Genomic DNA, 115,343 nt, shown 5'->3' on the forward strand with positions numbered 1-115,343 from the left:
GAAATACTTGCTGATGATACTGTTTCGATCGTATTAGCAAGCAGCGCAGTATTAAAACAAGCTAATTTACAGGAGAGTTCGCTAACAAGATTAGCAAAATTGAGTGAAATTCCTTTTCCAGAGGTTTTTGTAAAAATGTATATGGAAACAAAAAGGAGGGGGGATTATGAGTAAATCAGACTTATTTTATATAGACAATCATACATATTTTCATCGTATGGACGGCGCGATTAAATTATTGTTATTTATCATTTGGATGACTCTTACATTTATATTTTTTGATTTTCGGATCTTATTCTGTTTGTTTTTCATTGGTTGCTTAGGATTAGTGGTTGCTAAAATTCCTGTAAGAAAAATTGTGATTATTTTTAGTTTCATTTTCACATTTAGCATGCTAAATTCAGTGATGATTTTATTAATTACACCAACCCATGGATCGGAGCTAACTGGTACAAGTACAGAATTCTTACATATTGGATATGCTACTATTACATTCGAAACACTTTTTTATGCTCTTACGCTTTCATTAAAGTATTTTACGTTATTACCATTTACACTTATTTTCATATACACGACACATCCAAGTGAGTTCGCTAGCAGCTTATATAAAATCGGCTTACCGTATAAGATTGCCTATGCGATAAACATTGCGCTTCGTTACATACCGAATATACAAGCGGAATACAAATTGATTAAGCACGCTCAAGAAGCAAGAGGTGTACCATTTGAAAGAGGAGAGGCGAGTTTTTGGGCACGTATTAAAAATCGGATACTCATCTTTTGGCCACTTGTTATTCATTCTTTAGAGCGAATCGATACTGTTTCAAATGCAATGGATTTACGAGGATTCGGAAGAAAAGAGAAGCGAACATGGTATTTTACAACAAAAGCAAAACAAGAGGATTATCTAGGGCTCGTTATCGGCATTATAATTTTAGTACTGGCCATTTACCTAAAGTTCAATATTTTCAAAGGGTTTTGGTATCCATTGTAAGTTTTCTCGATGTTATTGGGATAAAATTTAGGCACTCAGAGGAGTGTCTTTTTAAATTTATCCAAGACATGCTCAAAAATGACATAGAAACATACTGTATAATACGAACCTGTTAATAAACGATCAATTTCATTACCCATTAGTTTTATACTAAAAGGAGGAGAAAATATGAGTTTCGGTGGTTCTTGTGGTTTTGGTGGAGGTTTTGCGTTATTAGTTGTGTTATTTATTTTATTAATTATTGTTGGATGCAGCTGCTGGGGCTGAGGGTATTAAAAAATATCCATTTTTTTAATCATTCGTCACAGAATTATGTAATCAGAAAAACTATTAAAGATACTTTTTTAGTATCAATACGAGATTCAATATAAAAAAAGGAGCTGCTATGCTCCTTTTTTTATATTATAAATACTTGTGGCTAAAAGGTGAGTTTTTATTATTCACGATAGTTATTGGTTTTGATTACCTTGTTTCTTTTGACTGTTAGGCGTAATTTCATCAGAAAACTCTATATTTGCCAAATTTACTTTGGATGGAATAAATGTTTTTGTCGTATTTTGAACACCTTGGAACAAACGTTGAATAGGTTTCATCATATTTAAATTACGTGTTGCTACTACACTAAAAAATGTTCCTAATCCTAGTAAAGAAAACCAAATCCAGCTTCTATTGTTATTCCGTCTATTTCTAAATAATTTAAACATTTGCTGAGTTCTTCTTCCAGAATTGAATAGTGACATCAAGAAGTTAAGAGTATTCATTTTTTACCCCCTGTAAAAATAATTAGAAAAAGAAACACTAAGTTCAACTTCACATGATTTATGTTGCAATATTTCATCGGAATTTATGATGCTAATTTATGCTAATATTTCTTGATTCTTTTTCCTAAAGACCCTAAGTTTACTTGTAAGCTCACTTATTACAAGGACAGATCAATAAGGATTTAAAATTCATTTACATAATGCTTATTTAATCAATGAGATGAAATATATTAAAAATGAGATTAAAAGGAATGATATTCATTTTTCATGTAATTTATGGAACAAAATCTATCGAAATTTATTATAAATAGTTGCCAGAATAGAAAAAAAGAAGTGCCACATAATAACAGAAATGAGTGAAAAGACACATCTTCAAGTGTACTGAAAGAGGTTATGTATAGCATAACATTCAAAATGAAAAATCATCTTTTTTCTATCTAAATAAATGAAAAGATTAAAAAGAAAACTTGAGGAGCGATTAAATTCATTTTTTTCAAAACGAAAATCAGCTTCAACGTTATCAGGAACGTATAGCAGAGTAATATCGACAGCTTATAGTTAACGAATTATAAAGAAATTAATAACAAAAGGAGAATACTCATGTACTAAAATCAATTTTTAGTATGCATCATTTTTTAGAGCTACTTTTTTCTTGAAAAAGAGTTGGGAATGATTTTAGATTGTTGAGGTGGTTACATACATGCCAATGTTGGATGTGGACGGTAGTAGTCTGTATTATATTGTTAAGGGAAAAGGGGTTCCTATTGTTTTTATTCATCCTCCTGTACTTACATGTGTGAATTTTGAATACCAAATAGAGGAAAATTGCCATGTAATGAATTGAAATTCATTGATAACGTAAAACATCAAATTCCTACAAAAGCAGCGAAGTGCTTAAATGAAATGATTCAGCAGTTTGCTTTTATTCATACCGAGATGAGACTTTTTCTTTACCCATAAAAAAGTATATTTATTTCGAAGTTATATACGTTTATTGTGCCAAAAATTCAATGGGAAAGGAGCTATCATGCTCCTTTTTATAATTGATATGTTAAAGAGTAGTAAGCGCTCAAGTTACCCCTACTAAATATTTCGAATTATTTTTGTGTACCGGTGATTGATGCGGATTGAGTCTTTCGAATGTAAAATCTAAAGCGTAAATATGCGAGTAGTGGTACAACTATGTTAGGTAATAAAAAATGGAGTAAAGAAGGAATACCTTCAAGCTGGGTATAGTCAGAACCTTTTACAGGGATGAAAAGCGAATCTCCTAATGGACCTTTTGAAAAAATTGATTTTTTTATCCTTTAATAAAGACGAGAGCAACACCAACTTTATGTTAAGTTAAGTCAATATTAAGGTTTTACATTACCAATGTATCCTTTATATAGTGAAAAATAAAAAGGAACGTGGGGGGCTCCTTTTAAATCAAAATGTTAGTGTTTATTAAGTAATCTCATTATTTTGTGGAAATGTAATCGTTAAAGTGGTTCCTTTATTAACAATACTATTTATATTTAAAGTGCCATTCATCGTTTCAATGATTTTTACTGCGACCATCGTACCTAAACCTGTTCCTTTTGCTTTTGTGCTAAAATACGGTTCACCAAATCGATTTATTTGCTCTTGTGTCATACCAATTCCGCTATCCTTAATAACAATAATAATTTTGTTTTCAAAAACAGATGACTTGACACTTAGTTTCCCACCATTTGGCATCGCTTCAATACTATTCTTTATTAAGTTTAAAAAGCATTGCTGGAAATGTTGTGTATTCCCAGTAATGGAACCTGTTACTAATTTTTCGGAAATATTTATAGAATTCATATTACATAGGGGCATCATCATACTTATTACTCTTTTTAATTCTTGGTCTATTACAATGTTATCAACTTTTTGTGATGCGGGTTTAGCAAATGTTAAGTAATCATCGATGATTACTTGAGCACGGTTTAGCTCTCCAAGAATATGTTCAATATATTGCTCTCGCGACTCTTGTGATAAATCTGGAGTTTTCAGGAGCTGCGTAAATCCTTTTACGACGGTAAGAGGATTTCTAACTTCATGTGAAATACTCGCAGCAAGTTGACTCACAACCTCCATCTTTTCCATTTTTACTAATTTGGATCTCATCATAACGGCATCTCTTAAAACTTCATTCGTATATACAACAAATAGCATGATAACAGGAGGGAGTAGAATAAAATAAGTAATATATGATTTTGTAATTGGAAAATCCGATAAAATCACAACGATAAAAGTTGTTAGTATAGCAAGGAAAAAAGGTAAAACCATTGACATAATAAGTTTTTTTCTTCGGTTTAGTTGCTTAAATTTAGAAGAAGAAAAGGCTGTGAAAACTAGCATTGTAATATAAACAATAACTGTTAAAAAGTTCACACCATAAAAAACAAACCGAATCAATAACATTATGGTTAATAAGGCGATCCCAACGGGCAAACCGCCATAAAGTGTACCTATGAAAAATGGAATCTGTCTCAAATCATGAACACAATTTCCGTCGATATATATAGGGTATTTCATACATAAAATTAACGGTACACTCGTGCATATCACAATAAGGGATTTTTTGTGTTTTTTGAAAAACATTCCGTTATCATATATAAAATAAAAAACAAAGACGCTACTTAAAATGTAAAGTAAATTATTTAATACGTTTTGGTTGATGTATATAAAATTCATCTAACAGGCCTCATTATTGTAGTTTTCAGTACTATAAGTATTATACAGAAAAAATGTAACTTCTTCATGTTTTAATTATTATAATAAAGACCGTTATTACTTTTGGATCATTATTTGTTTCGAGCATATTCCCATGCTAAGTAAAATTCCTCAACTGATGCATAACGTTGACTTCTACTCTTTTCTTTCCGTTTTTTTCGATACCAAAGCAAATATTTCCTGAATCTTGTTGATCGAATACTGCAAATACTTTACCTAGATTTAGAAGCCAATCGAAATCTTGATATTCTTTTAATCTAAAAATCACATCATCTAAATGAATTGTAATCGGAATTTCGTTCATTTTACACCTCTTATTTTATATAATCAGATTAAATATTGATATATTCGAGAGAAATATTGAAAGTCCTGTTTTGGTTAATAAAAAAGATGGCTTATAAAGCTAGATTATGAATATGAAAGGTGAAAGAGATGGATAAAGAAATAATCATTGAACCGTATAATTTAAATTGGCATACGGAATTTGTGAAGGAGAAAGAGAAATTTATCACATTACTAAAAAAGGACATCTTAGCGATTGAACATATCGGAAGTACGTCAGTAGAAGGGTTAGATGCTAAACCTCTCATTGATATGATGATAGGTGTTAAAGATTTAAAATTAGTTGATCATTGGATAGAACCATTGCAAACAATAGAATACGAATATATTTTTCACGAGAATTTTCCACAGAGGCGTTTTTTTAGAAAAGGTCAGTGGAGAGCAGGTACACATCATTTACACGTCTATACATATGGGGGCAAGAGTGGGAAGACAATTTATTATTTCGTGATTTTATAAGAAATCATGAATGGGCACGTGTGGAATACAAGCAATTAAAACAAGAGCTTGCTATGAAGTATCCATTTGATCGAGTGGCGTATACTAATGCAAAAGAACCTTTTATTCAAAGGATAATTGTACTGGCGAAAGAGAATCTATACATATAAAAATTAGAGTGGGAAATTTATTTTTTAGTTCACATACAGTATTTCTCATCTTATTCTAATCTTTCTTTCATTCTTTTTTCTTTTTTAATTGCTACAATCTGGAATGTATCAATATTTTGAAATTGAAAGAGGGATGCAAAATGAAGAAAACGTTCGGGAGTCAAATTTTTCATTTGTTTATAAAGATCGCAGGAGCTTGTGTGATTGCATTTAGTGTTACAATGTTTATCGTAAACTTTATGCTAGGAGATCAAATAGGATTAAAAAGCGTAAATAAAAATCTGGGTTCTCTTGGTGAATATGGTGCGATTGCAGCTGCATCGCTTTGGTTTTTACGTCATATTTGGCTGTTTTTACACAAAAATAAAATACCCGGATTCAAGTATATGAAAGAATTATATATGTTAGCAAAGAAATATCATATGTTTATCGGTTATGCTGTATTAGCTGTTGCAACAACACATGGAGTTTATTTTTTCATAAAGGGAAGTCACCATATGATACAGATTTACAGCGGCATATTTGCTTTTGGTAGCTTGGTATTGCTAGGAGTTGTTGGAATTTTTTTGAATAAGGTTAAAGACAGAAAAAAATCGGTATTATATCGAAGCATACATCAAATGATTGCGATTCTATTTGGATTAGGATTGATCATTCATTTGATAATATAGGAGGAATTAGGGTTGCATCATATATTAATAATTGAAGATGAAGAAAGTTTAGCTGAATTTTTAGAGTTAGAATTAAAATATGAAGGATATGCAGTAGAGGTACAATACGATGGGCGAAAAGGATTGGAAGCAGCCCTAGAGAAGAACTATGATATTATACTTCTTGATTTGATGTTACCAGGACTCAATGGGATTGAAGTATGTCGTAGACTGCGTGCGACGAAGAATACTCCCATCATTATGTTAACAGCGCGTGATAGTATTATGGATCGTGTTACAGGATTAGATAGCGGCGCTGATGATTACTTACCGAAGCCATTTGCAATTGAAGAACTCCTTGCACGAATACGTGTTATATTTAGACGCGAACAAAAAGAAGAAAGTAAGTCAACACTTTTGCTTGCTTTTAAAGATTTACAGTTACATGTAGAATCAAGAACGCTAAGAAAAAATGATGAAATCATTGAATTAACGAACAAAGAATTTGAGTTATTACTCATGTTTATGAAGAATATTAACCGCGTACTTACACGAGATATACTTTTAGAGCAAGTGTGGGGTTACGATGCGATTGTAGAAACAAATATTGTTGATGTATATGTTCGCTATTTACGAAACAAATTACATGGTGTAGATAAGGAGGAGTATATCCAGACTGTTAGAGGGGCTGGGTATGTGATGAGATGATCAAAAATTTTGCACAGCGCATTCGAAATCTCCCGATAAAATGGAAGCTAACTCTTTGGTCAACTACGTTATTATTTATTTTATTTGCTTTATATAATATTTTGCAGTTTATTGTGATTAATCAATGGACAGTAGACTATGAAAAGAAACAAATAAACAGACAAGTGAAAGAAATAGCAGCATATTTTACTGATAAAAAAGAAACACTTTCTAACAAAACAATTGAAAACAGTAAAGACTTTCTTAATAATATGAATGATAAACATCAGATTATTCGAATTTTAGATAAAGATGGACAACCAATTGTCTCGATTTCTCGTGATTTTAATCCGAGGTGGGCTTCTCCTAAATCGGTTACTCAGCCTGAAACTTATATAAAGAGGCATTTAGAAGATAGGATCTTAATTGAACGTATGCCGATTCAAACAGCGTCATTTACGGGAACAATTGAGGTTGGGGAAAATTTAGAAGCGTTCGATCATTTGTTGAAAATCATTTTCGTTGTAATGGTTGCAGCTGGTATCGGTGGACTTATACTTAGTTTTTTAGGTGGAAGGATCATTGCTAAACAACTTTTATTAAGTGTTCAGAATATAACTGATACGATGAATCGAATTAAAACAAACGGGTTAAAAGAAAGAGTTCCTATACGGGAAAATAATGATGAACTTGCAAAGTTAGGCATTCTATTTAATGAATTAATGGATGATGTAGAAAAGTCTTTTTTACAACAAAAACAGTTTGTTGAAGACGCATCACATGAACTTCGAACACCCCTTACAATTATTCAAGGACATTTATCCATGTTAAACCGTTGGGGAAAGGATGATCCTGTTATTCTACAAAAATCACTTCAATCTAGTTTAAAAGAAGTGGATAGATTGAATAAATTAGTCTCAGAATTATTAGAGTTATCCAGGGCAGAATCAGAGCAAGTGCCCTCATTAACAGTCGAGCCTGTACATGTAAATACTGTGTTAAAACAAGTAATTCAAAACTTTGAGGTTCTTCAAACTGAATTTCAATTTGATATACAATTACATGCCGAAGGGGCATACGTGTCTATACCGGCATCTTACTTAGAGCAAATAATTATTATCGTACTAGATAATGCAATTAAATATACCAAAACAAATGATAAGTACATTTGTATTCAAACAAACTTGCAAAGAGATAACATTGCTATACGAATTGTAGATCATGGCGTTGGAATACCCGAATCAGATTTACCATTTGTACTTAATCGTTTTTATAGAGTAGATAAAGCAAGGAGTCGTAAACAAGGCGGAAATGGACTGGGGCTTTCCATCGCAAAACGGCTTGTAGAAAAATATAATGGAAACATCATATTAGAAAGTAAGGAGAGAGAAGGTACATCAGTTACAATTTCGTTTCCTTATGTTTTACATGAAAATGAGAAATAGATGAGAAAAGTTTCAAGGTATTTTCATATTGCTGTTGTATACTGTGTAAACCAATAGAACTTGTACTTTCTTAAAGTACGAACGTAATGAACATAAGGAGAGGGTAGATATGAACTACACAGTATTTCAATGGATTAATAATTTAGCGGGAACCTCAATCATTTCAGATAAGATCATGATTATGATTACGAATAGCGCGCCTTATGTGGCGATTCTTTTCATGCTTATTTTATGGTTTAGTAACGCAAAAACAGAAATGGCAATTCAAAAACAATATACTGTTGTATATACTGTTCTTACAGTTGGAGTTTCATTGCTATTAAATGTTTTCATTCATGCAGTATATTATCATGCACGACCTTTTGTAACTTATCATGTTCATCAATTAGTGCCACATGCAGTAGATTCATCATTTGTAAGTGATCATTCTGTACTTGTATTTTCAATAGCATTTACGATGCTATTGAGAGGGGAAAGATTAAAATATATTGCATTAATTTGGGCCGTACTAGTTGGAGTTTCACGTATTTACGTTGGTGTCCATTATCCAGCAGATATAATTGGTGGAGCATTCCTATCATTTATAACTTGTGGCATAGTAATGCAAAGTACGCGAAAATTAGAACCATTAACACAAATGGTATTTGTAATTTATGCATCCATTGCAAAACGAATTCCATTGTTATCGAAATATAACCATACACATTAATCATACAAGTCACTAGAAAAAGAACCTATTCGTAAATGATGGGTTCTTTTTCATGCATACAAACATTAATTTCACGCACTGTATTTAATTAGAAAACAAAATATCAGGGCTAGTTAGAAGATGTATGGCATGTGTAATTTTTCGTAAAACATTTTTTGAACGAAGTGTACAACGTCCATTGGGTACGAAACAGTCATATGTTCTGTAAAAATTTTATTCCGGAGTAAGAGATTTCCGCGAATATGTTAGTTAATAGAAATTCCTTACTTCAAAACGGGATCATTCAATGATCTGTATACCTCATCCATCCACTCTCTGATCGTTTTGCTTTAAATTTACCGTAAGATAAAAGCTTCATTGCTGAACGAGTAGCCGTGTGAAAAACTAAGATTCGCATCCATTCATCTTCCGTTTCACTAGGATAAGACGCGGACTCATAAGCATAATAAGCAGCCATGATACAAGGACCTACTTGCTCTGGTTCAAATTCATATGCAGTTGCATCATCGATAATTAAATCAATGATACTCTTGTTTCTTTCTTTGACTTCTTTCTGGATTAACTTTTTTACCGCCTCTGGTACTAACTTTAATATTTCATCTTTCATAACAGTCACCTCATTCTTTAGCATGTCCAAATAGCTTGGGGAGATATTGAACGTATTGTACCAAATTGGATGAAATTTGAATCTTAATTACGCAGGTTGAACAAAAGCTTACAGGTAATTACACTAAGACGTTTACTGCGTTCTTTATAGGTAATTTGTTTTTTCTGTTCTTTAGATGTTAAATCCTTTTGCCTACGTTTCATTTGTGTTTCAGTTAATTTATATAGGATAAGTCTTGCGGGAAGTTTTTGATACATTCCAATATAAATCTCAGGAATTTCATATGTTTCACCAGGCTGTAATTGGTCAATATCTTGATGGCGATGGGACGGGACCTCAATTAAAGTTTTTTAAACCTAATTGGACTTACCATTAAGAGAGCAAGGATTAAGGTAATCCATGCATTGCTATATGAAAACAATCCCATACCAGCCAATGGTAATCCAGCAGCTGGAATAGGTAATCCCATAAAATATCCAATGGTTGGTTTAACACTAAATTTAGCTAATCTTAAAGCACCCATCGTTGGGAAAAGGATAAATGCCAAAGAAGTTAAAATAGATGGTGCTGCTATCGAATGAAATAGAAGTGCAGGAGCAACTCCAAAACTAACAATATCAGCTAAGGAATCCAATTCTACGCCAAACTCACTGTTCACTTTTAATTTTCTCGCAATCCTTCCATCAAGAAAATCTAAAACAGCTGAAAGGAAAATAAAAATGGAGGCTACTTCCAAAAAGCCATTCATATTCAAGGTAATTGAAAAAACACCACACAATAAATTTCCAATCGTAAATAAATTGGGTACAGCTTTTACTATCTGATTGAACAATGTTGTCCCCCCTAAGTTGATCAAACTTCCCATTTATGTAGCATTTTCTATATATTCTTCCGTTATTCTTAAAAATATATGACCACTGCAAGCTAAGTAAATTTCGACAAGAAAAAAGCCGATTCCCTTGAAGTGACCCCAAGAAGTTGTCTTAATTCTTTTATAATTATAGTACACTATATACGTTGCTAGTTCTTGCTCAAAATGTTCTATACTCTTGAATTCTTTTCGATATATAAATTTTGACTTCATGATACCAAAGGAATTTTCAATTACTGCGTTATCGTAACAGTTCCCTTTACGGGACATGCTTTGTGTAATGCCACGTTTAGTAAGGGAATGACGGTATTGTTTCATTTGATAGTGCCAATCTTGATCAGGAGGATGCCGAATGCTCAGCTCATTATTTATCCAGATTCAGGGCATGGGTTCCTCTTCCGGTATCCGGAGCTGTTCGTCAAAGACATGTTGCTGTTCCTGCGATAACAATACATCCGACCCGCAAGCTATCTTTACCGTTAAAGAGGTCCTGCTAACATTTTAACGAAAATATACACATACACTCTGCCATTTTTGGGATGAAAAAGTTGATTTTCCTTACGTTAAGGAATCAGTGTCGATACACTAAACTATTGGAGGGTTTAAAATGATAAATAAAGATGTCATTCTCTACACTGGAGAAAATGGAATCGCAAAAATTACAATAAACAGACCGGAAGCACTCAATGCATTAAACCGAGATGTTCTTGAACAACTTTCATCCATCTTAGACAGGATTAAAATTGATTCAAGTGTAAAGGCAGTGATCATTATCGGTTCCGGGGAAAAGGCATTTTCCGCAGGTGCAGACATTAAGTATCTTAATAAAAGTACTCCTCTAGAAGTACGTGATTTAGCTCAGCTAGCTGTTACGGTTACTAATAAAATCGAGTCATTGGGGAAAGTAGTTGTTGCTGCTATCAATGGCTTCGCTCTAGGAGGTGGGCTTGAGTTAGCTGAATCCTGTTCGCTCCGTGTATGTGCAAATCATGCTAGATTAGGACATCCTGAAGTACGTATAGGTGCTGTTGCTGGTTTTGGTGGAACTACGAGACTTCCCAGACTTATAGGTAAGGAACGTGCTGCAGAACTGTTACTCACTGGAAACGCGATAAGCGCAGAAGAAGCTTATAGAATAGGACTGGTTAATAGGATTGTTGAGCCTAAACAGTTACTATCAGAATCAGAAACTCTTATCCTAGAAATTCTGTCTCAGGCTCCAATTGCAGTAAAAATGACCTGGGAGGCAATTCATAGGGGGAGCAATTTAACTTTAGAAGAGTCCGCTCTTCTCGGTGCAGATTATTTTGGTTTGATTGCATCCACAGAGGACTTCAAAGAAGGAACTAAATCATTTTTAGAAAAGACCAAAGCATCATTTAGTGGGAAATAGTTTATCGAATCAATCATTTAATTATTTCTCTTTTGATACTAGTTTAGTTATTTAATATCTTTTTGAATTACTTACTAATAAGTCTTATACAACAAGAATACAATATCAACTAAAATAAATACTATGAGGCTGGTGTATTACTATGAAAATTCTTGAAACCAATCGGCTTACCCTTCGCCTACAAACTACCGACGATGTAGAGTTTATCCTAGAGCTTCTCAATGATCCCTCTTGGTTACAATTTATAGGCGATCGTGGTGTGAAAACGATTGATGATGCACGTAACTACATTATGAATGGACCAATTCGTATGTATGAGCAATTCGGATTTTGTCTTTATTTGGTAGAGAGAAAAGAAGATCAAATCCCAATTGGGATTTGTGGTCTAGTAAAAAGAGACACCCTAGAAGATGTGGATATTGGTTTTGCCTTTCTTCCAAAGTATTGGGAAAAAGGATATGCCTATGAAGCAGCTTCTGCTGTAATGGCATATGGTAAAGATACTTTAGGATTAAATCGAATCGTCGCAATCACAACTCAAGACAATCACCCTTCAGCCAAGTTACTTGAAAAAGTAGGGTTACAGTTTGAAAGATTAGTTCAGTTGTCCAATGATCCTGAAGAGCTTAGACTTTTTGCATATAATAGTAGAACAGAAAACCATATAAATAACACATATAAATTATCAGATCAAAAAATAAGTTTAGATCGATTAACTGATGCATTCTTTAATGCATTTACCAACAAAAATGGAGAAGAACCAAATGTACGTGTACTCAATGATTTATTTATTCCAGAGGGAATGATCATTAAAAATACGGATTCCATCCCAAATATTTACAATCTTCAGCAATTTATCGATCCACGTGAAAAACTATTAAGAGAAGGGCGCTTAAATGATTTCAAAGAAGAAGAAATACAAGAAATTACAGAGATTTTCGGTAATATCGCTCACCGTTTCAGCTTATATCGAAAATCTGGAGTGTTGGATGGCGATTCATTCGAGACATTGGGGATGAAAACGATGCAGTTTATTCAAACTCCAAGTGGTTGGAAGATTAGTTCCGTAGCATGGGATGATGAAAGAAATGGATTAACCATACCGGAAAGATATCGCAATTAACAATTCAAGCAGAAAGCTCTCTGATCAAGGGTCTTCGCTTTTGCCACAAATATTGCAGATTACTTCGGTTTGATAGCAACAAAAGGGACAAGGGCAATTTAAGATTGATGATGAAATCATTGAAATTAAAGAGGGTACTGTTATTAGGATAGCACAAGAAGGGGAACGAATTTGGCGTAATAATTCAAGTGAACCTCTCTATTTTATCTGTATTCAAAACGCAAAAACAAATATCCGAATAACCTAACAAACGATACTGAATTCTCAAAAGAGGTAAATATTAGAAGTGAAGTAACGAAAAAAAATTTAAATAAATAATATTTTGAGTGGATATAATTAGGGGCCATTATAGAACATAACCTCATATTTAATTCGTTTCAGACATAGACAAAAAGATGTACACAACGTGAGTTTGTACATCTTTTTGTTTTTGATTAATTAAGTCACAATGATTGTTAAAATCCAATTCTACATAGTTGTTGTTTCAAATTTCATTTACCGTATATTTACAATAAAATAAAAAAATATAAAAATTGACCAGTACCAATAAATGAGAAACAGATCATATATTCTAATTCAAAAGAATATGCATGAAAAAATTGTAGAATGGAACCATATTTCATAAAGGATTTATAAAATATTATTGATCAGAAAAAAGAATGGGGAATTTTATCATGAAACTAACACCAGAACAACGGATTCAATTACATGGATTTAATAACCTCACAAAATCATTAAGCTTTAATATGTATGATATTTGCTATACAAAAACAAAAGAAGAACGAGAATCTTATATAGAATACATAGATGAACAATATAATGCAGACAGATTAACTAAGATTTTAAAAAATGTCTCAGATATTATAGGTGCACATGTATTAAATATTGCTAAACAAGACTATGTACCACAGGGGGCAAGTGTAACCATACTAGTATCAGAAGGTCCTGTGGTGGAAGTGCCGACAGAATCATTCACTGAATCTCCTGGACCGCTCCCAGATTCAGTTGTCATGCAGTTAGATAAAAGTCATATAACGGTTCATACGTATCCTGAATATCATCCAGATGAAGGTATCAGCACTTTTAGAGCAGATATTGATGTAGCTACATGCGGTGAAATTTCGCCTCTTAAGGCATTAAATTACCTTATCCACTCATTTGATACAGATATTATGACAATTGATTACCGCGTTCGGGGATTTACAAGAGATATAACAGGTAACAAGTTATTTATTGACCACGAAATAAGTTCTATCCAAAATTACATTCCAAATAACGTGAAAAAACTCTATGATATGATTGATGTTAATGTATATCAAGAACATATCTTTCATACAAAATGTAAACGAAAAGAATTTGACTTAAACAACTATCTATTTGGATATACCCAAGAAAAATTATCCGTGAAAGAACAAGAGGAAATTACAAAAAAATTAAAAACAGAAATGGATGAAATATTTTACGGAAAAAACATGAATCATGGATTAATTGAAGAGGATTTGGATGATGAACTCTAGGCACAATTTATTTCATTAGGCAACTTCTTGGACATGAGTCTGGTATTGTATCAGATTCATGTCTTTTAGTTTTGCCTTAATTTTTTATGATGATGAACAACAATTTGCTATATAAAAAGGTGAATTTCTCAATCCGAATTTTCAAATGAATCCATAATAATATAATGATTCCTTCACAAAACGTGAAGGGATTTTTTATCAATAGAGAATCATTAAACATTTATTTTCCAGTATATACTTTTGGGTAATCAGCTCTCGTTGGTTGCGGGAATTCCTTTAAAGTCTAGACAATCGCACATCACTCTGTTTACACCGACATTTCCAATATCCAGAATCCCTTGTTGTCCTACTGCTTTTTCCTTCATTAGATGAGCTAACAAGTTCACATCAGTTTCTGTGTACGCAATTCTCATTACTATCCCTCCATGCTCTTTACAAGTATATGTAAAGAGCATTAAAAACACGAATTTAAAGTTCGTGCAAAATAGGCAATTTCACGCACCGTATTTATAGGGGAAATATAATAATTTAAATAACTAAGTCAACATGAATATCTAATTTCCGCAAATACTACATTTTTTATTCTAGTAGTTGCTAAGTATAGAAAGTTTGCATAAACTACAATTAGAACAATCGTTCAATTTTTAATGAATTTAATCGAAAGGAGAAAACCGTTGAATAAAAGGCGTTATGACAGTGAACAAGCAAAACGAGTAATAGCTGAAAAAGCAACCGAATTATTTTCTATAAAGGGCTATGCAAAGACTTCTGTTGAAGATATTGCGAAAGCCTCTGGTTATAGCAAAGGACATATTTATTATCATTATCAAAATAAAGAAAACTTATTTGTATATTTGGCGCAAAGGGGTATGCAGCAATGGGATGAGAAATGGCAAACAACAACAAAGAAATATCAAACAGCGACAGAAAAGTTATATGGAATGGCTAGACACGTTCTTTATAATTACAAAGCTCCTTTATTAAGAGCTGGTCAAGAACTTGCATCAGATCCTACCACCAACCCTTCTACAGTGCAGAAACTATATGGATTAGCAATTATCCCCTTACAAGCATATCAATATATTTTAAAAGAAGGAATTAGCAATGATGAATTTAAAATAGAAGATATTGAAAAGACAAGTATTCTATTAGGTTCGTGGTTAGGTGGCTTATGTCAATTTATCCACACAATTGAAACTGAAGAATTACAACGTTTATTTGAAGAGGCAATCACTATATTTTTGTTATCTATTTCTAACAAGAAGTCTTAATTCATACTCGCCTTTTATTTCGTTTTCATGTAGAGAAATACGAGTCATGGAGGAGAGAAAAATGAAAATAGCGCTATTTGGAGATAGTCTAACCGAGGGAAGGCCAGGTATTTCTTTTTATAAAATATTGAGCGATCAATTTCCAAACGACACGTTATATAACTTAGGGAAACCAGGAGAAACAGTGACGGGCTTATATAATCGAATTAACCATTCTAAAGATGATGGTATATTTGATATTTCTTTTCTTTGGATAGGAATCAATGATATTTACGCCAAAGTATTAGGGGTAAAAGCGCGGCCAGTCGTATCAAACCAAAAAGAGTTTACTGAACGGTATGAAAAAGTTCTTGAAAAACTACATTGATCATGATTCTATTCGCTCAACAGCTGGCACGAGGTCTAGAATATGAAATGTTGCATGAAATTCATGCACAAGGCGAGCTTCAAGATTTTATTAATGTCCTCAAAGCACTTGAGCAATATCCCATAATAGGAACAATACAAGTAATTATGGATGTGTTGCCAGATGGTCACGGTGAACGTAGATTTACGAAATTGAGTGATAATGTCACTAAGCGACGTTATGTAATTGCTCAAATGTATTTGGGGAATGGCAAACAATTCAACATTATAGAAATTGAACGGGAAAATCGCTCTTTGTCGATGTTAATATTATCATCGTTTGAAATTCGTGAATGGAAAACTATTTATGATCGACTGCTTATAAATCTTGTGAATGATAGTGGAACTTGGACAAGTAAGTCATTGAAAAGCATTGAAGGTCAAGGTATTACAGTGGTGAAAGCTAAACACAGTTCTAAAGGGGTTCAGCATAGGGCAGAGGTTTTATTGAACAAATTAGATTACTAGACATTACGAGGGGGTTTATTAATGAAAATGAATGAAAAAACATATCTAAGTATAGAAGAGATTATTTCATTACCAACCTTATCAGGTACAAACATAAGTGATGATGGCAAAAACGTAGCATTTGTCAAGAAGACAGCTAACTGGAAAGACAATAAATATAGGAATCATGTATGGATATATGAAAAAGATAAGGGGCAGAGTTACCCATTAACAACTAGGGATATAGATAGTACATACCCATTATGGTCTCCAGATTCTAGGGATATCGCATACCTTAGCCCAGTTGGTGACGGGGATAATAAGAAAAATCAGATCTTTGTTAAGTCAATAGATGGTTATAGTGGGGTTCAAATTACTGATGAGAAAGAAGGGGTCAGTAAATTCAAATGGGCGTCTACTGGCAAGGGTTTTTATTATGTTGCACAGTCAAAAGAATCTGAGGTGATAAAGAAACGTAAGGAACTATATGGGAATTTCCATCATATAGGTAAAGAATACCAGAATAATTGTTTATATTACATTGAAATAGAAAAAGTGATACAAAATGATAAACATGAACACCTAGAAAATTCTGATAGTTCTGGTAAAGATAAAGATGAACACGAAAATAGCGTTGTTTATCAACTAACTGATGGGAAGGATTTTCATATCCATGAATTTGATATTTCAAATGATGGGAAAAAGGTTGTATTTATGGCTACACCAAGCCCAAATATGGGAGATTATATTAATGGAGATCTATACATACTAGATATTAAAGCTGGAGAGCTACAAAAGATGAATATAGATAAGTTGTTAGGAGGGAGCGTTTGCTTTTCTCCTGAAGGCAGCAAAATATGTTATTCAGCAAGCATAAGGGAGAAGGATTACTATAAGACCCATATACAAGACAGTACATTAGAGATATATGATATTAATAATGGAGAGCTAATTCAACCTTTAGCAGATTTTGATAGTACGGTTATTCCATTACGGTGGACAGCTAAAGGAATTTTAATTAGATGGCAGAATAAAACTAATTATCTTATTGGGTTGCTATCTGAGGATGGCACTGTGGAAATGTTAAGCGAAAAAGTAGATAGCTTTATAATGGATGCTTCTATAACAAGGGATGGAAATCATATATCCTATAATAAGGCTATAACAAATGAAACCTTTGAAATCTATTTAGACGATAAAAAAATAACGAATGAAAATAGCTTTTTCAAAGGAAAGCTTAAAAGTAACAGGGAAATAATCTCATGGCAAAGTAGTGATGGTCTTGAAATAGAGGGAGTTTTATCAACCCCAGTAGAGTTTGACGCAAATAAAAAATATCCCTTATTAGTGGTAATCCATGGTGGTCCGGCTTGGGCATCCTTTCCAATATTTTCAGACTGTTTTAATGAGAAATATCCTATTGAACAGTTTATCGAAAAAGGCTTTATAGTTTTAGAACCAAACTACAGGGGAAGTTCTGGTTATGGTAATGAATTCTTAAAAGCAAACTATAGAAAACTGGGAATTGCTAACTACGATGATGTTATATCTGGAGTGGATAAACTAGTTGACAAAGGGATTGCAGATAAAGATAGAGTAGGGGTTATGGGATGGAGCAACGGGGGATATATATCAGCTTTCTGTTCTACATTTAGTAGTAGATTTAAAGCTATTTCAGTTGGAGGTGGAATTACTAATTGGAGTACCCATTATGTAAATACAGATATACCTTACTTTATTAGGATGTATTTAGGAAATAATCCATGGGATGATCCAGAGATATATACTAAAACATCACCAATGATATATATTAAATCAGCCTGTACTCCCACCTTAATCCAACATGGTGAAAAGGATGCAAGAGTTCCAACTCCAAATGCATATGAGCTATATCAAGGATTAAGGGATATGGAAGTTGATACAGAATTAATTATATTTAAAGGAATGGCATATAGTTCTGACCAGCCAGGAATTAATGTGGCTATTATGAAGCAGAATTTGATGTGGTTTTCACACTATATTCTTGGAGAAAGTATGAAAGATTTTAGGGTTTTATAATTAATAAATGGATATCCTCACAGGATACATAAGGATGAAACAGTCTTCATAAGGAAGCTTTTTTTCTTATTTAGCCTGTGATTGTAGCTCTATGATTTCCATGTGAATTTCCACTGTATAATACTCTAGCAACTACATTGACTTACAATTGTATAGCAACGTTATGGCATTAAGCTCCCTGTACCTTTGTAGGGGTACGGAAACGATTCGTGTAAAAACTGCAATAGGATAAAAACGTGGCTCAGATATGGAAAATTACATATTTGCCACGTTTTCTTCTTATAAAAGATTAATTAGACCTAGAAGGCAAAGTAGAGATAAGAAATGGATACTTCAGTACAACTGATATATCTACGGGACAAAAAAAGATATATTAAATAAAATGATCAAACTTTTTTCAAAATTTAGCTATTGTTTTTTGCTGAAAAAACAATACTTCACACAAGGTTTTGATCAAACTTTTTTTAACACCTACATTTATCACTACATTCTGTTGGTTTGGAATAGTGTTTGATAAAAATAGTTTGCTCATTAGCTTACATTGCAAGCGGTTTTTATCTAGTTTGTGTACAATATTAAAGTAAGAAGAATATTGTACAAGAGTGCAGATTTTCAAAGGAGGCATATATATGGGATATATTATGGACTTACGTAATTTGGTTGGAAGTAAACCTTTAATTATGGTTGGGGCGTGTGTACTTGTTATAGATCATGAGCAACGAGTTTTATTACAACTTCGAAAAGATAATGGATGTTGGGGACTGATTGGTGGTTCTATGGAGTTAGGAGAAACACTTGAACAAGTAGCTTATAGAGAATTGTTTGAGGAAACAGGACTAACGGCTGAGAATCTTAAATTAATTCATACATATTCAGGAGAAGCTTTTTACTATCAATATCCTCATGGTGATGAAGTCTATAATGTTGTGACGGCTTTTGAATGTAAAGAATATAACGGCTATTTAAGTCATGATAAGGATGAGGCAACAGACATTCGATTTTTTTCTTTATATGACTTGCCAAAAAATATAATCCTACCAGATAGACCTGTACTCGAAGATTACAAATTAAAATACACTTTATAAGAATTGGTGGTTAAATAAAAGATTCGATGTACGGATAGAATAATGATCAATCTTTTTTTTATAAAAAGCTTTCTAACAACATAAATAATAGAAGGCATTTTGATCAAACTTTATTTCAAATTCACACGATTTTTCATTCATTCCCCTAAGTCTATTAAAATGCCATAAATCCCTACTTTTTTAGTTGAAAGTAGGGATTGTTTTTCGGAGGAAAAATTTAGATTTTCCCTTAAAGCACTACACTACATTTAAAAACGCCAGTCATGTTATTCCATTGAATTCCCATTTCATCGAAAATCAATAAGAATCTCAAGTGGAAAGTTGAAGTGTCAGATTGATTTGTTTTTGATTTATAATGGGATTTATTGGAGCAAATTGTTTGGAAAAGGGGCTTTGTTATGTATACCATTGGAAGATTTTCAAATCTGTGCGATGTACCTGTGAAAACAATTCGTTACTATAGTGACATTGGTTTACTCGCACCTTCTTATGTAGATCCCGAGACGAGCTATCGTTACTATGACTACGATAAGATGAAAGAGCTAAAAACTATCCTAGTGCTTAAAGACTGCCAGTTTTCGTTAAACGAAATTGAGCAAGTTTTAAAAGGTAAAGATATGAAAGATCTGGATGTAAGATTAAAGAAAAAAACAGAAGAGTTAAAGTATCAGCAAGAACAAATCATCAAGCAAATTAACAACATTCAGCAAATAAAGAAGTTCATAAAGAATCATGAAACATTCATTCCTGAGCCCACTCTGTCAAGTTGTTACATAGAGGAGCGAAAAGATACACAGGTTGTGTCTATTCGCAAAACAATAAACATGTTTGAAATGGATACACTCGTTAAAATGTTGTTTGAAAGGATATATGCATATCAGTTTAATATGGATGGGGAGCTACTAGCTATTTTTCATCAAAAAGACTGGAGACAAAAGAAAGCAGATGTTGAATTACTTTTACCCGTAAAAGTCGATAAAAATGAGGAGTATCTTACGAGAGTGCCTGGAGGAATGTATGCATGTGTCAATGTAGAAGGGCCTTATTCAGAACTTCACTATGGCTACAATCGTTTAAAGGTATGGGTGGCAGAACAATCCCTTCATGTTAAAGGAATGTATATGGAACAGTACATAAAGGGACTCGTCCCATCCAAAGTAGTGAATCCAATAAATATTAAACCGAACAACGAGATACATCCAAATGATTTTTTGACAAAAGTGTTTGTAAAGGTAACAACGCAGAATAATTGAATAACGAACTGAGATTAACTCTCTAGTTACTGGAGGGTTTATTCTGTTTATAGCAAGGTATATATGTTTGCTATTAAAATGCAGAATGGGGAGCTTTGAATGAATACGCATACAGGGAAATTTACTTATCTTAAAGGAAGTTCGTATGAAATTGGAAAACAACAAGCATTAGAATACTATGAAAGTGCACACGTTAAGGAAATTTTTTTTAGGAAACACTCTGATTCTACCAAAGCGTATCTAGAAATCAGGTCCCAAATCGAGGAGTATTGCCCGGGATTAAATGAGGAATTAGAGGGTTTTGCGGAAGGGTTTGGTTATAAATCAAACCAATTAAAATTTTATGATGATGCCTGGTTAATACCTGGAGGGTGTAGCCTAAGTGCAATTTTGCCCCAAAAAATGTCTGATGGTAAAACATACGTATTACGAAACTATGACCTCTCTCCTGATATTTCGGATATGCGCCTTTGTACAACTAAAGTAGATGGAAGATACACGCATACCGGTTTCTCTGTTTCTACATTTGGTCGAAGTGATGGATTAAACGAGAAAGGTCTATGTGTAGCGTTTGCTTCGTGTGGCATGCCGATAGGCAAATATCCAGGTATGAGAAAACCAGTAGTTACTGGGTTGTAGTTTATGGTGGTTGTTAGAGCCATACTAGAGACGTGTAAAAATATTGAAGAAGCCATCTATGCTGTGAAAAACATGCCTGTGGGAACGAATATGAATTTACTTTTAGCGGATGCAAATGGTGAGGCAGCTTTAGTTGGAACATATGACGGAGTTAAAGTAGTTAAAAACGCAGAACTAGATTATTTAATTGCAACAAATCATGGGCTATTTCCTGAAATTGAAAATCTTGAACCAGGCAAGCTAGAACAATCTCAACTACGATATAATATTTTAGAGAATAAATTTAGTGCCAATGGTAAAAGAACTGCTTGCGAAATTAAAGAACTTCTTTCAACGGAGTTTCCGAAAGGGGTGTCCATTCATAATTATAAAGAAAACTTTGGAACAGTGCATTCAATTTTGTTTAATCTAACTGATTGCCAACTTGAGTTTTCCTATGGTTCTCCTTTACATAATAAATTATATCAGTTAAACGTTGGTGATAATTTTCCAAAGACACGAATTCCAGTTGAATTTTGTAACAAGAATTATGGACCGGATTTTTGGAGAATATCGAGATAATAAATATAAAATCATAGATAGTGTTTAAAGTGAAGCGCTGTATCTTGCTACTAAAGGTAGTTTTAGTTCAATATGTCCTAAGTACTAAGCTAATACAAGTTATGTACATATTCAAGAAAAGGGCACAATTGTGGATGTAGCTTTATAAAAAAGATTGATTATTTAATATAAAGATTGATAATTTGTAATAAAGTTTGATTAAAACATTCAAGAAGATGATATGAATTTGGAAATTCGTATCATCTTCTACTATTTCTTGGCATAATAATTGTAAGAATATTTCAATATTCGATAATTTAAAGAATGGGCAGGATGGAGGAATGTAGGTATGAATGTAAAAGATGTGATACCTAACTTAGTTATTATAATAAAACCTATATTATTTTTTATCGACGTACTGATAATATGAAATATCATAAAGAATATGTAGCAATGATAAAGGAGAGTATAATGTACACAATTGGACAAGTCGCTAAATTTTTAGGTGTATCTAGAGATACTTTGAAATTTTATGAAGAAAAGGAATTAGTCAAGCCTAAGCAAAATATTGAGAATGGGTATAGTAAATACTATCTTTACAAAAAAGCTTATACCTTCATTTTTAATTGGTATAGGATCCTTATTCATTTCAATTGGATATATGATTTATGCATTCTCAAATCATTTTATAATAGCAGCTATTGGTTTCTTCATTCTTTCTTTTGCTATGGATTTTGCGAATACAGGTTTTTATACATTTTATCAAAACAATATACCTGTAGATATAATGGGAAGGGTTGGGAGCATTTATGAATTACTTATAGCAATTCTAACCATTCTTGCAACTATTCTTTTTGGAGTAGCTACTCATTTCATTTCCATTCAAGTTGTAGTTATTATAGGGGCATTTGTAATGTTATTAATAACCATCGTGTTATGTGCATTTAATTTATTACCATCGAAAGCAAAATTATATTCAGCGCAGTCATTGGATTCTAAAAAAATCTGAAAAAGAATTTTGATTTTATTTTCGCATTGAAATCACTGAGAGTATAAAAATACAAAAAGATGTGCGTACTAAAATGTACGTCTTTTTGTATTTTAATTGCCAAATATTTTATAAAAATAGATGAATTGTTGAAGTAATCGAAACTTGTATTAAAAATAGTAGAAACATTCTAGCTTAACATTAATTTTATTATTGAAATTCTGAATATTAAAATGTAATATAGAAAAGCGTGTGTAATAATGTACTAATTAAAAAATGTATTTACAATAGATGTTTGTGTAAGTGATAAGGGGGAAAATGATAACGACTATACATATGGAATTTAAAAGTTTATCGGCATCAAAAATATGAAAATAAACTTACTAGAGTCTAAAGTAAAGTAAAGAAAACAACATACAGGTACACTGTAAAAGTCATATGGAGGTTTCAGGAATGGGAAATGAAAGTAGATTTCAAGAAAAACAACAATCACGTCGAAAGCGCGGTGTTGTTAATATTGGATTAAGTTTAGTATTACTGACAGTCAGCATGGTATCTTATCAATTATTTTTTACTGGTCAAACAAAAGGAAAAGAACATCCAGAAGAAAAGAAAGTAGCCCAATTAGCATCTAAAGAGGCGAAAAATAATAAATTAGAGGAACAAAAAACAAAACAATCAGAAGAAGAGGCATCAAAAGAACAAATAAACAAAGAAGTTGAAAAACAAGAATTAACAGAGCAACAAAATCAAGAGAAAGAAAACTCAAAAATACTGGAAAAAGAAAAGCAGAGTAATGAAAATCAAGTGAAAAAACAAGAGGAACAAAAGAATACAAAAATGGAACAGCAAAAGGTTAATGAAGAGGGAACAACTAAAAATCAACCAGACAAAAATGAGGATCAAACAGAACAAAATAAGCAATGGAATCCAGTTGGTACAGAGCAAGGGGCAAAACCTGCCATGCAATTTAAAGAGGGAACGACAGATTGGAATGAGATGAAAAAAGCAATTTCCTACGCTGTTGATGCTCCTGAATCACAACTCATTTATGATTTTATTGGAAATAATGGAACGAATAAGGCCTATGGTAATGTGCGAGATAAGCAAAGCAATAAAAAATATAAAGTATATATTGATTGGGTAGAAAATAAGGGATGGAAACCAGCATCTGTTCAGGTTATAAAATAGTCATACCGACAAATAGTCTACCAAAATTCAGTATATAAGACAAAGACTCTCCCGATTGGAGAGTCTTTTACATAAGTTACTATTTTTCATATGTTTGCTGTTTATTTATGTGGTTGTCTTTTCGTTTATCAAATGCAAACAGACTAAGTTCTTCAGAATCATTAGCTAACTGAATCAATCGTTCAAACTGCAATCCTATTTTTTTTAGAAGCTTAGCTGAAGCGCGATTGTCTTGAGTAGTAATCCCCACAATACGATTTAGCCCCAATTTATCTTTTCCATATGTCATCACTGCAGAAGCTGCTTCATAGGCGTATCCTTTAGCCCAATACTTTGGGAGAAAGGCAAATCCAATATCTACATCTTCCAATGAATCTCTTTTTACCAGACCACAGATTCCAAGCGGAACGTGATCCTCCTTTTGTTCCACCAAAAAAAGACAGAAACCAAATTGTTCATACATGCGAAGCGGTCCGTTCAAAATATAAGTCTTTGCGTCTTCTATTGTCCTTACACCACGATCGCCTATACATTGCAACCAAGAGGGGTCATTCATAAGCTCTAGGATAAAAGCTGCATCGTCAGTTGTTTGTAGTCGAAGAATAAGACGGTCTGTTTCAAGGATATTCAAAGGGAATACACCATCCTTTCAATATTATATTCCATCTAGATATCATAATCGTATTGTAACTTAAAATTCAAGGATATTTGTTCATGAGGTACACATTATATGTTAAGCGTTGTAACAAACGCTTTTTTATGTACGCCACTTGGTACAATAATTAATAGAGGATATTATGTCTGAAAGAAATATCACTAATTAACAATTAAGTTATAAAATCAAAGCTTCGCTTGATTAGTAAATGATGAGATGGTGATACTAATAACTATGAAAAGTTTATGATAAGGGATGGTATTATGATTTTTATTTACACAGATTTTGGCGGAACACATACAACTTCACTTGCGGCAGCATATCATTTAAACAAACTCCCCACTGATCGAAGACTGACAAAAGAAGAAATTTTAAATGTGGACTATTTTAATAAGCTTAAAACGTCTGATATGGGAAAAATCATTTTTCATGGAAGGGACGAAGGAGGAAATCCGGTTTATACAGTAGGACATGGGGCATCAAAAGTAGTTGTTCCATCCATGAAAAATTTAGCGGAAATTCTTCAACATCAGTATCAAAACAATGAAAAAATCATTTTTTCAAATACTTCACCAACCGTTCCACTTCCTATGACGTTTGGAGGATTGTTTTCAAGAAGATTACATATTGATTTTATTGGTGTTCCCTTACTTGTATGGGGAGCAAAGCTGTGTTGTGATAATATACAACGACTTGTTGATTATACAAAAGAAGCGGGTAGAATGACTAATGATTATGTTGTTATTTTAGAGAATGAAACTTTCAAATAAAAATGCAGGATTTATTGGAATCCTGCATTTTTTCTATATCAATTCAACTTTTTTTCGAATGACAATTTTATCAATTTCATCTTCTTCATCACCAATGTATAAGCCACGTTCTTTTAAATATGTTTCAAAATATAAATCTGCTTCTGCACGTTCATCATAAGGTTTTACAGATAAAACAAACCCTAATTTATTTTGTTCCTCTAAATGGGAAGTAGAGATATAAGCAGGGATATTATGACGTAAAAAAAGTTCCTTTATAGGAATAATCATATCCTTCATTAGTTTTGATAGCATGCTCATTTCAAAATCAAAGTTAAAACGATCAATACTAGATATGTCAGCAAATACAACCCCAATAAAGCCTGTATTAAATACTTCTTGAAATTCGGCGTCTTGCTTATCATAAAAATTCTTTTCAATTAAGTAATTTTTAAAATAAGCAACACCATCAGCTTGTTCAAAAGGTTTTGTTGAAAGAACAAAACCGATTTTCTTTTGTTTATGTAAATACACACAAGACATATGTGCGGATATATTATGTTCTTTAAATAAAGAACTTGTTGCTCCTGCAAGACCATCTAATACATGATGGACAATTTGTAACTTTTTACGGGCAAAATAATAGGATTTTTTTTGTAGTTCCAATGTATCAATAAACACAGAGCCGATAAAGCCTGTATTTGAGATAGTAGGTGTATGCTTTTTTCTTCCTCTGCGCTTGTTTTGAGCCATTGTAAAAGTCATCCCTTCAAGTGCGATTAAAATAAAAGAACGTTTGTTCGCATATTTATATTTTACTATTTAATCGCTACAAAGTAAAGGGATTTTCATCAAAAAACAATAAAAAAGACACCTTTTAAAGGTGTCTTAAACGTGATAGGGAAGAGGTTTCAACCCACTTTATTTGTAATTTATATTATGAAACAGAGACAAGTTCTTCTGCATCGTCTACATCTAAATGACAATCCATTGTACGTACATCTTGATCTTCATGACTTCCGAAATAAATAGTAATTTTCATATGTATCGCTCCTTTATTCTAGGAATACCTAAAATAATTACTAGTAATGTTACTGCTTATTATATACCACTTTTTCCATTTCGACAATCTTATCCAGTTTATAAAATTTCTTTGTGAATATTAAGAATTTTTGTTACGATACACATAACTAAACGTAAGGAGGAATTCACATGTTAAAAAATTTAAACCGATTCTCAAATGAAGGAAGAGGAGTGAATAGCATTTAAGCTAATTTAACACTCCTGCTTCCGCAAAGAATATAAATATCGGAAAGTAGGAGAACGTTTGGATAAGTGTACGCTGGCAAATCATAATATTTCTATTTTATTTTGGGTACATTTTTTTGGAACAATTAGCTTTTTACAAGCGGTTATGACGTTGTTTTATGTGGAAAGAGGATTAACTCCTTCAAATGTTTTTATTGTATTGATGTGCTGGAGTGGAGCAGTTCTAATTGGAGAAGTACCAGCAGGCATTTTTGCAGATCGATTCGGTTTAAAACTCTCTTTTATAACAGGTGCTTGCATAAAAATTATAAGTATTTCCCTTTTATTATTTGCTGATAACATATGGCTATTTTGTTTATATAGCTTATTGAATGGTTTATCAGTCACTTTTTTTTCGGGTGCTGATGAAGCCTTAATATACGAATCTTTAAAAGAAACGAATGAACAACATCTTATGGATAAAGCGATGGGGAAAATTCAATCCGCTAGCTTTATTTCAATGTTGATTGCTGTTATTTTCGGATCTTATTTTGCGAAAGATTTGAAGGAAGAGCAATTCTTTATTTTAATTACACTCGGACTTCTTTTTCATTTCGTAGAATTAATTTTACTTTTATTTATAAAAAATCCGGCGGTGGAATTTGAATATAATGAGTCATCGTATTCACAAGTAATCGAAGGAATACAAGTTATTCGAAAAGCACCTCAATTACTCATCATGTTCTTAAATATATCACTTGTATTTATTCCAGCGAGTGCGGTTTTTGACAACTATGATCAACTACTTTTGAAAAATGCAGGAGTTCCTGTATTTGCAATTGGTATATTATATGCAGTCGCTGCAGTAGGCGGATATTTTGCATCTATTTCAATAGGATGGTTAACCAAAAAATTCTCTCGTATATTTTTATTAAATCTTTCAGGTGCATTAGCTGTCTGTGGATTACTATTAGCAGCGTGCTTTGGAAATACGTTATGGATCGTTTTAGGAGCATTTATTATATTAAGATTTGTAAGAGCAATAAGATATCCAATTTATTCACAGCTGAGTAATGATATAATTCCATCACATGTACGTGCAACAACAATTTCATTATTATCAGTGCTAGATTCTGTACTGGATTTAATTATTTTTGGTACGTTATCTATACTTGCTGTATACGGGTTACCTGTTATGTTTATGGGTTGTACTATAATTGCACTGATAGGTACTTGCTTACCGATTAAAGGTATAAGAGAAGTGCCTAAAAATATTGAATCGTAAATCTGTTTTAAAGCGACCATTCTTTAAGGTATATCCAAGCCTTAGAGGATGGTTATTTTTTATTAAGACATTAGCTATCCAATTGTTTATTTTGTAGACTGAATGATTTTGTTACAAAGCTTTAATAACATATTTATACGTGCTTAAATTTTATCGTGTAATATATATAAATAGAGTATAAGATTAGGAGTTAAAATATCACTATGAAAAAAGCACTTATTACTACAACTATTTGCATCTTAATAGGAATAAGCATTGCTGTTTTACAGCAAATAAAAGAAAGAAAGTTTATAAAAGCTAAGAATCAATCAGACCATGTCATAACAATTGCTCATAGAGGGGCATCTGCATATGCTCCAGAACATACAATATCAGCCTATAAATTAGGTCAACAATTAAAAGGTGATTATATAGAAATAGATCTTCAAATGACAAAGGATGGACACTTAATTGCTATGCATGATAATACATTAAATCGAACAACAAACGGATCAGGACTTGTTAAAGATCATACATTAGAAGAAATAAAAAGACTTGATGCTGGTAGCTTCTTTAATAAAAAACATCCCAAGCTATCAAAAGAAGAATTTAAGGACGTAAAAGTACCAACGTTTGAAGAGATTATTGAAGCGTTTGGCCATGATGCTCGTTATTATATTGAAACAAAATCACCAGAGGACTATCTAGGAATGGAAGAAAAGCTTTTAGAAATACTGAATCGATACCAACTAAGTGATCCCGCTATTGTAAAGGAGAAAATAATCATCCAATCATTTAGTACAGAAAGTTTAAAAAAGATTCATAGTCTAAATTCTAGCATTCCGCTGGTGCAATTATTAACACACAAAAAAGCAGTCAGACTAACCAATGAAGACTTAAAGGCGTATAAAACTTATTGTGTGGGCTTGGGCATGAACTATACATATATGAATGCTACCGATGTCCCAAAAATACAAAAACAAGGCTTAGAAGTTCACCCATTTACAGTAGATAAAGAGGAAGATATGAAAAAGATGATTGAATGGGGTGTAGATGGGATGTTTACGAATTATCCGGATCGTTTACAGCATGTAATTTTAGCAGCCTATAAAAAAGATTAAATAAAACACCCCTTAGTAATAAAATAGATAAACCTAAGTTACAAAAATAGATTATAATTAGTAGTGGTCTTAAATCTCTTATTCATTTCTTATAAGGAGAGTGCTTATCATGATTATTAAGTTCATTCGTTTCCGTTAATTTCAGGTACATTTCTATTCGTTCATTTTTCTAAAGTGAATTTTGGGCTGTCTTGATGTACCTTTTTTCAAATGACCAAATTCGAATGAAATGAGGAATGAATCATGAAAGAAAAGATAAATAAAATTAATGGAATTGATATATGCACAGAGAGTTTTGGAAATCCTAATCATCCAGCTACTTTACTGATTATGGGAGCAATGTGTTCAATGGTTTACTGGGATGAAGAGTTCTGTAAAAGATTAGCAGATACAGGGCGATTCGTTATTCGATATGATAATCGAGATGTTGGACGTTCCGTTTCCTATGAACCGGGAAGTTCTCAGTATGCTGTGGTAGACATGGCGGATGATGCTGTTGGAGTGCTCGATGCATACGATATTAATCAGGCACATATTGTTGGAATGTCCTTGGGAGGTATGATTGCTCAAATTATCGCAGTAAGGCATCCTCAAAGGGTCCTAACAATGACCTTGATTGCATCAAGTATTTATGGGTCTGATGAAAACAATCGGAATTTACCTCCAATGGATGAAAAAATTCTTGCTTATCATGCGAATGGAAGTAAATTGGATTGGACAGAAAACGAATCTGTTGTGAATTATTTAGTTAGAGGATCAGCATTACTCTGTGGACCAAAGCATAAATTTGATGAACAAAGAGTTACGAAGCAGGTAACAAAAGAAATAAAACGAGCAAACAATCTACTCAGCATGTTTAATCATACACTGCTTAAAGGTGATGATTACTTTGAGGGAAAATTAAAAGAAATAAATGTATCTACATTAGTTATTCACGGCACCGAAGATACGGCACTTCCATATGAGCATGGCTTAGCTCTAGCGAATGAAATTCCTAATGCATCGTTACTACCACTAGAGGGAACGGGGCATGAAATTCATTTTGATGATTGGGATAATATAATTAACGCTATTTCGAAACATACTTCAAGAGTGTAGGAATTTACACAGTCAAAATAGACGATTTAAGAAGTTTTCTGCTCCTTAGATCGTCTATTTTTTATTGGCACTTCGTTTCAACTATTCACGAATAATAAAGGGTTTCAAGTAGTATCTTGACTTTTAATAAAAAGTCTTTTATCTAAATGGATTCTTTTTCTTTGAACTAAAATGATTGAGTAGTAATAAAAAAATCGCTGAATCCAGTTATCGAAGCAGAATATTTATTGCATGATTAATAGCGATTCTATTTTTTCAAAGAGGAATAGAACTCTTTACTTGTTTGTATGTTTTTTATATTTTTTTGCAACAATTATTGTAAGTGGGGTACCAATCAATGTAGGCAAAAACCAAAACCATAGTTTAGGAAGTAAATTTAAAATCGGTATAGAACTCCCTATGTTCACTAGAAGAGCCGTTACAGCACCTATATATGAACCTAGCATACCTCTAATATGATGGTGAATCCAATTCTTCCAGCGTCTCTTTCTTGCAAGATAGCCATAAATAGCAAATGAATAAGAAAAAAGTGCGACATAAAACAAATAAGCAATCTCATTCCAATGTAAAATAGACAATATAATTGCAGTGATGAATATTACAACGTAAGATGCATGGTAAACTTCACCCCATTCTGTATGAGTTCCTTTTCTCTTTTTTGCAGACATTGCGACAGCTCCTGAAATTAAACATATGATCCCAAATAGAATATGAATTATTAAAAGTATGGGAAAGATATCCAATATACTTCCTCCTTTGCTAATTTAATATTTTGGGTTTATTGAAGAAGAGATGAAATATATCCTTGATTCACCTTAATATATTGAAATTAAGGTGTTTCTAGAACATCTTCTAGCTATAATAATTTTCATCATATTTTATTAGATGATTTAGAATGTATACCATAATTTAAGAAACCACCTCATATTTGAAAAGGTATTATAGTTCTAAAAAACTTGCTTTTGCAAAAATTCTAGGGCTTGATGAGGATTCGTATGAACAATTTATTATATTTGGAAGAAAATTAAATTATGATAAGGAGGTATATAATAATGGCTGAAAAAACGAGAATAATAGAAATCATGTCTTATAATCCTGAATGGAAAATGGAATTCAAGAAAATCAAAATAATGATTGAAAGTTATATCGGCGATTTAATTTTAAGAATTGAGCATGTAGGTAGTACCTCTGTGGAAGGGTTAGCAGCAAAACCAATTATTGATATTTTACGGGATTATTTATCAGCTAATGAGGCTGTGCGGAAAGAATATGAAGAACTAAAATATCGATTAGCTGAGAACTATCGATATAATATTGATGGTTATTGTGAAGCTAAAACTGATTTTGTAAAAGGGATTTTGAATAAGACGCTTTATATAAACTAAAAAGAAAAAGTGGGAATTACTACTTGTAATAGAAGAACAAATAGAATCTAATTAAATTGGAAATTTCAAAAATATTTTTCATCTTTCTTATATACCAATATGGTTAAACAATTATAAGTTAACTGAAAGATTTGATTTGGACGGTTTATGAAAAGGTAGAGAAGAATGTATCAGGAAGTTGTCAACACCTAACATATGAATGTATGAGTACCCGCTTGAAAGTCCTCTTCCTTAAATGAAGAGGACTTTTCTATGGTTCTATTAATTCCCTAACAATTTGACTTATCTGATAGATTCCTTGCGTAAGATCTTGGACAGGTACATAGCCATACGATAAACGAATATGTTGATCAAATTCTTCTTCATAAATACGCCCTGGGTTAAGAAGAATCCCTTTAGATAATGCTTTTGAAAATAGTTTTTTCATTGAAATTTTAGGTTGTATCTTTAACCATATAAACAATCCTCCGCTAGGGGCATTCCATGTTGCGATGTCTTTACAATACAGGTCCAGCGCTTGCATCATGATTTTTCTTCGTTCTTTCAGCTGCAATCTCACGGATGCTACATATTTTTGATATAAACCACTAGACAACCATTCAGCAGCAACTCTTTGTGATAATGAACTAGATCCATAATCTGTTTGCATTTTTATGTCTGATAATCTTTCAATCACAGGTTCTGGACCAATTACCCATCCAATTCTTAATCCAGGACTAAGTGTTTTCGATAAGCTACCGACATACAATACGTGCCCATTTTGATCCATTGCCTTTAATGGTAGTGGAGGTAGTTCATCAATCCATAATTCACGATAAATATCATCTTCAATAATAGGAAGTTGTTCTTTTTCACAAACATTCATAAGTTCTTTCCGTCGACTTTCCAACATTAAGACACCTGTTGGGTTGTGAAAACAAGGGATAGAATATAAAATGTTTTTCGTTTTATTATATTTACTTCGTCTAGACAAATCGCTTGGTACGATACCACACTCATCCATCGATATTCCAGAAAGATGTATATCTGCTGATTGAAATACATGAAGCGAATATAAATATGAAGGCTTTTCAAGTAGAACTGTGGATTCCCTATGCAAAAGACCAACTGATATTAACTGTAGTACTTTAATTAATCCTACATCTCTTAAATATATATATCGAGAGGTTACTGTCGATACACAGGGAGAATCAAAAGGACAGACTTTTGCTGATTTTCGTCCAAGTGCTAAATCTACAGGAGTTTGTATTGCATTAGAATTGGACCAACAAATGTTTATTCAAGACTTTATAAAAGTCATGATACGTATGGCGTGATTTTGTATAAAGATTGCGAGCTTCTATTCTTTTAGAGAGGGAATGATAGCGAATCGTTGAATATATAAGAAGTGTATTCGAACTATTAAAATCCGATAAAGAAACAATTATGAAAGAAAGATATTTTTCAAATAGTATAATTTGTTATTCAAAAAGGAGTCCATACGATGAATATCCAATTAAAAATAATAACAAGAGATAACTGGGAAGAAGCACTGAAATTACAAGTATCGAAGAAACAAACTACATTTGTACCATCAGTAGCAGTATCACTTGCGAAAGTATATATTAAGCCAGATGGCGAAAATGTCGAATACATTCCATTCGCCATCTATGACGACGATAGTATGATTGGGTTCATTATGCATGCATTCGAACCAAATACATCGGACATGTATTGGATTAACGGATTTATGATTGATGAGCATCATCAAGGAAAAGGATATGGTAAAACTGCTTTAGCTGAAATGATTAAATGGATTACAAATGAATTTACGGAATGTAAGGAGATTCGATTAACTGTACATAAAGAGAATATTATTGCAAAGAGGTTATATGAAGGTTATGGATTTAAAAACCTTGATTATGTTTATGACGAAGAGCAAGTATATCGTTTATATGTCTAACTTTTATTTAGAAAAGGTTGTGATCTAGCGCATGGAATTTAATGAAGTAAAAATCGAAATATTTATCCCAGAGGAATATATTGAAACTCTACGAGATGAATTAAATAACATTCACGCTTGTAAGGTCGGAAATTACGATAACTGTCTATCTTACAGCACAGTTAAAGGGTACTGGAGACCTTTAGATAATGAAAGACCTTTTGATGGAGAAATCGGTCAAATATGTGAAGGGCAAGAATGTAAAGTCGAAATAAGGTGTAAACAAGACATTGTAAAAGACGCACTTACCATAATTAATCGAATTCACCCTTACGAAACACCCATGATTTATATCATGCCACTACTAAATGAATATTTTGGACAAGTTTAATATTCTCGGAGGATATCACTTTCAAAAAACATGAAGTTAGTATTGTAATTTCATTTGTTAAAAATTACTTAAAGGTGTATCCAAAATCTATTCACAATAGTTTTAGAAAAACGAAAAATAATAATAAAGACTTAATGAAAATACATGCAAGAGTACTACGTTGTAAAAAAACATGATATAAGTACCCTTTCTCGAAAAACTAATATACTCTTAGTTCATCTTTTTAAAAATTTAATATCTGTGTTTTTTTATGACTAAAAGATATCACGCAAAAAACTACCACGCTTAAGCTATAGAACTAGAAAATGATGACATAAAGCTAAATGTTATTGTTTAAATTCATATTTTATAATTTCCATTTATAAAAATGAGCCCATAGTAAAAACAACCTAAAAATAGGCATATGAACAAGGTGCATCATCTAGTGATAGGTCATATTTTGTTGGTGTACACGTATTGAACTTAGTTTATAGCGCTATTTCTACTTAGATTTAACGAGCAGAAATATAGGAAAGCATCGATGGGGTTTTAATTTATAAACGGAGGTCATGAAAATGAATGAGTTTCAACAAGAACTACAAGCGTTAAGCCTTAATGATTATCAGTCTGGAAATGTTGTGTATTGGGACCAGCAAAACCAATATCCATATTACTATATTGAAGATGATGCTCGTCGCTGTGGCGGTTGTGGCCGTTGCGGTGGATTTCGTTGTGGTGGATTCCGTTGTTTTGGTTGCTTCGGTTGTTTTGGTTGCGGTGGTTGTGGTGGTTGTGGTGGTTGTGGTGGTTGCTCTAATTGTTTTGACGGTTTTAATGGTGCTACCTGGTGGGTCATTTAAATTCGTGACATAAATAAAGATATTTTTGAAAGAAAAGTGTATATACAAGTATGAACTGTAGAGACACTTTTCTTTTATTTTGTGAATTTAACAAATAAAAGGGCATCTTCTATTTTCATCGAAATTAATATTTGATATAGCATTTCATATAGAGGTGAATGGTACATTGGATACATATCAAAAATTAGTTTCATGGGTAGAAGAAATAAAGGTACGGAATAAGAGATTCGTCTAACTGTACACAAAGAGAACACTCGGGCAAAAAGGTTATATGAAAGCTATCGTTTTGTAAATCTTGGTCATGTTTATGATGGAGAAGAAGTATATCGTTTACTTGTTTAACTTTAATTAAGAAAATGGATAAAGAGGAGAAACCTAATTGAAAACAAAATTTCATCATATTGTAAGAGGGATAATTATAAAAGATAAAAGGCTTTTAATAGCAAACTACAAAGGGCATCATTCTTTTCTACCAGGTGGTCATGTTGAATTAGGAGAATCTGCAGAATGCGCATTAATTCGCGAACTTAAAGAAGAACTAGGCATCAATTGTGAAGTTAAGCGCTTTTTAGGAGTGATTGAAAACCAGTGGCAAGATAGTGAAATACTTCATTATGAAATTAATCATGTTTTCGAAGTTGATAGTAACGACTTACATAGTGATATAGAACCAATTTCCAAAGAGTCTCACCTGGATTTTAGTTGGATTATTCCTAATAATGAAAATCTAATTGCATATAAAATAATGCCTGAACCTTCAGTCCGAAGATTAATAGAAAAACTCCAAAAAGAGGAGTTATCAAGTTGTTGGCTGAGAAATTTATAAAAAGTACCCTTGTTTCGTTGTGGTGAATAATCGTAATAATGAAATAGAAGTTTTAGCATCTGACGGTACTTCGAAATTGCATACTAAGTCACCGATGCAAGTGACGAATCTTATAAAAATAAAATAATGAGAGAAGAATTTATGCTAGAGTTAGTATAGTCGGACACAACATAGTTAAGTTCATATAATAGATTTCAATGAAAATTCCGGGGAATTATCTTAATTTCTTGTAAAACAGCTGTCAAAGTAGATAGCTGTTTTTTTCCCTTATGATTTCTGTTTATAAAAATGAATCCAACATACAAGCTATCTAAAAATAGGCAACCGAACAAGGTACATCACCCAATAAAAGCTCATATTTTGTTGTTGTACGTATTGAAATTGGTTTCTAACTTCTATATTTATTGCTGTTTATTATGCCAATTAAACAAGTAATACATATAGAAAAGCACCGATGAGTTATGCTGGATAGAAACTTTAATTTATAAACGGAGGTCATTAAAATGAATGAATTTCAACAAGAACTGCAATCATTGAATCTAAATGATTATCACCCTGGAAATGTTGTGTACTGGGATAATCAAAATCAATATCCATATTATTATGCACAAGAAGATGCTCGTCGCTGCGGCGGCTGCGGACGCTGTGGTGGTTGCGGCGGACGTTGTGGTGGTTTTGGCGGACGTTGCGGCGGTTTTGGCGGGTGTGGCGGATGCTTTAGCTGCTTTAGCTGCTTTAGCTGCTGGAGCTGGTGGTTCATTTAACTTTGTAACATAAATGAAGTTATTGTATGAAAGAAAGGTGTATGTACATGTTCAGAGTGTAGAGACACTTTTCTTTCATTTTGTGAATTAAACAAATAAAAGGACATCTTCTATTTTCATCGAAATTAATATTTGATATAGCATTTCATACAGAGGTGAATGAGACATTGCATACATACCAAAAATTAGTTTCATGGGTAGAAGATATAAAAGAACGGAATCATAGTTCTGCAGCAGCACTTTTTATTATGAAAGATAATGAAGTGGTACTTGAACATTATAGTGGAAATCATTCTAATACTGAAAACAGTGCCACTATAACAGCGTCTTCACAATTTAATGTTGCTTCCGCTAGAAAGAGTTACTTAGGTTTAGCAGTTGCTTATGCACTATATGAAGGGAAAATAAAGCATCTCGACGATTACGCAGTTGATTATTTTAAAGAATATGATACAAATTTACTTGGTAAAACAACATTAAGGCATTTAGTAACCCATTCACATGGTTTAAATGAAAAAGTAGACGGAACTATTTATCGAGAATTCGAACCTGGACACAGGTGGGCATATCGAGATATTAACGTACGTATGATGACCCATCTTATTTATCAACTATATAATAAAAGTTTTCCTGAGTTATTAAAAGAACGTATCTTTATACCTGCAGGTTTTAAAGAAACAGGATGGCGAAAAAAGCATCATGAGAATTTAGTAAAGGTAATAGTAAATCCTCATGAAGAAGCAATATGCAGTACTGGAATATTAGATGATGGAACAGAAAAAAATCTTTTTGTTTCTGCTAGAGAATTCGCCTATTGGGGAAATTTACATTTAAATGAAGGATACATAAATGGAAAACAAATCGTACCGAAAGAGGTTATTCAAATTGCAACAAGTCTTCAAAGTCCAAAATACGAAAACATGGACTTACCTCAAAACGGCTGCTTTTGGTTTGTTCAAAACACACCCGCTATACAAAGCGAACTTGGGGAAAGGGTGCCTAAAGGTTCGTATCAAATATTAGGCATTACAGGACCCACTATTTTAGTTATTCCCAAGTATAATGTTGTCGTTGCCAAAATGTATAATAAAAGATATAACTATGGGGGAGACAACTATTTGTATTATTTACGAGAATTTAGCAATTTAGTCGCTGATACATTCGCGAAATCATCCTCTACATACCAGTAAAAATATTTGAATTAGGGTATAACTACTTTTATAAAGAAAAGGAGTGAACCCTTATGAAAAAACAAACAAATAGAAGTAAAAAACAAAACATCAAAGATACAAGTGTTGAGCAAAACGCTATATATAGCGATCCAAAAGATGCAGCGAATATGCAAACTGTTCCGCAACCAAAAGATTATGAGGAAATCGAATATTAATTTTTGTTGTTATAAGACTTTTTTATGAAAGAAAAATACATCTTAAGCCCCATAAAAATAAAGACATCATTTGGTACTATAATGTATATAAGCATTTGAAAATGTCTTATCTTAACACAGCTTTTTTTTACAATAAACCCGTATATAATCTAATTGACAAAAAGGCACTTCTTAACGAAGTGTCTTTTTGTTTATTTTGTACAATGACTCCAATTTAATTTCCAGTTTTAAATTAGTATCTTGTATTTCATCACGGATATACTAAATTGTGATAAAACATGTCATGATAAGAAAGGGACAGTTCGCATGAAACAAGCATCTGTAAATCCATGGCTGATTGTCCTAGGCACAATCATTGTGCAAATTGGTCTTGGAACGATTTATACATGGAGCTTATTTAATCAACCTTTAGTAAGTAAATTCGGCTGGGAACTTCATGCTGTGGCTATTACTTTCTCAATTACCAGCTTTTCTTTATCATTTTCAACTTTATTTGCAGGTAAATTACAACGAAAGTTGGGACTTCGTAAACTGATCGCAACCGCAGGAATTGTTCTTGGAGTTGGATTAATACTTAGCTCACAAGTTTCCTCATTACCACTTCTTTATTTACTAGCTGGTGTCGTGGTAGGTTATGCAGATGGTACAGCCTATATCACATCATTATCAAATTTAATTAAATGGTTTCCAAATCGTAAGGGCCTAATTTCTGGTATATCAGTCTCAGCATACGGAATGGGAAGCTTAATTTTTAAATACGTAAATGGAAAGTTAATTGATACAGTTGGTGTATCGGAAGCTTTTTTATATTGGGGCATAATCGTTTTGATTGTAATACTTGCGGGATCTTTCTTCTTACGTGAAGCTGCTGCGAATGAAACAGTATCTGAAACTTTAAGCAATGATTATTCAACGAAAGAAATGTTACGCACAAAACAAGTTTATTTATTGTTTTTTATGTTATTTACATCATGTATGAGTGGCCTATATTTAATCGGTATGGTAAAAGATATCGGAGTTCAACTCGTCGGACTTAGTGCAGCAACCGCAGCTAATGCCGTTGCAATGATTGCGATTTTTAATACTGTTGGCCGAATTATTCTTGGGACATTATCAGATAAAATAGGTCGATTGAAAATTGTCTCAGCAACTTTTATTGTAATCGGTTTATCTGTTTTTACACTGAGTTTTATGAATTTAAACTATGCTATTTATTTTATTTGTGTTGCAAGTGTTGCTTTTTGTTTCGGAGGAAATATTACCATATTTCCAGCAATTGTGGGTGATTTCTTCGGTTTGAAAAATCATAGTACAAATTATGGAATTGTATATCAAGGTTTTGGCTTTGGCGCACTCGCAGGTTCATTTATTGGAGCGCTGTTAGGTGGATTCCAACCAACTTTTATTACAATCGGTATACTATGTATTGTATCCTTTATTATCTCTATTTTAATTCGACCACCGAGCAATGAGAAAAAGAAAGAAACGCAAAAGTTATACCGAAAAACAGCTTAACATTTTGTATGTGTTCTGTATAGAAAAGAGCCCTAAATGAATACTAGGGCTCTTTTGAGAAGGAATTAAATTTTTTATTTCCAGTTATTTTATAAATAATGTAGTTCACCCCAAAGTATGTTACACCAAATAATAACAAAAACAATGGAAATAAAATAAGAGCTAGTAAACACCCTCCAATATCCCCATTAAAATCCGCATCTGCATTTGAAAAATTCCAGTCCTTAACTTTGCTGATAATATGCCCTAGAATATAGGACAACATAAAGCAAATTATAAAAGCTAAAGCAAGGTACACTGTAAATTCTCGATGCGATACTTTATCAAATATGTAATAACAAGATCCCCAAAACGCACCAAAAAGCACTAAAACAAACAGTACTTTAAAAAACTTCTTAATATTGATCCAGCATTGAAATACAATTTGCTTAAATGTTTTTCGATTACGTTTTTTCTTTCTAAGTCTTTTCTTTTTATGCGGTTTCATTTCATCCATCCACAATCTTTGTTTTTTCTTACTATTATATCTTTAAATAAAAACAAAGATATCCTTAATATTCCATATAATAATATTTAAAATTTACTAACAAGGGGATACATCGCTTTATAGAGAACTGTATACTAGAGATCTACTAAGGAGGTTCCTATGAAAAAAGTAACTGTAACGTACGTACTACTTTATGATACGTTTCAAGAAAAAGTATTAATGGTTAAAAATACAGGTTCAAATGCTTCTTATTTTACTTTACCGGGCGGTGCAGTCGAGTTTGATGAAACGTTAGAAGAAGCAGCAATTCGCGAAGTAAAAGAAGAGACAGGATTAGATATAGAGGTAGATGGGATTTTCTCAATAAGTGAAGCGTTTTTTGAAGAAAAAGGGCAACAAGTTATTTTTATTAACTTTGTAGGGAAAATTACAGGTGGAGAAATACATATATCAAGGCCCGGAGAAATCGAGGAAATTAAATGGATGGAGTTACAAACCGCCGAAACATATTTACGACTTCCCAAACATGTAAAAGGTCTATTGCAAAGAAAAGAAACTGTACCGTATATTTTTAATGGGACAATTATTCACAAATAATAAAGCTAATATTTTAAGTTGAAACAAATATGAGAAGAAAGATACTTGATAACCAAGAATATCCCATGAAAAGAAATTAGAGTAATTGATTCAATACATGGATGAAAAAGGTTTATTAAAAAACAAATCGTTAGCTTTTAAATTATTATGCACAGAAATAATAGGGGCTTAGGAGAAATAACTATGCAAATATACAACGAAATACTTTCAAGCGAAAAACTTGAGGAACTTATACTAAATGAAAGCGGAGAAATACTAGAAAACTTGAATAACAAAGAAATGTTTATTAGTAGTTTCATTGATTATTTTACAAAAGAATACGGGAATTCGGAATGTAATTACGTTGAGCTATTTGATATTGACAGTCCAGACTATATTAAAATTGAATTAATAGATAATAAAATGTTTGTTACTGCTTCTTTGTTTGCAGGATTATCTATATGGTTGGATAAAAAAGCGTTAGGAAAAGTAACAGCTACTATAGAGGGTGTTTATTCGTTCATATTGATTGATACAGACGGCAACATTATTACCTTAGATGAAAAGTTACATTTACATGAGAGTTCTTTTGCCATTACAAATTTTAAAATAGAAAAACTACAAAGTATCGATCAATATTTTGATGACTATACGATTATATAAGTAATGGTTGCTTTGCATTATCAGATGATAACAAACATCAAAATTAGAAACGTCTTTCATATTTCCTTGCCGCTATTACAAACAAATAATACGTAAAAACAAATGAAAAAGGGGATTACAACGATGGATTATACCGAGCTACTTAAGCGAGTAATTAATGGAGATTGGAAGTCAAATCAAAAAGGTTTTGTTGCTTATACTCCTGAAAAAACCATTGAATATTTTGAAGATATATCAAATGAAAAAGATATATTGTTAGCGGATTTTAGATATGTTGAGGATTTATTTTTTGAGGCCTGTTCTAAAGTCATAGAAAAATTTTCTCATTCCGAAAATAATAAAGATGTGTTTGTACTCGCATTGTATGTTGATACTGAGGGAGGCTATTGCGGTATATCAATAAATACAGAACATGCATACCGAAAGATAGTTGATAAATGGTATTCTGATGAATCAGAAGAAGAGCTTAATAGCTTATATGGTGTTCGGTACCATGATTCATCATTTCCGTTTACCTTTTTCAATGAATTAATCACTCCACAATTAGAAGAAATCACAAACGCATACTATTGTATAAATACGGAGCATCCAATACTTGATGTTGAAAGAAAGATAGCATTTCATAAATCGTTTTTTGAAGAGCAGCTAGTTTTAATAGGAATCAATGTAATAAATAGACTTAAAAATACATTTTCGTTGTTGGATACAACAGAAGATTTCTTTGCTTATGTAACTCTACATGATGTTGGTGCTGAAGTTTACGAATTGTTAATTAAAAAAACGGTTCCTTACTCATTGTTCAACAAGCTATTTACAGAAAATAAATGAAACTAACATAAAAATAAAAAAGTCCTTCGAGTGGTAATCAAAACGTAAATCATCATTATAAAATGACCGATTGTCATCCAGCAGCGCACCATTTGGCAGCTTTAGAAAGAGATGTTCGGATGGTTAGAGATGGATTAGATTTTTATACAATAGATGCTCTGTATGCCATACTCCAGAAATAGCTTTTTTCATAGCTTGTTCAGCTGTTAAATCATCAATATTTTGATACACAGCGTTCGCTTCTGCAAAGCCTGATTCAAACGCAATCACGTCATATCCCATTTCTTCATGTAAATATTTAATCATCCGAACCTTTGATTGATTCATTTCGGTTGAACCATGAGTAGACTCACCTAGTAAGACAATACGTTTATCTTGTAAGGTTTGCTTTAAAAATGACAAATCCTCATTAGAACTAGCAGTTGGTTCTTGTAATTCAACTGCATGTTCACTAACCCATTTTTTCCATTTTTGTTGATCTGCAGGCAGTTCTTCAGCAGATGCTACAGTCGAAAACGTTGTTAATGCAAATAAAGTAGTTACTAATCCTTTTTTCCATTTCGAAAACACACATATACCTCTTGGTTTTTTATAAACTTTATCACATAAATCTAATCATCTATGAGTTATCTAAAAAGAATAGGTGTAATTAGATTCATATATTCATATTATAGGATAGGTTTTATATAAGGTAAGTGAAAATGAAGAATAATTCTGTTAAATTATAAAATTCTATAAATTTTATAATTTAACAAGAACTGTCAGAAGAACGCTCTAGGAAATACGCTCCATAGCAGCTACAAAAATAGAGCAAAATGTATGTGCAATGTAGGCAGAGTAGATAGTAGCAAAAAGAAGGGAGGATACGGGGTTTATAGCGAATAAAAATATTATCTTCAATTTCGATAGATAAAACAGACAGAACGTTCGTTCTTTTATATGATATAGAAGACAGTACACACTTAAGTTATATCTTTGAAAGGGGGATTAATTAAAATGATTGAAAGGAGTAAAAAGAAGTCTAAATGCACACTGGAAAAAGCAGAAATGATTAAGCTTTATTTAGAAGGAGAGAGCACATCAAACATTGCAAAATTAGCTAATGTTTCCGCTAGGTATGTTCGGATCGTCCTAACGGATAACAACGTTGAAAAAAGAGCAAGAGGCAGCTGGAAAAGAAAATATAACTTAAATGAAGATTACTTTAAGCGTTGGTCTAATAATATGGCATATATTTTAGGGTTTTTCATTGCAGATGGTGTCATTACAAAAGATAACCAAACTGTAAGTATTTCTCAAAAAGAATCAGCGATTTTAGAAGATATAAAAATAAAACTCAATTCAAACCAACCATTATATAAAAACAAAAACACTGGTGTTTATATGTTAAATTTAAATAGCAAAATCATGAAAAATGATCTAATAAACTTACATGGAATCATGCCTTGTAAATCATACGACGTACAATTTCCATTTGTTCCAAAAGAGTATCTGCATCATTTTATTAGGGGATATTTTGATGGAGATGGTCACGTAAATCCTCAAAGATATTTCGTAAGCTTTGTTGGTGGTTCATATAACTTTATGAGTTCTTTAAAACAAATTCTTGTGGAGTACAACTACCAACCGAAGTTCGTTAATAAAGAAAAACAATATCGTATATATCTAAGTGGTAAAAATACGATTAAAAAATTTTCGGAATGGATTTACACAGATAAAGAATTATTTTTACAACGAAAATATGAGGTTTTTCAACTAAAAAATAGTTTTTAAGAACATAGTAAGAAAAGCTTGATCAGTACATATCCCAAAATCATATGTACTGATTTTTGTGTTTATGACTAAGTTATCCATTTCATAAACACAATTTCTAAACCGAATTCAAAAAAATGGACCACAGTGAGCCGCTTTAAAACTAACTAAATGTTCATATATATTAAAAGTCCCCAAGTTTGTGTCGCCAAACAGAAGGGGGAAAACAACCGACTAAAAGTAAGTTTATGAATTTTATCTAGTAGACATAATATATATTATAGGTAGTTATACAAAAGAAGTGTTTTCCTGTCTCTAAATACAAGTATACTATACATAATGAGATGAAACGGATATTTTTTATGAAATCCGCATTACATATTGCTTATTTAAATTTTTATAGATTTTATAGTAAATTTACGATTAAATTTCTCTACAGCATTTTTAGAATAAAAGTTTTGCTGAGTTTACAACATACAAAAACATTGATGAACATAAATTTATTACGTAATTCGTTAAAAAATTCTTTTTGTTATTACATTGTTTTCGTGTGCATATTTAAGTTTTTCATCATCTATTATACATTTCCTTATAATTACATCTTATTTTCTTAATATAGTTAAATTTAGAGTTTATCTATGCAATTTGTTTACTACGTTGTACTTTTTATCTTAGTTAACATAACCGATACTATTCCTATAAAAATTATCCCTATTTTTTAGGAATAATTTTTTATATTAGTTTATATTTCTTTTTGTAAATTATATTTACTTTCTATTCATGTAACTACGTACATAAATTTTAAAATTGTGATTTCACACTAAGATTCTTGCTATAACCGGTAATTCACACAGATATAGCGAAATACTTCAACCCCTCTTCCCTATTTTTCGCTATATTAAAGGTGTTTTTAGACTTAACAGCAATCCCAATTATAAAGTACATTTGAAAAGTTTAGGTTTAGTAGATCTTCTTTCCGTACAAAAAAGTTAGCGATGCCGCAATCTCCCCACATAATTCCTAGAGAATCATCTGTATCGATTTGTAGCCATAAGATGTTATGTTCTTGATAGGTTTCTTCCCATTCCCTTGGATCTGTTTGTTTAAAGAATGGATATCCTCCACTTTTATGCCCTTGGCTTTCAAAGTGTTTATTGTACAATCTATGAAATTCCATTCTACGCTATCGTCATCGATTTCTTCTAAATGAATTGCATCTCTAAAAAACTCTTCAAATCGATAATCTCCTAGTGTACAGGTTGATAACCTGCTTCAAACCTTAACTTTGCTGCTCTAGGCACAATAAAATTCTCTGAATCAATAGCATTTAAGTAGCTAAAATCCGTCACAATTTGAGTTTCATCTTGCGTTAATTCTGCTCTTTGGTACAAATTCAATATGCGGAATCTCTCTAAAATTCAACTGCGCAAGTAACATCATAGGCTGTCCATTCGAATCCTTTGGATGCTCATGATGAATAGGTACATACGGATACCCAACAAATTTACTTTCAAATAAAATTGTTTCACCTAGTTCTCCTGTAATTTTTATATAGGGTTTTGCGCTTTCTTCCAGAATGCCTCTATACTGTTCTAGCTGCCTCGGTATTTATAAATGGTATGTATTTGTCACCCTCTACTCCTCCCTTACATAATATATGAAATAAGCCTATTTTAATTACATAACAAGAAATAGGCTTATTGAAAAATACTAAAAATCCGTTTTCACTCTCATTTTTTGTGCAGATGCTGGGCACAATAAGTTATGTTCCAAAACTTTTTTATTAATAGTCCGAACTAGCTTTGTTGCTTCATTAGAATCTGTAATCTCTTTCAGCTTTTCCTTTAAATAATCAATTTCTTTCGAAAGCTCAATCCACCTAGGTAAAACATGATTATCTTTCAATGTTTTATAAAGTTGTTTTTCAGGATTATACGAAAGGCTTTTATCAATATTAAGTGGTTTCCCCTTGCCAGGTAGGTCATCAAAAGCTCCCGATTTTTCTGCCCGCTTAACGATAGAACTAATATGATCTTCATACGTAAAATCCCAAACTTTCTCATCCTTTACTAAAATCTCTTGTTTTTTTAACTCTTTATCTAAATCCTTTTGATTCATATTTTACCTCCTCATTTCTTTTTAAGATAACGATCTTGAATTATTTAATGCTAATAAACCCTCAGCAAGTTGCTCTCACCACCAAATCTCGTCGTGACCGCCTTGAAACTCACTATAGGTGATTTGGTATTTTTTTCTCTAAGTGTCTTATATAGGCTCCTATTGGCTTGTAAAAGCGGTTCGTTCTCAAGAGTTCCAGCTGCCATATACATACGTAATCTCAGCGTATTACTAATTGATAAAAATTGTTTCTCCATCCAAGGAAGTTTTTCTTCATACCCGTCCTTTTTCCAATGTACAGAACCTGACAATGACAGCACATTTCCGAAAACATGAGGATTCTGAAGTGCTGCATAAAACGCCGCTAGACCACCTAAACTTAAACCAGCAATTGTTGCATGCGCCGGATCCTTATATACATGATATTTTGTTTGAATCCAAGGAAGTAGCTCTTCTATTAAAAATGCATTCATCTTGTCGTTATAAGTAAGCTCATTTAATCGATCTACGTGCTCAATTCCAACAACAATACACGAAGGTATTTCTTGTTTATGAATGAGATGATCGAGTGTTGCTGGTGCTGAAAGATTTTGCATAAATGCGTTTCCATCAAATGTGATGATAAGATTTTGAAGGCTTGATGTAAGAGAATAATCATGAGGTGTGTAAATATATATCTTTCGTGTATTGCCTAAAACAGAACTGTAAAAAGAATATGTTTCAATTTTCCCATGAGGATTATAATTTTTAGGGAATCTTTTATCGTACTGCATTTCCATTCCTATTTCTAAAACAGCTGCTCTATCTGTTCCTTCTCCGAATATATGACTGTTAAATGGATCTAATTGATACTGTTCACTACGTGTTATCCAATTTTGTTCAAAATAATCATTAACTGAAAAATGATAGGTAGAAATAAACCTTTTGTTCGTTCTAAATGTTTTGTACCATAAATTCGTGTCTGAAAGCCGTTCTAGTCGATTAGAATGAAGATCCCAACCAGGATAACTACCAAATACATAAACATTTTCTGTGTCTTTATCGCCTAGCCATATGTAAGTAATAAGATGATACTGATTATTCATTGGACAAGTTTCTATAAGTGGCGTCTCATTTGCTTTGAGTTCATCTAAAAAGGTATGAAAAACTTGTGTATCTCCATTGCTTAATTGATCTGTAAGCTCTGTTATTTTGGGGCTTAGTATTGACTTCATTCCTTTTCCCTCCTCCACCGCAGTATATTAGTACTTCTTTTTTTGTAAATAAATTCCTATATAAACAGGGTACTAATGTTGTATATTTTATGAACAAAAACACACAAACAATATAGTCTGTGTGTTTACATTCTTATTTATCAAGGTAGTAAAATGATAATTTACGTGCTGTTTCCTAGTATCCACTGTTCACCCCTATAGTTATTATTTCTCTATCCATTCTAATAACTGCTCATACTGATTCTTTGCATCCTGATACCCAAGATTATATAAATTAACAAGCTTGTCCTTATTTCTTTCAATCCCACTAACAGGAAGCTGCATGCTTGGTTGAATTACAAAAAAATTTTCTTTTTGTTCATCTGAAAACATGTATGAAATGCTCTCATTATAAAACCGATAATGATCTACTAAAAGCTGAGAGACTTTCGGATATCGTCTATATAAATATTTTGCCATTGGTGAAAACTTATTACGCTTTTTCTCATATCCTTTTGGCTTTGTCATAATAACAATGTTTTTTTGAAATCCATCTATTTGTGCCTTTCGAACAGGGATAGGATCAATGATTCCCCCATCTAAAAGTTTTTTACCATCATAGTCCACAGCTGGCGCAATAAATGGTACAGAACTTGATGCGCGAATAATTTTCAATATATCATTCCCATGCTCTTGCTTATTATAATAAACAGCTTGTCCTGTCTCGCAATCTGTTGTGCCGATTACAAATTGCTCATTTGCATGTAAAAAAGTTTGAAAGTCAAATGGTACAATTTTATTAGGCACTTCATCAAAAAGAAAGTCCATACCAAACAATTCTCTTTTTCGTATTAAGTTGCGATAAGATATATAACGATGATCAGATACTAACTCTGTATTTACTTTTTTATTCCTTCCTTTTTGACGCGATAAATAAGTTGCGCCCATGCATGCTCCTGCCGATACTCCAACTACATATGGGAAAAACAAATCATTTTCCATAAAGTACTCAAGTACCCCTGCTGTATATAACCCTTTCATGCCTCCGCCTTCTAATACTAAACCGATATTTTTCATTTATAATCCCTCTATATTTGTTTCTTGATTTTCTAAACACTTATATTTTAGCACAAGATATTATGATGAAGTATCAATAAATTCATTGCATTTGCTTAAAAAAGCTCTTGCTGCATTGTAAGAATCTCTTAGTCTATAACATGATACAATAAAAGAAACTCATTCCACAGATCATAAAGGAGGAATTTTATATGGGTTTATTTAATGGTATTTTCGGAAATGCATCTGATACGAGTACAGAAAATGTTGAGCGTGACTTACAGAAGATTATGCTTGATGATGAACAAGTTGAGTATGCGTATAAATTGATTCGAGATTTAATTGTATTTACAAATCGACGAATGATTTTAGTAGATAAACAAGGAGTAACTGGTAAGAAAACTGAATATCATTCTATTCCATATAAAAGCATTACACAATTTAGCATTGAAACAGCAGGTCATTTTGATTTAGATGCAGAACTTAAAATTTGGGTATCTAGTATGCATGAACCGATTACAAAGGAATTTAAAAGTGACGACAGTATTTTAAGCGTTCAAAAAGCGTTAGTAAAATATACAACAAAATAACACCTTTGCATTTTTATACAAAAACAAAAGTTATAACCCCGTGTTTTTTGGAACAACATGCATTGTTTTGTTTTAAAAATACAAAAAACTTCGCAACATTGTATTATATAGGACCAAAATAAAAGGATAGATAATACAGATATACTCTGTTTTATCTATCCTTTTAAAATCTATTTTTATAATATTTTCTTATAATAAACAAGTGTTGTATTATCATTCAACTTCTTTTTTAAACCCGTCTTAGTGTAACCCATTTTTTCATACAGATAACAATTACGTTCTTCTTCGAAAATTGTAGCTAATTCCCAACTAGTTGCATGTGGAAACAGTTTTTCTATTAAAACAAGTACTTTCTGGGCCACCCCTTTCCCTTGATAATTAGGTAGAATAAACATAGGACTGATCCAGAATTGTGTCGTCTTCTCTTTCCAAAATACACAAATAGCCCCCGCAAGAGTATGATTAACTAATATTTTATAAAATCCACCATTAGGATTGTTTATTCTTGTAATTACTTTATCAATCGTTTCATTGGCAGGATTCGTTTTATAGTCCTTATATTTTTCTAATAACGGTTTAAATGCTTGTACTTGAATATTGAAAATATATTCCGCATCAAAACTTCTTGCTCTTTCTAGTGTTATTTTCATAACATTTACCATCCTAATCGTTCCCGTAAAGAAGTAATATGTGCAGTATGATGACGACCGTGCCATGCATATAATCCGATTGCTACTTCCAGTTTTGTTTCACCTGACTCCGGATGGTTAAAAGTTTTTTCAAGATCTGCCGGCTCTAAAGAACTTAATACATTTACCCACCTTTTATGTAATGAATCTAATAATACAAGGGAAACATCTACAGGTAATTTTGAATCAGGGAGCTCTGCCCATTTCTCTTCCATATATGGTTTAATTGTCGGGTTATTTTCTGTAAGAGCTAACTTAAAACGAATATAACTATTCATATGACTATCGACAACATGATGAACAACTTGCCGTACTGTCCATCCACCCTTTCGATAAGGTGTATCTAGCTGTTCTTTATCTAAACCGTTAATTGCTTTTGTTAGTTCTGTAGGGAGATTTTCAATTTCTCGAATCCACTTTTCTACCATTTCCTCCGTAATATTTCCTTCATAAGTAAACTTCCCAATTGGATAACGTAAGTCCTGCATTGTATTGTTCCCCTTTTGTTTTAAAATTTCTTTTATAATACTTTAGTATGTTTCCAAACGTAATGAATGAAATTAATCTTTTGACCATTTAACTCTATACTTTTTTTATCAATTGCGGTACGTGAAAAGCCGCTTTTTTCTAATACTAGTTGTGAAGCAATGTTATTATTTGTTGTCTTTGCATGAATTTCGATAATTTGATGGTCTGCTGCTTGAATTAGGAGTAATTGGACGGCCTTAGTTGCAATTCCATTTCCGATAAAATTTTCTCCTACACGATAACCAAGATATCCTAATTGTCTATCTTTCTCTATGTCTACTAAGTTTATTCGACCTACAATTGTTTTTTCCATATTCCGTATGAGATAAAAGTAGGACGTGCCTTCTTTTTGTTCCTTTAACAATTCATCATGTTTAGATTGAAACGTCTCATAAACATAGTAATCATCACCACGACTCGGTACCATCTTTTCAAAAAAAGTTCTGTTATAACACTCAAAAGCAAACAATTCTTCTGCATCTTGTTTCTTTAATTTTTCTATGTATATTTCCATTCATGACTCATTCCTTTTTTTATCAATTAACTATTATGGATTCGACATTTAATAGTTAATTTCCTACTACTTGTAATGAGATTAACCTCCTTTATTTTTTCGAGTTGTAAGAATAGCAAGCCATACCTTAGGATGAAGAAGATGTAGAGGATTACGCATAAGGTTCATGACCCTAACTAAACGAATGTAAACGTCTGTATTACTCGCGGAAAGTTGGTATATTTTTTTCGTATACCATTGTCTTCAATGGTTTGAATAAAGGCGCCATAAGGATTTTCAGGAAAGCTAGGAGAAATAAGTAAATTACACCAATCAGGATATTCATTCTTTTTTAGACGGAATACCCTAGTCGCGTAAAATAATTGAATCCATACTTTTTCTTCTATTACAAGTACTATTTAAGCAAAGAATCAACATGTAATTCCGCTAAAAATAGCATTGTTAGGTTTATCTAATAATGTTCACCAGCAAGACCCAGCATAAAATAAGATTATTGCATGACTGTATTTTTTCAATGTCGTTCTCCTTAAAATACGCCAGTGAACTGTAAAGTTAAAATGATAATACCTAGAGCCCAAACGTAATAGGCAAATACTTTAAGAGAATGCTGCTTTAAATATTGAATCATCCAAGATACTGCAATATATCCAAAAAATGCAGCAGATAAGGTACCAACGATTAACGATGTACTTGAAATACTTTCAGCTTTCCCTTGAAATACGTCTACAGACTGTAAAATGATTGCTCCAACAATAGCGGGAGTAGATAACAAAAACGAAAAATATGCAGCTGTTTCACGATCTAATTTTCTCCAAAGTGCTGCGACAATCGTCATACCAGAACGAGAGATTGCTGGGAAAATAGCAAACGCTTGAAACGAACCAATAATAAAAGCATCTTGATATGTAATGTCATCCATTTTCTTACGTCCATTTTTTTGTTTCTCTGCCATATATAAAAACAAACCTGTCACTAAAAACTCCCATCCGATTGTTACACCCGTTTTTGAAATCTCTTCAAAGAAATCTTTAAATAATAAGCCAATTATAACTGCTGGGATTGTTCCAACAATGAGTAAAAATGTAAGTTTCGAAAATGGGTTTTTAATTAAATAGATAAACTCTTTTTTATAATAAATAAACACTGCTAGCAGGGTACCAATATGCAGCATCGTGTCTAAAAAAAGCCCAGCTTCATCTAAATGAAATAAATGTCTTCCTAAATATAAGTGCCCTGTACTGCTTATAGGTAAAAATTCCGTTAATCCCTGAATAATTCCTAATATAAAAGCTTCTAACCAGTTCATGATTGTCTCCTTTCTTGTTTGCTTGTACCAGTATATGTTTATTTTTACCTGTTATGAAAGAAAAGAAAGGAAAAGGAATTCAAGATTTAAGAACTTTCCCAAACAACAAAAAAAGAGGGTATATACCCTCTTAACATAAACTTTATTTAATTTGTTCTTTATGTTCATGATTAACAAGAACATACCATTTACCTGTATCAAACTTTTCTTTATTAATCACATAAACTCTCTTTTCTTTCTTTATATCCCCAGGTTTTAATTCCATATTACTAATAGGGGTTACGCCTTTTTCAACTGCATAACTACTAGCTGCCCACACATTCATTTCGTAAGCATTATCATTTTCATCCACTAAATCAACAGATGGCAAAACCGCTAATTTCATCGGTTCGTTTGTTATATTTTTCCCTTCAATCTCTATAACAATAAAGACATTCCCATTGTCAGCTTCTTGAATCCCTATGCTTTCTTTACCCACTTTATCTCTTTCTACAACCTTTTTCACAGTTACATCAAATTTTGGCGTATTAAAAGTTTTGTTTAATGAATACTCTTTTTCTTTTATTTTTGTCTTTTCTTTTGTTTGTTCCGTTTTTTTCGAATCTGTATTCCCTTTCGTTATATCGTTTGTTTTCACATTCTTTTCTTCTTGCTTAGAAGTGGTTTCTTTAGATTCAGAAGAAGTTTTGTCAGAGGTACTTCCACAGCCAGATAAATTAAATACTAAAGCGCCACCCAAAATACATGTAGTAAATTTTTTCAACATCCCTTTTTATCCCCTGATAAACACAATATATAAAATTCCTACTTATCATAGCAAAAAAACAATTTTTTGCATTGTTATATTTTGTCGAATAATCAAAGAAGCTCAAATTTATTAGATATAAAAAAACATGACCTTAATATAGCACTAAGATCATGTTTTAAATGGTTCTTATTTTATTTATAAAAAACTTTATCAACATTATACTTCGCTTGAAGTTCATTAATGATGTATGTTTCGTAAATTTCTCTTTCCATTGGATCTTCTACAATACATACATCAATACGATATACTTCATCGCGATGTGCTTGAATTGGTGAAACATTGTCTTCAAAATGCTTTTTAATACGCTGTCTTATTTTACGTGCTTTCCCAACAAAGAGAAGCTCGTCATTAATGTTATAAAACATAAAAATGCCACCTTTGTCTCTTGGGAACAAGTGGAAATCAATAAATCCATGAATCGGAGTGATTCTTGGTTCATCTCCTTTTATTACTTGTTTTCTTTCTGTTATAGAAACATCAACTGCAGGTAAATCAATTTTAATCAAGTTACTTCACGTCCTCTTTTATAGTAAAGGTAAATAATAGCATAAGTATGTAAGAAAAGCTATGCGTGTTGATTATAAATGTAATTTAATTAAATTTATACAATCGATTTGCTAAAACACATTTCATTATCTACTAAATATTATAGGTATATCATTTATGCATTTTCTCCAAATCATATGATCATACGCCTCGCCCCAATAATCCTTTAACAAAAAGTTAGGCTCTCCAAATTTTTTCTTCCATATTTCCTGTGCATTGGTATATCCACTATCCAAACAGAATTCTTTTATTCCTTTATCCAATAAGGTAAGAAAAATCGCATTTAAAAGCAAATTACCTATGCCGCGTCTTTGGTAATTCGGGAGTACAAATACAGTCCCTATCTCATATAAGTCTTTTAATGCGCCATCTGTGCAATTATTAATTAGTTTACTAGATGGCCCAAATTCAATTGTGCCGATAATTTTATTACAATGTTTGTCTACAGCGATCAAAAAATATCGATTTTTCCCATCGCTATCAAAGTCACATTTCAAGTACTTCTTTTTATTTTCAATTTCATTTTCTATATCATCAACCAACTCCGATAAACCTTCTCTAGCAAACGTGTCTATAATGACTGTATGAAACAATTGATTTAACTCTTCATAATCACCAATGATTGGTCTTCTTATTTCAACGTTATACACTTAAGACACCCCCTTAATCCTCTAAAATTGTATGTGTAATTGATTTATAATTTTCATGCTATCTATTTCAAATTTACAATCAATATAGCTTTTCTCCAAAATGCTCAAAATTCCCTCTGCAAATATCAAAAGAAACAAAAAAAGATTAGGTAGCTATTCCTAATCTTTTTTTGTTTCTAGATCTAATCACTATTCAAGTGCACCAGCTACATCATAATGACTTAAATCCAATTCTATCGGTTGGTCAAGAGCAAGTTTCGCAAGTTCAGAACCTAAGTATGGACCTGCTGTTAATCCAGAAGCACCTAGACCGTTCGCAACAAGGATCCCTTCAAAATTAGGTAACGGACCAATGACTGGGAGAAAACCTGGTGTGAATGGTCTAAAACCAACTCTTGTTTCAAGCATTGTACTATTTTCTAACCCTGGAGCCACTGACAATGCTTTATCAAAGACTTCATGTAAACCACCGGCTGTAACACGATAATCAAGGCCAGTATCATTTTCATGTGTTGCTCCTACAACTACACGGCCATCTTCAAAAGTTAATATATACTGATCGTTTGGCGGCATAACAACTGGCCAGTTTTCAGTATTTGTATTTGGCATATGTAAATGAACAATTTGTGCTTTTTGGAAGGTCACAAGAAAGTTAACCCCCAGTGGTTGTAACAATTCATTTGCCCACGCTCCTGCAGTGACAATTACTTGATCTGCCATTAATGTTTCACCATTTACATGAATACCTTTAACAAGATTATTTTCATGAATTAAAACGGCATCTCCTTTTATAAAGATAGCACCATGTTTTTTCGCAGCATTTACAAGGGATTGACGAAGTGCTCGTCCATTTACTCGAGCAGCACCGCTTATATGTACTGCGCCATATTCCTCTGATAGCGCTGGAAATAAACTTTTCGTCTCATCTGGTGATAAACGAGTAATTTCTCCAATTTCCGGAGCATCCTCACGTCGTTTATACGCTCGCTCTTCCATTTGATCTAATTTTTTATCATCCGTATGCAAGCTAATAGCTCCTACACGTTTATAACCAGTATCCGTTTCGCCATCTTCTTCTAATTGCTGAATTAAAGAAGTATAATAATGCGCCCCGCCTTTTGCAATTTTATACCAAGCCTGATTACGTCGCTGCGAAAGCCAAGGACATACAATTCCTGCCGCTGCATCCGTTGCTTGTCCTAAATCCTGGCGATCAACTAATGTAACATGAGCTCCCGCCTTAGCAAGATGATAAGCAGTAGACGCCCCTAAAATTCCAGATCCAACTACAATATACGATTTCATTTCAAACACCTTTTCTTATTCGTTCTTTTATATTCTACTTAATGTACGAAGGGCTTACACATTATCTGTACTGTAAAAAACAACCCTCATAAACCTTGAACCATATTCAGTATACTTGAAGGAGATCTTTTTTCAACTTTTTCATTCTATTAATTGTGTCATCATTATGTATTTTGATATCGAAAACTGAAGTTCATAAAAAAACATATTCTTGATGAGGTCAAGAATATGTTTTACATCTTAAAATTAGACGTACGGTACCTATCGCTACAGTTTAAATAAGTTCCACTCTTTTTGAAACGCCTAGTTTTACTATTAAACCTTCTTTATTTCTTCTTTCTGCGGAATAAATCAATTGATTTATAACCTTGTGAAAGAATTTCAACCATTTGCTGAGCACGCTTTTCACGTGTCTGTTGCTGTTTTGCTGAGAATATGTGGCGTGCCCAATCTTTTTGATATCCTGGTGTTAAACCTTGATAAAACTGAAGTTCATTTGGGTGATTAGCTAATAATGCTTCTACATCTTTAATATTCTCTACATAATCAGAAACACATTGACTAGCAGTAGATGTTTTCTTGACTTTCTTTTTTTCGCGTTTCAAACCAACAACGGTAAAGACATCATCCATACTTACCATCCGTGCGAATTTGATATCACTATTATCTACATATCCATCTTCTCCAACGTTCATTGCTGGGAATATTTCATCTCTGTGAATAAAAGTTTCATAACGATTGTTACCTTTTTTTGGATAAGCAAAAAATAAATAACCTTTTTCGAGTAATAGTTGTTTATTAAGAATAAGTTGTGTGTGCTTCACCATCTCATCAATTGTTTCTACAAAAATGAAAATAGCATCATGATTTTTAGATAACTTAATTGCTTGTTCAGTAAAGAGGGCATAATCGTTTGGTTGATTAATCACTACCATATTACTATATTTACTAAGGTTCAATTTATCGATAACTGACATAGTAGACTCCTTTTTTATTCATTGTTACTTTTATCGTACCTATATTACTATAAAAGAGAATGACCTTGCTGTGCAAACCAAGCCATTTATTTAATTCGTTTTTCAAATAAATAGTTTGGTTTTTCATTTATTTATCATGACGCTTTTACATTAAGGATCATACTATTTCTATTTTGAATGCAAAGGTAAGGTTTACATTTCAATGTTAAATATATCATGTAAGAGCTTCCTATAGTGATTCTCTGTAATTACACTTTTACTTTTTTGGCCATTCATTACTTGAGTCAAACTATCTTTCGTCAAAGAGACATATCCAGAATGCGTAAGTTTTACTGCAATCGGCCCTTTATTAAAACTAGAATTCTCATCTTCTATGACTTTTCTTTGAACTTCATTTAAAGTTGTTTCATCAATAGGATCCGTACGAAAAGCATGACATACTTTCCATTCTATCTTTTCGTGTGGGTCATGCCACGAATGAGTGTCTCGTCTTTCTAAAATATAAGTTCCTTTATCTGTATCTTTTCTCCTAACACGATATTCGCCATTTTTTGAAGTAACAATCTCACCAGTAAACGGTACAAGTGTGAGAGGTACAAGTGAAGCAATTCCTATATCAGCTAAATACGATACTGAATCATAATTTAAAATGATTGTAATATGGCCTCCTTCAAGAGCCCATACATTTAAATCACTTTTATAAACTGTGCCTAATGCTAACTTCACATCGAATCCACAATCTTTTAATAAGTAATATAGAATAGAATTCATTTCATAGCAAAGCCCACCTCGTGAACTCATTAGTATTTTCTTTTGTAAATTCTCTTTAGAAATCTCTTTCGTATTACCTGTTACGATATCTAAATTCTCAAACGGAATTTCATACGCAATTGCGCTAATTATTTTGTTCAATTCCTCAAATCTCACAGTCTGTTGTTTCTTTAGGTTTAACCTTGAAAAAAACTGATCTTGTAACTCTGTCATATAAAGCACCCCTTCAATATTTAGAGTGAATGTATTATATGCTAATTTTAAAAGCTATGAAGAGCATCAACAATGTTCATTTACAATAACTGTACCGGTACAAAATTCCTAATTTTTAACAAAAATAAGTAGATACCGATGTTTAAAACACCAGCATCTACTTCTTTTTCATTTTATTTTAATGTGTTTTGAACAACAAGGTCCGGAAATACTGATCCCATAACCATAAAGGTGTATGAATATCACTTGGAGTAAACACACTTCCTATTAACACTTAATCCCACGCTGCAGCCACAACTTGACTGCTATCAATTGTAGATAATTCTCTACTTATACATAATAACAATTACAAACTTATGTAATCAACTCTTCATATAACAATGTAAAGAATTACCCTTTTCATTCATTTTTCATGCGTATCTATGTACATTTTTTTATTTATTAGTTATATTATGGTTATTGAATGATTACGAAAATAAATCTATCGCTTATAAAAACGTTTGTATTTTTTATATCCATAACAACACTACAAAATGTATGAAAATCCATTTGTCAAATGAATTCTACACGGAAGGAGGCTTGTAGTTCGTTCATCAGGATATAAAAAAACAGTTTTCTTTTTAGATAACTGCTAAAAAATACAGGAGGCGACACGATGTTTCGTACGATTTCAAACTTTATGAGAGTAGCTGAGATAAGAAGGAAAATCTTTTTTACACTTGCGATGTTAATTGTTTTTCGAATTGGCACGTTTATACCAGTTCCTCATACTAACGCAGAGGTATTAAAAGTACAAGATCAAGCCAATGTTTTAGGTATGCTTAATGTATTTGGCGGAGGAGCCTTACAACACTTCTCAATCTTTGCTGTAGGCATCACACCATATATTACAGCCTCCATTATTGTACAATTGTTACAGATGGATGTTGTACCTAAATTTACAGAGTGGGCAAAGCAAGGGGAAATGGGCCGCAAAAAATCAGCTCAGTTTACCCGATACTTTACAATCATACTCGCATTTATTCAAGCCATTGGAATGTCTATTGGCTTTAACAATATAGCAGGCGGACAATTGATTTCAAATCCTAACTGGACTACATATTTATTTATTGCTACAGTGCTAACTGCCGGTACTGCATTTTTACTTTGGTTAGGTGAACAAATTACTGCAAACGGCGTAGGTAACGGAATTTCAATGCTTATATTCGCAGGACTTGTTGCAGCCATTCCAAACGTCGTAAATCAAATTTATTTACAGCAATTCCAAAATGCTGGAGATCAACTGTTTATGCATATTATCAAAATCGTATTGATTGGATTAGTTATTTTAGCAATCGTTGTCGGCGTTATTTATATCCAACAAGCAGTTCGTAAAATACCTATTCAATATGCAAAAGCTGTTTCAGGAAATAATCAATATCAAGGTGCAAAAAATACACATTTACCGCTTAAAGTAAACAGTGCGGGTGTAATCCCGGTAATCTTTGCTTCTGCATTTCTAATGACGCCACGGACCATTGCGCAGTTATTCCCTAACTCTGATATATCTAAATGGTTAAGTACAAATCTGGACTTTACACATCCAGTTGGAATGATCCTTTACGTTGGACTCATTATTGCTTTCACATACTTCTATGCATTTGTTCAAGTAAATCCTGAACAAATGGCCGAAAACTTGAAAAAGCAAAATGGCTATGTTCCAGGTATTCGACCAGGCAAATCTACAGAGCAATATGTAACAAAAATTTTGTATCGCTTAACGTTTATTGGTGCGATTTTCTTAGGTGCTATTTCAATTTTACCAATTGTATTTACGAAAGTGGCTACTTTACCACCTTCTGCTCAAATTGGTGGTACAAGTTTACTCATCATTGTAGGGGTAGCGTTAGAAACAATGAAAACACTAGAAAGCCAGCTTGTGAAGCGTCACTATAAAGGGTTTATAAAGAAAGTAAACTAATATTTTTACATACAAATTAGGCATAATAGAACCCTCTCGTTTTATTTTCGAGAGGGTTTTTCATGTTGCTTTATAAAATAGTTTAATTTAAATATTGAGTTATCAGAAAGACTTTGTTTTCTTTTAAAGAAAGATTAATGAAAACATTTCATTCTCTGATGTTACAGGTCACATATCTTAGAATAAAATCCAATCAAAATTGTTTATAAATTCAAAAATTCCTTTCGGATTTTTAAGATTCGTATATATGTTGAATTTCGACATTGTTACATAATGTAAACCTTACAAAAATAGAATACACATATAAAGTTCTCAACCACCCCTTCTCTCAAATGAGATGATTAGGAAAAAAGGGAGAATAAAAACGGGTAAAAGAAGACTTTAGTGATCAAGAAAGGATTGGTGAAGAATCATGAATCAAGTAAGTGATAAAATCCAAACAGTTTCTATAAAATATTCTTATTCTTCTATTTCACAACTAAAATACAATCATGTTACATTTCTTTTTTCAATAATCTCCCCTGTTTAAAGTACACTTCAAGTGTAGAGCGATTTGCTAAAAATACACCAATCAAGATGAAACTCGCTCCGATTCCCATTACTGGATTAATTGGTTCCCCTAAAAATACATATCCTGTAATAACAGCAATTAATGGAGATACATACAGCCAAGTTGATGGGAATACTGGATTGGTCTTTGACAAGAGCCAATAATATAAACCATGCCCACCAATTGACCCTACAAAGATGAGATATAGAATGGGCCATTGTACACTCCAAGATGTTAATATATCGAGATTTGGCTGTTCTATAAAAATAGAACTAATCAGAAGAAAAAGTCCACCGTAAAACATTTGGATTCCGTTAATGAGAAACGGCGATACTTTTGGCAGATCTGAAAGTATTTCTTTTGAATGGATGGAACCTATGCCATAAAATAATTCGCCGACTAATATGACAAAGCAGGCTATACTCCATATAAAAGTGAGTTGTTGGTGCATCCCTGGTAAGGAGATACAAACAACTCCAATAAGCGCTATGATTAGAGCGAGAAATTGCTCCCGTTGTAGTTTTGTTTTATTTCTCTTCGATTGTAATAACAAAATCATCATTGGCCCTGTTGCAGAAAGAACAGCTGCTAAACCCGAAGAAATATACTGTTCAGCCCAATATAATGTTGCAAATGTCATAAAGGTTAAACAAAAACCAGCATATATAATTCGCTTTGAAAGTAGGTATGGTATAATACTTTTCCGTTTTAAGGTAAATATGATGATTAGAATAACACCTGCTAAAAAGAAACGGATTCCCGCCGAGAATAATGGTGGTGTCCCCGCTTCAATCCCAATTTTTATCGTTAAAAATGTTGTGCCGAAAATCATACATATTAAAATATAATTAAAAATGACCATTATGTTTCCTCCTTTTGATTTTTAAGATGAGTATAGAGGAAACAGTGTATAACAGTATATCAACGTATATAACAGTTGGATAAATCTATAGTTGCTCCTACATATGTTTTTAGATTTAATTAAATTAAAAAGAAACTCAGGTGAGATCATGAAAATTGTACTACGCAAAGAGTCTAATATACCATTCTATCAACAAATTTATATGCAAGTTGTTGAGCGGGTTCAAAGTGGAATGTTATTACATGGTGATTCCTTACCTTCTTTACGTACTATAGCAGATGATTTAAAAATAAGTATATTAACCGTTCGTAAAGCCTATAAACAGCTGGAAACAAAAGGTTATGTACAAATTAAACAAGGAAAAGGTGTGTATATACATAAACATGAACATCGGAAGCATCAGCCTACGCCGTATGATTGGCAACATACGAAATCAATCAATGTCATGCGATCTCAATATGTAATGAATCAACATAGGAAATATTATGATTTTTCACAGGCCATTCTTTATCCTCGTCTTTTACCTAATCCATTTCTTTCGGATGAAATGCAAAAAATAATAGACAAAGATCAAATGATATTAGCAACTTATGGACCAGTTCAAGGAGATGAAGAGCTTCGAATAGAAATTGCAAGATACTTAAAAGATTATCAAAGACTAGCTGTAAATCCTTCTAATTTATTAATTACAAGTGGCGCCCAGCAAGGAATTGATTTAATCGCTCAAACATTATTACAACCAGGTGATACAGTTATAATAGAGAGCCCGTGCTACGGTGCAGCAATTGATGTGTTTATAAACAAAGGGGTTAAAATCATACCAATTGAGCTTGATGAACAAGGAATTCGCTCTGATTTAATTGATGAAGTTTGTCAAAAACAGAGACCCGTTTTAGTATATGTGAATCCTACTTTTCAAAACCCTACAGGTACTATAATGAGTAGCCAAAGGAGAAATGAACTTGTAGAACTAGCAGAACTGTATCATTTTTTTATAATTGAAGATGATTCTTTTGGGGAAATATATTTTGATGAAGTTATAATTCCACCTCCACTTAAAACCTTTGATACAAATGGTCACGTTATATATTTAAAAGGATTCAGTAAAACATTAGCGCCAGGCCTTCGTATTGCAGCATTAGCTGTAGAAGGACCTATTTTTGAATGGTTATATGCTGTGAAAGCTTCGATGGATATAGGAAGTCCGTTACTAACACAAAAAGCGCTTCTTCCATTTTTACGAACAGAAAGAATGAAAAATCATTTAGAAAAATTACGCACCGCATTACAAATAAGACGCGATACAACACTAGAAATATTAACTTCTCTAACAGAGGAAATTCATTTTCAAAAACCTCTAGGTGGTTTTAATTTATGGATTACACTTCCAGATTCAATCAATGCTTTTATGTTACTTAAAAAAGCGAATGAAGCGAACGTTTCTTTTTTACCAGGAACGGCTTGTTTTTTGAATCATGAATCAAAATATAACTATTTACGAATTAGTTATTCTATGTTAAATGAAAAAGACATGTTGATTGGATTAAAAAGATTTCATAACGTATTGCTAAATTCCCTAAAACAACAAAAAATAGTTAATATATCTCCATATTAACTATTTTTTTTCAGGTTGTATTGGTGCAATATCTTTTCTAACATTTCACAAGTAACCGGCTGCGCTCCAGCTGTTAGTTGATAACCAACGCGGCCATTTGGTTCTACTGTTGCTTGTTGTAATATTTTAATATCATGAATTCCTTGTTCTCTTAAATACATCAGCAGTTGCTGTTCTGTCATTTTTGCACGTCTTAAATTATTTTGTAATATCTTCCCACTTTGAATAATAATGATGCTATTACCATTTAAAAATTGTTCCATCTTTCGTGATTTCATTTCTAAATAATGAATAATAAGTAAAACACCTGAAAATATACAAGCAGCAAGGATAGACGAACCTACTTTGCTACTCAATACCGGCTCTACAATAATACGCCCAATGGAAGCAACAATAATAATCTCAGCTCTTGTCATCTGACTAACTGATTTGCTTCCGGTTAATTTTAAAACGAGGATGCCAGTAACAATTAGAATTATGCTTTCAAAAAAAATATTCATCAACAATCCATTCCTTTAATGGTAATTTATGAATAGCATTACCATTAATCAAATCCTTTATTGTTCACTTGGTACATAAAAACTAAAAACAAGTATATACCAGTACTCCCTAGCATGTACTTGTTTTTAGTTATCCTAGTCAATTCTTATTTCTCCTCATCCCTCTACTAGATTTTTTGAACTTCCAAAAGAGATTTTCAATTTGTGCCTCCTCTTGCTCTACTCCATAAAACAAAAAAGCGGATGTTCTCTTTTTATTTGGTACAATTCCCAAGAATGACATAGGGGATTTGTCTCTTTTTTCATTTAAATAATTTTGTGAACGATGAATATATATTTATAATCCAAGTAATAAGAGATTGAAATGTATATGTATTCTTATCAATAATCACACTTGTTAGACTACCTATAACAGCACTCCCGATTATGTCAAATGGATAATGATGTCCTACCCAAATACGTGAAAAACCCGTCAAAACTGCTAATAACCACATAATAGAGCCAATTAAACGTTCACGAAGTAAAACGGAAGTCGCTACAGAAAAAGCTAAGGCAGTATGTTTACTTGGAAATGAGGAATTACTCTTTGATGGGATAAGCAAACGAATTCGATGGAAAATAAAAGGACGAGGTTTAAAATAAAAAAGTTGGATGATACGGTTTATAAATAAAGTAACTCCTGCTGAAATTCCTGCATACAAAATATTTTTTTTGTAGAAATTGTTTCTAAACCACATAAATATTAATATACAAAGGTATAGATAACGCGTCTTCTGTGAAAGAAAAACCATTATCGCATCCATAGTAGTACCTCGTCCAGCAAGACGATTAATCGCTTTAAACAGCATATAATTCATTGCAGATGTTCTCCTTCATTTCAGAAATGATATATAAAGTCCATTAACTAACAAAAAAATGGAAAACAGTTTATGACTGAATTGCCTGGGTGGCAATTGTTCACCAATGAATTTAAAATGGTCCCCACAAACTATAAACCATCCCTCCAACAATGAACCCTAAACCTAGAAATAACACTATAAAAGCGAGAATTGATTTTTTATTATCTTCCATGAACTTTACCTCCCTAAAAATTATTGGTTCTATATAAATTTCCCCACAACAAAAACCTTTAGTCATAATTATGGCTAAAGGTTTTGTCATCATACTTATAAGTAATAAAAATATGGAATTATAACCTGTAAGAACAGACTATATACAGTTAAGAAAGATTAAAACCTTTTTATTTGCCCTCGAATTTCTCCGTTTGGGTGGTTTTCTGTATGAGCGTTTACATACGAATTGCCGATTTCCATCTTTCTTGCTAGGTCTAACAAGGAAATACCTTGTAAAGGACCAGTAAGATCACTTTCTACAATTATTCCCGTTACCACTCCTCTATTGACACTAATACCACTCGTTACTGGTCCAAAAAGAAATGCGACAATCTGACCATTTTCACCTCGCATCCCTAGATGAATGTGAGCAGCAGTCAATATTTCTATATCATTAAGCACCAATTTAAATCGAAGTCCTGTAAAATCATTATTAAATCTAAATAGTACTAAACCGCAAGCATCTGTTTTTACAAGAGGCACTTCTTCTCGCCCTGTTAATCTAGTTAAAAAACATTTAGACAAAGTATAGTTCACTTCCCTATTCATTAAATAATGTATTTTATTCATTTGATAGAAAACAGCTTGCACGTTTTTACTATAAATAGATTTATCGCTTTTAGATGCACAACGATAAATACATTTTCTTGGGTTAATGGAATCTTATCAATGTTTTTTCTTAATGCATTTATCAAAGTAGCACGAAATATTAATAAAAAAGAGCCCATCTCAATTCCACAAATCTATGCATTTTTTTGTTCAATGATGTCTTTGGTTCATACGATACATTTCTCTTCCGCTCAAATTCGCTTTATGCTAAGCTGCACTTTTACAAAAATAAATCATATAGTGACTTTAACAATCCCTAATCTAATAAAGTAGGTGAAGACTATGCCCTCTGTTGTCGGAAATCTTGTTGTTCAAAATAGTAACGGTTCTTTTAACTTAGGTGATTTCTATAATGTTTCTCCGAAAGAGAATACAAAAGCCTATAATGGTTCAGGATCATCTAATGTTGCTTTTGTAACTAATACCTTTAACGGTGTGAGTGCAACGAATACATTTGATTCTGATGTTGCAGATCAAAATCAAGTTGGTACAGTTTAATTTTATTAAGAGTAATAAAATCAGTTTTATAAATTGTACACAGCACCAATTGGAATTGTTGAAAAATATATCCCATTCTGAGTAATATATGTAGGGTAATAATATTGTACAGACGGATAGTCAAAATGCATACCTTGCATCTGCATTGTTTGTACCTGTGCTTGTAATGCCTGCTGAACAGATTGAAGTGTACCTTGTGCTGCAGTATATGTTACAGCAGGAACTCGAATTTCATTATTAAAATATGGAACATTCATATTCATTCAACTCCCTCTTATATAATCATCTACACACTGTTTTATATATTATGGATATGGGTTTTAAAAAGTTCTAAAACGTAACAATATTTAACAGCCTTTTGTCCACCGTTAGAAGGAATGAAGATGCAGCAAAAATATTTATAAAAACGAAAATGAAGACTAAGAACCGATATATACATGGTTCTTAGTCTTCATTTCATTTTATACAATACTCATTGTCCTTTTAAAACATTCTCTTCAAAATATTTTCCCCAATCAGGTTGTCTTCCATCAATATCTTTAAATCCATATTCTCTCGCTAATCCCCAAGAACTAAGGGCTTTTCCTGTTTTATTATGAACGTTCGAATCACTTGCTAAAGCAGCGATTGCCCTACCAATAAAGAAAGGTGTTTCAGATGCGATAAAGTGTGGATCTTTCTTTGCACCTTCTTGCCAATTTTCTTCTGTTATACCAAATAAATCTAACATTGCTTCCGAACGGAGAAATCCAGGGCTTACCGCAACAGCAGTAATATGATGTTCCTCTAAATCTTTCGCCATTGCTTCTGCCAAATGGATGGTTGAGATTTTTGCTAAACTATAATATAGGTTTCCACGGTACTGATAATCGACACCGTCTGTAATTTCAATGACAAGCCCTTTCTTCTTTTTCACCATAAGCGGTACACCATAATAACTTGTCATCATATGCGAATGGACAGCACGTTGTTGCATGAGTAATCCGTTATGTAAGTCGTGTTCCCAAAACGGTTTTTCCCATTCAGTAAGCGGATCGCCACCCCAAACATCATTTACTAAAATATCAAGTTTTCCGTTTTGTTCTTCTTGAACTCTATTAAATAGCGCTTTAATATCAGCTTCTACTGTATGATCTACACGAACAGCAATCCCTCTTCCTCCTTGTTTTGTAACAAGCTCTGCTGTTTCTTCAATCGTTTCTGTTCGTCCCATTGATGATAAATTCCCGTTTGTGCTTCTTCCCGTTACGTACACAGTTGCTCCCGCTTCACCAAGCATCATTGCAATACCTCTTCCAGCACCGCGTGTCGCACCAGCTACAACTGCGACTTTTCCTTGTAATGGTTTCATATAAAATTCTCCTTAATGTTTATTTTCCAGTCTAATTAATTTAGGCACATGCTCTCTATCATACTTTTTTGTATATATTTCCTCATCCGGAGTAACAAATTGTAGCGTAATCTTACCACAAACACCAGTGTAAAATTCGAACTCACCTTGTGAATTTGAAATAGCAAGTTCTTCATTTACGATTGAGTCTGCATAAACTTTAACATTCGATATAGAAAGGTTGTTGCCATCTACAATAACTGACTTTATATGAATAGCAACCCCTTTACAATTTTCACTTCCTTTATTATACATAACCATTACTATCACTCCGGTTCCTACGACAATACATATCAACAAGGCTATTATGTTTTTCTTCATAATAAACCTCCTATATGAAGTGTTAGTCTTTCTTAAAATGGAAATCTACACGATTTACTTGTTTCATTTCCTCGATTACTCTATGAATTCCTACCCTAATTTTATCTTCTTTCATATTTGATACATTCAGTTTTAAAAGTTTTTCTTTACGGAAAGAAGACAAATAATTTTTATCAACAGTCTCTATAAATATTTGATTTTGTCCTAAGTTTTTAATAAGCGTTTCCGTGACAATACTTTTATGTAATGATAAGCACGTATGTATTCCTATTTTGCTTTCTGTTTTACAAAACAGATGTTGATTTTCTTTATAAGCTTCTTCTAATGCTCCAGATAACGCCTTAGATCTAGCGTAATATGACAATTGGATTTTTTGTTTGTGTCGTTCAAACATCCCGCTTTTTATGTAAATTTCTAAAGCAGCTTGGGAAATCATTGAACTATCAATATCTAATAGCTTTTTATATTTATGAAACGCTTCTGCAATAGAAGCAGGAATAACTGCCACACCTACACGTAATCCAGGGAAAATAATCTTCGAATAACTTTTTAGATAGATTACATGTGAAGAATTATCGTAACTATATAGTGGATCTACCTTTGGGTTTTGTTCTAAATCTGCTAAATAATCATCCTCTACTATAAATACATTGTATTTCTTTGCGAGAGAAATAATCTTTTCTTTTTCCTTCTTAGAATATGAAGTGCCGAGTGGATGATGAAATCTTGGGATGGTATAAAAGAATTTTATCTTTCCCGTTCGAAATATCTTTTCTAACTCAAATAAATCAATACCTTTAGCAGTGCGTTTTATTCCGATTACAGGAGTACGATTTGTTTCTAGATATTCAATAAATAAGTGATAACTCGGTTGCTCAATAAGTATCGTTTCATTTTGAGTTGGAAAGGGTATTGAAGTTAATATAACTAGAGCTTGCTGAACTCCTGAGGTGATAAAGATATTTTCTTCTTTTGTGAAAACTTGATAGTTCGCTAGTTGTTTTTGCACAACTGAAATTAAAGATGGCAGCCCTTTAGGTGTACCGTATATAAACAAATCATTCTTATACGTATCAATTGCCTTATTAATACAATGTTGAAAATCTAAGTAAGGAAATACATCAGGATCTGGAGCTGAAGATGAAAAATCAAAATTCTCTGTTTCATCTTCTTCATAATTCCCCATTTTTTTCACCACATAATATCCACTTTGAGGTACGGAATAAATAATATGGCGCTTCTCTAATTCATGAAGTGCACGTATAATGGTTGCTTTGTTGCACTCATATTGTGATACGAGTGAACGTATAGACGGTAATTTCCTACCTTCTCTTATCTCTCCTTTTTGAATCATGCTTTCTAAATCATTTAATACATTTAAATATTTATACATGATTACACCTCAACGTCCATTTTGTACCGGTACAGTTTGTATTTGTTCACATTGTAGCACCGATTCAGAAAGATTACCATGTACATATACTGGCCAGTAGTAAATCAATTATATGAGGTGAAATTATGAAAAACACAACTAAAGCATATACAGCCGCATTAGTATATGCCTTTATTATCGGATTTTCATTTATGTTTGTGAAATTAGCATTAACGGTTACAACTCCTCTCGATATACTTGCACACCGTTTTACAGTTGCTTTTTTAATAGCAACTATTCCTATCATTTTTGGTTTTGTAAAATTAAATATTTCATTTAAAAACATACTTTCACTTTTGCCACTAGCAATCTTTTACCCAGCATTATTCTTTGCGTTCCAGGCTTTCGGCTTAGTATATACAAGCTCGTCTGAAGCTGGGATTATCCAAGCTGTCATTCCGATATTCACAATGATTTTCGCTTCTTACTTTTTAAAAGAATTTACAAATGCATGGCAAAAAATATCTGTACTCATTTCTGTAATTGGTGTTATTTATATATTTGTTATGAATGGCATAGGAACTCATGAGACTAGTTTTATAGGAGTTGCTTTTATTCTGCTATCGGCGTTATCATCTGCTTGCTACAATGTTTTAGCACGAAAAATGACAAAGAAATTTAAGTTAATAGACTTAACATATATAATGACAATGATTGGGTTTCTTAGTTTCAATTTAATCGCTATCATTGAACATATGAATGAAGGTACTGTAAATGCATACTTTAAACCATTTACAAACGGAACATTTCTTATATCTATTTTATATTTAGGATTATTGTCTTCTTTGCTAACAGCATTTTTATTAAATTATTCATTGTCTTATATGGAAGCAGCTAAAATGAGTGTCTTTAGTAATCTATCTACACTTATTACAATTATTGCAGGAGTATTATTCTTACACGAACAAATTGCATACTATCATATCGTTGGGGCCATAATGATTGTTCTTGGTATAGTAGGTACAAACTTCCTAGGTAAAAAAGGAATTCATATGAAAGAAAAGAATACCTCTATTAGTAAATAAAAAGTGAGGGATTTTTCATGCAGCAGGCAATGCCTATTAATATTAGTAATATAGCTGAACTAACAAAAGAATTGGATACATTATTAAACGTATCAATATCTTCTAATCAAGAACTTGAGAATTGGTTAATACAACAATCACAGACTTTAAATTCTATCAATGAGCAACTCATGCAACATTATATTGCTTTTCAACGAAATACAAATGATATAAAGGTAAAAAAAGCTTTTGACTTTGATCAAAAAAATGTACAGCCTACATTAAAACGTTATAAAAGTCTACTAGATCAAAAATATTATGAATCACCCTATCGTTTCCAGTTAGATCCCTCTCAGTTTGGATTCTTAGATACAAAAATCCAAAACATTAGAAGCCTCTTTAACGAAGAAAATATTAGTTTAGAGGTTACTGAAGATGAGTTAATAACAAGATATTTTGAAATCACTGGTAATCTCTCTTCTATGTGGGGCAGTGAAGAAGTAAACCTTTCTGAATTAAGAATATATCTACAAGATTCTGATCGAAACATTCGTCAAAAAGCGATGACTGCTATCTCTGAAAAATTTTTATCCGTAGAGAATGAAATTCAAGAAATCTTAAATCAGTTGATTGTACTTCGAACAAAAAAAGCTAGAAACGTTGGTTTAACCAATTATCGTGACTACATGTTTAAAAAATACGAGCGTTTTGATTACACTGCCGAACAATGCAATGAATTCGCCGAATCTATTCGTAAATACGTTGTGCCGCTTCAAGAAAAAACACATAAAAAATTACAGGAAAAGCTTCGGGTAGATACATTACGTCCGTGGGATATACATGCTGTACCTGCAGATCATAAACCTTTACAACCTGTAAAAAATGAAAATGAATTAATAGAAAAAAGCAAAACACTTTTCGCAGAGATTGATTCAAGTTTTTCAGCTCTTCTAGAAAAAATGCATAACCATTTAGATTTGGAGAGCAGAAAAGGGAAAGCACCTGGTGGATTCTGTGAATATTTGCCCGCATCTAAGTTATCATTTATTTTTATGAATTTAACAAGAACACAGGATGATGTTGTTGTTTTCTTACATGAGATGGGTCACTGTATTCATCATGATTTAATGAAAGATATTTCGATACATCAATATCAACATTTACCAATGGAGACTGCTGAATTAGCAAGTATGACAATGGAACTATTTACAATGAACAACTGGGATGTTTTTTATAATAATCAAGAAGATTTTAAACAAGCTAAGCAAGAACAATTAACACAAATTATAGAGTATTTACCAATTACACTGATTATTGATCAATTTCAACACTGGTTGTATGAGAATCCAACTCATACTGTTGAAGAAAGAAATGCTAAGTTTTTAGAACTTTCTTCTCTATATAATTCAAGTATCGTAAATACAGATGGCTATAAAAATTGGATCGTCGCACAATGGTTATCTGTTCTACATATTTTTGAAGTACCCTTCTATTATATTGAATACGCAATTGCACAAATTGGTGCTTTACAAATGTATAAACAATATAAAGAAAACCCTCAGCAAGCATTGCAAAACTATAAAAAAGCTTTATCTTTAGGTAGTTCTAAATCTGTAAAAACAGTATATGAAGCAGCTGGAATTCGATTTGACTTTTCTGGTGAAACAATTAAGGATTTGATGTGTTTTGTTGAAGAGGAATTAGCGTTATTAGAAAAAATATGAGTAATTAAGCCTACGTTTTACTTAATTTAACCTTTACTAAAAGACTCTATTTTGAAATTATATTTTTCAAAATAGAGTCTTAGTTTATCATTATTAGTTTACATAATAATATTATATTTTTTCGAGATGATGACTTACAAGCAAAACACCAACTGGTTGGTATTTATATGATGATTTAAAGGAATCAATAACTATTCGATCCTTTCAGACATTTGCTGAACAAATTGTCTTGGTCGTCGATGAAGCTAATAATGAAGTGATTGGTCTTGATATTTTTGGATAAGCTTTTACTTCTAACTGAACTATTAAATGATTGTTAAAACGAAAAAGCACAATGATGTGCTTTTTCGTTTTAACTCTTCACTTTTAATCAGATAACACCGCTTATTAAAATCTTCTTCTGGGGATCGAATCTCAATAAACAAATCCGCATAAACTCCTACTCATTAAGAAAGGGTAGAAAATTCCTTCTATGTAATTACATCAAGCTTTCTGAGAATATTGTAAAATACCATTTGCATCAAAATAATAATAATAACCATCTAATAAAATCCAACCTCTAGTCATATGATATCCTGCATAAAAATGATACCACTTGCCATCATATTTTAACCATCCAACATGTTGTGATCCATCTTGTTTCATATAAGCCCAACCTACACCATCATGTACCCAACCTGTTTGCATTTGACCGTTGGAGTTAAAATAATAAAGCTTTCCATCAATATGATTCCAGCCAGTACTCATATATTTATCTTTAGGTGAATAATACCAATACCCACCATTTTGAAACCAACCAGTTTGCTGTGAGCCGTCCGCTTTAAAATATGCCCAACCTACACCATCATGTACCCAACCTGTCTGCATTTGACCACTGGAATTAAAATAATAGTTTTTGCCATCCACCTTATACCACCCTGTTACCATTGCCCCGGAACCATTCAATAAAAAATACCATTTCCCTCCGTCTTGTAGCCAACCATGATATAACGATCCGTTTTTAAAATAATACCAGTATCCACTATAAGAGAACCATCCATTTCTTGGAGCTTTGACCGTATTACGTTCTTGGTTAGAGTATTGAATACCATGTTTATTTCCTTTAATATCACTATTCCTTATTTCTGGTGAAAGCTCTGTTTTTATATGAATTGCTTTTTGCTGTTGGACAGCAGGTGTTTTTTGAAATCTTTGATTCTGTTTTTCTTGCTTAGAATTTTCCTGTGCATGTGAAATAGTAGGAAATAAAATAGCAGAAGATAAAATAACTGAAACTATTCTTTTTTTCATATGTATCCCCCTATGATAATGTTAAGAGTAATTTGGTAAAAATATACTCTATTAAAATATATTACCACAACGAGTGTAGTTCGAATATAAAATAACTATAAAAACATTGGAACTTGGATATAACAAGTTGCGTATAAAATGGTTTCAGAAAAACATATTGCCTCGAAATATAATAAAAAACAGCACTTTTTTATGTACTGTTTTTTATTATTGTGAACAATTATGTACTCTTTTCTGTATTTATTTCATTCATCATATATAATCAACAGTTTTTTATTTCACGATAAAAGCTTTTTTAATCTGTAATTATCACATAATAATACAATTAATTTAAATCATTATTTTCGATTTTACTAATTACTAACTTATATCTTTTATACCATTTTTCCCATTCATCTTTTGGAAAGTCCATGTCATGACCATCTAATACAGAAGAAAAAATTTCTAAACATATATGCCATCCAGATAAATCTTTTGGTGTGTGTTCATTTATTTCATGAATAAATTCCTTTAATATTAATAGACAACCATCTGGATTTTTATGTACTTCAAATCGAACACGATCTTCTCCCCAAGTAAATTCTAATACAGAATTTACTTGACAGTCTAAAATATTGATATCAATAAAATCCCCTGAGCCATCCATCATATCAAATTTTATAATACCTTCTTTTTGTAGGTTCTCAATATGAAGGTTTGGCATCCATCTTGCTAGTTTATCATTCTCTGTTAATACAGCCCAAACTTGTTCTACTGCATGATTTAATGAACGGTTAAATTGAGCTACATATTCATTATCTATTTTCTCTATTAAAGCTAACATAGTCATACCTCCATTTAAACTCGAAAAACAAACATACGCTCGTTTTTTAAAAATATCACACAAAACACATGAAAAAGCAAATAAAAACTTATGATGTCTATAAAAATATAAATCCTTCAGTTTCTTTTAAAGTATGCAGCTGAAAGATTTTTCTATTTTCCCCTAAACGTTACAATGTATAATACATTTCATACTGAGCCAACGAACTTTTCTCGAATCCACATTTTTTTACAAACCCTTCAAGTAAACCATTATTAGGGAATCCAATAGAAAGACTGGAAAACTGTAATTCTTTGCTTACAGTTTGTAATAGACTTGTAGCCACTCTAATTCTTCTATATTTTTTATCAACAAATAATAAACTTATCTTACCATTGTCACTAACACATATACATCCCTTTAAATCATCATTAATATAAGCTCCATAATACGTATTATTTTCAGTTTTCTCCATATAATCGATATCATTTTGCCAATTTATATGGAAGTTTAACCATTTTTGTATACCGTTTTGAAATTCGCCAAACTTAATTTGCTTTATTTCTATATTTTGTACACTCTTACTTGTCAAAATAGAAGTGTTCCTCAAATTATAGTAAGACAGATCATATACTTTTTCATACCCTAACTTCGTATAAAATTGAATCGCTCTATCATTACCGACAATGACTTCAAGAAAAAGTTGCTATCGCTTGATTTTGTATTCTTCCATTACTTTTAAAATATGATTTGTCACCGTACTAAATATATAGGATTCTTTCTTAGGTTTCCCCACTGCATTAATAACAGCCTTTCAGCCTTGTAGTAATCGACGTATTGCAGAAATATCGCGAGCATCTCCTTTTACAACTTCCAAATGTTTATGCGATATTTTAAATATTTGTGGATTTCGTGTGAGAATACGTACACAGTATCCTTCTTGTAGTGCTTGAGTTATAAGGTATTTACCAGCCTTTCCGTTTGCACTGATAATTGCTACTTTATTTATTATTTTCATGACTAAAGTTAGGCTCCTTTTAAAGGATATAGATTTATATATCATATTATTGATGAGATGTAGTTAATTCGTAAACGCGTAAAAACGAAATTAAATATTCACATGCTCTCTCACAGGCTAACATTTTAAACACCTTTTGTTCCTCTACAGTTTTATCATTTGCTTGATCTGAAGCTGCTTTCAAACAAAGAAAAGGCTTTTTATTCACATGACATACGTATGCAAAAGCAGCTATTTCTTGATCAACAGCTATTGCACCATATACAGTATGTAGTAAATATCTCATTTCCGTACTGCGAATACGCTGATCTCCGGATATGAAAGTTCCAAAATGTACTGGATCATAAGCACGCACTTTTTTTATTTGTCTTACAAGGTATTTCGTTGTTTCAATAGGAGCTGCTCTACCAGTATATAAATCGAAACTATCCGTTCCTGTTCCCGCAGCGGTTACATCATGCTGTAGTGTGTTAAGTGCAACAACAATATGACCATTCTTTACTTTCTCAGATAAACTTCCGCAAATGCCTGTCATAAATAACTGTTCAGGCTTAAATTCACTTATTAGTAACTGTACGCAACTAGCACAGTTCACTTTTCCAACACCAGTAATTACAGAGATTATTTCTAATTCATTTATAGAATGAAAATGAAATTCCCAAGCAGCTCGTTTTTCTACACGATGGCTTGGATAATACTGATACAAGTATGTAAGCTCTGGTTCCCATGCGGATACAATTGCAATACGTTTCATTACACTTTTCACTTCCCCCTATTTTCATTTGAATAATTCACCAATGTTTTTTCGCTCATAACATGGAATCCACTTTTTATATAAATACCTTATTAATTCTTTATTCTTCGTAAGTACTTCACATCCTCTTCTAGATCCTTTCTAATTTACTATTCCTTTTAAATAATTCAAATTCCACTTATTTTATATTTCAAATCCCAATCTAATAAAAACTTTCTTATATCACTTTTCCAAGCTCCACTGGGTTCAAATGTATATAGTTTTTTATGTAACACGTTACTTTCTCCTCAATAAAACTTTGTTTCAACATATCACAAAGAAACAAATTACCCTGTTATTTTTATTCGTGATGTATTTTTTTAATTCTTTTCAATACGTTACATGAAATTTTGTGTGTGATCTTAACTCCCAAATGCCTAAATGTTTGTTATTATATTAATGATGAGGGAATGTAAAGAAAGGAATTAAGTATATGATGGAAAGAAACATTTTAATTATTGATGATGATAAAGAAATTGTAGAATTACTAGCCGTTTATTTACGAAATGAAGGCTACAGCATTTATAAAGCATATGATGGTGATGAAGCGTTACACATGCTCTCACTTCATCAGATTGACCTTATGATATTAGATATTATGATGCCAAAACGAAATGGACTAGAAGTCTGCCAGCAAGTTAGAGAAGAAAATACGGTACCTATTCTTATGCTAAGTGCAAAAGCCGAAGATATGGATAAAATCCTAGGTCTTATGACAGGTGCAGATGATTATATGATTAAGCCCTTTAATCCATTAGAATTAATAGCTAGAGTTAAAGCGCTATTACGTAGATCTTCATTCCAACAAGTTACATCACTTAATGATGATGGTATTATTCGCATCCGCTCTGTTGAAATACATAAACATAATCATACTGTGAAAGTGAATGGAGAGTATATTAAACTTACATCTATTGAATTTGATATCTTATATTTACTTGCCAGCAATACTGGTAGAGTATTTAGTTCAGAGGAAATATTTGAACGAGTTTGGAATGAAGATGGTTATGGTTCCAATAAAACTGTAATGGTTCATATTAGTAACCTAAGAGAAAAACTTGAAACAGGAACGAATGGTGAAAAACTCATCCATACTGTTTGGGGAGTAGGTTATAAAATTGAGAAATGAGACATTTGACATATTAAAAGTCATTCCGAAATGGAAAGTTGTTTTTTGGCTTTTAGTATCTATTTTGCTTACACCAATTACCGAGGTTGTCATATCCCGTCTTGTTACGAGTGTAATTGACAGTTCCCTTACATTAACGGCATTAAGTGGAGAATTTGTCAGAATCGTCGGCTACGAAAAGTATATGGGATTAAAGGAGTCTCTTTGGACAATGATGGGATCCTATCTGTTTTTATTCTCGATTTTTTCATTCTATGTTTATATTTTCTATCGTCACGAAAAAAAACTATATTATGAAGTATGCATAAAGCAAATGATTGACGAAATTCGTTATATTGCGGATGGTAATTTCAATCATAAAGTATCTATTTTACAACATAATTATTTAGAAGACTTAGCAACTGGTGTCAATCACATTGTAGAGCAGTTAAAAGTTTCAATTGAAGAAGAACGTCAAACTGAACAAGCCAAAAGTGAACTCATCACAAATGTATCACATGACTTACGGACACCGCTAACATCCATAGTTGGCTATGTTAATCTCATACATCATGATAATTACAGAGATGAAGTAGAATTACGTCATTATATTCAAGTTATTTATGACAAAGTAAATCGATTAAACATGCTAATGAATGACTTATTTGAGTATACGCGTGTTCAAAATAACGAGTTACAACTAAATACTGTACCTATTGATATAATTGAACTACTTGGCCAACTATCTGTTCAATTTCGTATGCAATTCCAGGAAGCCAATATTGAGTGTAGACCTTCATTTCCACCAGAAAAACTTATGGCCCTTGCTGATGGAGACAAATTAGTACGTGTATTTGAGAACTTAATTATAAATGCTATGACGTATGGTAATGATGGGAAATTTATTGATATAACAGCTTATCAAGACGGAAACATGATTGTAATCGATATTACAAATTACGGACAGCCTATCCCAAGTACAGATTTAGCACATATTTTTGAACGCTTCTATCGTGTTGAAAAATCCCGTTCTGCATACACGGGAGGATCAGGCCTTGGATTAGCGATTGCAAAAAGTATTGTGGAGATTCACGATGGAACAATTGAGGTATATAGCGATACTGAACAAACAACATTTACTGTGAAGCTTCTTTCATATAAGCAATAAAAAGCATTTATCTCAACAACTAAAAATCCACTAAAAAAATCACCTATTAGAACAAGAAAAGTACTATATTCTAAATATAATAGTGATTTTGTTGTGTTGATTGATAAACCCCATGGAAAAATTCCATGGGGTTTTATTTCCGATCTATCAACTTATCACTATCAATATAAAAAATAAAAACCTAGAATGTAAGCATTTTACATGGATTGTAGCTATAGCACGCCAGATGGGTTATGAGCCTCCAAATACAGATGTTTTAGGAACTAAAGAATAGTGAGAAATAACAGTTTGCACCTGCGTAAGTTGATTTTTTTCTAATAATTCCAAATGATTCTTCACTTTTCCCTACTGTACTTAAGAAGATTTTCCACCTCTAACTGTTACTTCTACGTTAAATAAACTGAAAAAATTTACTCTTTAAGGATTCTTAATTTATCCATTACTAATTCATTCCTGTCCTCTACTACTAAATCTTCTTTATGTTTAAATGTGAGTGAAAATACATATTTATTTCCTCATGATGACCATAATTATCCAAAATTTATATATTCCTTATAATTCTTTAGAAATTCTTTAACTTTTCTTTCCTCCTAGTTAAAGATTAATTTTTATACTAGTAATATCGATATACAAGGAGGACAGCTTATGCAACATTTTAAGAATTTGATGCTTCTTATATTGTCTTTTCTTATTACTGCAATTCTTGTTTTTTATTTTTATTTCTATGTAAACGGACCTTCAATTAAAGCAACATCAGCTATTTTAATAGATGCAACATCAGAAGAGATTGTATATAAAAAAAATGAAGATACCCCTTTCTCCTCAGCAAGTTTATCAAAAATGATGACAGAGTATATTGTGTTAGAACAAATACAAAAAGGAAAAATCAAGTGGGATGATCGTGTGAAAATAAGTAATTCTTCCATTCAAATGGAAGGAAATAATATCGATATAACTTTTGAAGATCAAATAACGATTCGAGATTTGTTTCATGCAATGGTTCTTGCATCTGATAATAGTGCGGCCGTATTTTTAGCAGAACATATTTCGAAAAGTGAACAAGACTTTACGAATTTAATGAATGAAAAAGCGACACAATTAGGATTATCTAATAAAACGTATTTTGCAAATGCAACCGGCATAATGAATAAACAAAAAGAATCTAAAATAACAGCCTTAGATGCCTCGAAACTAGCCCAGCATTTAATAACGGATTATCCTATGATATTAGAAATCACCCAATTAACTTCTTATCAATTCACCTTCAAAGATATACATGTTTTCAATACAAATAAAATGTTGTATTCACTTGATAGTAAAATAAAATTCAAAGGAATTGATGGTTTACAAACTAGCTTTTCAAATCCTGCTGGATATAGTTTTGCTAGTACAGCAAAGCAAGGAAACAAGAGGTTTATTTCGATTGTAATGGAGGCAAATGGAGAAAATAGTGCTTTTATCGAAACAAAAAAACTATTTACTTATGGTTCCGATCCTACTCACCTTCCATCTCTTCAATCTATTAAAGATTATGTAATATCGTGGATATCTCTACTTCAGTTTGAAAATCTATTTTTACAAACAATAATAATTTTTGTTATTATTTCCATTTCACTATTCGTACATATACGAAAAAAAGATTCAGAGGATTTCTAACTAAAAAGCTTCTTTCACATAAAAAACCGGCTTGTATTTTCTAAAAAAGCCGGTTTTCCTTATTTCCCTTTTTTCTTTTCATAGTATAATTCATCTGCATACTTTTTATTTGTTCCCTTTAAATATGCCAAAATAATTTGAGGTCTCTTTACTAAAGTCCAATCACCATGCTCATCAAATTTTCTACAAGATGTTGTCATATAAGCTTTTTTAATGGTAGTAAAGCCTTTCCCATGGATCTTACCGTATTTTTTTAAACGCATTGCAAATTCCGCATCTTCAGCCATTAATAAATCCTCATTAAACCCACCAATTGCTTCAAAATCCTTTCTATAACACCAAAACATTCCGACAGAAACGAGTCCATATTTAAAAATGAAAGGAATAATTAACAATAATCCTGAAACAATAATTCCTAATGAAATACGTTCAAATTTCCCTTTTACTCCCCCTCCTATATATTTTCCAGTTTTTAAATGCTTATCTATTTCTCTTAACATATTCTCACTCATCCAGCTATCAGCATCAATTGTAACAATGATTTCTCCTCGAGCTATTTTCGCCCCAGCATTTCTAATTTTAGATAGGTTCTTATTCTCATCTTGTAAAGTTATACAATGATAAGATTGTGCAATTTCTTCTGTGCAATCACTACAACGATTTAATACAACAATTACCTCGACTTGATTTTTATAAAATTTGGATGCAACCACAATGGAATCAAGACATCTACCAATATATTTTTCTTCATTGTGTGCAGGTATGATAATGGAAAACTTAACATCTTGTTCACCATCCGTTCCGGCAAAACAACCATTTCTATCCATATCATATCTCTCCTATGTAAACCTTATTTATCAATTCATTTTCTTACTATATTTACAACCGACTTATTATTGAACGCCGTTGTTTATTCAAGTTGTACTATGAACAAAGCCTTACTATTTTTGAAATGATTAAAGTCTATAAAACAAAAAGTTTTTTCTTAATGCATGTACTTTTTCAAAAAAACACCAATTAAAATGTCTCAATTTAAGCGTGACAATCCTACTCTCGATACTTCCATCTCTGTATTATCTTTCAGAATAATCAATTTCTCCTCATGCTGTTTTAACATACTCAAAATTTCTGATTTACTATCTTTTTCAAAATCATTCGTCCACTTAAACATTTTCATTAACATTTTAAATGTGGGCTTATAGTTAGCCTTTTCCAGGTTAAGTAACTGCAAAATAAATCTTTTTATTATTCTGACTATCCTCTTCACTACACTTACATCTAAGAATATGATTAAATCTGCTTTTTGAAAGCTTTGCGATACCCATTTATGATGGGCACCTTCAACAATCCAAGCATTTGAATTTACAATATTGTAAAGTTGTTCATCTCTTTCCTTAGGTGTATTTCTTATATCTCCATTTTTAGTCCTTCTCCAAACAACATTATCTAGCTCATAATAAGGAATATTTAATTGATAAGATAATGCTCTTGCTAAGGTTGTTTTTCCACTTCCAACAGAACCAATGATATGAATTTTATTAGGTATAATACTTTTCAAAACAACCACCACTTTATAGATTTTTACAAAATAGAATTCCCAGCTTCTATCATTAAACCTCTTCTAATTAAATTTGCTGACACAGGCTGAAGATTCAACTCTCTTGCCCAAATAGATAATTGACCAATATGATGGATCTCATGAGCAACCACATGACGTAGAACCTCGCCATATTTGAATGTCTCATCAGTCCATGAGGCTGCTAATATTTTATCCTCTAAATTACTTGACCATGTTTGCGTAAAGGCTTCCATTTTAGTTCGAAAGGAATCAGAAAGCTGCTTCACTTTTTCTAACGTTCTATAATCTTCAAACTTCAGTTCGAAATCCGCTTTCCCTTGAAGCGCACGTATCCAGCTATACTCTACATCTACAATATGAAATAAAGTTTCTAAAATACCCCCTACTCGTCCAACACGTTTACAGAGTAAATCTTCTTCCGAAAGCTGTTTGCACCATTCAAACCATTGATCTCTTACTTGCCAATTGTATCGAAATAAAGTTTCCAATAAATATCGCTCCTTTTACATATGTGATACTATCCATTTAACAGCTTCTATTACATATTCAGGCTCATCTCTTTGGATATAATGACCGCTATTAAGCGCAATAATCATTTTATGATTATTTGATAATTGCAATAGTTCTTTTTGCATTTTTATCCACTGGGCTTGCGCTTCATCAGAATAAAAATCTTTTTTTCCAGCAGCAACTATAACAAGGGGAATATTTCCGAGTGTTTGTGGATGACGCCCTACCTCATCTAAACTTCTCATAAACTCTTCATAGGTGCCTTCATATGTAAATTGTTTATAATATGCTTCTTGAAATTCAGAAGACATGATCGGCAGAAATTTCTCTCTATAGTTTTCTGGTGTTGAATCTACTAATATTAATCCTGCAGTTTCTTCTGGATATAAAGAAGCGAATAAACGAACATTAATACCGCCAAATGAATGCCCCACAAATATATAAGGTGGTTTAAGGTGTAATTGTTGTAATATCTCTCTTAGCTCCTTTACCATCTCAGAACTAACACGTGTATTCGGACTTTTTTCACTTTTCCCTAAACCAGCTCGGTCATATAAAAGCACTGTTCCGTATTCTGTAATTTTCTCTGCAACTTGATCCCAAGTTTTTGAATAATCACCGTATCCTGCATCCATGATAATTACTGGATTATCTTTCTTCCCTTTTATTACTTTTGTGTACAATGCAGCCCCATCTATATTCACATATTTTTCGTATTCTTTACTCATATTCATTTTCTTACTAAAACATCTCCTTTTTAATATGTATTCAGTTAATACCATTATATCACTTATACAGAAAATTCTTTTATTTTATAGTACTATTTTGTATAAAGAGCGCTATCCAAGAACATATCAATAGAGTATTCGTTTGAAAGATAAATAGCTATAATTTTATACCTGAGCACTTAAAAGAAACCAAATTAGATTTTTATAATTTTTCCAATTAGTTTAATATCTTCGCCATCAATAACTATCCCATCACCATCTTTACAAGCATAAATTGTCCTATTTCTCAACTTGGAATAATCCTTTAACAAATCTAAATATATAAGTTGCTTAAAATTGTTTCTTTCAAAATACTCAAGTTTGATCATTTTCCCTGACTCCTTTAAGATTTCAAGCTCGATAATTCTTTCCTAACTCTTCTCCTATTGAAAAATAATGTCTAAAATTATAAAATAATGGACTCCATTTTTGCGGATCAATATGGTTTTCCCCTTTTGTTATCTCCTCGTGCGCATGTACATGAATAACCTCGGTTTCAACAATTGCAAAGAAAGGATCATATTCTGGAATCCTAATTTGTTTTACGTTTGCTTCGATTTGTAGTGGGCATTCTTTAATGCGTTGTGGCTTTACTGACTGTGAATCCAATGGTGTAAAACCAGCCATTGTAAATTTATCTTTTTGATATGTATACCCCATTTCTTGTTTATAAACTGGAACATGTTCTACTCCAGTATAGGGTGCGATTTTTTCTACTTGTTTCCACTGCAATGCAGAAGGGAAATTAATAACACATTCTCTACTCCTTTCAAGATTTCCAATCGATTGCCCTCCCAAACCAATGCCTAAAATCATATAGTTTCCTAATGCCCATGAAGAAGACATTGGACTGATATTTGTTGTCCCATCTTCATTTAATGTTGATAATAAATAAATTGGCATTCCATAATATAAAATCTTTGGCTGTATCTCTTTGCATAATAGTTTACTTATTCCCGAATTCATATTATCACTCCTAATTTTGATTCTTTATCTGTATTGTAAAACACAAAAACTTCCATTATCATCGAAATATGGATGTAAAAAAGGAGTGAAGATGATGAATGAAAATATAGCGAAAATCGCTTCCTTAATTAGTGATACATCACGAGCAACCATCTTGGTTCACCTTATGGATGGGCGCGCCCATCCCGCTACTAAATTAGCACATGTTGCAAAAATCAAACCACAAACAGCCAGTTTTCATCTCAATAAATTATATGAGGCACAAATTGTTGAAGTAGAAAAGCATGGCAGACATCGTTATTACAAATTAACAAATCATGAGCTAGCAGAATCACTAGAAAAGCTATTATACATTGCCCCTTGCGAACCAATTCGATCTTTTAAACAAGCAAAAGAAAATAAAAAAATTCAATATGCAAGAACATGCTATGATCATTTAGCAGGAAAATTAGGAGTTGAGATTACAAATGCTTTATTAAATAAACAAATATTAATAAAAAAGGATACTGAATTTGCAGTAACAAAAGTCGGTGAAGCATTTTTTCAGATTTCGGTGTAAACTTAGAACGATTACACAATAAAAGACGTGCATTCTCCAGATGTTGTTTAGATTGGACCGAGAGACAACACCATATTGCAGGTGCACTAGGAAATGCAATTCTGGTACGAATGTTAGAACAAAATTGGATTACTAAGTTCGAACAATCAAGAGCGATACATATAACTTCATTAGGACAGCAAAAAATTTATGAAACTTTTTCTATAAAACTTTAGTTTTACAGATGGACAATTTCTCCATATTTATAGACTTATACATGAATTATTCAGCAAAGGAACTACAAAATTAATCTTTATTTCAATCTGGCATAGATATTGTATGTGCTTTTCATTCATATTAAAGGAGATTCTCAATACAAAAAATCTATCCATCATAAAACAAGACATGAGCCCCTTTTATAAGGGGCTCATGTCTTGTTTTATATTTGACTAGATTGTAATCCCTGAATATAAGAGACAACTTCCGGATTTACAAGTGAAGATAAATCTCCCAATTCTCTCCCTAAGTATGCTGCTTTAATCACACGTCTCATTACTTTAGAATTACGTGTTTTCGGCAAGTCTTCTACAACATGAATATCTTTTGGACATAACGCCTTTCCGATATGAGAGTTTACTAAATTCAATAATTCTTTTTTTAGTTCAGATGTAAATTTTATTCCTTCTTGTAAAACAATAAAGCAATGGCAGACTTCCCCTTTTACTTCATCTGGTACGCCGATCGCCGCGGCTTCTATTACATCAGGATGCTTTACAAGAATTGATTCATATTCAGCTGGCCCAATACGCTTCCCGGCAATATTTAATGTATCATCAGAACGTCCGGTAATAATATACTGTTCTCCATCATAAATGACCCAATCACCGTGCACCCATTTGTTTTCAAAGCGCGACCAATACGTGTTAACATAACGTTCGTCGTCTTCCCAGAAGCTTTTCGTCATTCCAACCCACGGTTTTTCTATACATAATTCTCCAACTTCATCACGGATTGGAGTACCTTGTTCATCTAATACAACTGCTGCCATTCCAGGTAAAGATGCATTGAAACTAATAGGTGCAATTGGTTTAATTAAAACATTTCCAAAAATCCCACCGGAAATTTCAGTTCCACCTGAATAGTTACAAATTGGTACCTTTCCTTTTCCAACTGTTTCAAAGAGCCACATCCAAGGGTCTGGATTCCAAGGCTCACCTGTTGATGCAAATACCTCTAAACTTTCTAGAGAATGTTTCTTTACATATTCATCACCTTTTGCCATCAGTGCTCGAATTAATGTTGGTGAAATTCCAAGGTGAGTAATTTGATATCGATCAACCGTTTCCCATAATCGATCTGCTTCCGGATAGTCTGGAACACCTTCATACATTACCATTGTTGCCCCATTAATAAGAGAGCCGAATAATAAAAACGGTCCCATCATCCAGCCCATATCAGTTACCCATAATACACGGTCACCTTGCTTAATATTCATACCAAATCCTGCATCAAATGCAGACTTCAGAGGAAATCCAGCGTGCGTGTGTACAGTTCCTTTTGGTTTCCCAGTCGTCCCTGATGTATAAATGAGCATAAGCGGGTCATCACTTTTCATTTCTTCAGCGTGTATAAATGGTTTTTCCTTTTCGAGAATACTCCATGATAGGTCATAGTTATGAGGTGTAAAATCATTTCCAGCATGACGTACAATTACAACCTTCTCAACAGATGCACAATGTTCGCACGCTTTATCTACCTCATCTTTTAATGAAACGATTTTACCACGGCGCGAGAATCCATCCGCTGTAATAATCATTTTAGATCCTGCTGCCTGTACACGCGTCATGACTGCATCAGCTGCAAATCCAGAAAAAATCGGGGAAATAATCGCACCTATTTTCATTACTGCCAGCATAGCAACAACTGTCTCTGGAATCATCGGCATGTAAATCGTTACACGATCACCTTTTTCAATTCCGGAATGCTTCAATCCATTGGCAACTCGGCTCACCCAGCTATCAAGTTCTTCATATGTAAATGATTTTGTTGTTCCGTTTTCCCCTTCGTACATGAGGGCAGGTTGTTGTTTTGTTTCTTCATCTGCAAGCCAACGAGATAAAGCAGATTCTACTACATTACACGTTCCCCCAGTGTACCACTGGGCGAATGGTGTACCGTTTTCTAAATCTAATACTTCTGTATACGGCTCCATCCATTGATAGCCAACTGCACGTTCCGCTTCTCCCCAAAACCATCCAGTTTCTTCAATTGACTTGTTGTAAAATGCTTCATAATTTTCATAGCCAAGCGATTTCATCCACCCATATAGACGTGTTTTATCTTTATATTCTTCTGTTGGAAACCAAACGGCTTGTTTCAATGTTTTCCCCTCCTCATTTTTCGAACAAGAAAGCCCTTAATAGGGCTTTTATACTGGATAAACTGGATGTTTTCGATCTGTAAACACTTGATATTTACTCATGTACATTTCGAAGCGCTTCTTTAGTTCTTCACGTAAATCATTCGGATGAACAATACCATCAATCACCATTTCTGATGCTAGGCGATAAATATCAATATCTTTTTTATACTCTTCACGTTTTTCTGCAATGAAGCTTGCACGCTCTTCTTCTGGTAACGCTGCGATTTTATTCGCATATACGGCATTAACAGCAGCTTCTGGTCCCATTACAGCAATGGAAGCCGTTGGCAACGCTAAACAACAATCTGGTTCGAAAGCTGGGCCTGCCATTGCATATAGACCAGCACCATATGCTTTACGAACAACGATTGAAATTTTCGGTACTGTCGCTTCACTCATAGCAGAAATCATTTTCGCACCGTGACGAATAATACCAGCTCTCTCAACTTTCGTTCCAATCATAAATCCAGGTACATCCGCAAGGAATAATAATGGAATATGATATGCGTCACATAAATTAATAAACTTCGCTGCTTTATCAGCAGAATCGTGGAATAATACACCGCCTTTCATACGCGGTTGATTTGCAACAATACCAATAGGCTTCCCATCGATTCGTCCTAATCCTGTAATAAGTTCTTGTGCAAATAATTTTTTCACTTCAAAGAAAGAACCTTCATCGATAATACGATTAATAAGATCTTTCATATTAAAAGGAGCATTTTGATTTTCTGGGATGATTTGTTCTAACGTTTTTTCGAACTGTTTTGGTTCTTGAGGCTTAGTCATAGGAGCATTTTCTTGATAGTTACTTGGAAAATATGAAATATATTGTCTTGCCTGAGCAATCGCATCTTCTTCTGTCTTACATAATATATCTCCGCATCCTGATACCGAGCAATGCATACGAGCGCCGCCCATTTCCTCTAGTGTTACTTTTTCACCAATAACCATTTCAGCCATACGCGGAGAACCTAAATACATAGAAGCATTTCCTTCAACCATCATGACAACGTCACAAAAAGCAGGAATATAAGCACCTCCAGCTGCAGAAGGACCAAACAATAAACAAATTTGTGGTACCTTACCTGATAGCTTCACCTGGTTATAAAAAATGCGTCCCGCACCGCGGCGCCCTGGGAACATTTCAACTTGGTCAGTAATACGGGCACCTGCAGAATCAACAAGATAAAAAAGTGGTACACGTAACTTTGCAGCTGTTTCTTGAATGCGTAAGATTTTTTCAACAGTTCGAGAACCCCAAGACCCTGCTTTAACTGTTGAATCATTTGCCATGACACATACAGTACGACCATGTATTTTACCAGTAGCAGTTACAACACCATCTGCCGGTAAGCCTGTTTGCTCACAATTAGCAAATAATGCATCTTCTACATATTCACCATTATCAAATAGAAGAGCTAAGCGATCTCGAACAAAGATTTTTCCTTTTGCTTTATTTTGTTCATGATATTTTGGTGCCCCACCTTGTTTAATTGTTTCAACACGTTCTTGAAATGAATTCGATTGTTGTTTTTGTTCTAGCACTTTTACTCCCCCTTATACACTGGTTTACGTTTCTCCTGAAATGCTTGTAGTCCTTCTAATCGATCTTTCGTATGGATTACACCTTCATACGCCTGCTTTTCCATTTGTAATCCGGTATGCAAATCTACTTGTATCCCATTTGAGATTGCTTCTTTTGCTAATCGAATGGCAATTGGTCCATTACTCGCAATGCTTCTTGCAATTTCAATTGCTTTTTCTTCTAGTAAGTTAGCTGGTACCACAAACTCTACCATTCCATATTCCTTCGCCTCATGCGCCGAAATACGTCTTGCTGTATAAATTAATTCTTTTGCCCTGCCAACACCAATTAGTCTTGGGAGACGCTGCGTCCCACCAGCTCCTGGGATGATAGCTAGAGATGTTTCAGTGAGTCCAAGGCTTGCTGTTTCTGCCGCAATTCTAAAATCACACGCTAAACTTAACTCGGTACCACCACCAAGTGCAATTCCATTTATTGCAGCAATAACAGGTTGTGATAATTGCTCAACCATATCCATTGTAGAACGAATCATCCCAACTGCATGACGTACTTGCTCCTCATTCATATTGGCACGTTCTTTTAAATCAGCTCCGGCACAAAATACTTTTTCACCATAGCCTGTTAAAATGATAACGCGAACATCAGCTTCTTCATTAATATGATTTAATGTAGATTGCAACTCTTCTAATAGTGCAAGAGATAATGAGTTTGCTTGCCGTTCGCGATTTAATGTTATTTTTACGATATGCGGTGTTACATAATCTACTGAAATGTTTTGTAATTGTAGCATTTTATCACCTACTTATTGTTTTATGTTGCAATGCTTTATACACATGACTTGGCAATTGAATATTTAGCTTACTTTGAATAAATTGACTAGCCTTTAATAACTTTTCTTCATTTATATTTGTTTGTACGCCCATTTTGTGGAGCATATGTACTAAATCATCAGTCGCGACATTACCTGATGCTCCTGGTGCATAAGGACAACCACCAAGTCCACCACAGGAACTATCAAATGTCGTAACACCGTATTCCAATGACTGAACGACGTTTGCAAGCGCCATTCCGTACGTATTATGAAAATGCATCGCGAATTGGGAAGAATCATATTTTTTAAGTAAATGCTCTAATACACGCTCTACTTGCAATGGATTTGCTACACCAATGGTATCTCCCAATGAGACTTCATAAATGCCATATGAGAAGAGTTGATTACATAATTCGTCTACAGCATCAATGCTCACATCCCCTTCATAAGGACAACCAAATACAGTAGAAACATAACCTCTTACTCTTTTACCTGCAAACCCTGCTTGCTTTGTAATATCTCGCACGACAGATAACGCTTCTTTAATGGACTTATTGATGTTACTTTTATTATGTGACTCACTTGCTGATAAAAAAACATTCACCTCATCTACATTTTGCAAAAGAGCTCGTTCCAAACCATTTTGATTTGGAACAAGCGCAGCATATGTAATATCTGAATTCCGCTTTAACTCTGCAAATACATCACTCGCATCTGCTAAAGCAGGAACCCATTTCGGGTGAACAAAAGAGGAAACTTCAATATATGATAATCCAGCTTCTGAAAGTAATTGAATCCATTTCACTTTATCTTTTGTGCCAACAATTTTCTTTTCATTTTGCAAACCATCACGTGGTCCCACTTCTTTAATGACAGCAAAAGTAGGTAGCTTCAATACATTTCACCCCTTCTTCTCCCTATTCAATCTCTACCAATACATCTCCTTCATTAACAAAATCGCCCTCTTGTACATTTATTTTCATAACTGTCCCAGCTTCTTCTGAAACGATTGGGATTTCCATTTTCATAGATTCCAAAATGACGACATCCTGTTCTTCTTCTACTGTATCTCCTATTCCCACAACAATTTTCCAAACATTACCTGCCATCGATGCATATACTTTTGTCATCATTTTTCCCCCTTTAATATTCATAAACCTTATTTTTTTACAAGTTGTTTTGTTACAAAACCTGTTGTATAAATACCACTTTGGAACACTTCATCTTCTAATACTTGCAGAAGCATTGGTGTATTTGTTTTAATACCTTCTACTTTCAGATTTTGAAGAGCATCCTGTAATTTCTCAATAGCTTCTTCACGCGTTTCACCATGCGCAATTACTTTTGCAATCATCGGATCGTAAAACGGTGTAATTGTCACCTTATTCTCCAAAAAGTGATCGATACGTACTGCGGTTGGTAGAGTTAGCCCCATAATTTTCCCAGGAGATGGGAAAAATGTTTTTGGATCTTCTGCATAAATACGTGCTTCAATGGCATGACCACTACGATTTATATCCTCCTGCGTAAAGGAAAGCTTTTCACCAGACGCAATGAGTAATTGTTGTTCAACAAGATCTAGACCAGTAATTTCTTCAGTAACAGGATGCTCCACTTGTAATCTTGTATTCATCTCTAAGAAATAGAAGTTTTTCTTATCATCCACAAGAAATTCAACCGTACCTGCATTTGTATAGCCAAGAGCTTTTGCTGCTTGTACAGCAACTTCCCCCATCGCTTTACGTGTTTCTTCATCTAAAAATGGAGACGGTGCTTCTTCAATTACTTTTTGATTCCGGCGTTGTACAGAGCATTCACGTTCCCATAAATAAACTGTATTGCCATGTGTATCAGCTAAAAGTTGAATTTCAATATGATGCGCATCTGCAATGTATCGCTCTAAGTACATCTCACCATTACCAAAAAAGTTTTGTGCACGCGTTTTATTGCTCTCGAATGCTTTGGTGAGCGTTTGCTCAGTTTCCATCAACTGCATTCCAATGCCCCCGCCGCCCGCGGATGCCTTCAGCATTAATGGATAACCAATTTGTTTTGCAATTTCAATCGCTTCTTCAGCAGTCTTAATATTCGTTGTGATTCCTGGTACAACTGGAACATTTGCTTCTTGCATTGCCAGACGTGACTCGATTTTACTTCCCATCTTAGCAATGATTTCCTCAGAAGGACCAATAAATACAATCCCTTCTTCTTTACAGCGAACCGCGAAGGAAGGATTTTCTGATAACAATCCATATCCTGGATGAATCGCTTCAGTATTTGTTTTCTTAGCAATTTCTATAATCTTTTCGAGATTTAAATAGCTCTCTTGGACACGTGGGCCACCAACCAAATAAGCCTCATTTGCTAGTTTTACATGAAGTGCATTTTCATCTGCTTCTGAGTAAATAGCAACTGTACGAATTCCAAGTTTTTGACATGTTTTTATAATTCGAACTGCAATTTCGCCACGATTAGCAATTAATATCTTTTGAAACATAGTGAATCCTCCTTTTATCTACACCCTAAATGTCTTGCAATTACGAGACGTTGAATTTCAGAAGTTCCTTCACCAATTTCTAAAAGTTTTGCATCACGAATGTGACGCTCTACTTCATATTCACGCATATAACCATATCCACCGTGAATTTGCACTGCTTGATTCGCAATACGACTTGCTGCTTCAGATGCAAATAACTTTGCCATAGCTGCTTCTTTACCGAAAGGTTTATCATGATCTTTTAACCAAGCTGCTTTATGTACTAAATTACGCGCCAATTCCACTTCAGTAGCCATATCAGCCAGTTTAAATTGAATCGCTTGGAAATTAGAAATCGTTTTTCCAAATTGCTGACGCTCTTTTGCATATTGAAGTGCACGCTCAAAAGCAGACTGTGCAATTCCTACAGCTAATGCTGCAATTGAAATACGCCCTCCATCAAGTGTATATAAGAATTGTTTAAATCCTTTATTTACATCACCAAGAATATTCTCTTTCGGTACACGAACACCATCAAGTACGATTTCGCAAGTATTAGAGGCACGAACACCCATCTTATCGTATGGACTTGAAATCGTTAATCCCTCACTTGTTGTCGGCACAATAAATGCAGAAATACGTTTTTTTCCATTTTCTTCGACACCATTGATAGCGGTTACAATGATTGTATTTGCATACTCTGCATTCGTAATCCAACACTTCTCACCGCTAATCACATATTCATCACCATCTAAAAATGCTTTTGTTTGTGTGCCACCTGCATCTGATCCAGCGTTCGGCTCTGTTAAACCAAAAGCACCTAGTGTTTTTCCTGATGCCATTGGAACTAAATACTTTTGCTTTTGTTCTTCTGTACCAAAGTAATAAATTGGTGAAGCACCTAATGAAATTGTTGCAGCATAACTTAAGCCTGTACCGCCACAAGCACGGCCAATTTCTTCAACAGCTAGCGCGTACGATAGAGTGTCGCCGCCAGAACCTCCATACTCTTCTGGGAATGGGATTCCTAATAATCCTAGTTCGCCCATTTTTTGAAACGTTTCGTATGGAAATTCAGCTGTTTTGTCATAATACACAGCTTTTGGTGCAATTTCCTTTTCAGCAAAGTCACGTACCATTTCTTTAATCATTTGTTTTTCGCGAGTTAGAGTAAATTCCATTCCGCTACACACCCCTTATCGAATATTGAGTTTCGACAGCGTGCGAGTCTGTACTACAAACATTGCTTCTTAAAGACAAGATTAGTAGTTAGATAATTGTTATAATTCTGTCATAACTTAATTTTAAAACAGATTCTGTACTCATGCACAAAAAAATTCCTACATTGTTCTACAACAACATAGGAATAACAGTGTCGAATTATGTGGTTTTTTCTTTAATAATCTCTTCCTTTTCCGGAATCTGAGATTTCTACTAATGCTTCAGGATATGGTTCAAAATAGGTTTGCCGAAATAAATAGTGGTCTTCAAAACGTAAGACCCACGACTTTAAAACTACAAGTAAATTGCTAAGAGGTATTTTCTTATCTGCATATTTTTGAAGTAGCGTTAAAAAATACTCTTTTTCTTGCTTGTTTAGCTTATCTTTAAAGTATCCAAAAATATGCTGACATACGTTTATATTCGATGTATAGCGAGGTGTTCGCTTCAATAATTCATACAAGGTTTTTTCGTAATTCTCAAAGAGATTTTCAATATTATCCTTTGCATGATTTGCAATAATACGGCCTAATTCTTTTTGTTTCACCTGATTATATGCCATAAATAAGTATTTGTGATCTGATTGAAAAGATACTAGCTCTTTCAAATTTTTATTATGTTTAATTCTTTTAAAGTGAGCGATTGTAAACAGTCTCGTAAAGAAATGTTCACGAATAATAAAATTCGACAATCTACCTTCTTCTACTGCAATATGCGAAATTTTTTTTAATACAGCGCCACCAAACAAACCAGCACCCTTCTCTTTTACTGGTGATTTGTCATATCCTGTATAAATTTTCACATCTCTAGTTCCGCAACTTGGAGAACGATTTTTTAAAATAAAACCATCAACATCCAGTAAAGTACTTAAAAATTGATCAGAAAACCGTTGCATCCTCTCTGTAACATCTTCTCTTGTCGAAGGCTGTACAAGCTTGTGAATGCCACTATCTTCGATAATCCGAATTGTCTCACGTGGAATTCCTAATCCGATTTCTACTTCAGGACATACCGGAATAAATATAACAAACGGTTGTAAATTTCGAATTGTAATATCAGAAATCCTTTCCCCATTATAACGACAAGCATCAAATTCTAGGCATTTACTTACAACAACTGTTGGTTTTGCAAATTGTCGCATTTTATTACCTCCGCGGCGTTAATCCATATAATATAAATTGTACTACGATGAGTATTCTAAGCAAAGTTAGTTTGTATTGTCTATTTTTATAATGACTATATATCCAGTGACATATCAGCGATATTTTATATTTATTTTGTATAAGTGTTAGCAAGTTCATTTGCAAACTTGTTAGCACTTTTTTATATTTCTTCTATAAATATATTATACAAAAGAGCATCCTTTAAGTGGATGCTCTTTTGTAACTCTTACTTCACATGTCCATAGGCTTCGTTTGCTGTTACATAGTATGTTTTGCCCTGGCTACTATGCTCTTTGTACTGATAAAATCCATTCACCATAACCTTCCCATCGATTGCAAATCATAATCCTGCATCTAAAGTACCAGCAACAACATTATCCTGCCAAGATGGAGAATCATAGAAACGTAGGTTATCCACTTTGAACACAACTTAGTGAAGTTCTTACAATAAATTTCAAGGAGGGAGTGTCCGTATTAGACACTTGTGTTGAGTTTCTTCATGCTTTTCTAAAGAAAGAAGAAACTCAACACAATATGTCACGTTTAAACAAACAAATCTAGCACTATTTCAATGCATCAAAGAATGATATAACCGCAGTAGCATTGGTTATAAAACTCCCAAAGCAATAGAAAATTCGGCTAAAGAAGTTGCTTAAATTTAATTTTTTATGTCCTAGATATTGACTCAAATCCATAACCCACTCGGTAACCTTCCCTGGACCAACTTGCTTCCTTATCAATGTACCGTCTTTAGCAAATTCAACGCCTTTGAGTGTAGCTGTTACATAATCTACACCCCCGGCTATTTTTGGCCAAGCTTATACAGTTTTTCTTTTTCGTTGTAGGTAGTGTTATATGTACAATTGGGATTTTAGCATATATCTTCGCTTAGTTAAAAAAGGAAGATGGGATTGCTATGGTGAAAATCTTAATAGTGTTGGTATTACTTTTTATGCTGTATGAGTTGATTAAAACAAAAAATGAACTTAAATTCTTTAGAAATGATGTAAAACGTTTATTAGAGAAGGAAAACAAAGATATATAATTTAGCTTCTGCTAACGGGGATTATGGTAAATAAAAGAGGAGTGATATTGAATGTTAGATGTTTTAAAGCAACAATACAGCTTTATTCGCTCTACCAGGGAAATTCTATTTACGTTTTCAGAAAAAATCCCACTGCAAAAGTTGCACAGCACCGTTCCAAATTTCGGAAGCGGTAGCATTATAAAGACCCATATTCATGTAGCCGATTGTTATCGATACTGGCTTGGATCATTCGCATTTAACCAAAGGCGAGCAGATTTTTCGTTTGCTACTGATTATGAAATTGAGCATTCAAATGTCGAGAAAGTTCGCGCCAGATTTGAGTTAGTAGATGAGATTGTACAACGTTTTTTAGATGAATTCAATGCTCGTTGGTTCGAAAATATAGCAAATGAAGTGAAATGGCAAAAAGAACCATGGAGTACAACTCCACTATGGCTTTTAACCCATACCGAGACACATGAATTTCATCATAAAGGACAAATCGTATCAATGGATCGTCACCTCGGATACATTCCTCCTAACACAGACCTTGATTAATTCAATTGTACTAAAAAATGATCTACTATAACTGCCGATAACATTGATTATGTGAATGGAAAGACCCTTCAGATGTAGGTTTGAGATAAAGTTTGATTAGAAATGGCTTATAAGTGTTATTTGTTAATTCCAGGTGTTGTTCATCATGTTTTTATAACTCTCTTTTGATAAAATTAGATTTAAAAGGGGGAATTTGTTTTGGTGAGAAAAATGGATCGTTTGTTTTTAGAAATGGCTTTAGAAGAAGCGAAAAAAGCAATGAAAGAGAACACATATCCAGTAGGTGCTATTATTGTTGGGCGAAACAATGAAATATTAGGTAAGGGGCGAAACAGGGTACACACTCAGGATGATGCCTCCGCTCATGCTGAAATCGATGCTATAAGAGCAGCAGGAAAGAAACTCATACATGCTAAAGAAAACAGATTACCTATTACATTATATACAACACTTGAACCATGCCCGATGTGTACTGGAGCTATACTTTTTTCTCATTTTACAAGAGTAGTATGGATTTTAAATGATGACAAGGGATTTGGTGGGTACCTCAAGATAAATAATACTCGTGTTTTTGAAAAATGCTTTAACAATATTGAGCATATTAGTGAACCGTTTGAAGATTTAGCCGTTAAACAAAGAGAATTAATGTTGGAATGGGCTGAAAATCCAAATAACATTCATAATAAAGTTTTAGGGGGGACGGTAGAATGATTAGGCAGGCTGTAGGTGCAATTGAAGCACGTTAGTGTTTCATTAAAAAAATGTTTTAGACTATTAAAAAATAGTTATAGACCGAAAAAGTGTTTTTTGGACATGAAAGCACCCTTTATTAATATAAAACCAAAGACCTTTAAAAGTCCCTTTAGATGAAGAACTGAAGGGACTTTCTATTCATGTTAATTTTTAATTGGATTGGTACCAAAGATTATTTGTTCTAATACCTGTGCCACACCTTCTTCATCATTGTTTCCAGTAACAAAAAATGCAATCTCTTTTAGCTCAGGAATAGCATTACCCATTGCTACTGGTAATCCAGATTCCCTAAATAAGTTAAAATCATTCCAGTCGTCCCCAAAAGACATAACATAATCCATAGGTATTCTCTTAGCTGTACAGATATCAATCACAGCACGCTCTTTCGACACATCTTTATCCATAATTTGAATCAAGCTTCCCGAGTCAGTGCGTATGATGTTAACTTTACCTTCAAAGAGTTCCTGTAAACTTTTATAGTCATAGCATTGAGAAATTAGTATTTTGGAAGCTTGTATCTTCCTTAGTTCATCAATGGTTACCACTGTAGGGTTTGTTGTGACTTTCATGACCTGTTTATAGTCTAAAGTTTGGCTGCTGTACCAAATGTCTTCAGACTCTATAGAAATATAAGCATCTGGCTGATTTGTATGTATATAGTTTAGAATTTCTTCCGTCAACATCTGTTCAATTGGGTAATGTTTTCTGCCTAACTGATTATCTACGGATAAAGCACCGTTATAATAAACAACAGATGCTATTTCTTGAAGCTCTCTACATAAAAAGTCATTAACAGACCTTGGAGGTCTTGCTGTTGCAAAAATAATAGCAAGACCTCTTTCGTGAGCTGTCAAAATGGCCCTTTTACTTCTTTCGGACACTTCTTTTTGTGAATTTAATAAAGTTCCATCGAGATCTAAGACAATGGCTTTAACATCATTTGTGAGTTTCATGTATTTTCCCCCTTTTTTAAATATATCAATACTCCTTTAATGTTCTATATTAAGCAATGAAATCCTATATAGCGTATACATGTGAGGTTGCCATAATGTCTTATTATACGCGGTAAACACAGAGATTAACTTCATATTCATTAAGGATTAGACCTGTTCTCTTTTAAAAACTTTATGCCAGAATATATACATTCTTGTTTTATTAAGTATGTTTTCTCAGAATTGTTCCTATTTCTCATGTGAAAATTACATAACCAATATTTAGTCTAATACTATATTTTAATAAAAACTCTTTTCCGAAAATGAAACTTATTTACCAGTCTGATTCTTTATTTTATTGAATTAGAAATATAAGAATTGAGGAATCCCATTAGATTAATGATGTTCAGTCTAAAACATTTTTTAACCTGAATAGTTAGACCCCCATTTATAGTGATAATATTTTATGAATTGGAAAACAATAATGCTTAGGAAAGGAAGGATTGCGAATGTCTGTGAAAAAGTGGTTAACTGGATTGGTCGTTTTGCTTGCGATGATTGTGGTTGTAACAACTCCAGGCTCACTCAGTGTATTTGCCGAATCCGGCGTCGTAACACAGCCTATTGAGTCAGTGAAAGTGATTGAGGTCGAGTTGAACGATGATTACTTTAATCCGAACGTCATCACTATTCCGATTGGAAGAACGACAACGTTGATATTGAAAAACCAAGGTAATAAAGAGCACACCTTCACAGTGGAAAAGCTCAGAATTGACGCCGAAGTCCAGCCGGGAAAAGAAAAAACCATAACCGTGAAACCTAAAAAGCCCGGTACATATGAACTGATATGTCGGTACCATTTCCAGAAAGGAATGGATGGAAAAGTAATAGTCAAATAACAAGCGGGGCCAATCGGGCCTTGCTTTTTTAATAAGCAACGGTAACTTACTTATTATTACCCAGACATCATTAAATAATAGTAATTTGACAAGCATTCTTCACCCAAATATTTACTTAATTTGACCTTATACTTTAAATATATACAGATAGTCCTATAGTGCTAAGTATCCTTAGTATTTTATCTAGTTTTTCTTTTTGTTCAAAAAAATTGATCTAAGTTTAATTCAATAAACATAGTTCTTCCCATAATGAATACTTATCCAAAAAAATAAATAGGTATTTGTTGAGAAATAAATTTACCCAATGACTAAATATTATAAATTTTTGTACAATTATATAAATACATAATAGGAGGGGTTATTCCATGGAGATTACAACGGTTACACTAGAGCAGATTACTTCTTTATTAAATAATTGGTATGATGCAATTCGCAGTCAAATAAATTTATTAATAAAGGTCTAAAAATCTGTAATCATGTAAATGCAATTGAATATAAACATCATTTTTCTATTCTGCGCGCATTAAATTCAGCTGAGCCAACCAATATATTTGAATCCATTATTAAAGAAGGAATTCAATACTTCGAGCAAGAAGGTTTATTAGGGTTCGTACATGACTACTCAAAACAATTAGCATTAAAATTTTATGCTTCAAATCAACCTGGTCAGGCTGGACATTATTTTTACAAGTCACACGAAGCCGAACAAAAACTACGCGATAAGGAGGCTTTAAAGTAATGAAAAAAACAATTAAATTTTTTGGAATTACATTTGGATTAACTTTAATTATAACAGGACTAATAGGTAACACTCCTTCTAGCACATTGCAAGCTGAGCATGGTAAAACATTCATGCAGCAATCGGATGTTCCCTCATATGTACTTAGAGAACACGGAAAAACTTTTTTATATGTTTCTTCTTTAAATACTTGAACAGTTGTTCAAGTAGAAAAATGTATTAGACTGGACATCGTTGGTTTAATTAAATTCCTCTATTTTTGTTTGTTTAATTTAATAAAATAAAGATTTAGACTGAGAAATAATTTTCATTTCGTAAAAGAGTATTTATTAAAATAAAGTAGTAGACTAGATAATAAAAAATACTCATAGATGGAGAGTGACAATTTTGATTCGAAGAAGATTACTCGAAATAGAGCAAATCATTAATTCCTTTATTTAAACTTCGTCTATGGACTATTTTTCTACCATTAGCTTCATAACATATAGGACAACCAGTTCCCCTAACTCTATTCTTAATAGTAGATATCCATTGATGATTACATCTACCAATCCACCATGCATTTTTGTTACTACCATATCCAATTTCTTTTATCTCCAAGTCTTCATTCTGTTCATGATCCCACTCGGCTAATAAATGTTCTTTGTTATTTTCAATGTACCAATCATAGAAACTCTTCTTCATAAATTACATCTCTTTTCACACAATATATTTTGTTTTGTTTTGTTTCTTATAAAGGTACATCTAATTCAATGGTTGCTTCTTGAATGTGAATTCGAATGGTGACATGTATGTTTTCTTCTACGACAGGGCCATTCATAGAACTCCAATTCACACGCTCATTTTTATTTTGATCTTCCGTTTCAGGTGATAATTTTTTCAACCAATAATATAGCCGATGAACTGGTAGGTTCTGTTTTTGACACCAGAAAACTTTTGATAATCCACTGTTTTTATAGTCTTGAATATAAGTTTCCCATTCTTTCTTTAATAGGTGTCTTTTCATAAAAAATCCTCCACATGTAGTATGTAAGGAGATTATCTCATGGGTTATTTACAAATAGTAGGTGGGGAATATTTGACTCTTACCTTGAAATTCATTGTAAGGACTTAAATAAGTTGTGTCCATATGACTATACTAACTCCAATATTTATTCTTTAATTCAAAAAACTTAATCATCTTAAATAAACTATGTATTAATTAAAATAGACAAAAAATCCCGTATTAAAATACAGGATTTTAGTTAAACTTTGCTTTATTACCTTATTTTTGAATCGATTTACTACTCAAACTCACTATTAGAGTTGCCAAAATAACATTAAAATAGATGCTTACAGCGGGTGCTGTTAATACATGACCAGAAATAAATGCAATACCAAAACCTAATAATATTCCTGTTCCTAACAACACATGTTTGAATGCAAATAAAGTTTTTATATCTTTAATTAATAATAATAAAATTTTAAAACTGTAATAAATAAGAGGTAGTAAAATGAATATAAAACCAAACAATCCAAATGTATAAAACCAATCATGAAAGTCTCGTTCAATCAACTTAGGAGCTCCTTGATAATTCAGGATTCCCCCATACCCCATTCCAAACAGTTTTTGGGATATCGGAACTTCTTCAAAGGATTTTTTATAATGCTGGATAAATAATTCACGGCTACTAAATATAATATTTTCTACTTGATTTTTCTTTTCTTCTACTGCTGAATCACTACCTGAATTACTATCCGAAGCACTTACTTGTTCTTTAGGCGAACTACTAACTGGAACTTCTTTTTTCTCTTCTAATCGATATTGCTTTTGCTTTTCTTTGAATTGTTCCGTTTGTACTTCTTTTTGATGAATTGCCAAATTTTTAACAAATGGCGTTTTTGGTATTGTAGAAACAATTCCTATACTTATACAAATAACAACAAATATGTTCAATAATAGATATTTCCGCTGTTCTTTCAACTGTTTTTGGTAAAAAAACACATGAATAAAACTTATTACAAGTGTAATTACCATAGTAACTATAACCGCCATATAAGCAACTTTTGTTCCCATAGAGAAAGATGAAAAAATAGATAATAATGTTGGAATCCAATAATATAATTTCCTAATAGATGTTGTTTTTTCGATAGAATATAAAACGACAATCGGAAATGTAACACCTAAAATAGAACTCAATTCATTTCCAGCAAAAAACCATCCTTTTGATCCTATTTTACTATATTCATAACTATTATAATCAGTATGAGTGATAATAGAAATAAGTATAGTAATATTAACAATCAATATTGCATATACAATATAATCCCTTATCCTTACATATATATTTTCTTTTCTTTTGATAGAATTTAAAGCCAAAAGATAACTAAAAAACATAATTATATAATATATAGACTTTGCTATAAATTTTACTTCTTCACTTAATAACATAGGCTTTTTTATTACTATGTTATTTATAATTCCTATCATACATACTGATATTAATCCAACTAAATAAATAAGATACTTCCAATTCCCTATTTTAATTGTTGTTATCAACAAATATACAATACTTAACAACATAATAAATAAACGGACAAAAATGCCAATAGTAGCATTCATTTGTAATGACATAATACAAAAAGATGTAAGTAAATCCAAAATAGGTTGAAAAATAATAAATATGAGTAAAAAGTGTTCAAATTTGTTTTTAAAGTTTTTTTGTTTATATAACATGCTACTCTCCTTTAATCATAAATGCTTATTTAATTATTTGTTCAAAACAAGTAATTAGAATTTTCATTCTTATTATAACATCGAAATAAGAAGTTTTTTAAATTAAATTAGAATTTAACCATAATTTGGTTTTGTTGCAAAGTTTTTCAACAGATTCTCCCAACAAACAGTTGTTTATTTTATGCAATTGTTAATAATTTTTGTAATTCTTTGTACGTTAAAAAAACGCAGTTTGGTTACAAACTGCGTTTTCGTTTATGTATAGCATGAATGGTTTCGATTCCTTTTATCGTGCGTGAAGCATGGCGAAGATTTTGAAATCCTGAGGATCTCGCTTTTTACGCAGTTGAATATCTAATGTGTAACCCTCTTTATCAATTGCACGATGTAGGTAACGTCATTCCCCTCGTCTCATTTTTCTAGAATATAGCTTAGTTTAAAAAACTTTGCAACAGAACCGAAATTCCCTTAAAAATACTTCTGAAAATTATGAAATCCAGATAGGTACGTTTGCTTATAGTTTACGTATAGGACTGGCAAGTGCAATAATTACTTCAATAAATTTTGTAGCTGATGCCAAAATAAAAATTGCAACCGGATTATACTCAGAAATCACGCCCCCTACTAATGCACCTAGAGGCATTGCCAGTCGTGTAAGCACGCGTGAAAATCCTAAAACTCTTCCTTGCATATCAATGGGTACAGTTTCCTGCCGTACAGATGCTACAATAATATTCCAAGCAATATTACATACCATAGCAATTCCAAATGCAATGCCTGGCGCTAGCCAAAATTTGCTCCATATTGCGTAGGTTAATCCAATTGCACCTATACCTAGCAAAGCAGGAATTAGAATCCCACGTCGAAATCGCTTTTCAAGTGGAACAACAATAATACTTCCTACAAGACCGCCTACTCCAATTAAGGTATAGTTAAATCCACTTTGTTCAGAAGTTAAATGTAATGTTGAAAGCAAATAATACATTAATGCTCCTAGTATAGCACTAGCACCAAAGTTGCCTACCATTGCTTGAAGAGATAAAGCGAGATTAAGACGGTCATTCATTAACCATTTAAAACCTTCCTTCATTTCTCTTCCTATTTTCTGAAATAGATTTCCCGATCCATCTACAGATTTAGTTTTTTTGAATTTTGGTAACATTAATACAGCAATTAAAGTAGCTATATAAGAGAGAACATTTATCCAGAGTGCATTAAAACCTCCTATAATAGCAATGATAATACCTGCTAAGGCAGGACCTACTAAGCTAGCAATTTGAAGAACCATCTGATAAGCGGAATTGGCCCTGGTTAACGATTGACCTGCAATATGTGGAATTACTGTAACTGTCGCTACATCAAATAACATAGATAGTACTGCTAAAATAAAAGAAACAACGTATAAATGCCAGAGTTGGAGTAATCCTAAGATATGGAGAACAGGAATTACTGTTACAAAGAAAACACATAATAGGTCCGCAATCCACATTAATTTTCGTCTATCCCAACGATCTACTATTACCCCTACTATCGGACCAAATAAAACAATAGGTAACACACTTATGGCAAAAAGTGAGCTCATAATTACTGCTGAACCAGTTAATTCATATGCAATCAAAGGAAGAGAAAAGGTATATAGGGAATCACCAATTCTTGAAATAAGTAAACCAAATACAAAAATTATGTAAGTACTTGGCAATTGTGTAATCGTTGACATAAGGTGGCCACTTGTTTTCTTTATTTTTATCATTGAGTAAAAATTACTCTCTTTTTTTAATGTCAATTCTATAAACCTCCATTATAATATGGTTGATTTTATTTCTCATTAATAAGTAGTAATTAGTACATCATAAAAAGACCGTAGGCTAAATAATAGTAAAATTAATCCAGATGTTTTGTTTATAATTATTAAAGAATATGCATTTATTCGATTCTTTAATAAGCTAACAACAATACTAAGAAATAACCACCATAGTATTAAACCTAAAAAAACTCCTAATACTAATATCAATTTCTCCATTAAGTCAATATCTGAATTAGCTATTCCAAGTCCTGAAAAGAGAGCAATAAAAGACAAAATTGTTACAGGGTTAGTTAGTGTTAAAAAGAAAGTAGATGCATATGCCTTAATATTTTGTTCATTTTTACTTTTAGTAAGTGTATTTGAAGGTTTTGATTTATAAGTTTTAACACCGAAATAACCTAAAAAAATTCCGCCAATTAGTTGAAACCACAATTGTTGATTAATCAAATAATTAGTTATCACTGTTAAGCTTAGACCCGCAATTAAACTATATAAACCATCTGCTGTTGCAGCACCTAAGCCTGACATAAATCCAACTACTTTCCCATTCTCAAGCGTTCTACGAATACATAAAATTCCAATAGGTCCTACAGGGGCCGCAATACTAAAACCAATGATAAGACCTTTGAGTAAGAATTCACTTGCCATTTCCCCCCACCTCATCAATAAAAAACCTATCTTTTTGCAAAGGAATTTTAAACGTTTCTTTCATTGTATCCATCACTATTGTTGTTTTTGTTCGAAGTACCCCCTGCAGACTTTTAATCTCATAGCTAATCACTCTGTCTAAATCCTTGGTATTACGACAACGAATTTTCAATAAATAATCATCATCCCCCGCAATGTGATGGCATTCTTGTACCTCCTCTAAATTAGTAATAAGATGTAAGAATTCTTCTCTATATTTTGGTTTTTCTAATGAGACTGTTACAAAAGCTGTACATTCTGTTCCTACATTTTCTCCATCTATCTTAGCTCCAATCTCTTTAATTACTCCATTACTAATCAAACGATTGACACGGTCAGCCACTGCTGGTGAAGATAATCCAATGTGAGATGCCAATTCAGCCCAAGTGACTCTACCATTATTCATTATTGATTGTATAATCTTATAATCATAAGAATCCAAGTTAATCAACCTTTCTTTATAAGTTTTTAATCATTTTAATATTTATTTAACAAAGAAACAAGTGGGATTTTCTTTAATAATAAAAATATCATTCTTTTAGTATTGTGAGGAAATAATTTTAAAGAGGATAGCTATAATAAATGTGGGTTTAGTTTTACAGGGGTTATTAGTAACAGCTACTGCATTAAATACGATGAATTAATGGGTTCAACTAGAAATATCAGGCTGAACTCATTTTACTAAAGGGGAGCTTTAGTGAAACAAACCAATCTAAAATTACTTAACCATGAGAACACTTGAAATACAAGAAAAAGACGCTTTCTCTATAAAAGAATAGCGCCCTTTAATAGAATAACTTTTTTTTAATGATTTTAAGTAAAGCATCTTCGTTTGACAAAAGCTAAATCTGCCATTATCATCAACTCGAACTTATTTATGGGAGTGATAAAGATGAAAATTTATGTTGATGCAGATGCTTGTCCGGTAAAAGATATTATTATCTCTGAAGGTACGAATGCTGAAATTCCTATTCTCCTTGTTACTAGCTTTTCTCATTTTTCTAATGCGGAACAACCATCAGGGGTGGAAAAGATTTATGTTGATTCTGGAGCAGATGCTGCAGATTATCGGATTATGAAGTTAGCAGCAAAAGGAGATATAATCGTTACGCAAGATTATGGTCTTGCTTCGCTAGGTTTAGCAAAAGGATGTACGGTTCTTCACCATAATGGGTATAGCTATACAAATGAAAACATTGACCAATTGTTGCAAACACGTTATTTGAGTGCAATGGCTCGAAAAAGCGGAAAGCGTACAAAAGGGCCAAAACCATTCACATCAGAAGATAGGGAGAAATTTAGGGAGCTTTTTAAAAGAGCGATTTCACTTTAAAAATGAACCGTCCATTTTTAAGGGAAACCTAGAAAAATAATATTGTGACAAGTATTTCAGTTCTTTTTTAAGCCTTACACTACACTCACACGAATAAACATTATAATTATTTGATGTATCGTATTAATGGTACCATATTCTATCAAATGACTTAATATACAAGAAAAGAAGAGAATGTCCAAATTAACATTCTCTTCTTAAGGTTTACCCTTTTAAAAAGAAGGTAAGTTATCTAAGTTATTTTCTTTTATACCATCAGGTTCACTACGTATAATATCCCTGCCATACTTATGAAATACGTCCACATGAGCTAACTTCCCTGATTTTGCTTCATCAAGAGCAGTAATATAATCTAGTTCTCTTCCACTACTTGTTTTAAAAGCAATAATATCATCCTCATCATTTTTACGAACTGCAACAATTTGTTCTACTCCTGAATCGACTTCCTCAACTACTTCCAATTGAACTTGGTCTTTCCCTTGTTGTAAGTATTCATTATAAACTTTTTGAAAGTCTTTTTTATCCATAAAACTCACCTCCAAAACATTTTATTATTATGTTCGGAAGCTATTAGTTTTATGTACTATGACCCTTAATAAAAAATGTATTATTTTCACAACTTTTCACACTTCCATTCCATAAATGCGAACCTAATTCAGCTTTTCAGCTCTTATTCAACATAGTGGCCCAATACATAAAGATCGAGCACAATTCTTGCTACAGAATTGCGCCCGTTTCTAGAATAGTCCTACACAAATTATATAATAGTCTCCTTTGTTGTATTTTGAATACTTTCCTTGTATCACAATTTTCAAAAAATATGAGAAGTACAAAGCACGCTTGTTAATTCATTCTGTCTTTTGTTAAAGAGCGTGAATTCAGTCAAGTTCTTGGTTTACGGTATGTCCACTATTGCAAGCACGGAATTGACTCGGTGAAAGTCCTGTATTTCTTTTAAATGCATTATAAAAGCTAGATACACTTTGATAGCCTGTTTGATAACCAATCTCCGTACTATTAAAGACCGTTGTCAAGAGAAGTTCCTTTGCTTTCTTAACTCTGATCCTTTCTAAATATATTCGAGGAGTATACCCTGTTCTTTCTTTGAAAATCCGATTTAAATGAAAACGACTAACTCCTACCCTTGATGCAATTTCATTTAAAGACATGTTTTAAACATAATTATTTTTTATCAATCGCATAGTATCTTCCAAAACGCATTCGAACGGGTCATATATTTTTATATTTAGATCTGGTCGGCATCTTTTGCATGGTCGATAGCCTGCACTTTGAGCTTCGTACGCATTTGTAAAAAAGGATACTTTATTGCTACTCAACAGTTCCTTAATCCGCCTTTCAGTTCAGATCTTCTTTTCACTATAAAAACGCCCATTTAGATAAACAAATCCAAAGGAGCAAAACATCGCAACTTTTTATAAAGTTAGTGTCAATTAATATTTAGAAAGTAATCAAAGTCACTTGTTATCTGTACCACATACTCCATTTGTCCTGTATGTTCGTTGGTGCTTTGTTCTATTTTCATACTTCCATCTTTGTTGAAATAACTGTGTAACGGGTTATTTCCTCCATCGTTTGTCGTGTAATAAAATCCTTCTGGTTTTTCCACCTTTTTTAAGTCATCTTGAAAGTAGATTTCAGGTTCAACGCCTTTTTTATCACTTTTAGGGTATTTAAATAAACCAGCTTTTTTATAATACGACAATATTTCTGCTTTACTTAGTTTAGTAGATAGGCGAACAGATGCAATAACACCCCAATATCCACCATTTCCCCATACAAGGGATTTTCCATTAACTTGTTCCTTTTCCATGACTTTGGTTTGTGGAGGAAGGGGATATTTAAATAGTTGTTCAGCAAAGTTATTAGAAATTCTGTCTTTATTCGTCCAATATGAAAATCCTGCAATCAATATTATTACTACTAAAATGATTATCCCCATCTTACTAGATATCGTTCTTCTTAATATATTCAACTTTAAGAGACCTCTCCCAAGAAATTATTGACAGTAAAATTTTAACATAAAAATCCGTTTATCCTTAAAAAAACACTCCTTTTCTCATTTTATCAAAAGTCAAGAAAATAATTATGAAACACTATAATTAAACGATGTATTATAATGTCACACATTATATAGGGTTAAAAGGAAAGGATAGATGAACAGGAGAGAGTACCTGTATACATCTATCCTTTTGTACAACATATGACCTCATTTACCACAACAACAATATATTATTGTTGTTCAACTAACGCTCCCGTTACTTTAAGTACACAATAATTCTCAAGCTATACTTTTACATGATTAGAATTTATACCTTACCTAATCAGGATCCAACGCAACCAGATGATGTTGCCAACAATCTGACATCTCAGTTCCAATTTCGTGATTATTTATACAAACGCTATTGTTACCGTCCAATCCGTCATTACCACCTATTGATATGGCTAATCCCATAATGGTGTACTTACCCTAACTGGCGTTTAAATGCTTTATTGGCGAAGAAGTAAGCAATGATCATGATGCCGACGCACCAGGCAAGCGCGATCCAGATACCGTTGCCAACAGACCCTTCATACAAGAGGGCACGAATCGCATTCACGATTGAAGTCACGGGCTGGTTCTCAGCGAACGCACGGACAATTTTAGGCATGGTTTCAGTGGGGACAAAGGCCGAACTGATAAACGGCAGGAAAATCAGCGGGTACGAGTAGGCTGTCGCCCCTTCCATAGACTTCGCTGTCAAGCCGGGAATGACCGCCAGCCATGTCAGCGCTAGCGTAAACAGCCCGAGTATCCCAGCTACTGCGAGCCAATCGAGGATATCAGCGCTGGAACGGAAGCCCATCAAGAGGGCAACGAGAATAACCACCACGATAGTAAGCACATTGGAAACAAGCGAGGTCAACACGTGAGCCCACAATACCGACGAGCGCTTGATGGGCATGGTAATGAAACGCGCCATTAGCCCACTCTTTACATCCGTAAACAGCCGCAGTGAAGTGTAAGCGACACCGGATGCGATAGCCATCAGCAAGATTCCCGGCAATAAATAATTGACGTAGTTGTCCGTGCCTGTCTCTATGGCGCCGCCAAATACGTAGACAAACAGCAGCAGCATCATAATCGGCGTAATCGCTACCGTGATAATCGTATCCGGGCTGCGCATGATGTTGCGCATTAAACGCCCTAGTAATACCCCTGTTTTGCTTTTCATTTACATCTCCTCCCTTTTGCCGATGATCGCGAGGAAAATTCCCTCCAATGTCGGCTGCTTCTCGATGTACTCCACTTTCGCTGGCGGGAACATCTCTTTGAGTTCGGTAAGGGTACCGGTCGTGATGATTTTTCCGCCATGCAGGATAGCGATACGGTCCGCCAGTTGTTCGGCTTCCTCCAGGTACTGGGTCGTCAGCAAGATGGTCGTGCCGCCGCTGGCAAGCTCCTTGACGGTATCCCAGACTTCAATCCGTGCTTCGGGATCAAGCCCTGTCGTCGGTTCGTCGAGAAAAATGACTGCTGGCGTCCCGATCAAGCTCATGGCGATGTCAAGCCGGCGCTTCATCCCGCCTGAATACTGGTCTGCTCGGCGGTTGGCCGCATCGGTCAGGCTGAATCTTGCAAGCAGATTGTCGGCGACTTGAGCGGGATTGGAAACTCCCCGCAACTTGGCGATCATCATCAGGTTTTCCCTCCCGGTGAGCATGCCGTCTAAAGCTGCGAACTGCCCTGTCAGGCTGATGTTCTGGCGAACATGATCCGGTTGACGCTGGACGTCAAAGCCGCAAATACCTACTTCGCCGTCATCGAGCTTCATCAGCGTCGAGAGGATGTTGACCGTCGTCGTCTTGCCCGCTCCATTTGAGCCCAGCAGTGCGAAAATTTCGCCACGCCGCACCTCAAAATCCACCCCCTTTAAGACTTCCTTGTCTTTAAAGGATTTTTTTAACTCTTTTACAGAAATCACTGCATTGCTCATACTTTTTTCCTCCTTATAAAAAGCGCTTTGCGGAGCTAGATTGCCTATACTCTTCTATTTAGTCTGACTGATAATCCGTATAACTTAGTACCAGGTTGAAAATATAACTGAATAGCGAAGGTGGCAATTCACATTTGTAACCAGCTATTCAGTCGGTATTATCTATTGAATTTACTTTTTTCCCAATCGCTTCATGATACTCTGATTCAAATCTTCACGATACTTAGCGACATAGGTTTTAGCGTTTGCCACTAGTTCGTCGGCAAAGGACGCCACGTCGTCCCCAGTGATTTCCAGCACTTTTCTACCTTCCGCTGCACCGGCTTCGAACAACTCGATTAATTCATACTGAATGTGCAGCATATCCATCCCGTTGCCCGCTGAGAAATTCCACATGTAGTTTTGAATTTTCTTAAATACAAACTGGTAGTCCTCTGGCAGGGCTCCAACCCGTGCCATCATCATTTTGTACTCTTTTTTATCACCAATCATTTTTTTGAACATTTCCATCATGTTATTTTTCCTCCTTTTTTATAAAGCTGAACAAGACACTCCAAAAATATCGGACGGAATATCTTATGCAGCTAGATTGACTTCAAGACGTTGATTTTTGATGATACAAAATCCCATTTTTTCCAAAACAATTCAAGTTCCTGGCGGCCAGCCTCATTAAGTGAGTAAAACTTGCGGGGCGGCCCCATATCTGACGGTTTCTTTTCTATATTCACAAGTTTTTTCTTTTCTAATCGCACGAGGATGGTATAGACCGTCCCTTCCACGACTTCAGTAAACCCAAGCTCGTTCAGACGGCGGGTAATCTCGTAGCCATAGGTTTCATGGCGGCTGATGATTTCCAGCACACAGCCTTCCAGCGAACCCTTCAGCATTTCAGTTAAATTTTCCATGTTCAGATCCTCCTCTACCCCCTCTATTTTGTCTGACTTATATTCAGTATAACAGAGTACTAAGGGAAATTTTTACTGAATAGCTTTTGGGAAAACATGCTATTCAGTATTGCTTATTACATGTATATTGTAACACCGAGTAGAAGGTGTCAACTATTTTTCTTAAAAATATTTTTGTAACCTCACTATTCAGTGGTGTCAGTATCCAGTACGACTTACTACAGGTGTATCTTAACACGTAGTAGATAGACTGTCAACTGGATTTTCTAAATATTTTTAAAACCAGCTATCCCCATTGGATACAGCCGATTTTCTTTATGGAGCTTTTACTTCCTCCAATGCTTCTTTCACAATGATTACACCGTGGATCATTCCCATCCAGCAGCTGTACATGTAGGTTCCCGGTTTCTCTGATGTGAAAACGATGAGGTTTTCTTCTACTTCCAGTGACTTCTCAATCCCATACTCATTTATAAAGAGACGGTTGTTGCAGCCATTCAACTCTTCGGGAGTCGCCTGCACGTTCCACACCATCGTGTGCCCACTTCGAGCACAATGGTCTCGTATGCGAACGGTTCCAAATGAGTCGTCACATGCTGGGCGTCGTAAATAAAGCGATTCCAGAAATCCCCAGACCGCGGTTGAACATGCTTACCCCCAAGATGATCACTAGCATAGCTCCGACAGCCAAGACCTTATCGGTAAACTTCTTCTTGCCAATTATTAGGCACTCAGCGCTTTAAAAAACTAATGGGGCAACTTATACTAATCCCAGATTAATTAAAATAATTTAATACTTATTAAACATAAAGATTGAAACAACTAAAAAAGCATGACGTTTCTCTGTCACGCTTTTATTATTTATTACAGCAAAATTAGATTAACATACATATTTCTAGTAAAGGCTACTTCTGTACTTCAACTATACACTTTTCTTTTGCCCTACCTAATATTTTATCGAAATAACAACAGAAAAAACTAACATTATATGTTCATTTTATTTTTCCCTCAACCCATTTCAATAGTACTAGGCATTTTCAAACCGTTTTAAATAATCAGTAGAGAACTTTTTTACTTTTATTATTAGTTATTTCACATATAAATTATTTTATTTGTGTATGAATTTAGTAACAACTCCAACACGTTTTGTGAAATACTGGTATCCTTTTTTAATAAGATTGCATTTCTTACAAAATTTTCTGACGTTGTCAATTCATTCCTACAGTCCTCTAAAATAAAATATTTCTACTTGATACAATTACAGTACTACACTTATACTAAATCCATCATACCCCTTACTTCCTACAGTTTGTATTGCCGTTGAGGATAAATTGGACTCAGATGCAAGAATATCAAAGAAATGACGAACCCCCTGAACATTGACGTCTTTACTAGATGCATTGACTATCTCTCCTTTTCGCACTATATTATCCCCTATAATTACAGTACCTTTCCGAGACAATTTAAGGGCCCACTTTAAATATTCCGAATTATTTTGTTTGTCTCCATCAATAAAAATTAAATCAAATGGATTAATTCCCTCATCATATAATTTCGGCAGTGTTTCAAGAGCAGATCCAATTCTTACTTCTACTATATTAGATAGTTCAGCTCTCGCTATATTCACTTTTGCAACTTCTGCATGGTGCACTTCTGATTCAAGAGTAATTAGATGACCATCTGCTGGTAAAGCACGATGATTTATTATTCATGGGGGAAGCAGCTTCAACCGATTACCATTTATCTTTTATCGGTACCTTTTTAAATAAAGCATCTATATTTAATCGCTTTTTTTCTTTAGAACAACTAGCCATTTTAAATATTCACTTTGAAAGTATCAAGCATGCTAAGACTAGCGCTGATAGAGAATTTTGGATAGAAAAAGCTGAGAGCTATATCCGAGAAGAGAATTTGTTCCTATTTTTATACCATCCTATTAAAAATCGTACATTTCATCCGATGATTAAAGATATTCAATTTGAATCGTTCGGCTATGTAGATTTTAGGAAACTATGGATTAAGTAGCAGTGGTGTAAACGGTGCATTTATTAAATCTCAAAAAAGAAAGTCTGTTTGGATAGTCAATGTTTGCAAAATGTTTGCAAAATGTTTGCAAATACGAAAATAAAAACCCACAAACGTTGTTATAGCAACGTTTGTGGTGTTAATCCATACAATATAAATTGAATCGTATTTTCAATTTCCACTTCATCATCCCATTTTTCTTCAGGTAATAATAAAAATCGAGTTAAAATTAACCCCATTATAGCTGATAAAGTAAGGCGTATAACTGAAGGTGTAGGCATTTCAATAATTTGTCCTTGTTCTTGAAAATGTACAATTAATTTTTTAAAGCGGGAAAAAAGTTCTTTTTCCACTAATTGTTGTATTTCATTTTTTAATTCTGGTTGAAACGGGACTTCTTGCATTAAAATTTTTAGCATTGGAAAATGTTTTTTAGCAAATTCAAATCGATTTCGAATCGCCACTCTTAAAAACTCTTCATACGATTTGTACGTATTTTCAAGTACTTCTTTTGCAAAAGCCTGTACGAAAAATGGAGCAGCAAACTTTGTTAATGTTGGCATGACAACCGCTAATAGTAAATCTTTTTTTGTTTTATAGTAGCGGAAGATTGTTCCCTCCGCTACACCAGCACGCTTTGCAATTTCACTCGTTGAAGTTGATGCATATCCTTTTTCTCCAAACATATCAACCGCCGCTTCTAATATACGCATTTGACGTTCATTACGTTTATCTGTGTCTGTAGCAGCAATTAATTCTTCCAGCCAATCTTTCTTCATTCGTAAAGCTCCTTTTTTATAAACATTATATTTTGCGATGTTTCTTCAAAGCAAATACATTCCCTACTGCAAATAATAACGCAAAAAGAAGTAACACACCAAGATCTCCCGCAATTTCAGCAAATCCTTGATTACGAATCATCACTTGTCTCATTGCATCAGCACCATATGTGAGCGGAAATAACTTACCTAGCATTTGCAGCCACTTATTCATTGATTCCATTGGAAACAAACCTGAAAAGAAAATTTGCGGTACAATAACCAGTGGGATAAACTGAATCATTTGAAATTCATTATTGGCATATGCCGATAAAAAAGTTCCTAGTGTTAATGCTGTTAATGAAAGCATACATGTAATCAGTAGTGTAAGCCATGGAGATCCAGCTACATATAAATCAAGAACATAAACAGAGAAACTTACAATGATAACAGATTGTAAAAACGCAAAAATACCAAATCCAAGTATATAACCGACAACAATTTCCCATCTTCGCACTGGAGTAGATAAAAGCCTTTCTAACGTTCCACTTAACCGCTCACGCACAAAAGATACACCGGATAAAATAAAGACAAAGAAAAATGTAAAGAAACCAATTAATACAGGTCCAAGACCATCAAACATTGTAAAGTCTGCGGAACCATGTAAAAAATCAATTTTTGGTTTCATACCAGGCATTTCATTTTTTTCTGTACCCTTTTGTAATAGTCGCAGCACGGCGCTATTTTTTGAAGAATCGCTACCTTCCAGCAATACATTCACTTTTCCATGTTCTAAAGTTATAATGGCATCTATTTGTTGCTTTTCTAACTTAGACTGTGCGTTTTCTTTACTATACTCATAGATGGTAGCATCTTGCTTTTTCATTGATTCCACTATAGATGCTGGAACATCTACTAATGCAATATGCGGAGTATAGTCCTTTTGAGTAAACACTAACGATAATAACCAAAGGAGTAACATCGGAGCTCCAAACATCATTGCCAATGATCGTTTATCTCGAAAAAACTGGCGAATAATACGGATAACTACACCACCAATTCTCATGATTCAACCACCCCTTCCAATAAAAACACATCTTCAATCCGTCCTGATGAAGTTCGGTCTTTTAAGTCCTTTGGTGTTCCCGTTGCAATTAACTTACCATCTCTAATTAATCCAAGACGTTCACAAAATTCAGCTTCATCCATAATATGTGTTGTCACAATAATCGTTGTTCCTTGTTTCTTGAGCTCATAAAAATTCTCCCAAATAGATTTACGTAAAACTGGATCAATCCCAACCGTTGGTTCATCTAAAATTAATAACTTGGGCTCATGTAGAAGTGCTATAGCAAGTGATAACCGTTTCTTCATTCCACCTGAAAAATGTTGCACTTGCTTTTTTGCATGTTGGGATAATTGTACCAATGTAAATACCTCTTCTATTCTCTCTTTCTTGCGCTTCCCTTTTAATCCATACATTGTTGCAATAAAGTCTGCATTTTCATAAGCTGATAATTCTTCATACAGCGCATCCGCTTGCGCCATATACCCTATTTGCTTCATGCCATTTAAGTTAGGCATTTGTACCCCTAATGCTATTACATCCCCTATTGTTGATTCACTAATGCCAGCAACCATTTTAATAAGCGTCGTTTTACCAGACCCGGATGGACCTACTAAACCAAAAATCTCTGTCTCTGCTACAGATAGTGAAATATTGTGCAGTACTTCTTTTTTTCCAAAACACTTTGATACATCTTGTAAAATGACTGAAGGTTGTTGCAATAAGATCTCCTCCTTCTCGAAATGAGTGAGTACTCACTTTTATTTTACTCTTAGATTATTATATGTCAAATTATATTTATGAGTATTATCTTTTCAATCTTTCTAACAACTAATACATTGTCTATAGAAAAATGAAACAGAGTCGACAATAGAATTCATTTCTCACTGTCGACTCTGTTTCATTTTAAATCATTATTTATAGGCTACGTTTCTAAATTTAAATACTTTCTAATTCTAGCAAGATCTAAAGAATACTCAATTACTAACTGCTGGATAGGCAAAATAACTTTTTCAGGATACAAATGTGCATATTTTAATGTTTCTGTATATTTTTCTAACCTTTTTTCTAAATACTTTACAATTTGCTCAGGATGATTCACCAATAAACATTGACTATAATAATGAATTTGTTCTTCAATTGCAGTATATTCCTCAATTTCAAATTCTTTATGCATGTGTACACTCCTTTATAATTAGTTTTTTATATGCACAAGCCATAAGCATTCTAATTTGAACAAAAACTGATTATTTTAATTATTTACACTATAACAAAGAAAGAACGTCAAAATTTGTTAGTTTATGTAGCGTAGTACAAATTTAACAAAATTGTAATGGATACTTGTACTTTTTAGAAAACACCAATCTTTCATCATACATACTTTCTGTTGCTTACATTTGTTATCTTATTTTCTATTAAAAGAGTTATAGTGAATGAGCCACCGTAACATCACTCAAAGCTAATAAAAAAAGTCGTACAAATTAATCCAGCTGTACGACTACAATTTCTGGTCTATTAAAAATCCTTTGAGGAATGATGCTATTCCCTAACCCTCTGCTTACTATCATGGAAGTACCTTGTTCCTTATATGAACCTGCTGTGTATTTGGGTAATATGCCTTGATTAGGTGCAACTAAGCCTCCAATAAAAGGCAGTCTTACTTGTCCTCCATGGGCATGCCCTGTTAAAACTAAATCAATTTGTTGCTCAGCGTATACTTGTAAAAGTTCAGGTCTATGTGAAAGTAGTACTTTATATTCATCCTGATCTACCGCATTTTTCACTTTAACGATTTCATTTTTCACTGTAGACATCTCTTCATTTTCATCGTTATTTTTCGCGGTAAATGCCGGATCATCTATGCCGAGAAGGCAAATTTCCTGCCCCTCTTTTTGAATACGTTCATGTTCATTTCTCAAAACTGTCACATTATATCTTTTCAACTCTTTTTCTAAACTATCATACCGCCCTGACCATAATTCATGATTTCCTGTAACAAAATAAACGGGATAGTGTTTTACAAGCTCTTTCACTACCTTTAAACTCGCCTCTGCATCATACCTCTTACTATCGATTAGATCTCCTGTAATGGCGATAATATCAGGGTTCAAGCTTTTCACTTTTTCAATTAAAACTTCTTGGTTTTCTCCAAATTTTTTACTATGTAAATCCGACAACTGTACAATTTTAAACCCCTTGAAATTAGAAGGTATCTTACTAGATGTTATTGATATTTCACTTACACTTATTAAATTATTTTGTAAGTATGAGAATGCACTGACTCCTATCGCTATTGCACTTATAATAAATAACCGTTTATATCTTTTTTTCATATCTTCTCCCTTATAAAAATTCTATTAAATATATTTTTAGCAATTCTTTTTAATCATATCATTAACATTTTATCAAACAGTCTATTTCTACAAAATAGATAGTATTTTATTTTTATAATGTTTTATTTTCCCTTTTAATACAGTATGTGAAATTATATTTTTTTTGCAGTGTTCCTTGCTCCTTAACTACCATTACAGATAGCAACTTCATTATATCTATATAAGAATTTCTTTATTTTATCTATATCAATGCCGTAAAAAACTGCCTAAGGGGGACATTAGGCAGTTTAATTCATTTATATTTATGCTAGTGATTTCGTTTCTCTCATTACTTCAATGA

General features: G+C 33.1%; 116 protein-coding genes and 22 pseudogenes (2 of these 138 running past the window's edge). 57 read left to right on the forward strand and 81 right to left on the reverse strand.

Annotation, left to right across the window (positions count from 1 at the left end):
* From MHH45_RS03390 to MHH45_RS03400, 3 genes are all read left to right on the forward strand, one after another.
* On the forward strand, positions 1 to 174 hold the 3' end of the coding sequence (locus MHH45_RS03390; RefSeq protein ID WP_016115014.1) for an ABC transporter ATP-binding protein. It extends 1,527 nt beyond the left edge of the window; the window shows 174 of its 1,701 coding nt (coding positions 1,528-1,701); its start codon lies beyond the left edge, outside the window; it ends in the stop codon at positions 172 to 174.
* A complete protein-coding gene (locus MHH45_RS03395; RefSeq protein ID WP_016115013.1) occupies positions 167 to 994 on the forward strand; it encodes an energy-coupling factor transporter transmembrane component T family protein in 828 nt (275 codons plus the stop codon). Before MHH45_RS03390 ends, MHH45_RS03395 begins: the two co-directional genes overlap by 8 nt.
* Positions 995 to 1,162: 168 nt before the next feature.
* Positions 1,163 to 1,261, forward strand: coding sequence for a YjcZ family sporulation protein (locus MHH45_RS03400; protein WP_016115012.1), 99 nt, complete (start codon positions 1,163 to 1,165; stop codon positions 1,259 to 1,261).
* Between the two features lie 182 nt (positions 1,262 to 1,443).
* On the opposite strand, the gene MHH45_RS03405 is transcribed toward MHH45_RS03400, so the two are convergent.
* From MHH45_RS03405 to MHH45_RS03415, 3 genes are all read right to left on the reverse strand, one after another.
* Positions 1,444 to 1,755 carry a hypothetical protein gene (locus MHH45_RS03405; RefSeq protein ID WP_016115010.1) on the reverse strand — a complete coding sequence of 104 codons (312 nt, stop codon included), beginning with the start codon at positions 1,753 to 1,755 and terminating at the stop codon, positions 1,444 to 1,446.
* 1,446 nt (positions 1,756 to 3,201) lie between these two features.
* Positions 3,202 to 4,458 (reverse strand): sensor histidine kinase, encoded by a 1,257-nt coding sequence (locus tag MHH45_RS03410; protein ID WP_016115008.1) that lies wholly within the window; start codon positions 4,456 to 4,458, stop codon positions 3,202 to 3,204.
* A 136-nt stretch (positions 4,459 to 4,594) separates the two neighbouring features.
* Positions 4,595 to 4,801, reverse strand: a complete 207-nt coding sequence (locus MHH45_RS03415; protein ID WP_016132833.1) for a hypothetical protein — start codon at positions 4,799 to 4,801, stop codon at positions 4,595 to 4,597.
* 128 nt (positions 4,802 to 4,929) lie between these two features.
* On the opposite strand from MHH45_RS03415, the pseudogene MHH45_RS03420 reads away from it, so the two are divergent.
* From MHH45_RS03420 to MHH45_RS03440, 5 genes and pseudogenes are all read left to right on the forward strand, one after another.
* A pseudogene (locus tag MHH45_RS03420) lies at positions 4,930 to 5,447 on the forward strand (GrpB family protein).
* A gap of 140 nt (positions 5,448 to 5,587) precedes the next feature.
* Positions 5,588 to 6,118 (forward strand): hypothetical protein, encoded by a 531-nt coding sequence (locus MHH45_RS03425; protein ID WP_016115005.1) that lies wholly within the window; start codon positions 5,588 to 5,590, stop codon positions 6,116 to 6,118.
* 12 nt (positions 6,119 to 6,130) lie between these two features.
* Positions 6,131 to 6,805 carry a response regulator transcription factor gene (locus MHH45_RS03430; RefSeq protein ID WP_016115004.1) on the forward strand — a complete coding sequence of 225 codons (675 nt, stop codon included), beginning with the start codon at positions 6,131 to 6,133 and terminating at the stop codon, positions 6,803 to 6,805.
* A complete protein-coding gene (locus MHH45_RS03435; protein ID WP_016115003.1) occupies positions 6,802 to 8,229 on the forward strand; it encodes a HAMP domain-containing sensor histidine kinase in 1,428 nt (475 codons plus the stop codon). Before MHH45_RS03430 ends, MHH45_RS03435 begins: the two co-directional genes overlap by 4 nt.
* Positions 8,230 to 8,338: 109 nt before the next feature.
* Complete coding sequence (locus tag MHH45_RS03440) at positions 8,339 to 8,938, forward strand: undecaprenyl-diphosphatase (protein WP_016115002.1); 600 nt, start codon at positions 8,339 to 8,341, stop codon at positions 8,936 to 8,938.
* 283 nt (positions 8,939 to 9,221) lie between these two features.
* Here the strand turns inward: MHH45_RS03440 and MHH45_RS03445 are convergent, their stop codons facing one another.
* The 4 genes and pseudogenes from MHH45_RS03445 to MHH45_RS03460 all read right to left on the reverse strand — a co-directional run.
* The gene (locus MHH45_RS03445) at positions 9,222 to 9,545 is read right to left on the reverse strand and encodes a hypothetical protein (RefSeq protein ID WP_016115001.1); all 324 of its coding nucleotides are present in this window, start codon (positions 9,543 to 9,545) and stop codon (positions 9,222 to 9,224) included.
* A 116-nt stretch (positions 9,546 to 9,661) separates the two neighbouring features.
* A pseudogene (locus tag MHH45_RS03450) lies at positions 9,662 to 9,862 on the reverse strand (IS4 family transposase); the annotation flags it as partial.
* 23 nt (positions 9,863 to 9,885) lie between these two features.
* Positions 9,886 to 10,377, reverse strand: coding sequence for a CDP-diacylglycerol--serine O-phosphatidyltransferase (gene pssA, locus MHH45_RS03455; protein WP_016115000.1), 492 nt, complete (start codon positions 10,375 to 10,377; stop codon positions 9,886 to 9,888).
* A gap of 150 nt (positions 10,378 to 10,527) precedes the next feature.
* A pseudogene (locus tag MHH45_RS03460) lies at positions 10,528 to 10,755 on the reverse strand (integrase core domain-containing protein); the annotation flags it as partial.
* Between the two features lie 268 nt (positions 10,756 to 11,023).
* Between MHH45_RS03460 and MHH45_RS03465 the strand changes: the two are divergent.
* The 4 genes and pseudogenes from MHH45_RS03465 to speD all read left to right on the forward strand — a co-directional run bounded on the left by MHH45_RS03465 (position 11,024) and on the right by speD (position 14,449).
* The gene (locus MHH45_RS03465; RefSeq protein ID WP_016114999.1) at positions 11,024 to 11,809 is read left to right on the forward strand and encodes an enoyl-CoA hydratase/isomerase family protein; all 786 of its coding nucleotides are present in this window, start codon (positions 11,024 to 11,026) and stop codon (positions 11,807 to 11,809) included.
* Positions 11,810 to 11,951: 142 nt separating this feature from the next.
* Positions 11,952 to 12,467, forward strand: a pseudogene (locus tag MHH45_RS03470) (GNAT family N-acetyltransferase); the annotation flags it as partial.
* A gap of 547 nt (positions 12,468 to 13,014) precedes the next feature.
* Positions 13,015 to 13,149, forward strand: a pseudogene (locus MHH45_RS03475) (cupin domain-containing protein); the annotation flags it as partial.
* 457 nt (positions 13,150 to 13,606) lie between these two features.
* Positions 13,607 to 14,449, forward strand: a complete 843-nt coding sequence (gene speD / locus MHH45_RS03480) for an adenosylmethionine decarboxylase (protein WP_016114997.1) — start codon at positions 13,607 to 13,609, stop codon at positions 14,447 to 14,449.
* A 240-nt stretch (positions 14,450 to 14,689) separates the two neighbouring features.
* Here speD and MHH45_RS03485 read toward each other — a convergent pair.
* Positions 14,690 to 14,862 (reverse strand): annotated as a pseudogene (locus MHH45_RS03485) (cell wall hydrolase); the annotation flags it as partial.
* A gap of 261 nt (positions 14,863 to 15,123) precedes the next feature.
* Here MHH45_RS03485 and MHH45_RS03490 point away from each other — a divergent pair.
* From MHH45_RS03490 to MHH45_RS03535, 10 genes and pseudogenes are all read left to right on the forward strand, one after another.
* On the forward strand, positions 15,124 to 15,720 hold the full coding sequence (locus tag MHH45_RS03490; protein ID WP_016114995.1) for a TetR/AcrR family transcriptional regulator: 597 nt from the start codon (positions 15,124 to 15,126) through the stop codon (positions 15,718 to 15,720).
* Between the two features lie 61 nt (positions 15,721 to 15,781).
* Positions 15,782 to 16,087 (forward strand): SGNH/GDSL hydrolase family protein, encoded by a 306-nt coding sequence (locus MHH45_RS03495; protein ID WP_016114994.1) that lies wholly within the window; start codon positions 15,782 to 15,784, stop codon positions 16,085 to 16,087.
* Positions 16,088 to 16,134: 47 nt separating this feature from the next.
* Positions 16,135 to 16,593, forward strand: coding sequence for a Tn7-like element transposition protein TnsE (locus MHH45_RS03500; protein ID WP_242227047.1), 459 nt, complete (start codon positions 16,135 to 16,137; stop codon positions 16,591 to 16,593).
* Between the two features lie 21 nt (positions 16,594 to 16,614).
* Positions 16,615 to 18,630 (forward strand): S9 family peptidase, encoded by a 2,016-nt coding sequence (locus MHH45_RS03505; protein ID WP_088093695.1) that lies wholly within the window; start codon positions 16,615 to 16,617, stop codon positions 18,628 to 18,630.
* 629 nt (positions 18,631 to 19,259) lie between these two features.
* The gene (locus MHH45_RS03510) at positions 19,260 to 19,715 is read left to right on the forward strand and encodes an NUDIX hydrolase (RefSeq protein WP_088093696.1); all 456 of its coding nucleotides are present in this window, start codon (positions 19,260 to 19,262) and stop codon (positions 19,713 to 19,715) included.
* Positions 19,716 to 20,113: 398 nt separating this feature from the next.
* A complete protein-coding gene (locus MHH45_RS03515) occupies positions 20,114 to 20,968 on the forward strand; it encodes a MerR family transcriptional regulator (protein WP_088093697.1) in 855 nt (284 codons plus the stop codon).
* A 99-nt stretch (positions 20,969 to 21,067) separates the two neighbouring features.
* Positions 21,068 to 22,168, forward strand: a pseudogene (locus tag MHH45_RS03520) (C45 family autoproteolytic acyltransferase/hydolase).
* 450 nt (positions 22,169 to 22,618) lie between these two features.
* A pseudogene (locus tag MHH45_RS03525) lies at positions 22,619 to 22,783 on the forward strand (MerR family transcriptional regulator); the annotation flags it as partial.
* Positions 22,728 to 23,156, forward strand: a pseudogene (locus MHH45_RS03530) (hypothetical protein); the annotation flags it as partial. The pseudogenes MHH45_RS03525 and MHH45_RS03530, both read left to right, overlap by 56 nt.
* Before the next feature lie 432 nt (positions 23,157 to 23,588).
* The gene (locus tag MHH45_RS03535) at positions 23,589 to 24,326 is read left to right on the forward strand and encodes a YrrS family protein (protein WP_016114986.1); all 738 of its coding nucleotides are present in this window, start codon (positions 23,589 to 23,591) and stop codon (positions 24,324 to 24,326) included.
* 79 nt (positions 24,327 to 24,405) lie between these two features.
* Here the strand turns inward: MHH45_RS03535 and MHH45_RS03540 are convergent, their stop codons facing one another.
* The gene (locus tag MHH45_RS03540) at positions 24,406 to 24,957 is read right to left on the reverse strand and encodes a GNAT family N-acetyltransferase (protein WP_016114985.1); all 552 of its coding nucleotides are present in this window, start codon (positions 24,955 to 24,957) and stop codon (positions 24,406 to 24,408) included.
* Positions 24,958 to 25,244: 287 nt separating this feature from the next.
* On the opposite strand from MHH45_RS03540, the gene MHH45_RS03545 reads away from it, so the two are divergent.
* On the forward strand, positions 25,245 to 25,751 hold the full coding sequence (locus MHH45_RS03545; RefSeq protein ID WP_016114984.1) for a DUF3189 family protein: 507 nt from the start codon (positions 25,245 to 25,247) through the stop codon (positions 25,749 to 25,751).
* A gap of 33 nt (positions 25,752 to 25,784) precedes the next feature.
* On the opposite strand, the gene MHH45_RS03550 is transcribed toward MHH45_RS03545, so the two are convergent.
* On the reverse strand, positions 25,785 to 26,495 hold the full coding sequence (locus MHH45_RS03550) for a hypothetical protein (protein ID WP_170927919.1): 711 nt from the start codon (positions 26,493 to 26,495) through the stop codon (positions 25,785 to 25,787).
* A 562-nt stretch (positions 26,496 to 27,057) separates the two neighbouring features.
* Between MHH45_RS03550 and MHH45_RS03555 the strand changes: the two genes are divergently transcribed.
* The 3 genes from MHH45_RS03555 to MHH45_RS03565 all read left to right on the forward strand — a co-directional run bounded on the left by MHH45_RS03555 (position 27,058) and on the right by MHH45_RS03565 (position 30,461).
* A complete protein-coding gene (locus MHH45_RS03555; RefSeq protein WP_016114982.1) occupies positions 27,058 to 28,263 on the forward strand; it encodes an MFS transporter in 1,206 nt (401 codons plus the stop codon).
* A gap of 203 nt (positions 28,264 to 28,466) precedes the next feature.
* Positions 28,467 to 29,363: a glycerophosphodiester phosphodiesterase gene (locus MHH45_RS03560; RefSeq protein ID WP_016114981.1), complete on the forward strand. Its 897-nt coding sequence runs from the start codon at positions 28,467 to 28,469 to the stop codon at positions 29,361 to 29,363.
* Between the two features lie 243 nt (positions 29,364 to 29,606).
* Positions 29,607 to 30,461, forward strand: a complete 855-nt coding sequence (locus tag MHH45_RS03565; RefSeq protein WP_016114980.1) for an alpha/beta fold hydrolase — start codon at positions 29,607 to 29,609, stop codon at positions 30,459 to 30,461.
* Positions 30,462 to 30,736: 275 nt separating this feature from the next.
* On the opposite strand, the gene MHH45_RS03570 is transcribed toward MHH45_RS03565, so the two are convergent.
* Entirely contained in the window at positions 30,737 to 31,204 is a 468-nt protein-coding gene (locus MHH45_RS03570) for a DUF2306 domain-containing protein (protein WP_016114979.1), read from the reverse strand.
* A gap of 309 nt (positions 31,205 to 31,513) precedes the next feature.
* Here MHH45_RS03570 and MHH45_RS03575 point away from each other — a divergent pair, with 309 nt between their 5' ends.
* Positions 31,514 to 31,846, forward strand: coding sequence for a GrpB family protein (locus tag MHH45_RS03575; RefSeq protein WP_016131421.1), 333 nt, complete (start codon positions 31,514 to 31,516; stop codon positions 31,844 to 31,846).
* A 250-nt stretch (positions 31,847 to 32,096) separates the two neighbouring features.
* Here MHH45_RS03575 and MHH45_RS03580 read toward each other — a convergent pair.
* A pseudogene (locus MHH45_RS03580) lies at positions 32,097 to 32,984 on the reverse strand (aminotransferase-like domain-containing protein); the annotation flags it as partial.
* Here MHH45_RS03580 and MHH45_RS03585 point away from each other — a divergent pair.
* The 10 genes and pseudogenes from MHH45_RS03585 to MHH45_RS03630 all read left to right on the forward strand — a co-directional run.
* Positions 32,968 to 33,162 (forward strand): annotated as a pseudogene (locus MHH45_RS03585) (nucleoside hydrolase); the annotation flags it as partial. The pseudogenes MHH45_RS03580 and MHH45_RS03585 overlap by 17 nt on opposite strands.
* A 167-nt stretch (positions 33,163 to 33,329) precedes the next feature.
* Positions 33,330 to 33,788, forward strand: a complete 459-nt coding sequence (locus MHH45_RS03590) for a GNAT family N-acetyltransferase (RefSeq protein WP_016132831.1) — start codon at positions 33,330 to 33,332, stop codon at positions 33,786 to 33,788.
* Positions 33,789 to 33,819: 31 nt separating this feature from the next.
* Positions 33,820 to 34,158 carry a divalent cation tolerance protein CutA gene (gene cutA, locus MHH45_RS03595; protein ID WP_016132830.1) on the forward strand — a complete coding sequence of 113 codons (339 nt, stop codon included), beginning with the start codon at positions 33,820 to 33,822 and terminating at the stop codon, positions 34,156 to 34,158.
* Between the two features lie 548 nt (positions 34,159 to 34,706).
* A complete protein-coding gene (locus tag MHH45_RS03600) occupies positions 34,707 to 34,997 on the forward strand; it encodes a heterocycloanthracin/sonorensin family bacteriocin (protein ID WP_082188763.1) in 291 nt (96 codons plus the stop codon).
* 222 nt (positions 34,998 to 35,219) lie between these two features.
* Positions 35,220 to 35,339, forward strand: a pseudogene (locus MHH45_RS03605) (GNAT family N-acetyltransferase); the annotation flags it as partial.
* A gap of 37 nt (positions 35,340 to 35,376) precedes the next feature.
* The gene (locus MHH45_RS03610; protein ID WP_016114974.1) at positions 35,377 to 35,823 is read left to right on the forward strand and encodes an NUDIX domain-containing protein; all 447 of its coding nucleotides are present in this window, start codon (positions 35,377 to 35,379) and stop codon (positions 35,821 to 35,823) included.
* A 503-nt stretch (positions 35,824 to 36,326) separates the two neighbouring features.
* Complete coding sequence (locus tag MHH45_RS03615) at positions 36,327 to 36,587, forward strand: heterocycloanthracin/sonorensin family bacteriocin (RefSeq protein ID WP_088093698.1); 261 nt, start codon at positions 36,327 to 36,329, stop codon at positions 36,585 to 36,587.
* Positions 36,588 to 36,754: 167 nt separating this feature from the next.
* The gene (locus tag MHH45_RS03620) at positions 36,755 to 37,777 is read left to right on the forward strand and encodes a serine hydrolase domain-containing protein (protein ID WP_016114972.1); all 1,023 of its coding nucleotides are present in this window, start codon (positions 36,755 to 36,757) and stop codon (positions 37,775 to 37,777) included.
* Between the two features lie 53 nt (positions 37,778 to 37,830).
* Entirely contained in the window at positions 37,831 to 37,974 is a 144-nt protein-coding gene (locus MHH45_RS03625) for a hypothetical protein (protein WP_016114971.1), read from the forward strand.
* 306 nt (positions 37,975 to 38,280) lie between these two features.
* Positions 38,281 to 39,489, forward strand: coding sequence for an L-lactate MFS transporter (locus MHH45_RS03630; protein ID WP_016114970.1), 1,209 nt, complete (start codon positions 38,281 to 38,283; stop codon positions 39,487 to 39,489).
* 43 nt (positions 39,490 to 39,532) lie between these two features.
* Here the strand turns inward: MHH45_RS03630 and MHH45_RS03635 are convergent, their stop codons facing one another.
* Complete coding sequence (locus tag MHH45_RS03635) at positions 39,533 to 39,976, reverse strand: hypothetical protein (RefSeq protein ID WP_016114969.1); 444 nt, start codon at positions 39,974 to 39,976, stop codon at positions 39,533 to 39,535.
* Positions 39,977 to 40,135: 159 nt separating this feature from the next.
* Between MHH45_RS03635 and MHH45_RS03640 the strand changes: the two genes are divergently transcribed.
* The 3 genes from MHH45_RS03640 (at position 40,136) to MHH45_RS03650 (ending at position 42,043) form a co-directional block, all read left to right on the forward strand.
* A complete protein-coding gene (locus MHH45_RS03640; RefSeq protein WP_016114968.1) occupies positions 40,136 to 40,573 on the forward strand; it encodes an NUDIX hydrolase in 438 nt (145 codons plus the stop codon).
* 183 nt (positions 40,574 to 40,756) lie between these two features.
* Positions 40,757 to 41,215 carry a hypothetical protein gene (locus MHH45_RS03645; RefSeq protein WP_016114967.1) on the forward strand — a complete coding sequence of 153 codons (459 nt, stop codon included), beginning with the start codon at positions 40,757 to 40,759 and terminating at the stop codon, positions 41,213 to 41,215.
* 123 nt (positions 41,216 to 41,338) lie between these two features.
* Positions 41,339 to 42,043 (forward strand): hypothetical protein, encoded by a 705-nt coding sequence (locus MHH45_RS03650; protein ID WP_016114966.1) that lies wholly within the window; start codon positions 41,339 to 41,341, stop codon positions 42,041 to 42,043.
* A 150-nt stretch (positions 42,044 to 42,193) separates the two neighbouring features.
* Here the strand turns inward: MHH45_RS03650 and MHH45_RS03655 are convergent.
* Positions 42,194 to 42,613: pseudogene (locus MHH45_RS03655) on the reverse strand (erythromycin esterase family protein); the annotation flags it as partial.
* A gap of 426 nt (positions 42,614 to 43,039) precedes the next feature.
* Here MHH45_RS03655 and MHH45_RS03660 point away from each other — a divergent pair.
* Positions 43,040 to 43,816 (forward strand): helix-turn-helix domain-containing protein, encoded by a 777-nt coding sequence (locus MHH45_RS03660; RefSeq protein WP_088093700.1) that lies wholly within the window; start codon positions 43,040 to 43,042, stop codon positions 43,814 to 43,816.
* A gap of 895 nt (positions 43,817 to 44,711) precedes the next feature.
* Here MHH45_RS03660 and MHH45_RS03665 read toward each other — a convergent pair.
* From MHH45_RS03665 to MHH45_RS03680, 4 genes and pseudogenes are all read right to left on the reverse strand, one after another.
* Positions 44,712 to 45,403 (reverse strand): annotated as a pseudogene (locus MHH45_RS03665) (YwqG family protein).
* A 102-nt stretch (positions 45,404 to 45,505) separates the two neighbouring features.
* On the reverse strand, positions 45,506 to 45,913 hold the full coding sequence (locus tag MHH45_RS03670; RefSeq protein WP_016114961.1) for a DnaJ family domain-containing protein: 408 nt from the start codon (positions 45,911 to 45,913) through the stop codon (positions 45,506 to 45,508).
* Between the two features lie 50 nt (positions 45,914 to 45,963).
* Positions 45,964 to 47,127 (reverse strand): alpha/beta hydrolase, encoded by a 1,164-nt coding sequence (locus MHH45_RS03675; RefSeq protein ID WP_016114960.1) that lies wholly within the window; start codon positions 47,125 to 47,127, stop codon positions 45,964 to 45,966.
* 204 nt (positions 47,128 to 47,331) lie between these two features.
* Positions 47,332 to 48,183, reverse strand: coding sequence for a patatin-like phospholipase family protein (locus MHH45_RS03680; RefSeq protein WP_016114959.1), 852 nt, complete (start codon positions 48,181 to 48,183; stop codon positions 47,332 to 47,334).
* Between the two features lie 191 nt (positions 48,184 to 48,374).
* Here MHH45_RS03680 and MHH45_RS03685 point away from each other — a divergent pair, with 191 nt between their 5' ends.
* Positions 48,375 to 48,752: a PH domain-containing protein gene (locus MHH45_RS03685; RefSeq protein ID WP_077294798.1), complete on the forward strand. Its 378-nt coding sequence runs from the start codon at positions 48,375 to 48,377 to the stop codon at positions 48,750 to 48,752.
* Positions 48,753 to 48,928: 176 nt separating this feature from the next.
* Here MHH45_RS03685 and MHH45_RS03690 read toward each other — a convergent pair whose 3' ends face one another.
* The 12 genes and pseudogenes from MHH45_RS03690 to MHH45_RS03740 form a co-directional block, all read right to left on the reverse strand.
* Complete coding sequence (locus tag MHH45_RS03690) at positions 48,929 to 49,468, reverse strand: GNAT family N-acetyltransferase (RefSeq protein ID WP_170927920.1); 540 nt, start codon at positions 49,466 to 49,468, stop codon at positions 48,929 to 48,931.
* The gene (locus MHH45_RS03695; protein ID WP_088093701.1) at positions 49,408 to 49,929 is read right to left on the reverse strand and encodes a YfiT family bacillithiol transferase; all 522 of its coding nucleotides are present in this window, start codon (positions 49,927 to 49,929) and stop codon (positions 49,408 to 49,410) included. Before MHH45_RS03695 ends, MHH45_RS03690 begins: the two co-directional genes overlap by 61 nt.
* Positions 49,930 to 49,961: 32 nt before the next feature.
* A complete protein-coding gene (locus tag MHH45_RS03700) occupies positions 49,962 to 50,483 on the reverse strand; it encodes a GNAT family N-acetyltransferase (RefSeq protein ID WP_016114955.1) in 522 nt (173 codons plus the stop codon).
* Between the two features lie 81 nt (positions 50,484 to 50,564).
* Positions 50,565 to 50,720 (reverse strand): annotated as a pseudogene (locus tag MHH45_RS27985) (glutamate synthase); the annotation flags it as partial.
* Positions 50,720 to 50,872 (reverse strand): annotated as a pseudogene (locus MHH45_RS27990) (glutamate synthase); the annotation flags it as partial. The pseudogenes MHH45_RS27985 and MHH45_RS27990, both read right to left, overlap by 1 nt.
* 137 nt (positions 50,873 to 51,009) lie before the next feature.
* A complete protein-coding gene (locus MHH45_RS03710; RefSeq protein WP_016114954.1) occupies positions 51,010 to 51,789 on the reverse strand; it encodes an undecaprenyl-diphosphate phosphatase in 780 nt (259 codons plus the stop codon).
* Between the two features lie 142 nt (positions 51,790 to 51,931).
* Entirely contained in the window at positions 51,932 to 52,555 is a 624-nt protein-coding gene (locus MHH45_RS03715; protein ID WP_016114953.1) for a DUF4352 domain-containing protein, read from the reverse strand.
* A 173-nt stretch (positions 52,556 to 52,728) separates the two neighbouring features.
* Positions 52,729 to 53,103: a nucleotide excision repair endonuclease gene (locus MHH45_RS03720; protein WP_006094986.1), complete on the reverse strand. Its 375-nt coding sequence runs from the start codon at positions 53,101 to 53,103 to the stop codon at positions 52,729 to 52,731.
* A 126-nt stretch (positions 53,104 to 53,229) separates the two neighbouring features.
* A complete protein-coding gene (locus tag MHH45_RS03725; RefSeq protein ID WP_016131417.1) occupies positions 53,230 to 53,793 on the reverse strand; it encodes a GNAT family N-acetyltransferase in 564 nt (187 codons plus the stop codon).
* 189 nt (positions 53,794 to 53,982) lie between these two features.
* Entirely contained in the window at positions 53,983 to 55,098 is a 1,116-nt protein-coding gene (locus MHH45_RS03730) for an NAD(P)/FAD-dependent oxidoreductase (RefSeq protein ID WP_016114951.1), read from the reverse strand.
* A 326-nt stretch (positions 55,099 to 55,424) separates the two neighbouring features.
* Positions 55,425 to 56,075: a YdeI/OmpD-associated family protein gene (locus tag MHH45_RS03735; RefSeq protein WP_088093702.1), complete on the reverse strand. Its 651-nt coding sequence runs from the start codon at positions 56,073 to 56,075 to the stop codon at positions 55,425 to 55,427.
* Positions 56,076 to 56,267: 192 nt separating this feature from the next.
* Positions 56,268 to 57,059, reverse strand: a complete 792-nt coding sequence (locus tag MHH45_RS03740) for an arylamine N-acetyltransferase family protein (protein ID WP_077294810.1) — start codon at positions 57,057 to 57,059, stop codon at positions 56,268 to 56,270.
* A 655-nt stretch (positions 57,060 to 57,714) separates the two neighbouring features.
* Here MHH45_RS03740 and secY point away from each other — a divergent pair.
* A complete protein-coding gene (gene secY / locus MHH45_RS03745) occupies positions 57,715 to 59,019 on the forward strand; it encodes a preprotein translocase subunit SecY (protein WP_016114948.1) in 1,305 nt (434 codons plus the stop codon).
* Positions 59,020 to 59,513: 494 nt separating this feature from the next.
* Here the strand turns inward: secY and MHH45_RS03750 are convergent, their stop codons facing one another.
* Positions 59,514 to 60,431, reverse strand: coding sequence for a DMT family transporter (locus tag MHH45_RS03750; protein WP_088093703.1), 918 nt, complete (start codon positions 60,429 to 60,431; stop codon positions 59,514 to 59,516).
* A 148-nt stretch (positions 60,432 to 60,579) separates the two neighbouring features.
* Here MHH45_RS03750 and pdxR point away from each other — a divergent pair, with 148 nt between their 5' ends.
* Positions 60,580 to 62,046: a MocR-like pyridoxine biosynthesis transcription factor PdxR gene (pdxR, locus tag MHH45_RS03755; RefSeq protein ID WP_088093704.1), complete on the forward strand. Its 1,467-nt coding sequence runs from the start codon at positions 60,580 to 60,582 to the stop codon at positions 62,044 to 62,046.
* On the opposite strand, the gene MHH45_RS03760 is transcribed toward pdxR, so the two are convergent.
* From MHH45_RS03760 to MHH45_RS03770, 3 genes are all read right to left on the reverse strand, one after another.
* Positions 62,043 to 62,546, reverse strand: coding sequence for a DUF421 domain-containing protein (locus MHH45_RS03760; RefSeq protein ID WP_016132825.1), 504 nt, complete (start codon positions 62,544 to 62,546; stop codon positions 62,043 to 62,045). The two genes, pdxR and MHH45_RS03760, sit on opposite strands and share 4 nt — an antisense overlap.
* A 302-nt stretch (positions 62,547 to 62,848) precedes the next feature.
* Positions 62,849 to 63,403 (reverse strand): undecaprenyl-diphosphatase, encoded by a 555-nt coding sequence (locus tag MHH45_RS03765; RefSeq protein WP_016132824.1) that lies wholly within the window; start codon positions 63,401 to 63,403, stop codon positions 62,849 to 62,851.
* A 372-nt stretch (positions 63,404 to 63,775) separates the two neighbouring features.
* Complete coding sequence (locus MHH45_RS03770) at positions 63,776 to 64,228, reverse strand: CHRD domain-containing protein (RefSeq protein WP_016114942.1); 453 nt, start codon at positions 64,226 to 64,228, stop codon at positions 63,776 to 63,778.
* Positions 64,229 to 64,549: 321 nt separating this feature from the next.
* On the opposite strand from MHH45_RS03770, the gene MHH45_RS03775 reads away from it, so the two are divergent.
* Positions 64,550 to 64,765, forward strand: coding sequence for a spore germination protein (locus tag MHH45_RS03775; RefSeq protein WP_003197853.1), 216 nt, complete (start codon positions 64,550 to 64,552; stop codon positions 64,763 to 64,765).
* A 26-nt stretch (positions 64,766 to 64,791) separates the two neighbouring features.
* On the opposite strand, the gene MHH45_RS03780 is transcribed toward MHH45_RS03775, so the two are convergent.
* The 4 genes from MHH45_RS03780 to MHH45_RS03795 form a co-directional block, all read right to left on the reverse strand.
* Complete coding sequence (locus MHH45_RS03780; RefSeq protein ID WP_077294816.1) at positions 64,792 to 65,028, reverse strand: DUF3947 family protein; 237 nt, start codon at positions 65,026 to 65,028, stop codon at positions 64,792 to 64,794.
* Positions 65,029 to 65,237: 209 nt separating this feature from the next.
* Positions 65,238 to 66,116: an SDR family oxidoreductase gene (locus MHH45_RS03785; protein ID WP_016114940.1), complete on the reverse strand. Its 879-nt coding sequence runs from the start codon at positions 66,114 to 66,116 to the stop codon at positions 65,238 to 65,240.
* 12 nt (positions 66,117 to 66,128) lie between these two features.
* Positions 66,129 to 66,476, reverse strand: coding sequence for a hypothetical protein (locus MHH45_RS03790; RefSeq protein WP_016114939.1), 348 nt, complete (start codon positions 66,474 to 66,476; stop codon positions 66,129 to 66,131).
* 22 nt (positions 66,477 to 66,498) lie between these two features.
* Positions 66,499 to 67,869 carry an aminotransferase-like domain-containing protein gene (locus tag MHH45_RS03795; RefSeq protein WP_016114938.1) on the reverse strand — a complete coding sequence of 457 codons (1,371 nt, stop codon included), beginning with the start codon at positions 67,867 to 67,869 and terminating at the stop codon, positions 66,499 to 66,501.
* A 125-nt stretch (positions 67,870 to 67,994) separates the two neighbouring features.
* On the opposite strand from MHH45_RS03795, the gene MHH45_RS03800 reads away from it, so the two are divergent.
* Together MHH45_RS03800 and MHH45_RS03805 are read left to right on the forward strand one after the other, a co-directional pair.
* Positions 67,995 to 68,933, forward strand: coding sequence for a DMT family transporter (locus MHH45_RS03800; RefSeq protein WP_016114937.1), 939 nt, complete (start codon positions 67,995 to 67,997; stop codon positions 68,931 to 68,933).
* A gap of 17 nt (positions 68,934 to 68,950) precedes the next feature.
* Positions 68,951 to 70,636: a M3 family oligoendopeptidase gene (locus MHH45_RS03805; protein ID WP_016114936.1), complete on the forward strand. Its 1,686-nt coding sequence runs from the start codon at positions 68,951 to 68,953 to the stop codon at positions 70,634 to 70,636.
* A 483-nt stretch (positions 70,637 to 71,119) separates the two neighbouring features.
* Here MHH45_RS03805 and MHH45_RS03810 read toward each other — a convergent pair whose 3' ends face one another.
* The 5 genes and pseudogenes from MHH45_RS03810 to mtnN all read right to left on the reverse strand — a co-directional run bounded on the left by MHH45_RS03810 (position 71,120) and on the right by mtnN (position 74,500).
* On the reverse strand, positions 71,120 to 71,926 hold the full coding sequence (locus MHH45_RS03810) for an N-acetylmuramoyl-L-alanine amidase family protein (RefSeq protein WP_016114935.1): 807 nt from the start codon (positions 71,924 to 71,926) through the stop codon (positions 71,120 to 71,122).
* Between the two features lie 325 nt (positions 71,927 to 72,251).
* Positions 72,252 to 72,749, reverse strand: coding sequence for an SRPBCC family protein (locus MHH45_RS03815; protein ID WP_016114934.1), 498 nt, complete (start codon positions 72,747 to 72,749; stop codon positions 72,252 to 72,254).
* 169 nt (positions 72,750 to 72,918) lie between these two features.
* A pseudogene (locus tag MHH45_RS03820) lies at positions 72,919 to 73,434 on the reverse strand (GNAT family N-acetyltransferase); the annotation flags it as partial.
* 3 nt (positions 73,435 to 73,437) lie between these two features.
* Positions 73,438 to 73,746: pseudogene (locus MHH45_RS03825) on the reverse strand (NAD(P)H-binding protein); the annotation flags it as partial.
* Positions 73,747 to 73,792: 46 nt separating this feature from the next.
* Positions 73,793 to 74,500 (reverse strand): 5'-methylthioadenosine/S-adenosylhomocysteine nucleosidase, encoded by a 708-nt coding sequence (gene mtnN, locus MHH45_RS03830; RefSeq protein WP_016114931.1) that lies wholly within the window; start codon positions 74,498 to 74,500, stop codon positions 73,793 to 73,795.
* Between the two features lie 475 nt (positions 74,501 to 74,975).
* On the opposite strand from mtnN, the gene MHH45_RS03840 reads away from it, so the two are divergent.
* The 3 genes from MHH45_RS03840 to MHH45_RS03850 all read left to right on the forward strand — a co-directional run bounded on the left by MHH45_RS03840 (position 74,976) and on the right by MHH45_RS03850 (position 78,471).
* On the forward strand, positions 74,976 to 75,668 hold the full coding sequence (locus tag MHH45_RS03840; protein WP_026008582.1) for a response regulator transcription factor: 693 nt from the start codon (positions 74,976 to 74,978) through the stop codon (positions 75,666 to 75,668).
* Complete coding sequence (locus MHH45_RS03845; protein ID WP_016114930.1) at positions 75,658 to 76,815, forward strand: sensor histidine kinase; 1,158 nt, start codon at positions 75,658 to 75,660, stop codon at positions 76,813 to 76,815. The genes MHH45_RS03840 and MHH45_RS03845 overlap by 11 nt, the downstream gene beginning before the upstream one ends.
* A gap of 645 nt (positions 76,816 to 77,460) precedes the next feature.
* Entirely contained in the window at positions 77,461 to 78,471 is a 1,011-nt protein-coding gene (locus tag MHH45_RS03850; protein WP_088093705.1) for a D-alanyl-D-alanine carboxypeptidase family protein, read from the forward strand.
* A 59-nt stretch (positions 78,472 to 78,530) separates the two neighbouring features.
* On the opposite strand, the gene MHH45_RS03855 is transcribed toward MHH45_RS03850, so the two are convergent.
* From MHH45_RS03855 to MHH45_RS03880, 6 genes are all read right to left on the reverse strand, one after another.
* Positions 78,531 to 79,298 carry a glycosyltransferase gene (locus MHH45_RS03855; RefSeq protein WP_088093706.1) on the reverse strand — a complete coding sequence of 256 codons (768 nt, stop codon included), beginning with the start codon at positions 79,296 to 79,298 and terminating at the stop codon, positions 78,531 to 78,533.
* Between the two features lie 200 nt (positions 79,299 to 79,498).
* Complete coding sequence (locus MHH45_RS03860; RefSeq protein WP_088093707.1) at positions 79,499 to 80,029, reverse strand: shikimate kinase; 531 nt, start codon at positions 80,027 to 80,029, stop codon at positions 79,499 to 79,501.
* A gap of 23 nt (positions 80,030 to 80,052) precedes the next feature.
* Positions 80,053 to 80,538 (reverse strand): DinB family protein, encoded by a 486-nt coding sequence (locus MHH45_RS03865; RefSeq protein WP_016114926.1) that lies wholly within the window; start codon positions 80,536 to 80,538, stop codon positions 80,053 to 80,055.
* A gap of 15 nt (positions 80,539 to 80,553) precedes the next feature.
* On the reverse strand, positions 80,554 to 81,288 hold the full coding sequence (locus tag MHH45_RS03870) for an alpha/beta fold hydrolase (protein WP_033671198.1): 735 nt from the start codon (positions 81,286 to 81,288) through the stop codon (positions 80,554 to 80,556).
* Positions 81,289 to 81,482: 194 nt separating this feature from the next.
* Entirely contained in the window at positions 81,483 to 81,656 is a 174-nt protein-coding gene (locus tag MHH45_RS03875) for a hypothetical protein (RefSeq protein ID WP_016131415.1), read from the reverse strand.
* A gap of 22 nt (positions 81,657 to 81,678) precedes the next feature.
* The gene (locus MHH45_RS03880) at positions 81,679 to 82,293 is read right to left on the reverse strand and encodes a flavin reductase family protein (protein ID WP_016114923.1); all 615 of its coding nucleotides are present in this window, start codon (positions 82,291 to 82,293) and stop codon (positions 81,679 to 81,681) included.
* A 94-nt stretch (positions 82,294 to 82,387) separates the two neighbouring features.
* On the opposite strand from MHH45_RS03880, the pseudogene MHH45_RS03885 reads away from it, so the two are divergent.
* Positions 82,388 to 83,067, forward strand: a pseudogene (locus MHH45_RS03885) (ArsR/SmtB family transcription factor).
* Positions 83,068 to 83,270: 203 nt separating this feature from the next.
* Here MHH45_RS03885 and MHH45_RS03890 read toward each other — a convergent pair.
* The 9 genes and pseudogenes from MHH45_RS03890 to MHH45_RS03930 form a co-directional block, all read right to left on the reverse strand.
* Entirely contained in the window at positions 83,271 to 85,211 is a 1,941-nt protein-coding gene (locus MHH45_RS03890; RefSeq protein ID WP_088093708.1) for an AMP-binding protein, read from the reverse strand.
* A 48-nt stretch (positions 85,212 to 85,259) separates the two neighbouring features.
* The gene (locus MHH45_RS03895) at positions 85,260 to 86,801 is read right to left on the reverse strand and encodes an acyl-CoA carboxylase subunit beta (protein ID WP_088093709.1); all 1,542 of its coding nucleotides are present in this window, start codon (positions 86,799 to 86,801) and stop codon (positions 85,260 to 85,262) included.
* A gap of 2 nt (positions 86,802 to 86,803) precedes the next feature.
* Positions 86,804 to 87,592 carry an enoyl-CoA hydratase gene (locus tag MHH45_RS03900; RefSeq protein ID WP_088093710.1) on the reverse strand — a complete coding sequence of 263 codons (789 nt, stop codon included), beginning with the start codon at positions 87,590 to 87,592 and terminating at the stop codon, positions 86,804 to 86,806.
* Between the two features lie 4 nt (positions 87,593 to 87,596).
* On the reverse strand, positions 87,597 to 88,508 hold the full coding sequence (locus tag MHH45_RS03905; protein WP_077294840.1) for a hydroxymethylglutaryl-CoA lyase: 912 nt from the start codon (positions 88,506 to 88,508) through the stop codon (positions 87,597 to 87,599).
* Positions 88,509 to 88,530: 22 nt separating this feature from the next.
* Entirely contained in the window at positions 88,531 to 88,746 is a 216-nt protein-coding gene (locus MHH45_RS03910) for an acetyl-CoA carboxylase biotin carboxyl carrier protein subunit (protein WP_003197789.1), read from the reverse strand.
* Positions 88,747 to 88,772: 26 nt separating this feature from the next.
* Positions 88,773 to 90,110: an acetyl-CoA carboxylase biotin carboxylase subunit gene (locus MHH45_RS03915; RefSeq protein WP_077294843.1), complete on the reverse strand. Its 1,338-nt coding sequence runs from the start codon at positions 90,108 to 90,110 to the stop codon at positions 88,773 to 88,775.
* 14 nt (positions 90,111 to 90,124) lie between these two features.
* On the reverse strand, positions 90,125 to 91,270 hold the full coding sequence (locus MHH45_RS03920) for an acyl-CoA dehydrogenase (RefSeq protein ID WP_042983774.1): 1,146 nt from the start codon (positions 91,268 to 91,270) through the stop codon (positions 90,125 to 90,127).
* A gap of 215 nt (positions 91,271 to 91,485) precedes the next feature.
* Positions 91,486 to 92,451: a YbgA family protein gene (locus tag MHH45_RS03925; protein WP_088093711.1), complete on the reverse strand. Its 966-nt coding sequence runs from the start codon at positions 92,449 to 92,451 to the stop codon at positions 91,486 to 91,488.
* Positions 92,452 to 92,699: 248 nt separating this feature from the next.
* A pseudogene (locus MHH45_RS03930) lies at positions 92,700 to 92,903 on the reverse strand (N-acetylmuramoyl-L-alanine amidase); the annotation flags it as partial.
* Between the two features lie 666 nt (positions 92,904 to 93,569).
* On the opposite strand from MHH45_RS03930, the gene MHH45_RS03935 reads away from it, so the two are divergent.
* Together MHH45_RS03935 and MHH45_RS03940 are read left to right on the forward strand one after the other, a co-directional pair.
* Positions 93,570 to 94,058 (forward strand): DinB family protein, encoded by a 489-nt coding sequence (locus tag MHH45_RS03935; RefSeq protein ID WP_016114913.1) that lies wholly within the window; start codon positions 93,570 to 93,572, stop codon positions 94,056 to 94,058.
* Positions 94,059 to 94,256: 198 nt separating this feature from the next.
* The gene (locus tag MHH45_RS03940) at positions 94,257 to 94,769 is read left to right on the forward strand and encodes a nucleoside deaminase (RefSeq protein ID WP_016114912.1); all 513 of its coding nucleotides are present in this window, start codon (positions 94,257 to 94,259) and stop codon (positions 94,767 to 94,769) included.
* A 185-nt stretch (positions 94,770 to 94,954) separates the two neighbouring features.
* On the opposite strand, the gene MHH45_RS03945 is transcribed toward MHH45_RS03940, so the two are convergent.
* On the reverse strand, positions 94,955 to 95,764 hold the full coding sequence (locus tag MHH45_RS03945) for an HAD family hydrolase (protein WP_016114911.1): 810 nt from the start codon (positions 95,762 to 95,764) through the stop codon (positions 94,955 to 94,957).
* A 488-nt stretch (positions 95,765 to 96,252) separates the two neighbouring features.
* On the opposite strand from MHH45_RS03945, the gene MHH45_RS03950 reads away from it, so the two are divergent.
* Together MHH45_RS03950 and MHH45_RS03955 are read left to right on the forward strand one after the other, a co-directional pair.
* Positions 96,253 to 96,642 carry a cupredoxin domain-containing protein gene (locus MHH45_RS03950; RefSeq protein ID WP_016114910.1) on the forward strand — a complete coding sequence of 130 codons (390 nt, stop codon included), beginning with the start codon at positions 96,253 to 96,255 and terminating at the stop codon, positions 96,640 to 96,642.
* Positions 96,643 to 97,380: 738 nt separating this feature from the next.
* On the forward strand, positions 97,381 to 97,575 hold the full coding sequence (locus MHH45_RS03955; RefSeq protein ID WP_016114908.1) for a hypothetical protein: 195 nt from the start codon (positions 97,381 to 97,383) through the stop codon (positions 97,573 to 97,575).
* Positions 97,576 to 97,783: 208 nt separating this feature from the next.
* On the opposite strand, the gene MHH45_RS03960 is transcribed toward MHH45_RS03955, so the two are convergent.
* The 7 genes and pseudogenes from MHH45_RS03960 to MHH45_RS03985 form a co-directional block, all read right to left on the reverse strand.
* The gene (locus MHH45_RS03960) at positions 97,784 to 98,065 is read right to left on the reverse strand and encodes a zinc-ribbon domain-containing protein (protein WP_016114907.1); all 282 of its coding nucleotides are present in this window, start codon (positions 98,063 to 98,065) and stop codon (positions 97,784 to 97,786) included.
* 46 nt (positions 98,066 to 98,111) lie between these two features.
* Positions 98,112 to 98,387: an IS66 family insertion sequence element accessory protein TnpA gene (gene tnpA / locus MHH45_RS03965; protein ID WP_016114906.1), complete on the reverse strand. Its 276-nt coding sequence runs from the start codon at positions 98,385 to 98,387 to the stop codon at positions 98,112 to 98,114.
* Between the two features lie 258 nt (positions 98,388 to 98,645).
* Positions 98,646 to 100,097, reverse strand: a complete 1,452-nt coding sequence (locus MHH45_RS03970; protein WP_016114905.1) for an O-antigen ligase family protein — start codon at positions 100,095 to 100,097, stop codon at positions 98,646 to 98,648.
* A gap of 236 nt (positions 100,098 to 100,333) precedes the next feature.
* Positions 100,334 to 100,432 (reverse strand): annotated as a pseudogene (locus MHH45_RS27995) (IS6 family transposase); the annotation flags it as partial.
* A 179-nt stretch (positions 100,433 to 100,611) separates the two neighbouring features.
* Positions 100,612 to 101,814, reverse strand: a complete 1,203-nt coding sequence (locus MHH45_RS03975; RefSeq protein WP_212667639.1) for an MFS transporter — start codon at positions 101,812 to 101,814, stop codon at positions 100,612 to 100,614.
* 108 nt (positions 101,815 to 101,922) lie between these two features.
* The gene (locus tag MHH45_RS03980; RefSeq protein ID WP_016131414.1) at positions 101,923 to 102,549 is read right to left on the reverse strand and encodes a LysE family translocator; all 627 of its coding nucleotides are present in this window, start codon (positions 102,547 to 102,549) and stop codon (positions 101,923 to 101,925) included.
* Positions 102,539 to 103,030: an Lrp/AsnC family transcriptional regulator gene (locus MHH45_RS03985; protein WP_016131413.1), complete on the reverse strand. Its 492-nt coding sequence runs from the start codon at positions 103,028 to 103,030 to the stop codon at positions 102,539 to 102,541. Before MHH45_RS03985 ends, MHH45_RS03980 begins: the two co-directional genes overlap by 11 nt.
* Positions 103,031 to 103,480: 450 nt before the next feature.
* Here MHH45_RS03985 and MHH45_RS03990 point away from each other — a divergent pair, with 450 nt between their 5' ends.
* Entirely contained in the window at positions 103,481 to 103,921 is a 441-nt protein-coding gene (locus tag MHH45_RS03990; RefSeq protein ID WP_088093712.1) for a YaiI/YqxD family protein, read from the forward strand.
* A gap of 212 nt (positions 103,922 to 104,133) precedes the next feature.
* Here MHH45_RS03990 and MHH45_RS03995 read toward each other — a convergent pair whose 3' ends face one another.
* From MHH45_RS03995 to MHH45_RS04035, 9 genes and pseudogenes are all read right to left on the reverse strand, one after another.
* Positions 104,134 to 104,448 (reverse strand): DUF3892 domain-containing protein, encoded by a 315-nt coding sequence (locus MHH45_RS03995; protein ID WP_016114897.1) that lies wholly within the window; start codon positions 104,446 to 104,448, stop codon positions 104,134 to 104,136.
* A gap of 351 nt (positions 104,449 to 104,799) precedes the next feature.
* A pseudogene (locus tag MHH45_RS04000) lies at positions 104,800 to 105,243 on the reverse strand (helix-turn-helix domain-containing protein); the annotation flags it as partial.
* A gap of 125 nt (positions 105,244 to 105,368) precedes the next feature.
* The gene (locus MHH45_RS04005) at positions 105,369 to 105,914 is read right to left on the reverse strand and encodes a hypothetical protein (protein WP_016114895.1); all 546 of its coding nucleotides are present in this window, start codon (positions 105,912 to 105,914) and stop codon (positions 105,369 to 105,371) included.
* A 490-nt stretch (positions 105,915 to 106,404) separates the two neighbouring features.
* The gene (locus tag MHH45_RS04010) at positions 106,405 to 107,154 is read right to left on the reverse strand and encodes an ABC transporter permease (protein WP_016114894.1); all 750 of its coding nucleotides are present in this window, start codon (positions 107,152 to 107,154) and stop codon (positions 106,405 to 106,407) included.
* Positions 107,155 to 107,916 (reverse strand): ABC transporter ATP-binding protein, encoded by a 762-nt coding sequence (locus tag MHH45_RS04015; RefSeq protein WP_016114893.1) that lies wholly within the window; start codon positions 107,914 to 107,916, stop codon positions 107,155 to 107,157.
* A gap of 171 nt (positions 107,917 to 108,087) precedes the next feature.
* Positions 108,088 to 108,429 (reverse strand): DUF1048 domain-containing protein, encoded by a 342-nt coding sequence (locus MHH45_RS04020; RefSeq protein ID WP_016114892.1) that lies wholly within the window; start codon positions 108,427 to 108,429, stop codon positions 108,088 to 108,090.
* Positions 108,430 to 108,500: 71 nt separating this feature from the next.
* Positions 108,501 to 108,821 carry a PadR family transcriptional regulator gene (locus tag MHH45_RS04025; protein WP_016131412.1) on the reverse strand — a complete coding sequence of 107 codons (321 nt, stop codon included), beginning with the start codon at positions 108,819 to 108,821 and terminating at the stop codon, positions 108,501 to 108,503.
* A 315-nt stretch (positions 108,822 to 109,136) separates the two neighbouring features.
* Positions 109,137 to 109,355, reverse strand: a complete 219-nt coding sequence (locus MHH45_RS04030; RefSeq protein WP_033671178.1) for a hypothetical protein — start codon at positions 109,353 to 109,355, stop codon at positions 109,137 to 109,139.
* Between the two features lie 724 nt (positions 109,356 to 110,079).
* Positions 110,080 to 110,529: an O-methyltransferase gene (locus MHH45_RS04035; RefSeq protein ID WP_340863386.1), complete on the reverse strand. Its 450-nt coding sequence runs from the start codon at positions 110,527 to 110,529 to the stop codon at positions 110,080 to 110,082.
* 2 nt (positions 110,530 to 110,531) lie between these two features.
* Here MHH45_RS04035 and MHH45_RS04040 point away from each other — a divergent pair, with 2 nt between their 5' ends.
* A complete protein-coding gene (locus MHH45_RS04040) occupies positions 110,532 to 110,846 on the forward strand; it encodes a hypothetical protein (protein ID WP_016114889.1) in 315 nt (104 codons plus the stop codon).
* A gap of 119 nt (positions 110,847 to 110,965) precedes the next feature.
* Here MHH45_RS04040 and MHH45_RS04045 read toward each other — a convergent pair whose 3' ends face one another.
* The 6 genes from MHH45_RS04045 to MHH45_RS04070 all read right to left on the reverse strand — a co-directional run.
* Positions 110,966 to 111,625 (reverse strand): TetR/AcrR family transcriptional regulator, encoded by a 660-nt coding sequence (locus MHH45_RS04045; protein WP_016114888.1) that lies wholly within the window; start codon positions 111,623 to 111,625, stop codon positions 110,966 to 110,968.
* A 25-nt stretch (positions 111,626 to 111,650) separates the two neighbouring features.
* Positions 111,651 to 112,670, reverse strand: coding sequence for an ABC transporter permease (locus MHH45_RS04050; protein WP_016114887.1), 1,020 nt, complete (start codon positions 112,668 to 112,670; stop codon positions 111,651 to 111,653).
* Positions 112,667 to 113,392: an ABC transporter ATP-binding protein gene (locus tag MHH45_RS04055; RefSeq protein ID WP_016114886.1), complete on the reverse strand. Its 726-nt coding sequence runs from the start codon at positions 113,390 to 113,392 to the stop codon at positions 112,667 to 112,669. The genes MHH45_RS04050 and MHH45_RS04055 overlap by 4 nt, the downstream gene beginning before the upstream one ends.
* Positions 113,393 to 113,595: 203 nt before the next feature.
* Positions 113,596 to 113,847: a hypothetical protein gene (locus MHH45_RS04060; protein ID WP_003197750.1), complete on the reverse strand. Its 252-nt coding sequence runs from the start codon at positions 113,845 to 113,847 to the stop codon at positions 113,596 to 113,598.
* Positions 113,848 to 114,151: 304 nt separating this feature from the next.
* Positions 114,152 to 115,003 (reverse strand): metallophosphoesterase, encoded by an 852-nt coding sequence (locus tag MHH45_RS04065; protein WP_088094653.1) that lies wholly within the window; start codon positions 115,001 to 115,003, stop codon positions 114,152 to 114,154.
* A gap of 302 nt (positions 115,004 to 115,305) precedes the next feature.
* On the reverse strand, positions 115,306 to 115,343 hold the end of the coding sequence (locus MHH45_RS04070; protein ID WP_088094652.1) for an aminoacyl-histidine dipeptidase. The gene runs 1,429 nt beyond the window's last position; 38 of the gene's 1,467 nt are visible here — the last part of the coding sequence; its start codon lies off the right edge, out of view — the gene reads right to left on this strand; it ends in the stop codon at positions 115,306 to 115,308.

It is taken from the genome of Bacillus sp. FSL K6-0042, from assembly GCF_038006685.1.
GTDB classification, from domain to species: domain Bacteria; phylum Bacillota; class Bacilli; order Bacillales; family Bacillaceae_G; genus Bacillus_A; species Bacillus_A pseudomycoides.

What these genes read in the sequence shown, in the direction of transcription:
- MHH45_RS03395 (WP_016115013.1), top strand. Translation starts at nt 167, where the DNA reads ATGAGTAAATCAGACTTATTTTATATAGACAATCATACATATTTTCAT.
- MHH45_RS03400 (WP_016115012.1), top strand. Translation starts at nt 1,163, where the DNA reads ATGAGTTTCGGTGGTTCTTGTGGTTTTGGTGGAGGTTTTGCGTTATTA.
- MHH45_RS03405 (WP_016115010.1), bottom strand. Translation starts at nt 1,755, where the DNA reads ATGAATACTCTTAACTTCTTGATGTCACTATTCAATTCTGGAAGAAGA.
- MHH45_RS03410 (WP_016115008.1), bottom strand. Translation starts at nt 4,458, where the DNA reads ATGAATTTTATATACATCAACCAAAACGTATTAAATAATTTACTTTAC.
- MHH45_RS03415 (WP_016132833.1), bottom strand. Translation starts at nt 4,801, where the DNA reads ATGAACGAAATTCCGATTACAATTCATTTAGATGATGTGATTTTTAGA.
- MHH45_RS03425 (WP_016115005.1), top strand. Translation starts at nt 5,588, where the DNA reads ATGAAGAAAACGTTCGGGAGTCAAATTTTTCATTTGTTTATAAAGATC.
- MHH45_RS03435 (WP_016115003.1), top strand. Translation starts at nt 6,802, where the DNA reads ATGATCAAAAATTTTGCACAGCGCATTCGAAATCTCCCGATAAAATGG.
- MHH45_RS03440 (WP_016115002.1), top strand. Translation starts at nt 8,339, where the DNA reads ATGAACTACACAGTATTTCAATGGATTAATAATTTAGCGGGAACCTCA.
- MHH45_RS03445 (WP_016115001.1), bottom strand. Translation starts at nt 9,545, where the DNA reads ATGAAAGATGAAATATTAAAGTTAGTACCAGAGGCGGTAAAAAAGTTA.
- MHH45_RS03465 (WP_016114999.1), top strand. Translation starts at nt 11,024, where the DNA reads ATGATAAATAAAGATGTCATTCTCTACACTGGAGAAAATGGAATCGCA.
- speD (WP_016114997.1), top strand. Translation starts at nt 13,607, where the DNA reads ATGAAACTAACACCAGAACAACGGATTCAATTACATGGATTTAATAAC.
- MHH45_RS03495 (WP_016114994.1), top strand. Translation starts at nt 15,782, where the DNA reads ATGAAAATAGCGCTATTTGGAGATAGTCTAACCGAGGGAAGGCCAGGT.
- MHH45_RS03500 (WP_242227047.1), top strand. Translation starts at nt 16,135, where the DNA reads ATGTTGCATGAAATTCATGCACAAGGCGAGCTTCAAGATTTTATTAAT.
- MHH45_RS03505 (WP_088093695.1), top strand. Translation starts at nt 16,615, where the DNA reads ATGAAAATGAATGAAAAAACATATCTAAGTATAGAAGAGATTATTTCA.
- MHH45_RS03510 (WP_088093696.1), top strand. Translation starts at nt 19,260, where the DNA reads ATGGGATATATTATGGACTTACGTAATTTGGTTGGAAGTAAACCTTTA.
- MHH45_RS03515 (WP_088093697.1), top strand. Translation starts at nt 20,114, where the DNA reads ATGTATACCATTGGAAGATTTTCAAATCTGTGCGATGTACCTGTGAAA.
- MHH45_RS03535 (WP_016114986.1), top strand. Translation starts at nt 23,589, where the DNA reads ATGGGAAATGAAAGTAGATTTCAAGAAAAACAACAATCACGTCGAAAG.
- MHH45_RS03545 (WP_016114984.1), top strand. Translation starts at nt 25,245, where the DNA reads ATGATTTTTATTTACACAGATTTTGGCGGAACACATACAACTTCACTT.
- MHH45_RS03550 (WP_170927919.1), bottom strand. Translation starts at nt 26,495, where the DNA reads ATGACTTTTACAATGGCTCAAAACAAGCGCAGAGGAAGAAAAAAGCAT.
- MHH45_RS03560 (WP_016114981.1), top strand. Translation starts at nt 28,467, where the DNA reads ATGAAAAAAGCACTTATTACTACAACTATTTGCATCTTAATAGGAATA.
- MHH45_RS03565 (WP_016114980.1), top strand. Translation starts at nt 29,607, where the DNA reads ATGAAAGAAAAGATAAATAAAATTAATGGAATTGATATATGCACAGAG.
- MHH45_RS03575 (WP_016131421.1), top strand. Translation starts at nt 31,514, where the DNA reads ATGGCTGAAAAAACGAGAATAATAGAAATCATGTCTTATAATCCTGAA.
- MHH45_RS03590 (WP_016132831.1), top strand. Translation starts at nt 33,330, where the DNA reads ATGAATATCCAATTAAAAATAATAACAAGAGATAACTGGGAAGAAGCA.
- cutA (WP_016132830.1), top strand. Translation starts at nt 33,820, where the DNA reads ATGGAATTTAATGAAGTAAAAATCGAAATATTTATCCCAGAGGAATAT.
- MHH45_RS03600 (WP_082188763.1), top strand. Translation starts at nt 34,707, where the DNA reads ATGAAAATGAATGAGTTTCAACAAGAACTACAAGCGTTAAGCCTTAAT.
- MHH45_RS03615 (WP_088093698.1), top strand. Translation starts at nt 36,327, where the DNA reads ATGAATGAATTTCAACAAGAACTGCAATCATTGAATCTAAATGATTAT.
- MHH45_RS03625 (WP_016114971.1), top strand. Translation starts at nt 37,831, where the DNA reads ATGAAAAAACAAACAAATAGAAGTAAAAAACAAAACATCAAAGATACA.
- MHH45_RS03630 (WP_016114970.1), top strand. Translation starts at nt 38,281, where the DNA reads ATGAAACAAGCATCTGTAAATCCATGGCTGATTGTCCTAGGCACAATC.
- MHH45_RS03635 (WP_016114969.1), bottom strand. Translation starts at nt 39,976, where the DNA reads ATGAAACCGCATAAAAAGAAAAGACTTAGAAAGAAAAAACGTAATCGA.
- MHH45_RS03640 (WP_016114968.1), top strand. Translation starts at nt 40,136, where the DNA reads ATGAAAAAAGTAACTGTAACGTACGTACTACTTTATGATACGTTTCAA.
- MHH45_RS03645 (WP_016114967.1), top strand. Translation starts at nt 40,757, where the DNA reads ATGCAAATATACAACGAAATACTTTCAAGCGAAAAACTTGAGGAACTT.
- MHH45_RS03650 (WP_016114966.1), top strand. Translation starts at nt 41,339, where the DNA reads ATGGATTATACCGAGCTACTTAAGCGAGTAATTAATGGAGATTGGAAG.
- MHH45_RS03660 (WP_088093700.1), top strand. Translation starts at nt 43,040, where the DNA reads ATGATTGAAAGGAGTAAAAAGAAGTCTAAATGCACACTGGAAAAAGCA.
- MHH45_RS03670 (WP_016114961.1), bottom strand. Translation starts at nt 45,913, where the DNA reads ATGAATCAAAAGGATTTAGATAAAGAGTTAAAAAAACAAGAGATTTTA.
- MHH45_RS03675 (WP_016114960.1), bottom strand. Translation starts at nt 47,127, where the DNA reads ATGAAGTCAATACTAAGCCCCAAAATAACAGAGCTTACAGATCAATTA.
- MHH45_RS03680 (WP_016114959.1), bottom strand. Translation starts at nt 48,183, where the DNA reads ATGAAAAATATCGGTTTAGTATTAGAAGGCGGAGGCATGAAAGGGTTA.
- MHH45_RS03685 (WP_077294798.1), top strand. Translation starts at nt 48,375, where the DNA reads ATGGGTTTATTTAATGGTATTTTCGGAAATGCATCTGATACGAGTACA.
- MHH45_RS03690 (WP_170927920.1), bottom strand. Translation starts at nt 49,468, where the DNA reads ATGGCACGGTCGTCATCATACTGCACATATTACTTCTTTACGGGAACG.
- MHH45_RS03695 (WP_088093701.1), bottom strand. Translation starts at nt 49,929, where the DNA reads ATGCAGGACTTACGTTATCCAATTGGGAAGTTTACTTATGAAGGAAAT.
- MHH45_RS03700 (WP_016114955.1), bottom strand. Translation starts at nt 50,483, where the DNA reads ATGGAAATATACATAGAAAAATTAAAGAAACAAGATGCAGAAGAATTG.
- MHH45_RS03710 (WP_016114954.1), bottom strand. Translation starts at nt 51,789, where the DNA reads ATGAACTGGTTAGAAGCTTTTATATTAGGAATTATTCAGGGATTAACG.
- MHH45_RS03715 (WP_016114953.1), bottom strand. Translation starts at nt 52,555, where the DNA reads ATGTTGAAAAAATTTACTACATGTATTTTGGGTGGCGCTTTAGTATTT.
- MHH45_RS03730 (WP_016114951.1), bottom strand. Translation starts at nt 55,098, where the DNA reads ATGAAATCGTATATTGTAGTTGGATCTGGAATTTTAGGGGCGTCTACT.
- MHH45_RS03735 (WP_088093702.1), bottom strand. Translation starts at nt 56,075, where the DNA reads ATGTCAGTTATCGATAAATTGAACCTTAGTAAATATAGTAATATGGTA.
- MHH45_RS03740 (WP_077294810.1), bottom strand. Translation starts at nt 57,059, where the DNA reads ATGACAGAGTTACAAGATCAGTTTTTTTCAAGGTTAAACCTAAAGAAA.
- secY (WP_016114948.1), top strand. Translation starts at nt 57,715, where the DNA reads ATGTTTCGTACGATTTCAAACTTTATGAGAGTAGCTGAGATAAGAAGG.
- MHH45_RS03750 (WP_088093703.1), bottom strand. Translation starts at nt 60,431, where the DNA reads ATGGTCATTTTTAATTATATTTTAATATGTATGATTTTCGGCACAACA.
- pdxR (WP_088093704.1), top strand. Translation starts at nt 60,580, where the DNA reads ATGAAAATTGTACTACGCAAAGAGTCTAATATACCATTCTATCAACAA.
- MHH45_RS03760 (WP_016132825.1), bottom strand. Translation starts at nt 62,546, where the DNA reads ATGAATATTTTTTTTGAAAGCATAATTCTAATTGTTACTGGCATCCTC.
- MHH45_RS03765 (WP_016132824.1), bottom strand. Translation starts at nt 63,403, where the DNA reads ATGAATTATATGCTGTTTAAAGCGATTAATCGTCTTGCTGGACGAGGT.
- MHH45_RS03770 (WP_016114942.1), bottom strand. Translation starts at nt 64,228, where the DNA reads ATGAATAAAATACATTATTTAATGAATAGGGAAGTGAACTATACTTTG.
- MHH45_RS03775 (WP_003197853.1), top strand. Translation starts at nt 64,550, where the DNA reads ATGCCCTCTGTTGTCGGAAATCTTGTTGTTCAAAATAGTAACGGTTCT.
- MHH45_RS03780 (WP_077294816.1), bottom strand. Translation starts at nt 65,028, where the DNA reads ATGAATATGAATGTTCCATATTTTAATAATGAAATTCGAGTTCCTGCT.
- MHH45_RS03785 (WP_016114940.1), bottom strand. Translation starts at nt 66,116, where the DNA reads ATGAAACCATTACAAGGAAAAGTCGCAGTTGTAGCTGGTGCGACACGC.
- MHH45_RS03790 (WP_016114939.1), bottom strand. Translation starts at nt 66,476, where the DNA reads ATGAAGAAAAACATAATAGCCTTGTTGATATGTATTGTCGTAGGAACC.
- MHH45_RS03795 (WP_016114938.1), bottom strand. Translation starts at nt 67,869, where the DNA reads ATGTATAAATATTTAAATGTATTAAATGATTTAGAAAGCATGATTCAA.
- MHH45_RS03800 (WP_016114937.1), top strand. Translation starts at nt 67,995, where the DNA reads ATGAAAAACACAACTAAAGCATATACAGCCGCATTAGTATATGCCTTT.
- MHH45_RS03805 (WP_016114936.1), top strand. Translation starts at nt 68,951, where the DNA reads ATGCAGCAGGCAATGCCTATTAATATTAGTAATATAGCTGAACTAACA.
- MHH45_RS03810 (WP_016114935.1), bottom strand. Translation starts at nt 71,926, where the DNA reads ATGAAAAAAAGAATAGTTTCAGTTATTTTATCTTCTGCTATTTTATTT.
- MHH45_RS03815 (WP_016114934.1), bottom strand. Translation starts at nt 72,749, where the DNA reads ATGTTAGCTTTAATAGAGAAAATAGATAATGAATATGTAGCTCAATTT.
- mtnN (WP_016114931.1), bottom strand. Translation starts at nt 74,500, where the DNA reads ATGAAACGTATTGCAATTGTATCCGCATGGGAACCAGAGCTTACATAC.
- MHH45_RS03840 (WP_026008582.1), top strand. Translation starts at nt 74,976, where the DNA reads ATGGAAAGAAACATTTTAATTATTGATGATGATAAAGAAATTGTAGAA.
- MHH45_RS03850 (WP_088093705.1), top strand. Translation starts at nt 77,461, where the DNA reads ATGCAACATTTTAAGAATTTGATGCTTCTTATATTGTCTTTTCTTATT.
- MHH45_RS03855 (WP_088093706.1), bottom strand. Translation starts at nt 79,298, where the DNA reads ATGGATAGAAATGGTTGTTTTGCCGGAACGGATGGTGAACAAGATGTT.
- MHH45_RS03870 (WP_033671198.1), bottom strand. Translation starts at nt 81,288, where the DNA reads ATGAGTAAAGAATACGAAAAATATGTGAATATAGATGGGGCTGCATTG.
- MHH45_RS03875 (WP_016131415.1), bottom strand. Translation starts at nt 81,656, where the DNA reads ATGATCAAACTTGAGTATTTTGAAAGAAACAATTTTAAGCAACTTATA.
- MHH45_RS03880 (WP_016114923.1), bottom strand. Translation starts at nt 82,293, where the DNA reads ATGAATTCGGGAATAAGTAAACTATTATGCAAAGAGATACAGCCAAAG.
- MHH45_RS03900 (WP_088093710.1), bottom strand. Translation starts at nt 87,592, where the DNA reads ATGCTACAATTACAAAACATTTCAGTAGATTATGTAACACCGCATATC.
- MHH45_RS03910 (WP_003197789.1), bottom strand. Translation starts at nt 88,746, where the DNA reads ATGATGACAAAAGTATATGCATCGATGGCAGGTAATGTTTGGAAAATT.
- MHH45_RS03915 (WP_077294843.1), bottom strand. Translation starts at nt 90,110, where the DNA reads ATGTTTCAAAAGATATTAATTGCTAATCGTGGCGAAATTGCAGTTCGA.
- MHH45_RS03920 (WP_042983774.1), bottom strand. Translation starts at nt 91,270, where the DNA reads ATGGAATTTACTCTAACTCGCGAAAAACAAATGATTAAAGAAATGGTA.
- MHH45_RS03925 (WP_088093711.1), bottom strand. Translation starts at nt 92,451, where the DNA reads ATGCGACAATTTGCAAAACCAACAGTTGTTGTAAGTAAATGCCTAGAA.
- MHH45_RS03935 (WP_016114913.1), top strand. Translation starts at nt 93,570, where the DNA reads ATGTTAGATGTTTTAAAGCAACAATACAGCTTTATTCGCTCTACCAGG.
- MHH45_RS03945 (WP_016114911.1), bottom strand. Translation starts at nt 95,764, where the DNA reads ATGAAACTCACAAATGATGTTAAAGCCATTGTCTTAGATCTCGATGGA.
- MHH45_RS03950 (WP_016114910.1), top strand. Translation starts at nt 96,253, where the DNA reads ATGTCTGTGAAAAAGTGGTTAACTGGATTGGTCGTTTTGCTTGCGATG.
- MHH45_RS03955 (WP_016114908.1), top strand. Translation starts at nt 97,381, where the DNA reads ATGAAAAAAACAATTAAATTTTTTGGAATTACATTTGGATTAACTTTA.
- MHH45_RS03960 (WP_016114907.1), bottom strand. Translation starts at nt 98,065, where the DNA reads ATGAAGAAGAGTTTCTATGATTGGTACATTGAAAATAACAAAGAACAT.
- tnpA (WP_016114906.1), bottom strand. Translation starts at nt 98,387, where the DNA reads ATGAAAAGACACCTATTAAAGAAAGAATGGGAAACTTATATTCAAGAC.
- MHH45_RS03970 (WP_016114905.1), bottom strand. Translation starts at nt 100,097, where the DNA reads ATGTTATATAAACAAAAAAACTTTAAAAACAAATTTGAACACTTTTTA.
- MHH45_RS03975 (WP_212667639.1), bottom strand. Translation starts at nt 101,814, where the DNA reads ATGTCAACGATTACACAATTGCCAAGTACTTACATAATTTTTGTATTT.
- MHH45_RS03980 (WP_016131414.1), bottom strand. Translation starts at nt 102,549, where the DNA reads ATGGCAAGTGAATTCTTACTCAAAGGTCTTATCATTGGTTTTAGTATT.
- MHH45_RS03990 (WP_088093712.1), top strand. Translation starts at nt 103,481, where the DNA reads ATGAAAATTTATGTTGATGCAGATGCTTGTCCGGTAAAAGATATTATT.
- MHH45_RS03995 (WP_016114897.1), bottom strand. Translation starts at nt 104,448, where the DNA reads ATGGATAAAAAAGACTTTCAAAAAGTTTATAATGAATACTTACAACAA.
- MHH45_RS04010 (WP_016114894.1), bottom strand. Translation starts at nt 107,154, where the DNA reads ATGAAAAGCAAAACAGGGGTATTACTAGGGCGTTTAATGCGCAACATC.
- MHH45_RS04015 (WP_016114893.1), bottom strand. Translation starts at nt 107,916, where the DNA reads ATGAGCAATGCAGTGATTTCTGTAAAAGAGTTAAAAAAATCCTTTAAA.
- MHH45_RS04020 (WP_016114892.1), bottom strand. Translation starts at nt 108,429, where the DNA reads ATGATGGAAATGTTCAAAAAAATGATTGGTGATAAAAAAGAGTACAAA.
- MHH45_RS04025 (WP_016131412.1), bottom strand. Translation starts at nt 108,821, where the DNA reads ATGGAAAATTTAACTGAAATGCTGAAGGGTTCGCTGGAAGGCTGTGTG.
- MHH45_RS04030 (WP_033671178.1), bottom strand. Translation starts at nt 109,355, where the DNA reads ATGGTGTGGAACGTGCAGGCGACTCCCGAAGAGTTGAATGGCTGCAAC.
- MHH45_RS04040 (WP_016114889.1), top strand. Translation starts at nt 110,532, where the DNA reads ATGGGGGAAGCAGCTTCAACCGATTACCATTTATCTTTTATCGGTACC.
- MHH45_RS04045 (WP_016114888.1), bottom strand. Translation starts at nt 111,625, where the DNA reads ATGAAGAAAGATTGGCTGGAAGAATTAATTGCTGCTACAGACACAGAT.
- MHH45_RS04050 (WP_016114887.1), bottom strand. Translation starts at nt 112,670, where the DNA reads ATGAGAATTGGTGGTGTAGTTATCCGTATTATTCGCCAGTTTTTTCGA.
- MHH45_RS04060 (WP_003197750.1), bottom strand. Translation starts at nt 113,847, where the DNA reads ATGCATAAAGAATTTGAAATTGAGGAATATACTGCAATTGAAGAACAA.
- MHH45_RS04065 (WP_088094653.1), bottom strand. Translation starts at nt 115,003, where the DNA reads ATGAAAAAAAGATATAAACGGTTATTTATTATAAGTGCAATAGCGATA.